Below are 93651 nucleotides of genomic sequence, written 5' to 3'. Positions count from 1 at the left end.
TGGCTGCTGCCGCGCCGCGGCCCGTCGTCCTCGTGCCGCTGCCCGAGCACGTCAAACTGCTTGGCCGCACGGTTCCAAACCCCAGCGCAGGTGCTAGCGGCGGCGCGGGTAGCGGTCACAGCGGCAGTGCCGGCAGTGCCAGCAACGGCGCGGGCGCGGGTGCGGGTGCGGGTGCGGAGGACGTGCTGCTCGGGCTCAGCGACGGCACCACCATCACCGGCGCCGAATACCTCGCGCTCCACCACGGCGCCGAGCTGGAAGTGGCGCTGTTTCACCCGGTGGAGGGCGCGGTGGATGTGTACAGGGGGCGCAGGTACGCAAATGCGAAACAACGACTCCTGGCCAAGCTGGTCTCCCCCACCTGCGCCTGGCCTGACTGCAAAACTGCCGCCGAGCACTGCGAAGCGCACCACGTCACGCCGTGGAAGCACGGCGGCAACACCAACATGGACAACCTGACCATGCTGTGCAGCTACCACAATCGCGTCAACGACGACGACCCCGGCGTTACAGGGGGCCTTGCTAAACGACGCCGCCGCGCCGGCCACATCACGCTCATCCGCGGCCGCCCCGCGTGGCAGCCCGAATGGGGCCCGCCTATCGAGAACACCGCCGGGCCTCCGGGCGCAATGCGCCTACTATTCGGCACCATCAAACGGTAAGCGCGGTGCGCGAAGGTGCGGTGCGCGGGGTTAGCGCGGGTGCGCGGGGTTAGCGCGGGTACGGGTACGCCGTGCGTGCTCGGGTGCGTGCGGGTGTGGGGTTCGCGCGGGTGCGGGTACACCGTGCGCGGGGGTAATGGGCGGGGTTAGGAGAGGCGGAGGTTGGTGATTGGGGCGTCGATAAACGACAGCGCCCAGGCGATGAAGCCGAGGTCCACGTCAAGCTGCCGGTTGGCGGGGTCAGCGGCGGAAGCACGGTCGGCGCCGGAAATGGCGGCGGGGGTATCAATCACGGTGAGTTCGATGTTTCCTTCGGGGGTGGACTCCGTGGTGCCGACGAGGCGGCCGTCCGCGTCCGTGATCTCGCGGCGCTTATGCAGCGGCGAGCTGCCGCGGCGGCGCACGGTGTAGGTGCGCCCGCCACAGTCAGCCACGTATTTGCTCACGGTGATGGAGCGTTTGCGGAGGGTGTACGGGTGGCCGTCGATAGTAGTGGCGCGCACGTGCGTGGCCTTGGTGGATTTGACCACCATGGACACGCCCGCAATCGTGATCGTGTGCGGCACGGTCACAGCACGTACACCAGCACCGCAACCACGGACAGCAGCACCAGCGTGGCAATCAGCGCGTTTGCGGAGACGTTCTGGCGCGACTCCATCACCTCGCGCGACAGCCACGCGAGCGCCACGACATCCGTGGCAGGCAGGTCGGTTTCGCCCTCGAACTCCAGGATCGCCTTGCGCACACCCGAGTTGGCGCGCGTGAACTGCGCGACTTTCTCGCCGGCGGCGTTGTCGATGATCCAGTTCGATGAGGTCTCGCTAACCAGCGTGTAGCCGCGCCCCTCAACCTCGGCGCGGATGGTTTCGCCGCGCTTCAGCGGGTCGGCGGCACGCACGATTTCCACACCGTCGCGCACCGCGCTGGCCCCGGCCTCAGGTGCAACGGTCAGCTCCCAGACTTCGCCGCCAACATCCGCGTGCGTACCACGAAACACGCCGAGTACCTCGGGTCCGTCCTCTACAAGCAGCTTCGGCGCGTCCCGGTCCGTACGATCCCAACTGACGTAATGCATTAGCAGCCGATCAGTCGCGCAGCCAGGTATGCCTCGAGCTCTGCCAGCGGCACGCGCTCCTGCTCCATGGTGTCGCGCTCGCGCACGGTCACCGCGTTGTCCTCCAACGACTCAAAGTCATAGGTCACGCAGAACGGCGTACCAATCTCGTCCTGGCGGCGGTAGCGGCGGCCGATCGCACCCGAGGTGTCGTACTCCACGTTCCAGAACTGACGCAGTTTGTCCGCCAGCTCGCCCGCCGGGTCGGCAAGCTCCGGCTTCTTCGACAGCGGCAGCACGGCCACCTTCACCGGCGCGAGGCGACGGTCAAGGCGCAGCACAACACGAGTGTCGGTGCCTCCCTTGGTGTTGGGGGCTTCTTCTTCATCGTAGGCGTCGATAAGAAAAGCCATCATGGCGCGACCCAAGCCTGCCGCCGGCTCGATGCAGTACGGGATCCAACGCTCGCCGGACTCCTGGTCGAAGTAGGACAGGTCCTCACCAGAGGCCTCGGAGTGGGTCTTCAGGTCATAATCCGTGCGGTTGGCAATGCCCTCCAGCTCGCCCCACTTGGAGCCCTGGAAACCGTACGCGTACTCGATGTCCACGGTGCGCTTGGAGTAGTGCGACAGCTTCTCCTGCGGGTGCTCGTACAGGCGCAGATTATCCGGGTTGATGCCCAGGTCGATGTACCACTGGTGGCGGTTGTCAATCCAGTACTGGTGCCACTGCTCGTCCTCACCCGGCTTGACAAAGAATTCCATCTCCATCTGCTCAAACTCGCGGGTTCGGAAGATGAAGTTGCCCGGGGTGATCTCGTTGCGGAAGGACTTACCAATGTTGGCGATGCCGAACGGGGGCTTCATGCGTGACGACGTCATCACGTTCTTAAAGTTCACAAAAATACCCTGAGCCGTCTCGGGGCGCATGTAGTGCAGCCCCTCTTCGTCGTCGACGGGGCCCAGGTACGTCTTCATCAGGCCGGAGAACTCGCGCGGCTCGGTCCAGTTGCCGGGCTGGCCGGTCTCCGGGTCATTGATGTCTGCCAGGCCGTTTGCTGGCGGGTGGCCGTGCTTCTCCTCGTAGGCCTCAATGAGGTGGTCGGCGCGGTAGCGCTTGTTGGTATAGAGCGACTCCACCAGCGGGTCCGTGAACACCTCAACGTGGCCGGATGCGACCCACACCTGGCGCGGCAGGATGATGGAGGTGTCAACGCCAACCGTGTCGCGGCGGGACTGCACCATGTGGCGCCACCACTGGCGCTTGATGTTTTCCTTCAGCTCAACGCCAAGCGGGCCGTAGTCCCAGGCAGAGCGGGTGCCGCCGTAGATTTCACCGGCCGGGTATACAAGGCCGCGGCGCTTGCACAGGTTAACTACGGTATCGATTGTATTGGCGGGCACTTGGTCCGAGCCTCCTCTTTGCGTCTGAACACTATCGGCATCAGTCTAGCGAAGCGACCAGCAAACTCTGCATGGTGTGGGGAAATGTGCAACATTTACTGGTCCATTTGCAGTAAAATATTCCGGCATGGAACTGACACCGCGGGAGCTTGAGCGCACTGTTGTACTGCTCAGCGCGCTTGATTCGCGGTTGCGGTTGCAGTTGGTGCTTTTGCTTGCCGACGGCGACCGCGCCGTCAACACCCTCGTCACCTCCTTGGGTAAATCGCAGCCTTTGATTTCGCAGCATTTGCGGATTTTGAGGGCGGCGGGGGTGGTGGCGTCGCGTCGTGAAGGGCGTGAGGTGGTCTATTCGTTGACGCATCCGGGGGTAGTTGACGCAATCCACTGGCTTGCGGGGCGGGGGCATTCGGGTGGGGTTGGCGTGGCGGCAATCGCGGCCCCGGGGCTCACCCCGTCAACCCCGAGGCCGCAAAAAGATTAGCGGTGGGCTAATAGTGGTAGGTATGGCCAAACAGCCCATTCCGAAGATCGGTCCCCGCTCGACGCGACAGCGCACCGCCATCGTGGAGATGCTGCGCGAGGTTGAACGCTTCTCCTCCGCCAGGACAATCCACGGGATGCTTGAAGAGCGCGGCGAACAAGTCGGCCTGACCACCGTGTATCGCACGCTGCAGTCGTTGGCGGAGATGGACATTGTGGACGTGTTGCAGACCCCCGAGGGCGAAACGCTGTACCGCCACTGCGTGAGTCCGCACCACCATCACCATCTCGTGTGCACCAAGTGCGGGCGCAGCGAGGAAGTTGAGGGCGGGCCGGTGGAGCGTTGGGCGGAGGCGGTTGCGTCGCGCTACGGCTACGAGCTCGTGGCGCACGACGCCGAGGTGTACGGCATCTGCCGCACCTGCCAAGCCGCGCGAGCCGAACAAGAAGCGCAAGCCGAACAAGAGGCACAGGCCGAGCCGGGGAGGCAGTAGCGGCGCCAAAACTGCTGGCCCGTAGCGGCGCCAAACCGCGCCCGGCGCGCTGGGGTTTCGCTAGGGTTTCGCGAACTTATCTACCGCGCCGCCGAAGCGGCGGTCGCGCTTGGCGTACTCCAGCACTGCGTCGTACATGTGCTGCGGCGTGAAGTCCGGAAACAGCGTGTCCTGGTAGACCATCTCCGCGTACGCCGACTGCCACAAAAGGAAGTTCGACGTGCGCTTCTCCCCGCTCGGGCGCAGAAACAGGTCCACGTCCGGCATGTCGGGGCGGTACAGGTATTGGGACAGCGTGTCCTCGTTGATGTCGCCGGGGCGGATGTTGCCGTCGTTGGCGGCTTGGATGAGGTTACGTGTGGCGTCGATAATCTCGGCCCTGCCGCCGTAATTAATACACATGGCGAGCGTGAGCCCGGTGTTGTCCTTCGTCAGCGCTTCGGCTTCCTCCAGCTCACGCAGCACCGAACGCCACAGCCGCGGACGGCGGCCCGCCCACACGATGCGCACGTTTTTCTCATGCAGCTCATCACGTTGGCGACGCAGCACGTCGCGCGAAAAACCCATCAGAAAACGCACTTCGGAGGCGGAGCGGCGCCAATTCTCCGTCGAAAAGGCATAGGCGGACAGCCAGTCGACGCCCATGGCGATGCAGGCATCCACACAGTCCATAAGCACCGCCTCCCCGCGCCTGTGTCCCTCCGTGCGCGGCAGGCCACGTTCTTGGGCCCAGCGGCCGTTGCCGTCCATGACCAGCGCAATGTGGCGTGGGATGAACTTTGGGTCAATCGCGGGAGGTTGCGGTGTCATGCGTTTGATTATGCCTGCTCCATCACGCGCAGTGACTTCAGCCCGGTTTCAAGGTGATAGTTCAGGTGCGCGGCAGTCAGGCGGTGCGCGGCGGCGGCGTGCTCGGGGCCGGCGGGGTGGTTGTGTTGCAGCAGCCACATGGTGTGGAGGACTTCCGGGTCCACGTCGGCGGATCCGGACGGGCGGCAGTTGGTGCACACGGCGCCGCCTACTGCGGGGTTGAACGCGCGGTGCGGGCCGGGCGCCTGGCAGTTGGCGCAGTTGAACAGGGTGACTCCCCAGCCGGCATGGTCTGTGGCTTGGAGGATGAAGGCATCTAACACCATTGTCGGAGCTTCGTTTGCTTGTAGACGCCCCAACGCAGCCCCCACCAACCCAAACAACCCCGGATCCGCCTCCTCATAAGCCAGCTTTTCTGCGGTTTCCATGATCGCGCAGGCGGCGGTGTAGCGGTCAAAGTTGTCGGTGATTTGGTGGCCGTAGTAGGTCACGGTGTCCGCGCCGGTGATGGTGGCAAGCGCATTGGTTTTGCGTCCGGGGTAGACCTGCACGTCTACCTCCACAAACGGCTGCAGGCGCGAGCCGAAGCGGGACTTGGACTTGCGCACCCCCTTGGCCACGCCGCGTACCAGGCCGTGGTGTTCGGTGAGCAAAACGATGACACGGTCCGCCTCGCCAAAGTCATAGGTGCGGATGATGTAGGCGCGGTCGCGCCAGGAGTTAAAGGCCACCTAAAAGCCCAGCCGTCCGAGGGCCTTCGGGTCCGACTGCCAGTTCTTCAGCACCTTCATGCGCAGGTCCAGGTAGACGTTGGTGCCGGTCAGGTCCATGATCTGGCGTCGCGCGCGGTGCGTAATACCGGACAGGCGGCGCCCGTCCGGGCCCTCCAGAATGCGCTTCTGGCCGGGGCGCTCTAGGTAGACCACGGCGTAGATCATGGTGCGCTCCGGGTTGTCCGGGTCCGGCACCATCTCATCTACTTGTACGGCAACGGAGTGCGGCAGTTCCTCGCGAAGACCCTTGAGCGCCTCTTCACGGATCAGCTCCGCGATGCGCGTTTCCATGTCCTCATCGGTCACGTGGTCCTGGGGGTAGAAGCGGGGGCCTTCGGGGAGCTGGGACACCAGGACGTTCAAAAGCACGTCCAGCTGCACCTGCTCGGTGGCGGACACCGGCACAACCTCCGAATCCGGCCCCAGCATCTCATGCAGCTCAATGAGGCGCTCGCCCACCGCGTCCTTGGACGTCTTGTCCAGCTTGGTCACAATGCCAACCACCGGCGCCTTCGGACTGATCTCACGGATCTGCTCATAAATGAAGCGGTCGCCGGGTCCGAGCTTCTCATCCGCCGGCACCGTAAAGCCGATCACGTCCACGTCCGCGTACGTGTCGCGCACCACGTCATTCAAACGCTCACCCAAAAGCGTGCGCGGGCGGTGAATACCCGGGGTGTCCACCACGATCACCTGGGCGTCATCGCGATTGACAATGCCGCGGATCGGGTGACGAGTTGTCTCCGGCTGATCCGCCATAATCGCAATCTTCTCCCCCACCAACGCATTGGTCAGCGTGGACTTACCCGTATTCGGACGGCCCACGAAAGCAACAAAACCAGAGCGGAAGCCCTCAGGTGCGGAAGTGAAATCATGCATAACGCCTAAGGGTACTCAACCTCCACCACTTCAAAGGAGGAGCGCGGCCGGACGAGCAGCTCCTGGCACTCAATCAGCGGCAGCTCCGGCAGATTGCGCGTGCGGACCTCGTTGACAAAATCAAACATCGTCGCCCCCAAATGACCCAGCCTGTCGCGGGCCGGCTCATCAAACATTGCCGCGTAGAGTGCGGTGGCGAGGTCTCCGGCGCCGACGACGTTGCCGCCTAAACGTGGCGTCGATAAGCAAAAAGTGCCCTCCGGCGACACATCGATCATGCGCAAAGGATCCGAGCCCACCGAGGTAATCAACGCGCGCGACGGCAGATCCACCCCGAGCAGGTTCAGCTCCCACTCATTCGGGGTAATCGCATCAGCCAGCGGAATCAGCACCTCACGAAACACATCCGGCATCTCCGGGCTGACAAAAGAACCAACCTCCTCATTACCAATCACCGGATCACAGATATAGCGCGCCTGCGGATTCGCCGCCTTGATACGCGTCACGGTCTCGCGCACCACCTCCGCAAGCTCCGGCGAACCCAGGTAGCCAGTGACCACCAGATCAACCTGGTCAAACGCAAAACTAAACCCGTCCAGCACATCTTTGACCTGAGCCGGGTCCATCACCGGCCCACCCCAATCGGGGTACTCCGTATGGTTGGAAAAATTCACCGTGTACACCGGCCAGACCTCATGACCTAAGCGCTGCATAGCAAAGGTAGCCGCCGAATTTCCCACATGCCCGTAGGCCACGTGAGACTGCAAGGAAACGATATTCACGGCGAAAATCCTAACAATCGCTAGAGTGGGGGTACTTCTGTGATTGCAACCACAAAATGCGAAGGGAGAGGCATTGCCCATCTACGAATTCAAATGCGGCGCTGGCCACATATCCGAGCAGCAGCTACCCATGTCCAGCGAGCAACGCACCCGCGAATGCCCCAACTGCGGCGACGTAGCCAACCGGATGATCAGCGCCGTTTCCGTACGACGTGTCGACGGAGCCAAAGCACGCGCCGTCGAAGCAACACAGAAGAGCGCATACGAGCCAGCCGTAGTCAACAGCCTGCCAAGCGCAGGCAACAAACGCGCAACGCCCGTCACGCGCAACCCTCAACACGCAAAACTACCCAAACCCTGAGGAGGATCACCCCATGCCAACCAACCTGTTTCCCCTCGACTCAACCAAGCCATTCACCGAGCAAGAAACACTCGGCCACAACCGCTGGCACCCAGACATCCCGCCGGCGGTCACGGTAAAGCCCGGCGACTCATTCCGCGTTGACTGCCGCGAATGGTTCGACGGCTTCATCAAAAACGACGACAGCGCCGACGATATTCGAGACGCCCCACTCAACACCGTCCACACCCTCTCCGGCCCATTCCGCATCGAAGGCGCCAAGCCCGGCGACCTGCTGGTGGTGGACATCCTGGATGTCGGCCCGATCCCGCAGGAGGAAGGCCCGCTGGCCGGCCAGGGCTGGGGCTACACCGGCATCTTTGCCAAGAAGAACGGCGGCAGCTTCCTCACCGACCAGTTCCCAGACGCCTACAAGGCCGTCTGGGACTTCAAGGGCCAGACCGCAACCTCGCGCCACATCCCGGGCGTGAGCTTCACCGGCATCATCCACCCGGGGCTGATGGGCACCGCGCCGTCGCACGAGCTTCTGGGCAAGTGGAACCAGCGCGAAGCCGCGCTCATTGCCACCGACCCGGAGCGCGTACCGCCACTGGCGCTGCCGCCGGAGCCGAACGGTGCCGTGCTGGGTTCGCTGGAAGGCGCTGAGTTCGACCGCGTCGCCGCCGAAGGCGCACGTACCGCTCCGCCGCGCGAAAACGGCGGCAACCAGGACATCAAGAACCTGTCCAAGGGCACCCGCGTGTTCTACCCCGTGTATGTGGACGGCGCGAACTTCTCCGTCGGCGACCTGCACTTCTCCCAGGGCGACGGCGAGATCACGTTCTGCGGCGGCATCGAGATGGGCGGCTTCATTGACCTGCACGTTGACATCATCAAAGACGGCATGGCCAAGTACAACGTCAGCGAGAACGCCATCTTCATGCCCGGCAACGTGGAGCCGCGCTACAGCCAGTGGCTGGCGTTCTCCGGCACGTCGGTGACGCTTGAGGGTGAGCAGCGCTACCTAGATTCGCAGCTTGCGTACCAGCGCGCCTGCCTGCACGCCATCGATTACCTGACCACGTTCGGCTGGTCGCCGGAGCAGGCCTACCTGCTGTTGGGCGCCGCGCCGATCGAAGGCCGTTTCTCCGGCGTGGTGGACATCCCGAACTCGTGCGCCACGGTCTACTTGCCTACGGAGATTTTCGACATCGACATCCGCCCCGGCGCCGGCGACCCACCGCGCATCGACCCGGGCATCGGCGCACCACGTTCGGCGTTCTAAGAGCTACAGCTTTTCGACGCCAAACTGCATCGCCGGATGCGCAAAAAACTCCTGCGACTCAACCAGTTTGAGCTCGCGGGAATCCGCCTCGAAGGTCAGACGCAACATGTCGTAGACCGACGAGGCGGTTTTTGCCAGCGCGTCCGCCGGATCAGCCGAGTTCAGCAGGTGGCCGGTAAACAGGGCGGCGGTGACGTCGCCGGAGCCGTTGCGTTTCATGGGCAGGCGCGGGGTCTGCACCATCCACGTGCCCTCGCTGTTAGCCACCAGCATCTCCATCACGTCCAGCTCGGCGGTCTCGGGGCGCTCCACCGACGTCACCACAACCGTCTCCGGGCCCATGTCGCGAGCCGCCTCCACAGCGGCAAGCGTGGAGTCCAGATCCGTCACGTCGCGCTCCGTGAGGTAGCCCAGCTCGAACTGGTTCGGGAAGATGATGTCCGCAACCGGCACCACCTTGGAACGCAGCATCGGCGGGATCTCATCCGCCACGTGGCAGCCGGACTTCGCGTTGCCCATGACCGGGTCGCACGCATAGATCGCCTTCGGATTAGCTTCCTTGACGCGGGCCACGGTATCGATGATCACGTCCGCGATGGTGGGGGCGCCTTGGTAGCCGGTCAGGATGGCGTCGACAAGCGGGAAAGCCCCACGCTCCTCAACACCCGCAATCACCGCTGCGACATCGTCCGCCGGCAACACCGGGCCCTTCCAGGCGCCGTAGCCGGTGTGGTTGGAGAAGTTGACCGTATGCACCGGCCACACCTCATGCCCGATGCGCTGCAGCGGGAACACCGCCGCCGAATTACCCACGTGCCCGTAGGCCACCGCCGACTGGATCGACAAAATATTCACTCGGAAAACTCCTCCCCCGCGCTCGCGGGAACACTAACTAAAACAGAACGGGTCTTGATGCGGCCTCGGCGGTCACGGCCGCCTTCGGCGGTGTACGTCAGGCCATCCATGCTTATCGACGACCCCGGCAACGGCACACGCCCCAACTCATACGACAACAACCCGGCAACGGTATCGACGGAATCGAGCACCTCGTCGTCGTACGTGAGCTCGTAGTCCAGGTGGTCGGCGAGGTGGTCGATGAGGTCATCCAGCGGCAGGCGGGCCTGGACGCGAAGCAGGCGGGTGTCCGAATCCATGTCGAGGTGCTCGATGGGGGCGGCCTCGTCTTCGTCGTACTCGTCGGTGATCTCGCCGACGATCTCCTCCAACAGGTCCTCCATGGTGAGCAGGCCGGCCACACCGCCGTACTCGTCCACAACAATCGCGATGTGCGTGTTTTGCTGCTGCATCTGCTTCAGCAACACGTCCAACGGCTTGGAGTCGGGGACGAACAGCGGCTCGCGCACCACGTTGGTGATTGCGGTTTCGCGGTCGATGGGGCGGCCGTCATCACCAAACATGTCCTTGAGGTAGGCAACGCCGACGATGTCGTCGACGTCCTCGCCGATCACGGGCACGCGCGAGTGGCCGGAACGCACCATCAGGCGCGTGGCCTGGGCTGCCGTCTTGTCCTCCTCGATCCAGATCATCTCCGGGCGCGGCACCATCACCTGGCGGGCGTGGGTGGAGGCGAGGTCAAAAATATTCTGAATCATGCGGCCCTCGGTGGTTTCCACCACGCCCTGCTCCTGGGCAATATCCACCATCTCGCGCAGCTCCACCTCGGTGGAGTACGGGCCGTCGCGGAAATCCTCACCCGGGTGGAACACGTTGCCCAGCTTGATCAGCAACCCCGACAGCGGGCCGAGGATGGTGTGGAACGCCACCAGCCACTGCGCGGCGCGCAAGCTGATGGAATACGGGTTGCGTTTGCCCGCCGTGCGCGCGAACACGCCGATGATGCCGAACTGCAGCAACGTCACAGCGGCCACCGCCGCGGTGATCGCCCACACGTCGGAAGCAATCAGGTCCATGGCAAGCATCGCGGCAAACACCGCCGCCACCACATCCAACACGGTGCGCAGCATCACCAGCGTATTAACGTGGCTTGCGCGGTTATCCACCACGCGCAGCAACGCGCCGGCGCCACGCACCTCGTCTTTGACCATGCCCTCAACGCGGGCGCGCGAAATCGGCGCCAGCGCCGACTCTACTGAACCAAGCAGGCCGGAGAGCAGCAGTGCGATCAGCGTCGTCACCGCATATGCAAGTGTGAGTGGCACTTAACGCTCCCCTGCCTGCTCGCCGGCGGCGCGCATGCGGCGATCCAGCTCCTCGCGGTCCGCCGCCGACGGAAACGCGTGCGGACCCGTCGGCTTGTCCTGGTAGGTCACGCCGCGCGAATGCAGCGAGTCGTACCAGTCCGACAGGATCTCGTTTTGCAGCGCGAACATCTCGTGCTCGTCGTCCGGGGCGACGTGATCGTATCCAAGCAGGTGCAGCACCCCGTGGACGGTGAGCAGCGCCAGCTCGTGCGCTAGGTCGTGGCCGGCCATGTCGGCTTGTTTGCGGTCGAAGGCGGGGCACAAGATGATGTCTCCAAGCATGGCCGCACCAAACGGAGATGCGTCTGGACGCCCACCGCCCGGCGTCAACTCATCCATGGGGAAACTCATCACGTCGGTGGGGCCTTCGAGGTCCATCCAGCGGACGTGGAGGTCGGCCATGGTCGCTTCGTCTACAAGCGTGATCGTCGCCTCGGTATCGGGGTGGACGTCCATCGCACGCAGCGCGAACGAGCAGACGTCCACCAACATTTCCTCGTTAACGTCGGCTTCACCCGACTCGTTTAGCACCTCAATACTCATTGGCCTGCCTCCAGCTCACGTTCGCGCTCAATTTCTCGCTGGCGCTTTTCGTAGCGCGCCGCGTTTTGCGCATCATGGCGGTCATAGGCCGCAACAATGCGCGAGATCAGGTGGTGGCGCACCACGTCTTCGGCGCGCAGTTCCATAAATGCGATGCCTTCAATGTCACCCAGGATGCGACGCGCCACGCGCAGGCCAGAGACGGTGCCGCGCGGCAGGTCCACCTGGGATACGTCGCCAGTAACCACCATTTTCGAGCCGAACCCAAGGCGCGTCAGGAACATTTTCATCTGCGCGCCGGTGGTGTTTTGGGCCTCATCCAGGATCACAAAGGCGTCTGAAAGCGTGCGGCCTCGCATGTAGGCAAGCGGGGCGACTTCGATGATGCCGGCCTCAATCAGCTTCGGAATCATCTCCGGGTCCAGCATGTCGCGCAGCGCGTCATACAAGGGCCGCAGGTACGGGTCGATCTTGTCGCTGAGCGTGCCGGGCAAAAAGCCCAGCTTCTCGCCCGCTTCCACGGCTGGGCGGGTCAGGATGATGCGTTTGACCTCTTTGTTCTGCAGCGCCTGCACGGCTTTCGCCACCGCCAGGTACGTCTTGCCGGAACCTGCCGGGCCGATGCCGAACGTGATCGTGTTCGCGTCAATCGCATCCACGTAACGACGCTGCCCCGCCGTCTTCGGACGAATCACCTTGCCCTTGCGCGCCACAATCTCCGCGCCCAAGATCTCGGCGACGGACTCCGGCGCCTCATTTTCCATGATCCGCACGGCGTGCACCACGGTATCGGCGGTCACGGGCACCCCGCGGCGCGCCATCGACTCCAGCTCGTCCAGCGCGCGCAGCGCATGGCCAACACGGTGGGCCTGGCCACGCAGCGTCACCGTCGTGCCCCGCGCGTGCACGTCCACGCCCAAATGTTGGCTGAGTACGCGGACGTTTTCATCGTTGACCCCAAGGACGGATTGCGCGTAGGCGGAATCCAGCTCGATTTTCCGGGTGAGCAGTTCTTCCATAATGCGCTTCAGACTACCAGCGCTTTGTCAAGGTTCCGATCGCACAGAGCCCCGCAAACGCCGCACTTGCCGTCCGAAGCACCTCGGGCCCAAGTTTCACGGGCGTGCCGCCGATCAGCTCCAGCTCATCTGCCCCGATGCCGCCCTCGGGCCCCACAACCAGGTAGATGTCATCGGCAAGCTCCACATCCCTGATTGACGTGGTCGCATCCTCATGCAGAATGAGCTTTTGCTTATCGACGCCACCCAGCCACCCCGACGACACCGGCGCAGCCACCTGCGGCACCCACGCCCGACGCGCCTGTTTGGCGCTGGCCAGGGCCTGGTTTTGCCACTTCTCCACCATCTTCGCCTGCTTGTTTTCCGGCCAGCGGGCGATTGTGCGGTGGCTGATCCACGGGATGATCGCATCCGCGCCCGCCTGCACAGCCAGGTCGACGGCCAGCTCGGAGCGCTCCGACTTCGGGATCGCCTGCACCACCGTCACCCGCGGCGACGGCGTTTCCACCACGTATTGGGCAACCACGTCGCCGCGGAGTTCATTCTTGGCGGTGTGGGTGACGGTGACGGTGGTGGTCAGGCCAAAGCCGTCGGTAAGCATGATCTGCTCCCCAACCGCAATGCGCTTCACGTGGGCATGCTGGGCCTCCGGGCCAACGAGCACGCCTGCGCGCGGGTCATCACAGACGAAAAATGGCAGCGACACTAGCGGCGGAACCTATCACGCATCCGGCCGAAGAACCCCTCATGGGCGGTGTCGGACTCGGTGTGGACTTCGGCACTGTCACTGCGAGCGTCCCGCAGCTTGGTCAACGCCTCACGCTCCGCGGACGACAAGTCCGTAGGCACGACGACCTGCACGTGCGCGACCAGGTCACCGAAGCGGTCGGTGCGAAGCAGCGGCATGCCCTCGCCATCCAGGCGCACCGTCTCACCCGGCTGCGTGCCCGCAGGCACCTCGATGACAGTCTGGCTGCCGGCCAGGTTGTCCACCGTGATCTCCGTGCCAAGCGCCGCATCCACCATGGGCACGTTGAGCTGCAGCAGCAGATCGTTGCCGTCGCGAACAAAGTACGGGTGCGGCTCCGTGTGCACCTCTACATACAGGTCACCCGCGGGGCCGCCGCCGTGACCGACCTCGCCCTGGCTTGCCATACGGATACGCATACCGTTTGCAATGCCCGCCGGGATGTTCACCGTCAGATCACGGGTTGCGCGCACGCGGCCATCGCCGGCGCACTGGCCACACGGGTCCTTGATAATCTCGCCGTAGCCGCGGCACTTCGGGCAATCACGCGTAGTCATCACATTGCCCAGGAAGGACTGCTGCATCTCTTGCACTGCGCCCATGCCATGGCAGTGATCACACATCACCGGCTTCGACTGGGATTCCGAGCCCGTACCGTGGCACTTCTCGCACACCACGGCTGTATCCACGCTGACCTCCTGCTTCACACCCGTGTAGGCCTCCTGCAAGGTGATGGAGGTCCGCAGCAACGCATCTGCGCCCGGCTGCACACGCGAACGCGGCTGGCGCGCCCCACCGGCGCCGCCGCCGAAAAACGCCTCAAAAATATCGCCCAAGCCACCACCGAAGCCGGCGCCGCCACCCATGCCGCCGCCTGCTTCCATCGGATCCCCGCCACGATCCACAATGGAGCGCTTCTGCGGATCCAGCAGCACCTCTTGCGCAAGCGAGATCTCTGCAAACTTCTCCTGCGCCTCATCCGAAGGATTCACATCCGGGTGGTACTTACGCGCAAGTTTGCGATACGCCTTTTTAATTTCCTGTTCGGTGGCTTCCCGGTCCACGCCGAGGATGCCGTAGTAATCCCGAGCCAAAACGTTCCTTTCTATTCGCCGCGCAGGATGCGGCTGATATAGCTGGCCACCGTTGCAACCTTCTGAATGGTACCGGGGTAGTCCATGTGCGTGGGACCGACAACCCCTAAACCACCAAGTGCCTCATGGCCAGCCCCATATGCAGTTGTAACAACACTGGCGCGGGATAATTCCACGTCCTCGTTCTCGCGTCCGATGCGCACAGACACGTGCTCCAGTTCCTGGGCGCTGGCCAACAGCTTCAGCACCACCACCTGCTCCTCCAAGGCGGCGATCACGCTGCGCAGATCCCCCGGCCCGTGCAGGGTGAGGTTGCCGGCGCCAGCGATCAGCAGGCGGTCCGGCGTGGTGTCTACCAGCGTGTCTATGAGCACCTCGGTAGCCCGGCGCGCCGCCGGCTGCAGGTGCATCGGCGCCGCGTTTGGCAGATCGGCGATGGCGTCGGCGGCCTCGCGCAGGGTTTTACCCACCAGCACGGTGTTGAGGTGTTCGCGCAGCAACCGCACCGCGTCATCATCAATCGGGTGTTCCAGCTCCACGTTGCGCTGGTCCACACGTCCCGTGTCCGTGATCAGCACAAGCAGAAGCCGCATCGGCGCAAGCGCTACCACCTCGCAGTGCTTCACGCGTGAGACCGTCAGCGTGGGCAGCTGCACCACGGCCGCCTGGTTGGTCAGTTGCGCAAGCAGCGTCACGGAGCGGCGCAGGACGTCTTCTAAATCCACACCGTCATCAAGAAACTGCATAATCGCGTGCCGCTCGGCGACGGACAGCGGCTTGACGTCGTGCAACGCGTCCACAAACGCCCGGTAGCCCGCCTCCGTGGGGATCCGCCCGGACGACGCGTGTGTTTGCTCAATGAAGCCCTGGGACTCCAGCACGCTCATGTCGTTGCGGATCGTCGCCGAGCTCACCCCCAGCCCGTGGCGCTCTACAAGCGCCTTCGACCCCACAGGTTCCTGGCTGGCGATGTAATCAGCGACGATTGCCCGCAGCACCGCCCGCCGTCTCACATCCGCCGCACTCATAGCCGTCGATGTTACTCGTGGGCGAGGAGGTCTGTCACGATGCCGTCCACAAGCAGCCTGCCCTTGTCCGTGACCGCAATGCGCTCGCCCACGGTGAGCAGCCCGAGCTTTTCATGCTTATCGACGCCCACGTCAACCAACCCAGCGTCAATCCCCTCCTTCAGGCGCAACCCCAACATGACGGCCTCAAAACGGCGGATCTCTTCGGTGAGCTGTTCTTCTTCAGCAATCGGCAGCTGGCCTGCGGCGAGGATGTCGGCGTAGCGCTCGGGCCGCTTCACGTTATAAAAGCGGCGCGGGTAGATCGTGGAATGCGCACCCGGACCCGCACCCCACCACGCACCGCCGCGCCAATAGAGCAGGTTGTGGCGGCACTGGCCGCCCGGCTTGGCCCAGTTGGAGACCTCGTACCAGTCAAACCCCTGGGCTTCGAGGGTCTCGGCGATCATCTCGTACCTGCGCGCGTAGACATCCTCCTGCGGTGCCGGCAACTCACCGCGGCGGACTTTGCGATGCATCGCCGTACCGTCCTCCACAATCAGGGAGTAGGCGCTGACGTGGTCCACCGGCGTTTCCAAAATGGCGTCGAGGGTTGCGCGCACATCATCGTCCGTCTCCGTCGGGGTGCCGTAGATCATGTCCAGGTTGATGTGCTGGAAGCCTGCGTTGTGGGCCTCTTTGGCAGCCGCGACCGCGCGCCCCGGCGTGTGACGACGATCCAGCACCTTCAGCACCGGCGTGGACGCCGACTGCATCCCCAACGACACGCGCGTAAAACCATGACCCAGCAGCCCCTCGAAATACTGCGGGCTCGTGGACTCTGGGTTGGACTCCGTGGTGATCTCCGCGCCTTCGCTAATGCCAAAGGTATTACGGACTGCATTGAGGATACGACCCAAGCCATCTGCGCCAAGGACACTCGGCGTGCCACCGCCAATAAACACCGTGTCCGCGGATCGCTGCACCTGCGCCGCCGCTAACTCCAGCTCACGCTCCAACGCATCCAAATACGTTGCGTGCGAAGTCTCCACCTCGCTCGGGGTATACGTATTGAAATCGCAATACCCGCAACGACTCTCACAAAACGGGACATGCACATACACGCCAAAAGCATCCATTCGAGACATTCTGCTACCTAACCCCGAAACACACACAAAACGCCCCGGCGGCGAAGCGCACGGATCCGCCAATCCATGCCTTCACGCGCCAGGGCATGAGGCGTAAGCGTACCTGAAGTACCCGATCAATCTTTAAGCGCCGCGGCGGCGGCGTTTGGCGGCGACGCGGGCCACGATGGCGTCGATACGCGCGCGCTCTTCCAAAAACTCCGGCGGATTCAGGCCCCGCATCGTGCGGGCAAACGCCGGGTGATCCTCAAACACGGTCTCAATCCAGCCGTCCACGGCTGCCTCCACCAGCGCACCAGCACGCGCGTACAGGTGCGGCAAGCTCACCGCACCCAACTCACGCGCCACCATGTCCGTCTGCTCAAGCACAAACGCCACAAGCTCTTCCAGGTGCTGCACCACCAAATCAGTGCGACCTGTCAAGGCGTCCTGCATCATCTGCACCGAATACGGCACTTCGAGTGGGAAGAGGTCGTCCAGCCCCGCAGCGTCGAGAAGCTCAGGCTCCGGGATCCGCTCCTCCGGCTCCGCACTGGCAGACAGGTGCCCGGCGCGCATCCCGGACGTCAGCGCCTGGCGCAGCCCGATCAGCTCGCCAACGATGCGGCGGGCATCCTGGCGGGCATCGTCCACAATCTCGCAGAACTCCGCCAGGCAGTCATCGGCCAGCTCACCGTCATAGTCCGCAATAGCCTCGGCGATGTGCTCAGCGTACTCAGCAACCTCATCGCCAATGTTGTAAATCTCCTGAGTCAACTCACGATGGCGCAGCACAGCGGCCGATTTGTGCATCGCAAGCCTCCCAGGAAACAACCAAGTGACAGTAACAGTCAGCGATGCTATTCCACTTCGCGCACCGCCGCGTTAAGGCGCGCCGCTAACGCTGATACAGCTTGTCAATATCCTCCTGGAAACGCTGGAACACCACGTTGCGCTTCACCTTCATCGTCGGCGTCATCTCATCGTTCTGCTCCGACAGGTCACGGTCCAGGATGCGGAACTTCTTCACCGCCTCAGCCCGCGACACCGTCGCATTGGCCATGTTGATCGCATCCTGCACCTCAGCGCGCAACGCCGGGTCCTGCGCCAAATCCGACAACTTCCGGTTCGCCGGAATGTTGCGGTTGGCCTTCCAGCGCTTCAGCTCTTCCTCATCCAGGGTGACAAGGACGCCGATGAACGGCTTGCCGTCGCCCACCAGCAGCGCATTGGAAATCAGCGGGTGCTGGCGGATGATCTCCTCCAGCGGCGCCGGCGACACATTCTTGCCGCCGGCGGTAACAATCAGGTCCTTTTTGCGGCCGGTGATGGAGACAAACCCGTCCTCATCAACCTCACCCAGATCCCCAGTGTTAAACCAGCCGTCCGTGATCGCCTCCGCCGTAGCCTCCGGGTTCTGCCAGTAGTAGGAGAACACGCCGGGGCCCTGGAACTCGATCTCACCGTCATCATTGATACGCACCGAATATCCATTGACCGGGCGGCCCACGGTGCCGATCTTGTTCGCGTCCGCGTTGTTCACGCAGCACGCCGCGCACGTCTCGGTCAGCCCGTAGCCCTCATAAATAGGCACGCCCATGCCGCGGAAGAAGTGCGACAGATCCGCGCTCATCGCCGAACCACCCGTAATGGCGTACCAGACCGAGCCGCCCATGGCTTCCTTGATCTTGCCGTACACCAGCTTCTCGTACACCTTGGCCTTGGCCTTTTGCATTCGCGACGGCCCCTCCGGCGTATCCAACGCCTTCGAGTACTCAATCGCCGCCTTCTCCGCCTCTAGGAAGATGCGCTTGCCCACCGCCGAACCATCGGCGGCCTTGTTGTAGGCGCCCTCGCGCACCTTCTCAAACACGCGCGGCACACCCACCACCAGGTTCGGGCGCACGCGCTGCAGCTCCACCGTCAACGTCGAGGTGTCAGACCAGTGCGTCTGCGTCGCCCCCGAAATCGTCCACGCAGTAGACACCGCACGCGCCAACACGTGCGCCAGCGGCAAAAACGTCACCATGCGCTGGCCCGGGTACGACACCTTGCCAATCTCATTTTCCAAAAGCGCCCAGCACTGGTGCGCCCAGTTGCCGTGCGTAATCGCCACACCTTTCGGGCGTCCCGTGGTGCCCGAGGTGTACACGATGGACGCCAGGTCGTCGTGGGTGAGGGCTTGCCAGCGCGCGTCTACAAGCGAGGTGTCCACCGTACGGCCCTCAAACTTGATGGTCTCCACACCTGCGGAGTTGAACTCATACAAACGCTCCAACTTGGAGTCCTTGTACACACCATCCGGCAAAAACGGGGTCATCAGCTCGGTGTGATCACGCGTCTCACAAAACGCGATCCGCGCCCCCGAATTCTCCAAAATCCACTGAATCTGCGGCGTGGAACTCGTCGGGTAAATCGGCACAGACGCCGCACCCGCCGCCCAAATCGCAAAATCCAACAGCGCCCACTCGTAGCGCGTCGACGACAAGATAGCCACACGATCCCCCGGCTCAATACCAGCCGCGATCAGGCCCTTCGCCACGTCATAGACCTCTTCCCAGAAGTCCGCGGCGGTTACCGACACCCACTCATAATTACGAGGACGGGAAAACAACACCAAATGCGGCTGCTCCGTGCACATCGTTGCCAGACGGCGGATGCACGTTTCCTTCTCGTCCAGGTGGAATCCAAGCTCTGTTGTGTACGTGTTCGACGGCATGGGGGCCACTTTAGCGTGTGCTGTGGCAGAATTACTGTTTGTGATGAACGGGGATTTGCTGCTCGAACTCGCCGCGGCCTACGGCTTCGGCACCACCTACCGCGACTCCAACGGGGAGGTGACCACACCCCCGAGGCAGTCTTTTATCAAGCTGTTGCGCGCTTTGGGGCTCCCGCTTGACGACGATCCGACGAACGAACAACTCCAACTCCACCTGGACGCACGCCACCTTGAGCTGGCGACACGCCCCCTGCCGCCAACCGTGGTGGCAACGCAAGGCGAGGAACGCCACTTCAACGTGCACGTGCACGACGGGCACCCGGCGCACTGCTGGATCCGGCTTGAAGACGGCACCTCGCGCGACGCCTACCAGGACGAAAACTGGTCTCAACCTGTCACCGGCGCCGACGGCATCGTGTGGGGCGAAGCCACCTTCCACATCCCCGGCGACCTGCCCGTGGGCTGGCACGAACTGCACCTGGAATCCGACAACTTCACCGACAGCTGCACGCTGATCATCACCCCACGCACGCTGTCCACCAACGAATCCTGCATCCAGGACCCCGTGTGGGGTGTCATGGCGCAGCTCTACTCCGTACGCTCCGAGCAGTCCTGGGGCGTGGGCGACTTCGAAGACCTCGCGCGCCTAGCTGAGGTCGTCGCCGCCGAAGGCGCAGACTACCTGCTGATCAACCCCGTCCACGCCGCACAACCCGTGCCGCCGGTGGAGGACTCGCCGTACCTGCCCACCTCGCGGCGCTTTGTTAACCCCATCTATATCTCCGTGGAGGCTGTGCCGGAGTATGGGCGGTTGGATGGGGAAACGTTGGCGTCGATAAGCAAAATGGCCCAACCGCTCAAAGCCATGAACCGCTCAGCCGAACCGCTGCAACGCAACGAGGTCTTCGGCACCAAACTGCAAGTGCTGCGCGAACTGTTCTACCTGGCTGAGCAGGACCCGGAACGCACCCACGATTTCGAACTGTTCATGCTTGATGAAGGCGAAGGGCTCGCCGAATTCGCCCACTGGTGCGCGCAACAGGCCGTCACCACCGCCAACGCACGCCACGACGGCGCGGAATACCTCGGCGAAACCACCCGCTTCTACATGTGGCTGCAGTTCATTGCGGATGAGCAACGACGCATCGCGCAAGAGCGCGCCATCGCCGCCGGCATGCGCCTTGGCATCATGACCGACCTGGCAGTGGGCATCCACCCCGACGGCGCCGACGCCCACACCCTTGCGGACGTGCTGGTTGCCGACGCCTCCGTCGGCGCCCCACCAGACCAGTACTCTCAACTCGGCCAAGACTGGTCCCAGCCGCCGTGGAACCCGCAGGCGCTCGCCGAAGCCGGCTACGCGCCATGGCGCGACCTGCTGCGCACCGTGCTGCGCCACTCCGGCGGCATCCGCGTCGACCACGTGCTTGGCCTATTCCGCCTGTTCTGGATCCCCCGCATGGACACCCCCGCCGACGGCGCCTACATGAACTACGACTACGAAGCCATGGTGGGCATCCTCGCGCTCGAAGCACAGCGCGCCGGCGCCGTTGTTGTGGGCGAAGACCTGGGCACCTTCGAACCGTGGGTCCAAGACGTGCTGCGTGACAAGGGCATCCTCGGCACCACCGTGTTGTGGTTCGAGTCCACCCCGTGGAACGGCGCGCCGCTGCCCTCGGATCAGTACCGCAACCTGTCGCTGACCGCAGTGGGCACGCACGACCTGCCGCCGACCGCCGGCTACATCCAGGGCGCACACAACGAGCTGCGCCACAAACTCGGCCTCGTGCACGAGACGTTGGAGGAGCTCAACGCCAACGATGCGGTGTGGATCTCCCAGGTCCTTGCCGCCGTGCAGGCCGAGGGCGCATTCGAGGGCACCCCGCTTGCCAAGGTCAACTTCCTAGACAAGGACTTGGGGCAGTACGGCGACGTCGACTCGCTACTGGTGGGGCTGACGCGGTTTGTCGCCTCCACCCCATCCGCCATGACCTGCACGAACCTGGTGGATATGGTTGGAGACGTCCGCATCCAAAACCAGCCCGGCACCAACCACAAGCAGTACTCCAACTGGTGCATCCCGCTTTGCGACGCCCAACGCAACCCCCTTACCATCGAAGACCTCCCCACCCTGGAGCTCTTCAAGCGCGTTGCCGAAGCCTCGCAGCGCGGGCGCTAAACGCCAGCGCTTGCAGCGCCCGCGGTGCGGGGGTGCTGGCATTGCCCCCCCGTGCCCCCTGTGTGCTTGCGGCGCTAGAGCGCGCTGATCGCGGCGGCGACAACGCACATCGCGATCAGAAACCACATCACCTGGGTGACGCGCGACTTGGGGAAGCGCCGCTTCGTGGTCCGCTTCTCCGTGCTTGCCGGAGTTTCAGCCGGGGTGTTGTGCGGGTGCTGTGTGTGCTGCGTGTGCTGTGTGTTCAAGGGGTCTGGCATGGCAGTTACGCTACTCCCCTTGGCCGTGGACGTCGGAACCCGCAAGCCCGCGGCGGGTCAGCAGGGGGCGGACGTCTTTGTCGCGGCCTCGGAAAGCACGGTATGCCTCCGTGTAGTCGCGGGCGGCACCGCGCGACAGGATGGTGTCGCGGAACGCCTGGCCGGTTTCGCGGTTGATGCCGCGCTCTTCAACCAGCTGGTAGCCATCAGCATCCAGCGCCTCAGCCCACAGGTAGGAGTAGTAGCCCGCCGAATACCCACCGGCGAAGACGTGGTTAAACCAAGTGGAGCGGTAGCGCGGTTCGAGACCTTCGATGTCCAGGCCGACCTGACGAAGCGCCTGGGCTTCGAACTCGGCGATGTCCACGTCGTCTGCCGGCGGGGTTTCCAGGGAGTGCCACGCCAAGTCAATGGCTGCGGCCGCCAAGTATTCGGCGGTGGCGAAGCCTTGGCCGAACTGTCGGGAAGCACGCACCGCTTCGAGCAGCTCGTCGGGGATGACCTCGCCAGTGTCTACGTGGCGTGCGTAGTTGCGCACGATCTCTGGGGCAAAGGCGTAGTTTTCGTTGATCTGGGAGGGGAACTCCACCCAGTCACGCGGCACATTCGTGCCGCTGAGCGTTGGGTAGCGCACGTTGGACAGCAGCCCGTGCAGCGCGTGGCCAAACTCGTGGAAGACGGTGGTGACCTCGTCCACGCTGAGCAGATTGTCGGTGATGCTCATGACGTTGACCACCACCGGATTCGTGTCCAGCAGCGTGGACTGTTCCACAAAGGAGCTCATCCAGGCGCCGCCGCGCTTGGTTTCGCGGGCGAAGTAGTCCGTCAACAGCAGGCCGATGCCGGTGCCGTCCGCGTCGGTGACTTCCCACACGTCCACGTCATCGCGGTAGCCGCGCAGGTCCTCGCGCTTGGTCACGGTGATGCCGTAGAGGAGGTTGGCGGCGTGAAACGCGCCGTCTACAAGAACCTGCTCCAGCGGGAAGTACTTGCGCAGCTCGGCGTCATCAACGTCAAGCTCCTCTTCCCTGCGGCGCGCCTGGTAGTACGGCCAATCCGCCCCGTCCACCTCAAAGCCGGCGAGCTCGGAGGCGAGTTTGCGCTCAGCTTCCGCATTCGCCGCAGCCGCCGGGGCCAGGTCCGCAACCAGCGCGCGGGCAGCCTGAGCGGTTTCGGCGGTTTCCTCCGCAATCACGTAATCAGCGTGGCTGGCAAAACCGAGCAGGTTCGCGCGCTCCAGGCGCAGCTGCACGGTCTCGGCGATGATCGCCGGGTTGGTTTCCGCGCCGCGTTGGCGAGAGGCGGTGAACAGATGGCGTCGAGAAGCAGGAAGCTCCAGGTCAGCCTGCAGGGACTGGGTGGTGGGCAGCTCGATGGGCACCACGTAACGGTCGCCGTCGCGGTAGGCCTCGCGCTGCGACTCGCTCAGGCCCGCCAGCTCCTCCGCGCTGAACTCCACGGCAAGGCGCTTCGTGTCAGCGAGCAGGTTGCGCCCGAAACGCTCCGACAACTCCGCCAGGCGCTGGTTGATCTCCTGCAGGCGGGTCTTGCCCTGCGCATCAAGCGTGGCACCGCGGCGCTGGAAGCGGCGCATCAACAGGTCATGCAGGCGCTGCGACTCCTCATCAGCCGGCACCTCAACGGCCTCCAGGCGGCGGTAAAGCTCCTCGTTTTGGTAGATGGAATCCAGGTGGGCGGACAGCTTCGGCACAATGTCGTCTGCAACCGCGTCGAATGCCTCATTGCCGTCGGTGCCTTGCAGGTTGAAGAACCAGGCGGTGACGCGCTCAAGTTCGCGGCCGGAACGCTCCAGCGCCTCGACGGTGTTTTCCCACGTCGGGGCGGCTTCGGTGGTGATGGCGGTGATCTCTTCAGCGTGGCGCCGTAACGCCTCAGCGAATGCGGGCTGCACGTCATCGAGCGTGATGGCGGCGAAGTCCGGCAGACCGTAGGGCAGATTCGATGGGGTAAGCAACGGATTTGTCATGCCCACACAATAGCTATGATGGCGCGGGTGAACACCACTGAAGTCACGTGTCCGGCTGGGACGGTCCTCGGCGTCATGGATGATGGCCTGCGCCGTTTCCATTCCATCCCGGTGGTGCAGGCTTCAGGATTGTTTGATAACCCCAGGCCAGCAGAGCTTGGTTTGCTTATCGACGCCACACGCCCCCGCCCCAACGCACCCCACCTCTCGATCACCGCCCCAGCGGCCACGGCGCACGAAGATCTGCCCGTCATGGTGTGGATTCACGGCGGCCGGTTTGAGGAAGGCGACCACACGGAGACGTTTTCCAACCCCGACGGGTTCGCGCGCGAAGGTGTGGTGCACGTGCGCGTGGGCTACCGGCTGAAGTTCCCGGGATTTGTGCAGTTTCCTGATGACACCGCCGCGCACTACCGCGCCGTCGCCGACGTCTCCACAGCCCTGACCTGGATTCAGCACAACATCGAAGCATTTGGGGGTGACCCGACAAACGTGACTGTCATGGGCCACTCCGCGGGTGCCGCGATCGCACTGTGGCTGTGCAGACGCGACCACTACAAAGGCGAATTCCGACGCGTGCTTGCCATGTCACCAGCGTTTCCCCGCCGCGGTTTCCCGCAACGCAAATGGGCCGCGCGTGGCGCTTTGGGCACGCCAATTGCACGCGTGGCGCTCAACTGTCTCTCCCCAACCAAACTCAACCACGCCTACCAGCGCTTCCGCCTGCACTTCCCAACGGACATGGCGCTTGGCCCCTACCCGCTGGAACCTCAAGAGATGGCGAATGTTCCCGTCGTGCTCACCTGCACGGACAAGGAATTCCACCACTCAGGCGCGAAGCTGGACCGCGTGCCTGCGCTGGGCCGTGTCTTTGTGCGTGTCGCCGGACGCACGATGGGCCTGCGCAAGCGTGCCAGCAAAGGCGCAGGTAAAGGCACGGTTACAGGCACGGGCAAGGGCTACACCGCGGGTCAGTTGCTCTCAGACTCCCTGGTGCGACGCCACGTAGACGCGGTCGCCGAGCACGCACCTGGCCCCGTATGGCTTGCGGAGCACGTAGGTTACGCCCACGCCGAAGACCTCAGCGGTATGTTCGCGCCGGACCCATGGTTGTTGACGTTCCTGCGCACCGGTGATGTTGGTTGGCCGGAGTATGGGGTGTCGGGGAGGGGTGCGGTGAGGCGTCGTGAAGCAGAAGCCCCAACCGTGGTACACGATCCCCTTGGCTACCTGCGCGACATATTCGAAGACCCAAACAGCAGCGACATCGCCGAATAAGGATGATGGCGGTTCTCCACCGGCACCCCACTCGGTGACACCCAACAGGTACGGCCGTTGATGCTCTCCGTACGGCCACGAATGGGCTGCGAAGGATCATCATCATTGACCTGGTTGTGATAGCGACACAGCACCGCCAAGTTATCCATGTTCGTCTCACCACCACGCGACCACGCGGTGATGTGGTGCAGCTGGCAGTTGTCCGAAACGTGACGGCAATCAGGCACCGTGCACACCGGGTTGGCCATGCGCGCCAAGTCGCGCTGCTTCGTGTTGGCGTAGCGCTTCGTGCGGTACAGGTTCACGGGCCCCTCCTGCGGGTGGAACGTTGCCACCTCAAGGACCTCGCCGTAGCCCTGCTTGAGCAGTTCGGCGCCGGTGATGGTGGTGCCGTCGGTGAGGCCGAAGGTGGTTTCGTCGGCGTCGCCTTTGAGCAGCTTCAGGTGCTCATCAACGGGGATCAGGACGATTGGCCGACGCACAGCCCGAGACACGCCTGAGGATTTGCCCCGCAAAATGGCCAGGAGTCGTTCCAACATCTGACCCATCGCAGGTTTTTCCAGGTCAAGGTCGTGGGTCAGGGCGTGTTCAACGTCTGCAATCAGCTCCTCATCGTGTGTGAGCGTCATGGTGCGCTTGCGGTCTTTGGATTTACTAAATCGAACGCCATCTTGGCGCGGCTTCTCTAGCTTCGGAATGCGCTGTTTCACCAACGCCATCACCGCCTTGTAGTGGCCGCGCAAGCCAAGCAGCACTAGGCGTAGTTTGTTGCGGGTGCGAAGGCTCTTGATGCGTCGCAGCTCACGCTCGATCATGCACAGTTGGTCTAAGGAAAGGCCCGAGCGGCGCGCCTTATCTAACGCTTGGCGCTGCTTGGCGGCGGAAGTGGCCGCACCGTAATAAACCTCGTGTGCTAATTGCCACTCGCGTACTTTATTGGGCGGAATGCCCGCATCTAATGCTTGTTGCTTATTGAAGTGTTCAAGGACGTCGATGTTTGCTGTTTGCAAAAATTGTTCAAATGGATTCATGCGCAAAACGCTAAGACAAAATCAAGCCTTTGCCAAGGGGTACACACAGCGCCTGTGGATAACTAAAACAGGTTATCCACAGGCTTCATTGATCCGTTTTCAATAAGCCCTATCTGCGCAGGTGGGCGCGTAGCGGCTCATGCGACGCTTCTTCAATAAGCCACGGCGAAAAAACGAACGGCGCAGCCTCAATCGCCGCAGACAACCCCCCGGGGGTAATCCAGGCGCTCTCACATACCTCGTCGGGGTTGGGTTGAATCTGCGCATCCGCGGTCAAGCGTGCCACGAACACGGGGCAGATTTCATTTTCTACCACGCCGGATGCATCCACGGCGCGGTACTGGAAGTTCGGCAGGACCAGCTCAAGCGACGCAAATGCCTCGCGCTGCAGCCCTAACTCAAAAGTGGCGCGGCGGTACACGGCCTCCTCCGGGGTCTCGCCAGGGGCGGGATGCCCGCAAAAGGAGTTCGTCCACACCCCAGGCCACGTCTTCTTGCCCAGCGCGCGCCGTGTGAGCAGCAACTGGCCGTCTTCGTTGAACAGCCAGCAGGAAAACGCCAGGTGTAGCGGGGTGTCCCCGGTGTGGATCACGGCTTTGTCCGCGGTCCCGATCGGGGATCCGTCGTTATTAAGCAGGATTACTTCTTCACGCATTAATTGTTCAGATTCCCCTGGAACGTGATGTTGCCGATGGTGAACTGCGCGTCCCACAGGTTGCCCGTGGACACGTTGAACGCGTACTTGGCGTTCACCGTCGCACCTGGACCAAGCGGCAGGTCAAGGCCAATAATGTCTACGCCAGCCGCATCCGCGGTCAGCGCTTCGGCGGTGCGCATCTCGCCGCCGCCGGCGTTGTACTTCAGTGTGGGCTTCAAGGCGTCCACAGGCAGCGGTGCATCCGACTCGTTGGTCACCGCAACCACAACCACGGTGCCGCCGCCCGGCGCGTAGCTGGACCCCTGCCACTTGTACGACAGGTCCATGGCGGGGTCCTTGACGCGCTCGCCGTTGATCTCCGTGCTTGGCGCGGGCTCAACCTCGGAGGTTGCGAAGGTCTCCGCAGGCCGGCCGATCGTACTGGTGGGGGTGACGGCCTCCGGGTCAATGTCGTTTTCTCCGGGCGCGGCGCAGGCGGTAACCGGCAGCAGCAGGCTTAAAACCGCAAGTTTCAGGCGGTGGGACATGTAGGCGACGCTCCAAAATCCATCGTTGTGAGTTTGCAGGCAATCCTACAGCCCGGGCTAGTGTGGACCATCATGCAGCCGATCATCCGCGTTCTGCGCAGCGCCTCAACTCTTTGGCCGTTCTATCTTGCGGTGGTGGTGGTTTCTTCCGCAGTCGCGGGGCTAAGTTTGCTCAGTCCGTTTTTGATCCGTGAGGCCACGGACACGATTGTGGACGGCGGCGCGATCCGCACCGTCGTATGGCTGGCGGTGGGGCTATTCGCGGCGGAGGCCGGCGCGACGCTGCTGCGCAACGTCTCCGGCTACATCGGGGATGTGATGGTGGCACGTATCCGCCAGGTGCTGTCCACGCGATATTTTGCAAAGCTGCTGGCGCTGCCGCAGTCCTATTTTGATGGCCAGGTGACGGGCACGATCATTGCTCGGCTGGATCGTTCGATTGCGAACGTCACGCAGTTCATCCAGTCCTTTACTAATAACTTCTTGCCAATGCTGATCCAGGTCGTGGCCATCTTGGGCATCACGGCGTACTACTACTGGCCGCTGACGGTGCTGCTGGCGTTGCTGTTTCCGTTGTATACGTGGCTGACAGCGCTCACGTCGAAACGCTGGCAAGTGTTTGAGCAGGAGAAGAACGCCAACATTGATGAGGGCAATGGCCGTTTCGCCGAGGTTGTGGGCCAGGTGAAGGTGACCAAGTCATACGGCACAGAGGTGCGTGAGCTGGAGAAATTCGGGCGTCACTACACCAATACGGTGGAGATTACGCGCCTGCAGTCGCGCTGGTGGCATTCGATGGACACCGCGCGCGGCGTTGCAATGAACCTGATTTTCCTGGGTATTTATCTGATTGTGTTCACGCGGACGCTGAACGGCTTTTTCACTATCGGTGAGATGGTGATGCTGATTCAGATGGTGACTATGGCGCGTCAGCCGGTGACCATGATGAGTTGGATTGTGGATTCGGCGCAGCGAGCGATTGCGGGTTCGCGCGATTACTTCAAGGTGATGGATGAGCCGTTGGAGCCGACCGCGAACCGCCAGCTGGTCGCCGCCACCGAGGCCTCCGACATGCCGGAGGTGACACTGACCCAGCAGACCCCACTGCCGGTGCGCGAACCGGTGGTTGCGTTCGATCAGGTCACTTTCGCTTACACGCCTGGGGAGCCGGTGCTTTACGACGTCACGTTTTCCGCCCGCAAAGGCGAAAAAATCGCCCTTGTTGGCGAATCTGGTGGGGGCAAGTCCACGATTGTGAACCTGCTTTTGGGCTTGTACCCGGTAACCCAGGGACGCCTTGAGGTGTGCGGCGAGGAGCTGGGCGAGTTGGACGTGGAGAAACTGCGCGCAACCACTGGTGTGGTGTTCCAGGAGGCGGCGCTGTTTTCGGGGTCCGTGTTTGAAAACATTGCCTACGGCAAGCCGGACGCCACGTTAGAAGAGGTGGTGGCGGTGGCGAAGCGCGCCAACGCGCATGACTTCATTATGAAGTTCACCGACGGCTACGACACGGTGATTGGTGAACGCGGATTGCGCCTTTCGGGTGGGCAGCGCCAGCGCGTGGCGGTGGCGCGCGCCATGTTGAAGGACGCGCCGATTCTGATTTTGGACGAGGCGACCTCCGCCCTAGACACCAAGGCAGAGCGCGCCGTGCAGGCCGGGTTGGACGAGCTGATGGAAGGCCGCACCACCATCATGATCGCGCACCGCCTGTCCACGATTGCGAGTGTGGACACAATCATCACGCTTCGTGATGGCCGCATCGACGAAATCGGCTCCCCCGCCGAGTTGGCGGTTTCCGGCGGTATTTATTCGGAGCTGTTGAAGCTGACTGCGTCCTCCTCTGCGGAGGATCGTAGGAGGTTGAGGGCGTTTGGGTTTGCGTCGGAAAGCATGAGCCCCGATGAGGATGAAGACGAGGAAGAGTGGGGCGCGCTAGCGTAGGGCGCATGCAGTTTCCGGACATCGATACTTTAAGGACCCGCGGCACACGCAAATGGACTGTCTACGGCGATGACGTGATCCCCATGTTCATCGCGGAAAGCGACTTCCCCACCGCACCTGCGGTCAAAGACGCGATTGTTCAAGCCTGTGAGCGCGAGATGTTTGGCTACACGCCTGCGCCGCACGCGCACCGTTTGGGTGAGGCGGTGTCGGATTTCTACGCCGCGCGCTACGGCTGGCGCCCGGAGCCTGCGCGCATCTTCCCGGTGGCGGACGTGGTGCGCGGCGTGCTGCTTGCTATCCAGCACTTCACGCAAGGGCCGGTGATTGTGCCGGTGCCGGCGTATTTCCCGTTTTTGAACATTGCGGATGCGGCTGGGCGCGAGCGTATCGACGTTGCGAGCACCCCTGGCCTGGACCTGGCAGAGATCGAGCAGGCGTTCAAGCAGGGCGCAGGCAGCATCATTGTGACCAACCCGTACAACCCGGGCGGCTGGGTGTTCAGCGAGGCTGAGCTGGATGCGGTGTGCGAGGTGGCACGCAAATACGGCGGGCGCGTGATTGTGGACGAGATCCACGCCCCACTGGTTTTCGACGGCCAACACGTCTGCGCGGCAGCAAACAACCCGGATGTATGTATTACGGTGACGGCAACCTCGAAGGCGTGGAACGTCGCGGGGCTCAAATGCGCGCAGATGATTTTCTCCAACGATGAGGACGTGGCCACCTGGGAGCGCATCAACCCGGTGGCGAAAGACGGCGTGGGCACGCTTGGCATTACTGCGGCGGAGGCCTGCTACGACCTTGGGCGCGAGTTCCTGGATGAGGAGGTTGCGCAGCTGAAGGCCAACCGCGATTGGCTTGTCACCCACCTGCCGGACGCCGTGCCGGGGATCAAGTTCGAGGTCCCGGCCGCGACATACTTGATGTTCCTGGATTTCAGCGACACCAAACTCGACGACCCGCGCCCAGCCGCCTGGCTGCTCAAGCACGCGAAGGTGGCCATGAATGAGGGCGCCCACTTCGGCCCTGGCGGTGAGCACAAGGCGCGGATGAACTTTGCTACCAGCCCAGAGATTTTGCAGCAGGCCGTCGAGCGCATCGCCCAGGCCGTACGGCTACGCTAACTGGCTATGGAGCAAACCCCACAGGCAACTGATTTTCTCACGCCCGCCCCTGCTGAGCAGCCGTGGCAGCGCCCGGATCCGGAGTGGTACAAGGATTCGGTGTTCTACGAGGTGCTGGTACGCGCCTTCTACGACCCGGATGGTACGGGGTCCGGCACGCTGAAGGGCCTGGAGGAGAAGCTGGATTACCTGCAGTGGCTGGGTGTGGATTGTCTGTGGATCCCGCCGTTTTATGATTCGCCTCTTCGAGACGGCGGCTATGACATCCGTGATTTCCGCAAGGTGCTGCCGGAGTTTGGCACGGTTGAGGACTTTGTTTCGCTTATCGACGCTGCACATAAACGCGGCATCCGCATCATCACGGACTTCCCCATCAACCACACCTCCGATTCGCACGCCTGGTTCCAGGCGTCGCGTCAAGACCCGGATGGGGAGTACGGCGATTACTACGTGTGGACGGATGACCCGGAGCAGTACGCGGGCACGCGCATCATCTTCATTGACACGGAGGAGTCCAACTGGACGTGGGACCCGGTGCGCAAGCAGTACTTCTGGCACCGTTTCTTCTCGCACCAGCCGGATCTGAACTACGACAATCCGCGTGTACAGGAGGAAATCCTGGACGTGATTCGGTTCTGGCTAGACCTAGGCATGGACGGTATCCGCTTGGATGCCATTCCGTACCTGTTTGAGCGCGAGGGCACCTCCAGCGAGAACCTGCCGGAGACCCACCAGTTCATCAAACGCGTACGCACCATGTTTGATGAGGAGTACCCGGGCCGCTTCCTGCTGGCGGAGGCGAATCAGCTGCCGCATGAGGTGGTGGAGTACTTCGGTGAGGGCACGGACGGCAAGGGTGATGAGTGCCAGATGGCGTTCCACTTCCCTGTCATGCCGCGCATTTTCATGGGCCTGCATATGGAAAGCGCGCAGCCGATCATTGACATTTTGCGCGAGACCCCGGCGATCCCGGAGTCTGCACAGTGGGGCATTTTCCTGCGCAACCACGATGAGCTCACGCTTGAGATGGTCACGGAGGAAGAGCGCGAGTACATGTACAAGCACTACGCGTTTGATCCGCGGATGCGCGCGAATGTGGGTATTCGTCGTCGCTTGGCGCCGCTTTTGGGTGGGCATCGTGATCGTTTGCAGTTAGCGCACGCGTTGCTGCTGTCGCTGCCGGGTTCGCCGTTTATGTACTACGGCGATGAGATTGGCATGGGCGACAACATCTGGCTCTATGACCGTGATGGTGTGCGTACCCCGATGCAGTGGTCGAATGACCGCAACGGTGGTTTTTCCTCCGCGGACCCGGAGCGTCTCTATCTTCCGCCGGTGCGCAATGACCAGTATGGATACCACATTGTGAACGTGGAGAGCCAGATGAATAAGGAGAATTCCCTGCTGCATTGGGTGCGCACGTTGGTGCATGTGCGCAAGCAGTACAAGGCGTTCGGCCGCGGCTCCTACATCGAAGTGGAGCACGGCAATGAGCAGGTGTTGGCGTTTATCCGTGAGTACACAGATGAGACGGGCCGCACGGAGCGCATCTTGTGCGTGCACAACATGTCTTCGCGCCCGGCGCCTGTGGAGATGGAGCTGGCGCAATACAACGGCATTGTGCCGCGTGAGCTCTCTGGCAGCGTGGAATTCCCGGCGATTGGTGAGCTGCCGTGGCTTGTCACACTCGCGCCGCACGGTTTCTTCTGGTTCGATATTTCAGCATGATCGATATCACCAAGGAGCGGTTTTTTGGGTCGAAGGCGGGGAGGGTGGTTGGCGAGGGCGTCGATAAGCAAAAAGCCCTCGGCCCCTATACCTGGGAGATTGTGACCCTGGATCTGGGCACGCACCGCGAGAGCTATCAGATTCTTCACGACGGCACACGTGACATCCTTGCCACCACCTCCGGCGCGCAGACGTATGTGGAGCATATGGCGCAGCTTGGGCAGGTGCACGGGCAGCTGCGCGGCGGCGAAGTGCGTCCGATGGGTGCGGAGCAGTCCAACACCAATCTGATTGTTGGCAACACGATTGTGAAGGTCTTTCGCAAGCTGGAAGACGGACTGAACCCGGACGTGGAGCTCTTAAGCCGCATTGAGAACAAGCACGTGGCGAAGGTGACGGGCTACGTCACGCTGGATGGCCGCACGCTTGCGATGCAGCAGGAGCTGGTTGGCGGCACCGACGGCTTTGTTCTGGCTACCGCAGGGGCACTGGGTGCGGCGGATGCGCGTGCGTTGGGTGAGGCGATTGGCAGTGTGCACGCGTCGTTAGCGTCGGAGTTTGGTGTGGAAAAGCGTGCCGGTTCGGCCATTCGCGCGCAGCTTGATGCCAACCTGGATGCGTATCTGGAGCGCGCGTCGGTGTTGCGTGAGTTCGAGCCGGGCCTGCGGGCGTTGTATGCCGCGCTAGACACCCAGGATGTGGACGTGCAGCGCGTGCATGGGGATCTGCATTTGGGCCAGACGCTTTACGACGCCCCGTTGTGGCACCTCATCGACTTCGAAGGGGAACCCGCGCGCCCGTTGGCGCAGCGTCGTAGGAAAGACGTGGCTTTGCGAGATGTCGCCGGCATGGTGCGCTCGTTTGGCTACGCGCGTGCCGTGGGTGAGCTTTCGAAATCGTGGGAATCTGAGATGCGTGATGCTTTGCTGGCCGGCTATGGGGAGTTAGACCAGGCGTTACTGGCGGCGTATGTTGCGGATAAAGCCGCCTACGAGGTGGTCTATGAGGCCAACAATCGCCCGGATTGGGTGGACATTCCGCTGACTGCAATCAAGCAATTGCTGTCCATCTAGTGGAATCCGTTTCCCAAATTGGACCTTGGAGTGTACTGTCAACTGCATCATATGCATCACAGCTAACTCCTAGGAGGCAATTATGGGCTCAACCGCAGTTACGCGGGGCGGGTCTGGAAAGACCATCGCGATCACCTCGCTCGCGCTCTTTTCCATGTTCTTTGGCGCGGGCAACCTGATCTTCCCGCCGATGCTTGCCGTTGAGGCAGGCGACAACTTCTGGCCCGCAATCCTGGGCTTCCTCGGCACCGGCGCCCTGCTTCCGGTGCTCGCTGTGATTGCCATTGCGCTCTCCGGCGCTTCCGTGCGCGACCTGTCCCAGCGCGCCGGCACCGTCTTCGGCGTGATGTTCCCCATCTTGGCCTACCTGTCCATCGGCGCGTTCTACGCGCTGCCGCGTACCGGCGCCGTGTCTATGGAAACCGCAATCACCCCCCTGTTTGGTGTTGAGGGCATTGGCGCTTCCGCAGTCTTCAACCTGTTGTTCTTCGGCGCCGCACTGGCACTGGCGTGGAACCCGTCGACCATCATGGACAAGCTGGGCAAGTTCCTGGTGCCCTCCCTGGTGATCCTGTTGATCGTGATGATCGTTGGATCCCTGTTCCGTTGGGACGCCCAGCCGCGCACCCCCGGCGAGCAGTACGCCGACGGCGCATTCACCGCTGGCCTGCTCGAGGGCTACCTCACCATGGACTCCATTGCCGCTTTGGCGTTTTCCATCGTGATCATCTCCACCCTGCGCATGAAGGGCTTCGCTGAGGGCAAGGAGATTGTCAACAGCACCATCATCGCCGGCCTTGGCGCTGGCCTCATGTTGGCGCTGGTCTACCTGGGCCTGGGCAGCATCGGCCGCGTTATCCCGTCCGGCGGCCAGTACGACAACGGCGCGGGCCTGTTGGCAGACGCCGCGAACCTGACCATGGGCACCGCCGGCCAGATCATCTTCTCCCTGGTCGTGCTCCTTGCCTGCCTGACCACTGCGGTTGGCCTGATCACCGCTACCGGTGAGTACTTCTCTGAGCAGTTCCCCGGCAGCTACAAGGCGTGGGCCATCTTCTTCACCATTTGGTCCATCGTGTTTGCCACCCAGGGCCTGAACTTCATCATGGGCGTTGCCGCCCCGGTGATTGGCTTCCTCTACCCGCCAGCAATCGCGCTGATCTTTGTCACCCTGATTGAGCCTGCATTCCGCAGCCGCACCCGGTTCACCTGGGCGATGTTCCTGCCGATCTGGGTTGCTGTGATCTGGTCCGCAATCGAGACGTTCATCGCACAGGACTGGGCCGTTGACGCCCTGACCCCGCTGGTGAACTGGGCGCCACTGGCTGCAGATGGCCTGGGCTGGGTACTTCCGGTTGTGGTGGCGTTTGTCATCGGCCTGATCATTGACTTTGCCAAGCCCAAGCCGCCGATGGTGGTTGGCACCAACGAGGCCGTCGACGGCGAGGTAGTTACGGCGTAGCCTCGGGGGCATGCATACGCCCCTTTCGTTGATTGATTTTTGTACCCGATACCCCGGCGAGTCCGTGGGCAAAGCGATAGAGCGATCTGTCACCTTCGCCCAAGAAGCGGAAGCGCTGGGGTTTTCGCGTATCTGGTACTCCGAGCACCACAACATGACGCGGATTATCTCCTCTGCTCCCGCCGTGTTGATCGCACACGTTGGGGCAAAGACAGAAAAGATTCGCCTCGGCGCAGGTGGGGTGATGCTGCCCAACCACGCGCCGTACGTGATTGCAGAGCAGTTCGGCATGCTGGCCGAGATGTATCCGGACCGTATTGATCTCGGCGTGGGCCGCGCGCCGGGCACGGACCAGCAGACGCTGGGACAGGCGTTACGACGCGACCCGCGCGCCGCCGAGAACTTCCCCCAAGATGTGCTTGAACTGCAGGCGTGGATGTCCAACCAGTCGCCGCTGCCCGGAGTTGTGGCTATGCCGGGCGCAAACACGAACGTGCCGGTCTACATCCTCGGCTCCTCTATGTTCGGCGCCTCGTTGGCAGCAAAGCTGGGCCTGCCGTATTCCTTTGCCTCCCACTTCGCGCCGCAGCACCTCGAGCAGGCAACCACCTACTACCGGGAAAACTACGAGCCTTCAGAGCGCTACCCGGAGCCCTACTGCATCGCGGCGGTCAACGTGATTGCCTCCGACAGTGTGGAGGATGCGGACAGGCAAGAGAAACTTGTTCATAAAGAACGGGTTCGCTCCTTTGTAAGTAGGCGCGGCACCCCCCTTTCGGATGATCAACTGGAACAAATTATTCATTCCTATCAAGGGCGCCAAATCATTGATATGTTGCGCTACACCGCAAAAGGTACAGGCACCGAAGTGCGGGAATACCTGCAATGGTTTAAGGACCACGCGAAGGCAGATGAGCTGATGATTTCTCCTCAGGCACCTACGTTTGAAGAAACTGTCCACACTATGGGCATTATTGCAAGATCAATGCAATAGTATTCTTCACACACCAAACGGTTTTTACTCGGAAAGAAGTAAGGCGTGACTGAATCCGTACCTAATACCCCCTTAAGGCGCCCTCAGCAGCACCAGGAGATTGCCGGTTACCTCCGCGACGAGATTTTCGCGGGCCGCATTCCGGTTGGTGAGTCGCTGCCGTCGGAGGCTGAGCTGTGCGCGCAGTTTGCTACGTCGCGTGGGCCTGTGCGTCAGGCGGTGGCCACATTGCGTAGTGAGGGTTTGATTTCCTCGGGCCGCGGACGCCGTTCAATTGTCTTATCTAACACGCGCACGGAATCCTTTGAGGAAGTGCTGTGTACCGCCAGCCGGGTGGCGCAGATGGGCAAGATCCCGGGCCAGATTCTGCAGGAGTTTGGCCTGCACCAGGCAAATGACCATATTGCAGAAGCGCTGTGGCTCAATGACACGAAGACGGTGGTAACGCTGCGTCGCGTACGCACCGCGAATGATGCACCGGTTGTGGTGGAGGAGATCTACTTCTCGCCGTCTATTTCCTCGACGGTGTTAGGCGTGGATCCGAATGCAGAGTCCTTCCACCGTGAGTTGATGCGCAATGGCGTGAACTACAACAACATTTCGCGCACGGCTCGTGTTGTTCTTGCCACCAAGGAGCAGGCTGAGGCACTGCAGCTGCCGGTCGGCGCGCCGTTGCTTGAGATTGAGTTGCGTGCGTTTACGCACACGGGTGCCCCAGTGGAGTACTCGGTGCAGCGCTACAGCACGGAGCAGTTGACCTTCGGGTTGAACATCGTGCGCGGTCATTCCTCGCCGTTGTGGATTGAGTTAGAGCCAGAGCAGATCGGCTAATGAGGCGCGCGCGGATTGCCGGCGCGTTGGCTGCGGTTGGGGTGTTGCTTGCTGGGTGTGGGGCTTCCACGCAGGTAAGCAACATGTTGACTGTGGCGGCTTCCGCCCCGCCGGCAAGTTTGGATTTCACTACCGTTGGCGGTGCTGCGGCTCCGCAGGCGTTGGTTGGCAATGTGTATGAAACGCTCGTGCGTATCGACGCTACGGGTACCCCCCAACCGAACCTAGCCACCTCCTGGGACGTGAGTGATGACGGCACGGTGTACACGTTCCATTTGAAAGAGGGCGTGACTTTTTCGGACGGTTCACCGTTTACGGCGCATGATGCGGTGTTTTCCATCAACTATGTGAAAAACGAGTGGACCAACGGACTGAAAGCCCAGATGGATCCCGTTGCCGAGGCGCTTGCTCTTGATAGCGCCACGTTGCAAGTCACCCTCTCCTCCCCCAGCGAACGCTGGCTGTGGTCCATGGCCACGCTGACTGGCGCGATGATGTGTGAGGCCTCGATCCCTCGCCTGGCCACCGATCCGTTGGGCACGGGCCCGTACACGGTGGCGCGCTTTGATGAGGGCACGGCGATTACGTTCAAGGCGCGTGATGAAGGGCGCAACGACGCGCAGATCCGCTACTTCGCGGACGCGGCGAGCGCCGTCAACGCGCTGCGCGCCGGTGATGTGGACGTGGTGTGGGCGATGCAGGCGCCGCAGCTTCTAGATGCGCTGCCGGATGAGATCGGCGTACAGGTAGGCACCACCAACGGTGAAGTGTTGCTGAGCATGAACAACAACGCTGCACCCTTTGATGACCCGGATGTGCGCCGCGCCGTGGCCTATGCCATTGACCGCGATGCGCTCAACCAGGTGGTGTACAACGGCATGGCCACCGACACGGGCGGCGCGCCGGTCCCGCCGACGGACCCGTGGTTTAGCAGCCACAACTACTACCCCTTCGACCCGGACCGCGCCCGCGAGTTGTTGGCTGGCCGCACACCGGAGATCACGATCACGGTGCCCTCGCTGCCCTATGCGCAGACAGCGGCGGAGCTGATTTTCTCGCAGCTGCGTGACGTCGGCTTTACCGTCCACCTTGAAACCGTCGAGTTCCCGGCGGTGTGGTTGACCAAGGTGTTGAAGGGGGCGGACTATCAGGCGTCTATTATCGCGCACGTTGAGCCGCGCGACATTCCCAACCTGTTTGGCAACCCGGACTACTACCTGGGCTACGACAACGCGCGCGTCCGCGAGCTCATCACCGCGGGTGATGTGGAAAGCATGCGCCTGGCCGTGGACCAGATCATGGACGACGCAGGAGCCCTGACCCTGGTCAACGCCCCCAACATTGTGCTCACCCGCCCCGGCATTAGCGGGGTGGATCCGAACGTGGTGACAGATTCCCTGCCCCTGGCAAACATCGAGGTAGCGGATTGAAAGACGGATTGAGAAACGGTTTTACACGAGGTTTTACACAAGGCATTGTCCGCTTCGCCGCACTGATGGTTGCGGCAAGCGTGATTATTTTCGTGCTGCTGCGTGCGGTGCCGGGCGACCCGGCGCGCATCGCGCTTGGCGTGACCGCCACCGAAGAAGCGGTCAAAGAGCTAGCCGCACGCCTAGGCACAGACCGCCCGCTGATTATCCAGTACTTCGACTGGGTCAAAAACATGCTCACCGGCAACTTCGGCATCTCCATGTCTTCAGGCCGCGAGATCACCGACACCATCTGGGAGCGCGCCGGGGTATCCCTGACGCTGACCATTCTTGCCATGCTGCTGGCGCTCATCACCGCCATACCGCTGGGTATCCACCTGGCGCGCAAACCAAACGCGGTGCTCTCTGGGCTGACGCAGGTGGGCATTGCGGTGCCCTCGTTCCTCGTGGGCATCCTGGCGGTCAGTGCGTTCTCCGTGCGTTTAGGCTGGCTGCCTGCCGGCGGCTGGGGCACGCCTGCGCATACCGTGCTTCCGGTGTTTTCGCTGGCCCTGGTCCAATCGGCGATTCTGACCCGCTACGTGCGCGCCGCCGTGGTTGAAGAGATGGGCAAGGATTATGTGCGTACGGGCAGGAGCCAGGGGGCGTCGATAAGCGAAGTGCTCTACCGCTCCGTGCTGCGCAACGCCGCACTGCCCGTGCTCACCGTGACGGGCCTGCAGCTATCCACCATGATCGTTGGCGCCGTGGTGGTGGAGCGTGTCTTTGCCGTGCCGGGTCTGGGCTCGCTGCTGTTGGATTCCGTGGGCAACCGCGACCTGACTACCGTGCAGACCGTGATGATGCTGCTGGTGGCGTTCACGCTGGTGGTCAACCTGATTGTTGACTTGCTGTATGCCGCCATTGACCCAAGGAGCCGTCGATGAAACGCACCGTAGGGTTTGTCATTGTCGGCCTGATGATCGTGCTCGGACTGTTGTCCTTGGTGTGGACGCCGTACGACCCGCTGCAGGCCAACCCGTCGGTACGCCTGCAAGGCTCGACCTTGCAGCACCTGATGGGCACCGACGAGCTAGGCCGCGACGTGCTATCCCGCGTGATGAGCGGGGCGCGCCTGACCATGGCCGTCGTGCTGGGCGCGGTGAGTATCTCCGCGCTCGTGGGCATCCCGCTGGGCATCTGGGCGGGCATACGTAGGCGCGCCGGGCGCGTGGTCATGGGCGCAAGCGATCTGCTGCTCGCCTTCCCCGCGCTGCTTCTGGCGATTGTGTTTACCGCCGTGTTCGGCGCGTCGATCTGGATTGTGGTGCTGGCCATCGGCATCGCGGGGATCCCTGGCTTTGTGCGCGTGGCGCGTGTGGGCACGCTGCAGGTGCTCAGCCAGGACTACATCCTGGCCGCCCGCATGGCGCGCGTGCCTGGGCCAGTGATTGCGTGGCGGCACGTTGTGCCAAACATCGCCCACCTGGTGATTACCCAGGCGACGGTGGCTGCGGCCCTTGCCATCCTGGCAGAGGCCGGCTTGTCCTTCCTGGGCCTGGGTGCACCTGCCCCGTACGCCTCGTGGGGTCGGATGCTGCAGGCCTCGCAGCCGTACCTTGCTACCGCGTGGCATTTGGCACTGTGGCCAGGGCTTGCGATTGTGCTGACGGTGTTGGCATTGAATGTGATTGGGGGTTCGCGTGATCGTCGTTAAGGATCTGCGCATTGCAGGCATCCTGCATGGAATTTCGTTTGAGCTGGCGCGCGGCGAGCGCCTCGGCATCATCGGGGAATCCGGCTCCGGTAAGTCACTGACTGCACTGGCCATCATGGGGCTTGTTGATCTGCCGGTTGAAGGCTCCATCACTATCGACGCCACGCAGATGGTGGGTACCCCCGACCGCGTGCGCCGGCGCGTTCGCGGTGCGACGGTGGGCATGGTCTTCCAGGAGCCGATGACCGCACTTGACCCGCTGACCAAAGTGGGCAAACTGGTGCCGCGCGAGCTGCTGGTGGACGTTGGCGTGGACCGCCCCGAGGCCTACCCGCACCAACTGTCCGGCGGGCAGCGCCAACGCGTGCTGATTGCGCTGGCGCTGAAGCAGAACCCGGACTTTTTGATTTGCGACGAGCCCACCACCGCCCTCGACGCCACCACCCAAGCCCAAATCCTGGACCTGATCGACCGGCTAGTACGCGAGCGCGACATGGGCCTGATCTTCATCTCCCACGACTTGGCGGTGGTGCGCCGGATGACCACGCGCCAGCTGGTGTTTCGTGGCGGCGAGATCGTCGCGGGTGACTCTGAGTATGCGCAGGCGCTGGCGGCTGCGGCGAAACCCGGCGCGCCCGCCTCACCCACTGTGCTGGGTGAGCCGGTGGTAAAGCTGCGTGACGTATCGCTGCGCCGCGGCAAGACGCAGGCGCTCGACGGGGTGACGCTGACGGTTCACAACGGCGAACGCCTTGGCATCGTCGGCGGCTCCGGCTCCGGCAAAACCACGCTGATCCACACGATTGCGGGGCTGTTGAAGCCCGATTCGGGGACCGTGACCACCAGCGGGCGGATGCAGATGGTGTTCCAGGACCCGTACGCCTCGCTGGATCCGCGCATGAAGGTGCGCGATTCCATCCGCGAGGCCGGCGTGGACCACGCGCGCGCCGAGGAGGTACTGGGCGCCGTTGACCTGGCCGGCACCGGCGATCGCCTGCCGCGCGAGTTCTCCGGCGGTCAGCGCCAGCGCATCTCCATTGCGCGAGCCGCCGCCCCGCACCCCGACGTGTTGCTTGCCGATGAGCCGGTTTCCGCGCTGGATGTGTCGCTGCGTGCGCAGGTGCTTTCGCTCATTAGCGACACCGTGAACACCAACACCCTCATTTTCATCACCCACGACCTTGCCGTGGTGCGTGAAATCTGCCCACGGCTTGCTGTGATGCAGGCGGGCAGGATTGTGGAGCACGGTAATACCGAGGAGATCTGGGCGAACCCGCAACACGAATACACGCGTGAGCTGATCCGTTCCGTTATCTCCGGGTAAAACGCGGGCAATCACGCGTATTCTCGGTGGCTATGAACCACCCGCAGATCACCGTTGTTGGCTCTATTAACGCGGACTTGACGGTTAACGTCGCGCGTCACCCGAACCCGGGCGAAACCTTGCTCGGCTCAGGCGGTGGTGTGACCGCCGGCGGCAAGGGCGCGAACCAGGCTGTGGCGGCGGCGCGCCTCGGTGCACGCGTGGCGCTCGTCGGCGCGGTTGGCGCGGACGCGAACGCCCATCCTGCGACCGCGCTGCTTCGCGAGGCCAACGTGGACCTCACCCACGTCGAAACCATCAGCACCGAGGTCACCGGCCTAGCCGTGATCACGGTGTCGGAAGACGGGGAGAACACGATCATCGTGGTGCCGGGGGCGAATGTGGGGGTGGATGCGCGGGGCGTCGAGAAGCATAAGGCCCCCGTGGAAGCTGCTGAGCTGGTGCTTCTGCAAGGCGAGATCCCTGCGGACGGGTTTGCGCGTGCCGTGGAGCTGGCGCGCGGGCGTGTGGCGGTGAACCTGGCGCCGGTGGTGGACGTGCCGCGCGAAGCCCTGCTTAAGGCGGACCCGCTGATGGCCAACGAACACGAAGCCGGTCTGATCCTGGAGCAACTGGGCTTGCGTGGTGAGGGCGAGCCTAAGGAGCTTGCGAAACGCCTGGTGGAGGCCGGTTTTGCCTCCGTAGTGCTGACGTTGGGTGCGCAAGGCGCGCTGGTTGCCGACGCCCAGGGCGTGCGCCCCGTACCCACCCCAACCGTCACAGCGGTAGACACCGTCGGCGCAGGTGACGCCTTCGCAGGCGCGCTGTGCTACCGGCTTGTCCAGGGCGACACGTTGGACGAGGCTGCCGCATTCGCCGCACGCGTCGGCGCCTTCGCTGTGACCAAACCCGGCGCGCAACCGTCCTACCCGACGCAGGCGGACGAGTTGCCTACCTGTTGACGTAGAGCATCAGCGACGCATCCAGCACGTGCTCTTCCACCCGCTCAAACTGGGCAGCAAGGGCGTCGAATTCCTGGCGCTCAATGGCGCTTAACCGCACTTGCTCGCGGGGAACCGGTGTCTGCATGCGCTCATTGTATCGCGATACCATTGCCGCATGGTTTTAGTGCGACACCTCCCCCACCCGACCGGTGACCTGCTGTTTTCCTCCCGCGTTGGTGCGGAGCACGGCGGGATGCCTGTGGTTGCGCCGTGGTTTGCCACCACGCTGGGCGAGCAGATGCATGGTTGGGCGGAATCGTTGCCGTGGGATGACGGGGTGTTGGTCCACGACGGGCTGCGGCTTGAGTTTTTTGCCTCGGTCTTGTCCTTCCGCCTGAGCTGCCGCAACGAGTCTGACACTGTGCGACGCGTGCAGCTTGCCTTGCACCCGTACTGGGCGGTGGACACGACAAGTGCCACGGTGCGCGGGGTGGACGGCGCGCAGTATTTCGACAAAACCGACGGCCAGCTGAAGCGTTTCTGCGGCGAGGTGCGTTTTGGCCAGGAAGTCGACTACGTTTTTGCCACCACCTCGGAGCTTTTGCTTATCGACGCCCACCGCACCCTCACCCTCACCCCCACCGGCACCGACCACGCCGTGGTGTGGAACCCCGGCCCGGTGGAATGCGCGCAAGCGCCAGGGCTTGGCGATGAGGAGTGGCGCGAGTTCGTCTGCGTCGAGCCCGCCTTGCTGGGGCCTGAGCGTGACGGCGTTGACCTGCAGCCTGGCCAGGAAGTGGAGATCGGCCTTAGGGTGCAGGTATGAGTTTTCACCTAATCGCCCGGCCGCGAAACGGTTGGCTGGCGCTGGCGGAGCTGGCGCTTTTAATCGCGTTGTTTGTGGGCGTGCAGTTTCTCATCGTGATCGCTGCGGGGCTGATCAACCCCGAGCTATTTATCGAGTTTGCTGATGCGGACGCCGCCGGGCCGAACGACGTATTTATCATCGCGCTTTCCATCATCGCGCCGTTCGTGGCGGCATGGATTGCGCAAAGAAACCCGGCCGGGCTGGTGTCGGTGGCCAACCGGGTGCGCTGGCGCTACGTGGGCGTTGCCGCGGCAGTAGCAGTGCCGGTATATGGGGTGCTGTTGGTGGTCGATGGCATAAGCGGCGGGTGGACCGTAACCACCTCCACGCTCGCGCTGGTTGTTGCGATGGTGCTGGTCGTGCCCGTCCAAGCGGCCACTGAGGAGTTTGTGTTTCGCGCCGCCATCCCCCAGATTGTGGGCAACTGGCTGCGCCCAGCGTGGGTTGCCTACGGCGCGGGCGTGCTGCCCTTTGTGTTTCTGCACCTCTACAACGTGATCGGACTTGTAGACATCTTCATTTTCGCGCTTTGCGCGGCGTACCTGACGTGGCGATCCAACGGCATCGAGCAAGCCGTGGTGCTGCACGCCGCGAGCAACACGTTCGTGTTCATCACCCAGGCGCTTCGCCCCGACCTTGTGGTGACCACCGATATCTCCTGGGGCGAGACCGCACTCAGCGCCGGGTTGACGGTGGGCGTTACCGCTGGCATCGCGTGGCTCACCCGCGCGAAGCTGCCCGGACCAAGCGAAAGCGCTACCCCGGCACCAGCGCTAGTCCAGCATGGTGAATAGGCCCTTGGCTACGTCGGCGCCGTGGGCCCAGATGCCGTCGTGAAGCCAGTCGTCATGAATCCACAGCTTCAGGTTGCCCACCTTCTCGGCTGATTTGATGGACAGCTCAAACGGCAAATACACGTCCTGGGGGTACAAGATCGCAGCCACCGGCACCGTGTTGTTTGCAACGTCCACGGACTGCGCGGCCAGGTCATCCATGCGGTGTACCTCATCCACAGCCTGGTAGAACGGGCGTAGCGCCGGGTCCTCCTTGAAGTGCGTGGTGAAGAACTGGTTGCCCAGAAACGTCAGGTCCGCAAACTCTTCGCGGTAGATGCGCTCACCAGACCAGTTGATCGCATGCCCCGGGCGCGCCATCACGCTTTCATGGATCACGGCCCACAGCGGCATCGTCTCCAGTGAGATGATGCTGCCAAGCTGCGCCAGGAAATCCCCACGCAGCCGCATCTGCCCCTTATAGCTGGTAAACGGGGACTCAAACAGGTTGGCAAGGGCGGCGAAATCACCTTCCTCACCAATCAGCACACCCGAGGTGCGCATGCGTATCGACGACAAGCGCTCCCCCGTCGGCATGAACTCCTCATGCGTGTCCACGTGCTTAGCTACTTCTTCGACGCGTTGCTGCATCCACGGCACAGCGTCGAAAAGCTTGAGCTGGCGCTCCCGCAACATCCGGAACTCCGCCCGGTGGAACGCGTCCACATCCATCTCCGGCTCCGGCACACAGCCTGCCAAATGGGCGCGACGCACCCCGTGCGGGTAGTACGCCAAATAGGCGCCCGCGCACGCCGCGCCGAAGGAATTGCCCAGCACATCCCACTGCTCAATACCAAGGTGGATGCGAAGCGCCTCCGCATCCGCCGCGACATCCGGCGGGCGAAGATGCGACAAGAAGTGCGCATTGATGCGCTCTGGCGTGGTTTTGTCGACTTTGGTGGATAGGCCGGTGCCGCGTTCGTCGATAAGCAAAATGCGATACCGCTTCAACGCCTCCGGGATCCAGCCCATCACCGTGCGCGGGCCGGGCTTGCCGGGGCCGCCTTGGAAGTAGATCAAGTACGGCAGCGACGCGTCCGTGAACAACTCACGCGCAAACACCGTGATCACGCCTGCGGCAGGGTTCGCACGGTCAATGGGGACGGTGATGGTGTGCTCACGCTGCTGTACGCCAGGAAAATAAACAGTTGAGCTCAAAGGTATCCTCCCAGGTATGCAACTGCACTCGTCGAACGGCATCGGGCACGACTTCTACGTGCCGGAAGACTTTAAGGCCCCGATCCTACCCGAGTGGCGCCTGGCGTTTTTCAGCATCATCATGCCCATCCCGCGCGCCGCCGGGCTGGCGAAATATGGCGAGCCGTTTGACTTCGCCACCGCCGAAGGCTGGCGCTACGGCCGTGACAAAGGCGTGCGCACCGTGGAGAACCCGCAGTGGGACCCGGCGCTGGGGGTGTTTCGCAAACCTGAGCCCCGCTACGGCTACTACGGCGACCCCATCATTGAAGGCGGACGTCCCTTCTACAACGACGCGCGCACGCGTTTTGTGGACCCGATGGACAAGGCCACCGGTGCGGCGTCGGTGGATGTGGACGTAGAGCTTGCGTCCAACTGGAGCCACTCAGAACGCAAGGAAGTGATGTGGCACGAAGACGCGATAAAACTCGCCGAACAGCGCGCCGAGCAGCGCATCACGCCTGAGAAGGTGCGCGAGGTGACGATTACTGATGCCGGGTGGGACCCCGCGATCAGCGCCCACCATTTCGTGTTTGAGCCGGTGCGCAACGAAACGTTCTATGAGCTGGTTAATTACGACGAGCAGCGGCCCTGGGAAGACCAAATCCGCGGCGAGCGAAACAGCCACGGCACCGCCACGCTGCGGCTGCTGTCCGCAGAGGTCATGCAGTTCCATGACCTGAACCTGACTGACGTTGCGCCTGATGAGCCGCAGCCAGCACACGTGGTCAGTGACTTTCTGATCCTGAACGTGGCCGCGGAGAACATCTCGAATGCAACGCTTGGGTTTTTATCGGCCACGCTGCACACCCCGCGCAACTCCTCGCAGTTCTACGAGCACGATGATTTCTACGAGGAAAGCCCGCCGCAGCTCTACGCGCTGACCAAGTTCACCAACCTGGCGGTGGCGCGTATTGATAAGGCGCTGGGCCGGGACCGTTCCATGCGCATCGGTTCTGACGGCAGCCTGGTGCCTACCACCGCCCCGCTGGGCTTGCGGGAGGAGACATTTACGCTGCCGGCGCCCCAACGCGTAGCGTTTGCCATCCCGAACCCGGCGCGCCCCAACTCGGTGAACAAGACACTGGGCGAAGGCAACAACGGCTCGGTCCCCGACGACATCGAAGCGCCCCTTGTGCTTCGCGACGACACCGAAAGCACCTGGGCCTGGCACGAACAATGGGCCTGGCAGATCCTCACCGGTGCGGACTCCTACCCCGAGTCCGTGCCCGCCCAAACGCCTGCTGCGTTACGACGCTTCCTGGCAGCCAAACTCTCCTCCTGGACCGTGTTCACCTCCGACAACGGGGTAGGCATGGTGCGCACCAAATCCGCCAGCCGCGAGGGAATGCGCTACTGGTCCATGGCGGGGTCACGCTTTGTGGATCTGGTGATGCTGCAGATGCGCGCCCAGGCGGGTGAGGCGCACCTGCGCAAGTCCTTGAAGGTTGTCGGCGAGAAGAGCGCAGCGAAAAGCGGCACCGCGGAAAAAGACATGCACCACCGCGAGCTGCGCGCGGACCTTGAGCGCCTGGAGAAGCTGCAGCTAGATCACATTGAGATCCGCGACAAGCTGTGGTTCCGCTCCGTACCTGGGCGCGACATTGACACCCGCGTGCTCAAAGGCCTGCAGGAGGCCACCAACTTTGACCAGCTGCGTGATGATTTTGACTCCAAGGTCAAGTCACGCCAAAACGTCATCCGCACCCAGTTCGAGCAGCTCTCGGGTGCGATTGCAGACGAAGAATCCAAGCGCGCCGAAGCCATGAACCTGGTGCTTGGCTTTGTCGCCGCGGCCATTGGTGCGCCGGACTGGGCGGACGCCGCCGGCTGGACTGGGCCGTGGGGCAACCTGGGCATGGCGGCGATCATCTTCGTGTTGATGTTCGCCGTGGTGTGGGTGGTGCAGCGCCTGTTCGCGTGGAAACGCGGCGGCAGCGCGCGGTAGGCGCAGGCGGCGCGCACTAGGCGCCCCGCCGGGGAGTAGGTGAGGCCTACTCCTCGTCCGTGGACAGCGCTGCCACGAATGCTTCCTGCGGCACGGTCACAGACCCGATGGACTTCATGCGCTTCTTACCGGCCTTCTGCTTCTCCAGCAGCTTGCGCTTACGGGAGATGTCGCCGCCGTAGCACTTCGACAGCACGTCTTTACGCAGGGCGCGGATGTTTTCACGCGCGATGATCTTGGAGCCAATCGCGGCCTGTACCGGTACCTCGAACTGCTGGCGTGGGATGAGCTCTTTGAGCTTCTTGGTCATCTTGTTGCCGTACCACTGGGCGGAGTCCTTGTGCACGATCGCGCTGAACGCGTCCACCGGCTCGCCCTGCAGCAGGATGTCCACCTTCACCAGGTCGCCGAGCTGCTCGCCGGCTTCCTCATAGTTCAGGGAGGCATACCCCTTGGTGCGGGACTTCAGCATGTCGAAGAAGTCAAAGATGATCTCACCCAGCGGCATGATGTAGCGCAGCTCCACGCGGTCCTCGGAGAGGTATTCCATGTTCTTCATCTGGCCGCGCTTGGACTGGCACAGTTCCATCGTGGTGCCCACAAATTCCTGGGGCACGATGATGGTCATGTTCACGATCGGCTCGTAGACCTCGTCGATCTTGCCGCCGGGCCAGTCGGAGGGGTTGTGCACGATTTGCTCAGTGCCGTCCTCACGGATCACGCGATACGTTACGGACGGTGCTGTGGAGATCAGGTCCAGGTCGAACTCGCGCTCCAGGCGGTCGCGGGTGATCTCCATGTGGAGCAGGCCCAAAAAGCCGCAGCGAAAACCAAAGCCGAGGGCGACGGAGGTTTCGGGTTCCCAGGTCAGCGAGGCGTCGTTAAGCTGGAGCTTCTCAAGGCTCTCGCGCAATGCCGGGAAGTCCTCCTGGCTAACCGGGAACAGGCCCGAGTAGACCATCGGCATGACTTCCTCGAAACCTTCGAGGGGCTTTTCGGCGCCTTTCGACGCCCAGGTGACCGTGTCACCCACACGCGTCTCACGCACATCCTTCACACCGGTGATGAGGTAGCCCACCTCGCCAGGGCCGAGACCCTTGGTTTTCTTCATGGTGGGCGAAACCACGCCGATCTCCAGAATTTCCAGCTTGGTGCCGGTGTTCATCATCTGCACCTGCTGGTTGGGCAGCAGTTTGCCGTCCATCATGCGCACGTAGGTGACTACGCCGCGGTAGGTGTCATAAACCGAGTCGAAGATCAGGGCGCGCGCCGGGGCGTCTGCACCAAGTTCTTCGCCGTCCTCGCCGCGTGAAGACGGCGGCGGGATCAACTCCACCACCTTATCCAGAAGCTCCGGCACGCCTTCGCCGGTCTTGCCGGAAACGCGCAGCACCTCTTCGGTTTCGCAGCCGATGATGTTGGCGATCTCAAGCGCGTACTTCTCCGGGTCCGCCGCCGGCAGGTCGATCTTGTTGAGCACCGGGATGATCTCAAGATCATTGTCCATAGCCATGTACAGGTTGGCTAGGGTTTGGGCTTCGATGCCTTGGGCTGCGTCCACAAGCAAGATAGCCCCCTCGCACGCATCGAGCGAGCGCGAAACCTCATAGGAGAAGTCCACGTGACCAGGGGTGTCAATCATCTGCAGCACGAACTCTTCACCATCGGCGGTGGTCCAAGGCAGACGGACGTTCTGCGCTTTGATGGTGATGCCGCGCTCACGCTCAATGTCCATGTTGTCCAGGTACTGGTCACGCATCTCGCGCGCATCCACCACGTTGGACAGTTGCAAAATGCGGTCCGCCAGCGTGGATTTACCGTGGTCAATGTGAGCAATGATGCAGAAGTTGCGGATTTTCGACGGGTCCGTAAACGTCTCTTCCGCATAATTCTTCTTCAAGGCAGCCATAACCCCAGGATTCTACCGGTGCACACGCAAATGAGAAACACCGGCAAAAAGTGCTTGTGCCAACCTGCCAAAGAACCTAGAGTTGCCTTCAAGAAAGGAGGCGGCCATGCGCAGGTTGTTGAAACGCAAACGCGCAGGGTCCCTTGACCGCGGCTTGGCGCTCCTCAACGAACGCTTGGCCAGCCCCGCCGTGCGCCGCGGCAAAGATCTGGCGGCGCGAGTGCAGGTGAAGGCCACCGCGAAAATCCCCCGCAACATCTACTACGCGCCTGATATGGACGGCAGCGCCGAACCGGGCGAGGTGGTGTGGGTAACCGTGCCGTCCCAGCCGCCGAGTGAGCGCTCCATGCTGGTTGTGGGCCGCGACCGCCATGACGTGCTGGGGCTGTTGATCTCGCCGGAGAAGGACCACGCGCAGGATTCGCGCTGGCTGGGCATCGGCTGTGGCAGCTGGGATAGTTCCGGCGAGCCGTGCTGGGTGCGCCTGGATAAGACGCTGTGTGTGCCGGAAAGTGACGTACATCGTCGGGGCGCCACCCTGCCGCCGCTGCGCTTTGAGCGGGTGGCGAACCGGCTGCGGGACCACTTTGACTGGAGCTAGCATTTGGTAACCGCCTGGGCGTACTGCTATTTTTGAGTGGTTGCCCAAAACAGGGCGAATGTGTGTAACGCGGGCAGGACCTTGGGTCCGCGTTTTCGACATCATCGATACCACTAGCAAGAGGTGCAAACATGGCTAACATCAAGCAGCAGCAGAAGCGCGTGCTGACCAACGAGAAGCGTCGCGTGCGCAACAAGTCCATCCGATCCGCCACCCGTACGGAGATCCGCAAGTTCCGCGAGGCCGTGGCCTCCGGCGACAAGGCTGCTGCTGAGGCACAGCTGCGCGTGGCTTCCCGCAAGCTGGACAAGGCTGTGACCAAGGGCGTGTTCCACCGCAACAGCGCTGCGAACAAGAAGTCCAACATGGCTCGCGCCTTCAACAAGATGGAAGGCTAAGCACTTCCGCTTGATTTACGCCCCCGTGGTCCTTGTGGCCGCAGGGGCGTTTTGCTTTGCGACGCTCCCCCGCGCCGCCAGCTCAGCTAAGCCAGCTCAGCGATGCGGCGTACGGCGTCTTCGACGGCGAACTCCGGGTCGCCGCCTTGGCCTTTGACGGTGGCGTCCAAGTCGGCCACGATGATTACCGCTTCGGAGATCGCGTCCCCGCTCCACTGCCGTGCGGTTTGCATGGTGCGTTTCACACCGTAGGGCGGCATGCCTAGTTGGCGTGCGAGTTGCTCGGGGTTGCCGCGCACGCCGTAGAGCTTGGCAACGTCGCCGACCTTGTAGGCCAGTGCTGCTGCGATGGCGACGGGGCTGGTGCCCAGTTGGAGAGCGCGCCTGGTGGAGGCCAGTGCGCGGTCGGCGCGGCCGGCAAGTGCTTGTTCGGCGATGTCGAAGCCGGCGACTTCCGCAACACCCGTGTAGTACTCGCGTACGGCGGCGACGGTGATTTCGCCCTCGGTATCGGCGATCAGTTGGCTCACAGCACTGGCAAGCTCGCGCAGGTCAGAGCCGACGGATTCCAGCAGCGCGGCCACGACGTCTGGGGTGGGGCGCACACCGTGGCGTTTGAATTCGTTGGTGAGCCAGCTTTGGCGGTCCCGGTCACGCAGCGGCGCCACGCTATGCACTTGCGCGATTTTGGCCAGTTTGGAGGCGTAGGCCTTCTGGCGTCCCCCACCGGTGTGCTGCACGATAATGGTCACCCCGGGCGCCACGTCCACGCAGGCGCGCAGGAGTGCTTCGACGGGTTCTTTGCCGGCGAGTTCGGTTTTCTCCACCACCAGCACGCGGTCCTCGGCAAACAGGGAGGGGCTTGTGGCCTGGGCGAGTTCGCTTGCGGTGACGTCGGATCCGCGCAGGGTGGTCACTTCGGCTTGGGGGCCTGCGTCCGCGATGATCTCCTTGGTGGCGCGTTGGGCGAGGAACTCGTCTTCGCCTAAAACCAGGTGCACGGGGTTTTGCATGCGCTCTATTCTAGGGGGCGTGGTTAGGGGGAGCGTGAGGCGTCGGTACGCAAGGTGACCGGGCCGTCGCGGTTGGGAAACACGACGGGGATGCCGCCGACAGTTTTGGTGCCGCGCGTGGTGGGTGGTCCGTCTTCCAACACCACAACCAGCTGTGTGCCGGGTGGGACGGGTTCCACATCGGCGCGCGTGTCCACTACGTGTGCGACAAGCTGGTGTTGGTCCACAACCGGTGCGCGCGGGGGTGCAAGGTTGCTTACACACAGCGTGACGACGGCCAACGCCACCGTCAGCCGCGGCCTCCCCGCTAAAAAGCCGTAGATGATCCAGCCGTAGCCCACGATCGCCGCCAAAGGGCCAATCGGCGCGGTGGCCAGGGGTAATGACGCCCCCACCACCGCCACCTTGTTCACCCACCAGGTAAATGGCTGCACAATCAGCAGCAGCGGCACCTCTAGCCCGCCGGGAAGCAACGCCAGCACGGCGGCGCACAGACCAAGGACGGTCACAGGTGCCGTGGCGGGAGCGACAAAGGTGTTGGCCACCGTGGACACCAGCGACACTTGGCCGGCCATAACAGAGACGATCGGCATGGTCACCACGTCTGCGGCGATGGCCACGGACAGCGCGCGCACCACAATGTCCGGCCAGCGGGTAAACGCAAGTGCTCGGTACAACAGGGGCGAGAGCGCCACGATGCCGGCGGTTGCCGCCACGGACAGGGCGAACCCGTAGTGCACCGCAAGATCCGTATCCACAAACACCAGGCCGATCACGGCAAGACAGAGCACGTGCATGGGTTCCGCGCGCGTGGAGGTCAGCACCGCGACCATGCCCACCAGCCCCGTCACTGACGCACGCAGCACGCTCGGCTCCGGGCCCACGAGTGCTGCAAACACCAACAGCGCGGCACCCGCGGCGACCAAACGCCAGTGCAACCCAAGTCCCAACAGCGTGGTCAGAACAATCGCCGCGGTAGTCACAATGGCCACGTTGCTGCCTGAGACCGCAGACAAATGCGACAGGCCGGTATCTATGTAGGCCTGTTGTTCGGTAGGCGTTTGCAAGGAGGTATCTCCAAGCACCATCCCCGGAATCAACCCCTGGGAACTCGGCCCCACCGTATGCACAACGGATGCAGCAAAGGTCTCGCGCACGTGCTGTGCAAACGCCGCGAACCCGCTGGGCGCTTGCACCACCTCAAGGGTGCCGTTGAACACGTACGGGTTGACCCCGACAAGCGTGCTCTCCCCCACCGTGCCGTGTGCGGCAACCACCGTCCCCGAAACCACGCCCTCGGACATCTCACGGCTAAACACAGCCAATGTCGAGGGATGCCCGGGCACCGCAACGCGCGTCAGCCAGGTGTCGCTTGCCAAAAGCCTGGGTTGCCCGGAGACGGTTGCCACCACTGTGTCACCGAACTGCCACGCCTGCGCGGCGCGGTGGCGCACCAACGCCACCACCAACGACGCCAACCCCAACGAACCAACCAGCACCGCCTGCCCAAACTCGCGCCACAAAAGGCACGCCACGACAAACGCAGCCACCACGCACGCGGCCCAAACCGGCCCCTGCCACAGGCACACCAGCGCCGCCAGCCACACCGCCCCCGCCGCGGGCACTAGCCGAAGCTCACTCACAACGTGATCTGCCCTTCCAGCGCCGCAAACTTCGCCGGCCCAATGCCTTTGACCTCCATCAACGCCTCCGGGGTGGCAAACGGCCCGTTGGCTTCCCGGTGCGCCACAATCGCATTGGCCGTTGCCTGCCCCACCCCGTCCAAGCTGGTCAGCTGCTCGGCCGTCGCCGTGTTAATAGAGATCAGGCCGCTCGCCTCCACCCCGACAACTTCAGGCGCTGCATCCGGGGTGGAGGGTTGGACGAGGATCTGTTGGGCGTCCACAAGCACCTGCGCCTGGTTGAGCACCAACAGGTCCGCACTCTCTTTGGGCACGGCAGCCGCCAGCGCATCGGCCACGCGCGCGCCGGGTGCGAGAGTGACCAGCCCGGGGTGTTCGACCTCCCCCACCACGGACACCACGATCTCGGCAGGCTCGGGCGGCTCCTCCCAGGTAGGTTGCGGCGCGGGCGGTCGGGTAAACGCCCAGGCACCGACGAGCCCCATGCTTATTAGCGCCACCGCCACCGCCTGCTTCCGCCCCACCGCAAACCTGGGCGCCGGGTACTCCACCGGCAGGGTATCTTCCTCACCGGTTGGGCGGGAAAGCTCCTTGATTCTGTCTTTGAGGTTCATGCCTGCAGACCGTAAACCGGCAGCGCAAGGCACGGAAGTGGTGCATCGGGCGACTGTGGATAACGCGCGAAGTTATCCACAGAAACGCGCTCTTAATGAAAAGAAGGCGCGAGTTATTGAAAATACGGGGCGGTTTTCAGTACGCACTTGGCGCGCGAGAGGGCACTCACGCGGGCTCGGCGAAGATCACCGACAGACCGATCGCACCCTTGCCGGTGTGGGTGGCAAGTACGTCCACCATCGGCTCTACAAGTACTTGCGAGTGCTGCGGCAGGACCTCTTCAAGCATGAGCGCGAACTGCTCAGCGGCGTCGGCGGCATCCGCGTGCTGGACAGCAGCGAAGACGGGTTCGCCGTCGGCACGCTCAAGCACCAGCTCTGCAAGCCTGGCGAATGCCTTGGTCTGCGTGCGGGTTTTCGCGGCGAGCTCAAACTTGCCGTCGTGCATACGCAGGATCGGTTTGGTGGCAAGCAGGGTTGCAGACAGCGCGGTACCGGTAGACAAACGCCCAGACTTGCGCAGGCCCTCCACCTGTTGCAGGTACAGCCAGGTCTCCGCGCGCTTCAGGGTGTTGACGGCCATCTCCTCGCACTGCTCAAGCGTGCCGCCCTCGCGGGCAACCGTGGCGGCCGCCATGGCGGCTGCGCCGATGGCCATGCCAGCGGTATCGGTATCCACCACGCGAACCGTGCCAGGAAACACGCCCGAGGCGGTCACCGCCGCCGACCAGGTCGAGGACATGGTCTTGGTCAGGTGCAGCGCCACCACGCCCTCATCACCGCCGCGCTCCAGTTGGCGGGCGTAACACGCAGCCAGCTCAAGCGCCGTCAACCCCGACGTAGAGCCTTCACCATCGGCGTCTTCCATCACGTGCATCGGCACAACCGTGATGTCGAGCTCCTCGGCGATCTCGGCGGGCAGGCCGGCGGCGGAATCGACAACTACACGCACCGTCATAACGCATCCGGCCCCTGGTTCCAGGCCTCCAGGTACCACTGCACCTCACCGGGGTCTTGCGCACCGTAGCGCGGCATGGCCACCAGCTGGGAGGTGTGCGTATTGCCCAGCCCCTTCAGCAAGGGGTACTGCTGCTCAGCAAACCCGAGCAGGCTAGACGTCAGCGCGGAAATCGTACCGCCGTGCGCCACCAGCAGCACCGCAGCATCGTTCCAGTCGGTGTAGGAATCCATCAGCTCATCCACCACCGGACGCGCACGCTTGGCCACATCCAAGCGGCTCTCGCCCTCCGGCGGCGCCCAGGCGGCGTTGTTGCGCCAGTGCGCGCGGATCGAGGCGTCCGCGCCGTCAACCTCTGCATGCGTCTTGCCCTGCCACTGGCCGAGGTGGGTTTCGCGCAAGCGCGCGTCCTCAGTAATAGAAAGCCCCAGCTCCCGCGCCACAATCTCCGCAGTCCGGCGGGCACGGATCAGATCCGAGCTGACAATCTTGCCAATGCCAAACTCGCGCAGACCCTTGGCAGCGCGACGCGCCTGTTCTTCACCCAACGCGGACAAGGTGGTATCCAGATGGCCCTGCATCCGCCGGGTGGCGTTGTAGTCTGTCTGCCCGTGGCGCAGCAGAATCAGTCGACGTTTCACGCTTAAAACTCGCGCCTAGTACTCGTCAGCGTCCGGGCCCTCGCCGGCCAGCGGCAGGTCCTCCAGGGTTTCTGCCTCGCGAACGCCAGCGTCGTCCGCAAACACGCCCGGGCGCTGGTACGGCTCAAGACCCTCAACGGCAATGACCGGGCAGTCCGAGTACAGACGATCCAGGCCGTAGAACTCACGCTCCGCCTCACGCTGCACGTGCACCACAAAGTTGCCGTAATCCAACAGCACCCAGCGGAATTCACGGTTTCCTTCACGACGCTTCGGCTCCAACCCAGCCGCCGTCAACTCGGTCTCCACTTCCTCCACAATCGACGCCACCTGGCGCTCCGTCTCAGCGGACACAACCACGAAAATATCCGTAATGGCCATGACGTTTGACACGTCAATCACGGCAATGTTGGCGCCCAGTTTCTCATCGGCGGCACGTGCCGCGATGGAGGCTTGTTCAATCGAAATTTGCGCTGCAGTCAAAAATACGTTCCTTCACGTTTGCTATGAGCCGGCGGTTAATAGCCCCTATTGTGCCACCTGCGGGCGATACAGCCCATGCTTCGCTATATATTGCACCACCCCGTCCGGGACGAGGTACCACACCGGGCGCCCTTGCGACGCACGCTCGCGGCAGTCCGTGGACGAGATCGCCATCGCCGGGATGTCGAGGAGATGCACTCGCTCCTGGATGTCTTGCGGCAGCATGTCCTCCGTCAGCTCATAGCCGGGACGCGTCACGCCAACAAACTCTGCCAGCTCAAACATTTTGTCCCAGTCATGCCACGACATGATTGAGCTCAGCGCATCCGCACCCGTGATGAAGAACAGTTCCGCATCCGGGTAGACCTCGCGCAGATCCCGCAGGGTGTCAATGGTATAGGTCGGGCCCTCACGGTCAATGTCCACGCGCGACACGGTGAAGCGTGGGTTGGAGGCGGTAGCAATCACCGTCATCAAATAGCGGTCCTCTGCTGGCGAAATCTGCCTGCCCGCCTTTTGCCACGGCTGTCCCGTAGGTACAAAAACCACCTCGTCCAGCGCGAAACGGTGTGCCGCTTCGCTTGCTGCGACGAGGTGGCCGTGGTGGATCGGGTCAAACGTCCCGCCCATCACCCCAATACGCATGTGTTTGGTACAGGGGTTAGACGAAGCGGATGTTGCTGCTCTCAACGAACAGGTTGAAGATGCCCGCGCCGACGGCACCCAGGACGCTCAGCACGATCAGGGCGATGCCCCAGCCCGGGATCTCGGTCTTGTTGCCCTCAGCGTCCTTGGAGGAGCCCTCGCCGGAGGACGCCTTCTGCGAAGAGGTCAGGCCAGCCCAGATGGTGTCGAACGCCTTCGCGGAGCCCTCAGGAAGATTCTCCTTCTTCGTCTTGCACTGGTCCTCGATGATCTCGCCCTTGTCATTGACCGGGCAATCCTTCTTTTCGAAGCCGATCTGATCAGACGGCCTGGTTTCAGCAACAGCGGTGCCAGCGCCAGCCGTGACAGCGACTGCGGTGGCCAGGGAAACAATCACACGTGCAGTTTTCATGGTTCAGAATTGTATACCATTCTCGCTGCGCAAACCATTAGAACCGCGTTTATGTCCGTATTTTATGGACGGGTTTGTCCCGTTCCCTCCAGAATCCACTTCGTGGTGGTCAGCTCCGGCAAGGCCATCGGTCCGCGCGCGTGCAGCTTCTGGGTAGAGATGCCAATCTCTGCACCCATGCCGTACTGCTCCCCATCCGTAAAGGCAGTCGAGGCGTTGAGGACGACGGCGGCGGAGTCGACGTGGTCCGCGAAGCGTCGTAAAGCAAAAGCCCCTTGGGACGCGATGGCATCCGTGTGCCCGCTGGACCATTTGGCAATGTGGGCAATCGCGCCGTCCACGCCGTCTACCTCGGCATACGCGATGTCCATGCTGAGGTACTCCTCGCCCCAATCCTCATCGGTGGCGGGCACGAAGCCCTTGGTGGCGTCGCCGTGGATGGTCACCCCGGCGTCCTGCAACGCGGTGATGATGCGCTGCTTCGCTTCCTCCGGCAACGCGGCATCCACCAGCACGGTCTCGGTGGCGTTGCACACGCTCACACGCCGGGTCTTGCCGTTGAGCAGCATGGCAATGGCGGAATCAAGCTCCGCGTCACGGTCGATGTAGAAGTGGCAATTGCCGGTACCGGTCTCAATGGTGGGAACGGTGGCGCCGGTGACCACAGCCTCAATCAGGCGCGCGCCGCCGCGGGGAATCACCACGTCAACCAACCCGCGGGCGGTAATCAGGTCCTGGACCGAATCGTGCGTCTCACACGGCAGAAGCTGCACGGCCTCGCGCGGCAGATCGTTGGCAGCCAGAGTGTCCTGGAGGATCTCCACCAGCATCGCGTTGGAGTGGCGCGCGGTCTTCGAACCGCGAAGCAGAGCCGCGTTGCCGGACTTCAGCGCAAGACCAAACGCGTCGACGGTGACGTTCGGACGCGCCTCATAGACCATGCCCATCACACCAAGCGGCACGCGGACCTGCTTCATCTGGATGCCGTTATCCATCACATGGCCGCGCAGCACCTCCCCCACCGGGTCCTTCAGACCCGCAACCTGGCGCAGCCCACCCGCAATGCCCTCAATGCGGCCCTGGTCCAGCGCGAGACGGTCCAGCAACGAGTCAGCCAAACCCTGGGCGCGGCCCTCATCCAGGTCGCGCTGGTTGGCCGCAATGATCTCGTCTGCACGCTTCAGCAGCGCATCGGCCGCGGCATGCAGAACCTGGTTCTTTGTCGGCTGCGGCAAGGTCGCAAGCGTAGGTGCTACATCTTTGGCCCGGCGCGCCTTGTCCAAAACCTCGGCGCGCTCGGCTTCGCGTGGGGTGTTGAGATCAGTCATGCGGCAAGCTTAGCCGAGGCCCGCTGCGCTTATCCGGAAGTTAGTAGCCGGCTAGTACCCGGCCTCAACATCAACCTCGGTGGACATTTTCTCGCCGGCTTCGAACAGGTCCCAGTTCTTCGCGGCAAGGGGGCCGATGCGGCCTGTCATGAAGCGGGGAATGTTCGCCGTATGCGGGGTGATCACGCAGTTGTCCAGGCTCCACAGCGGGTGGTCCGCCGGCAGCGGCTCGGGCTCGGTCACGTCCAGCCCGGCGCCGCGCAGGGTGCCGTTGGTCAGGGCTTCGGTCAGCGCTTCAGTATCAATCAGCGGGCCGCGGCCAACGTTGATCACCACGGCATTATCAGGCATCTTCGCAATGGTTTCGGCATTGACCATGTGGCGGGTGGCCTCCGTCAGCGGGGCGAGCATGACAAAGTAATCGTGGTTCGCCCACACCTCATCAGACAGCGTCACCGTCTGATCCGCACCTTCCACCTCACGGCCAGAACGGTTCACCGCAGTAATGCTCATCCCGAAAGGCTCTAGGAAACGGATCAAGGTCTTGCCAATGCCGCCGGCGCCGATGATGGCCAGCTTTCTGTCCTCAAACAGGTACTGCTTCTCCGCGAAGATCTGCGTGTTGTTCCACTCGTTGCTCACCGCCTTGATGCGGTGCTCCACCGCCAGGAGCAGCGCCAGCGTGGACTCTGCAACCGTGTCGTCATACAGACCACCCGCGTTGGCAAAACGCACACCGTTTGCGGCATGCTTGGCAAAAACGTCTTGCAGGTTTTCCACACCCGCATAAAGAATCTGCACCACCTTGACGCTTTCCGGCAGCTCATCTGGGAAATCATCCGGGCCACCGCCGAAGAGCACCATGTCCGGGTTGTCTTCGAGCGCTACATAAGTGTGGCCTGCGGCCTCCATGTCTGCAATCGGCTGTTCTTTCGGCTTAGGCACATACGTGAACTTCATGCCCGCCCACAGTAGCGGTTACAGACGCGAGGCGTAGTTACTCAAGTAATCCGCATGCACCACAGGCCGGCGCAAGTGCTCCGGCAGCTCATGCGTATGCTGCCCCAGCATGGTGGCAAGCTCGACCGCGTCATAGGCAACTTCGCCACGGCCAACCACGGCGGAATCCGGACCCAGGATCTCCACAATGTCGCCCGCGTGGAACTCACCCTCAATGCCGGTAATGCCCACAGCTAACAGGCTCGTTCCGCCGCTGGTGACGGCGCTGACCGCGCCGGCGTCCAAACGCAGCACGCCCTCCGCATCGGCGGCATACAACGCCCAGAACTTCCAGGCGGACAGCTTGCGGCCCGGGCGGGTATGGAACACGGTGCCCACCTCAGCAGACCCAAGCGCCTCGGTGATCTTCTCCGTTGCTGTCAACAGCACCGGCACACCACCACGCGCAGCCAGGCGCGCAGCCGAGACCTTCGCGGCCATGCCGCCGGTGCCAAACACGCCACCGTCGCCAGCCTTAACGGCCTCTAGGTCCTTGCCGCTTCGCACCTCATCCAAAAGACGCGCCCGCGGATCGGAAGGGTTCATGTCATAGAGCCCATCCACGTCAGACAACAACACCAGCGCATCCGCGCTGATCAGCGTTGCCACGATCGCCGAGAGCCTGTCATTGTCACCAAAGCGCATTTCAGAGGTAGCCACCGTGTCGTTCTCATTGACAATCGGCACCGCCCCCATCTGCCGCAGCCGGTCAATGGTGCGTTGCGCGTTACGGGCGCGCTCACGCGAGCCTGCATCCGACTGGGTCAGCAGCACCTGACCAATCGTGCGACCGTAGCGAGCAAACGACGCACCCCACACCTGCGCCAAGTGAATCTGGCCAACAGAGGCAGCCGCCTGCTTTGTCGCCAAATCCCTCGGGCGCACCTTCAACCCAAGCGGCGCCATACCAGCAGCGATAGCACCCGAAGACACCACAATCACATCAGTGCCGCGGGCGATGCGCTGCTCAATCGTATCCACAATCAGGTCGATTTTGCGTGCGTCGAGGTTTCCGTCAGCGTCGACAAGCGAAGAAGTGCCCAGCTTGACCACAATGCGCCGCGCGGACGCAATCTGCTCCCGAAGTTCTAACACCCCTACCCCTGCCAACGCTCGCGCTCAGCGGCCTCGCCAGCACCGTAATCAAACTCATCAATCAAGCCACGACGAGCCTGGGAGGCACGCTTACGCTCCGCAGCAGACGCACGATCCGTACCGCCCAGACGTGCGTCCTGGCCGCGGCCAGCAAGCGTCGGGTCACCACCACGCGAAGGCTCCCAGTCAAAGGAGACCTCACCAATCGTGACCACATCGCCCTCACGCGCACCGATCTTGCGCAGCGCGTCTTCCACACCCGCCTTCTCCAAACGGTCAGACAGGTAGCCCACGGCCTCATCGTTTTCAAAGTCCGTCTGGCGGATCCACCGCTCCGCCTTCTCACCGGTGACAATCCAGCCCTCCGGGTACAGCGGGTCGCGCTCCACCTTGATGCCGTTATCACGGGTGCTCTTCACCTCATTCGGGCGAATCACGATAGGCTCCGCAGGCTTTACCGCCTTCGGGCGAGCCTTGCGCGCCTTTTGCACAACCTCCCACATCGCCCACTTCAGCTCATCCAAGCCCTCGCGCGTGGCAGTGGAAATCAAAAATACCGGCCAGCCGAAACGCTGCTCAATATCCTCGCGCAAAAACTCCGCCAGCTCACGAGCCTCCGGCACGTCAATCTTGTTCAGCACCACAAGGCGGGGACGCTCACGCAAATCACCCAGGCCGGAATCCATGTCGAGTTCCTCGGCGTAGGCATCCAACTCCGCCTCAAGGGCCTCAATGTCAGAGAGGGGATCACGCCCCGGCTCCATCGTCGCGGTATCCACAATGTGCGCAAGCACCGCGGTGCGCTCAATGTGGCGCAAGAAATCCAAGCCCAGGCCCTTGCCTTCGCTCGCGCCCGGGATCAGCCCCGGCACATCCGCAATAGTAAAGGTGTCATGGCCAGCATTAACCACACCCAGGTTTGGAGCGAGCGTGGTAAACGGGTAATCCGCAATCTTCGGCTTGGCTGCAGACAGCACCGAAATCAGCGAGGACTTCCCCGCCGACGGGAAGCCAACCAGGCCCACATCGGCCATGGACTTCAGCTCTAAGATCAGGTCGTGCGCCTCACCCGGCTCGCCCTTGAGCGCAAATCCCGGCGCCTTACGCTTCGCCGTTGCCAGCGCGGCGTTGCCCAGGCCGCCGTAGCCGCCCTCAGCAGCCACAAAGCGGGTGCCCGGCACCGTCAGATCAGCCAGGATCTCACCGTCAGCGCTTCGCACCACCGTGCCAACCGGCACCTCAAGCACCAGGTCCTCACCACGCGCACCATTGCGGTGGTCCCCTTCGCCGTTGTTGCCGCGCTGCGCCTTCACGTGCGGGCGGAACTGGAAGTCCAAGAGCGTGTGTACCTGCGGCGACACCTCAAAAATGATGTCGCCGCCGTGGCCGCCATTGCCCCCATCGGGCCCACCCAGCGGCTTGAACTTTTCGCGGTGCACAGACACACACCCGTGCCCACCATCGCCAGCTTGCAGGTGCAGCACTGCCCTATCAACAAATTGCGCCATGGGCACAAGCCTACTTGTTTAAGGTTTTCAGGTCTTCGGCGGTAATTGTCATGCGCTCCTCTGCCGTCGCCTGCGACAGGTTGCCGCCGTGGGTGCGGAAAAGGCGCATCGCAATCGCGTCTACAAGCATCCGCTCAATCTTCGCCGCATCCGCAGCGCTTGCAGCCACCGCGGCACGCAGGGCCTCCTCATCAAAGAGGTAACCCCTTGCGGCCAGGCTCATCACCACCATGTCAGCCGATGGGGCTTCTTGCTTATCGACGCCCACCGTATCCCCCTCCCTCTTCATCCCCGGCAGTTCAGCGCCTGGGAAATGCACCGTGGCGTTACCCTTCGTTACCACGCGCACACGCTCCCCCTCACTTGTGCGCGATGTTTGTACGTTGAGCACCGAATCCTCAACAAAGCACTCCATAGCAGCGCCGTGTGTAACCAGCTCTGTCAGCTCGCACTTCGAGTTCTCGGCAACGATCGTGCGGAAATTCGCCGCGTTCTCAATCCCAACCAGGGTGCCGGAGGCGTTGGAGTTGTTCAACGCAAGGTAATAGACACGGTCCTGGTCGAACGTGGCCTCAGCATCGTCCATACGCACCCAGCCCAAGAAACTGTTCCGGGAGCGAAGCCGTGCACCACTTGACAGGCGCATATTCAACTCGGCGCGTGCAGGTGTTGCCTCCACCACGCAATGATCCAACTCAAGCGTTGCGCCAACAACCGCAATCGGTACGTACTCAGACAAACGATGCGCAGGCACGACCACCACATCCTGCAGACGCACCTCCGCCCCGCCGCCGATCCCAAGAAGCATCGCGTCATCATCCTGCAACAACGTCAGGTCACTGAACATGAGGCGCTGCCCGTTTTCCACCTTGACGCCGTGAAGCCACAGCAAGCACTCCCCTTTATCCTGGTCCGGTCCGGAGAAGGCCACGTTCGTTGCCAGAGGAGCATGCGACAGTGTGTAGCGTCCGGCTTCGAGACGGATCACAGCTCCGTCAAAGAGCCGGGGCGCAATCACTTCATCAAAGTTGTCACCGTCCTGAGCCCGCCACAGGATCTCGCCGCGTTCCCTGTCCTGGTCCAACTCAGTGAACACGCACACCGACCGGTCCGCGTCCACCTCAGACTGCGCATCAACCTCAAGGGTGATCTGCTCACCATTGACGGAATCAATGGTTGGCGCAAGGAGGGTACTTGCGGAAATCTTAAATGTCGGCGCTTGCGCATCCACCCGCAAGACAGGCGCGACCAAGGAACTGCCCGCCTGCAAATGCAGCGCCAGATCCTCCACAGGTGGCGCCAAAAGACTGCTCGCATCCAGACGCATGTGCGCGTTATCTGCAAGCTTCACCCCGCCAATGCGGGAGCCCGCAACAAGCACCTGGGCGCCCTCAAACCCACCTACATAGCCCACGCTGCAAGCAACAAGTTCAACCGTGCCCCGATCACAGACAACCGTCGCGGCACTGTCATTGTCCGCAATCGTGCACGACACCATCTGCAGCTTCGCATCCTCAACCGACACCGCCGCACGCTCATGCCCGTCAGGGAACTCAACCGCACAGTCCTGCATCACCGCCGTGCCCTCAAACACGCTAACCACGTAGGTGTCTTGTGGGCCGGCCAGGGTGACGTCTTTCAGCAACGCCCCATCCCGCAGGCTGATCGGCCCGTTAATACGTACCTTATCTGCGCCCGGGCCCTGCAAGTATTGCCCACTCAGCGTCAAGGGACGCCGCAGGAAGTAGTCCCCCGGGCTCAACCAAAGCCCCTGGCCCGGGCCAAGGGTGGCAAGCGCCATCTGCAGGTCAACGGACGGGTCTACAACGCGCGGTGAATTGTCGCTCATAAGTCTCACACAATAGGCCTGTTTCTACACTCCGTGTACAACACCCCGAGTACGCCACCAAAACCTGGTCTACTCGGGGTGTTGTACACGGGGTTTAGAGCGTTTAGGCGTTAGGCGGCAAACAAAAACTGCCCCAGTCCCTGCACGATGCGGGGATTGGGGCAGGAGAAAGCTTTGCTAGCTTAGGCGGTCTCTTCGACTACGCCTGCAGCCTCAGCAGCCTCGAGCACCTCAGCGGAGACACCCTGGCCGTCAGCCGGAACGATGTTCACAACACGACGACGCTTCTTAATGCCGAACTGCACCGAACCAGCGGCCAGTGCGAACAGCGTGTCATCGCCACCACGGCCAACGTTCTCACCCGGGTGGAACTTGGTGCCACGCTGGCGAACGAGGATCTCGCCGGCCTTGACCTGCTGGCCGCCGAAACGCTTCACACCGAGGCGCTTCGACTCAGAGTCACGGCCGTTCGAGGAGCTGGATGCACCCTTTTTGGTTGCCATTATTCAAATCTCCTTGACGTTGAAAAGTTTGCTTACTTAATGCCGGTGACCTTGACCACGGTCAAAGGCTGGCGGTGGCCCTGACGGACCTTGTAGCCGGTCTTGTTCTTGTACTTGAGGATGTCGACCTTCTTGCCCTTGGTCTGCTCCACAATTTCAGCCTCAACCTTGCTGGAAGCAAGCTTGTCGCCGGTGGTGACATCTGCGCCATTTACGAGAAGGATCGGGGTGAGTTCGACCTTGTCGCCTGCTTCACCCTCAAGCTTCTCGACCTTGACCAGGTCGCCCTCGGCAACCTTGTACTGCTTGCCGCCGGTCTTGACGATCGCGTACATAGAGGGTTACCCCTTCTCTCTTACTCGCCCGCCCCCGGCATGCCTCGGTGACGGAAATGGAACAACATTTAGCGTTTCGGGGCCCGCCTTCTTAGGTGGCAGTGGCCCGCCGTGCCCGCATGCTTGGGCAACGAGGTGCGAGCACCCCAAAACAGCGACTGTCAAAGACTACACCGGAAGGCCGCGATTTACCAAACCCCGGCCTTTCCTGCCGCTATCTGCGAGACGTACGGCGTGTCGCCCTACGACGACCACGGCGCTGCGAGACCTCAACATGCGCCGCCTCGCGCTTCGCTTGAGCAGCGCGCTTCTGCGAAGACTGGCCACCCTTGCTCTGGGCAGATCCTGCACCCGACTGCGAACGGGTCGCAGACGTTGAGGTGCGACGCGTTGCCCTACGACGCTCACGCGTACGCGGCTTCGCAGCAGACGAACGGCCAGCGCTGCGGCCGCTGCGACCAGCACGGCCAGCACGGTTGTCGCTGCGCCCGCCATCACGCGGCGCCGCCTCCGCCGGCGCCTCTGCTTCCACGTCCGCCTCTACTTCCGGGACGAAGTCCTCACGCTTCGGACGGTGATCCGAGCGCGAGTTCCCACGCGTGCGACGCTTGCGGCGCGGCGAGGCCTCAAACTCCTCAACCGCCTCCTCATACGTCTGCGTTGGGGCGTCTGTGTCCGTGGCGGTGCCAGTAGCGGTGTCCGTGGCGGAGTCGGTTGGGGTGTTCACGTTAGCGTCGTCAAGCTGAAGCTCCTTGCCCCGCCCACGGGAACCACCGCGACGACCGCGGCGGCGCGGACGCTTCTCCTGCGGCTGATCAGTGTCCGCAGTGTCCGTGTCCGCCCCGACGATGATCGAGCCTGCGATCTCATCCAACTCCGCCTCAACAGCCGGGTCGATTTCCTTCGACGCGGCTTCTTCACGCATCGCCTTCGCTACCGGGTGCTCACCCGTCGGACGGCGGCGGCTATCCCGGCGCTCCCGGCGATCCCTACGGTTGTCGCGATGGCCATGCTGCTCGTGATGCTCGTGGCCATCAACCGGATCATCGCCCACGACAATCCCGCGGCCGCCACACGCCTCACACGGCTGCGCGAACGTCTCCAGCAGACCAGTGCCCAAACGCTTACGCGTCATCTGCACCAGGCCTAGCGACGTCACCTCCGAAACCTGATGACGCGTCCGATCACGCCCCAGCGCCTCCTTCAAACGACGCAGCACCAAATCCTGGTTCTCCGGCAAGATCATGTCAATGAAGTCAATGATGATGATCCCGCCAATGTCACGCAGGCGAATCTGACGCACGATCTCCTCGGCGGCCTCAAGGTTATTCGAGGTCACCGTCTCCTCCAACGAACCGCCAGAGCCGGTGAACTTGCCCGTATTGACGTCAATGACCGTCATCGCCTCAGTGCGATCAATGATCAAGGAACCACCCGACGGCAGCCACACCGTGCGCGACAGTGCCTTCTCAATCTGTTCATCAACGCGGTAAACCTCGAACGCGTCCTGGCCGTCGTGCTTGTTGCGGTCAAACTTCACCAGACGGTCCAACAGATCCGGCGCCACCGACTCCACATACGCATGCACGGTGTTCCACGGCTTGCGGCCGTCTACAACCAGCTCGGTGAAGTCCTCATTGAACAGGTCACGAACAACCTTGACCAGCAGGTTCGGCTCTTCATACAACGTGACCGGGGTGGCGCCCTTGGAGTTCTTCTCCTTCTCCGCGCGGTTCTGGATGGCCTCCCACTGCGTGTGCAGACGGTTCACGTCCGCAGCAATGGCCTCCTCCGACACGTTCTCCGCAGCAGTACGGATGATCGCGCCGCCCTTGCCCGGGACCACGTTGTTCAAAATTTCTTTGAGACGCTTACGCTCCGGCGCCGGCAACTTCCTCGAAATACCCGCGCTGCGGCCACCCGGCACGTACACCAGGTAGCGGCCAGCCAGGGAAATCTGCGTAGTCAGCCGCGCGCCCTTGTGCCCGATCGGGTCCTTGGTCACCTGCACCAGCACCTGGTCACCGGACTTCAGGGCATGTTCTATACGACGCGAGCGTCCACCCAAGCCCGCCGCCTTCCAGTCCACCTCACCGGCGTAGAGCACACCGTTGCGACCCTGGCCGATATCAATGAACGCGGCCTCCATGCTGGGCAGCACGTTTTGCACACGGCCCAGGTAAATGTTGCCGATCATGGACGCCTGGGCGTCCGAGGTGACGAAGTGCTCGACCAACAGGCCGTCTTCAAGCACGCCGACCTGTGTGATCTTGCCCGCACCGTCATGACGCTCACGCTCACGCACCACCATCGTGCGCTTCACCGACTCACGACGCGCCAAGAACTCCGCCTGCGACACAATCTTGGAACGCTTGCGCCCCTCCTCGCGCTTCTCACTACGACGACGACGCTGCGCCTCCAAACGCGCCGAACCCTTAATCGCCTTCGGCTCCTCGATCACCTCGACGTCATCATCGTGGTTGTCGTGGGTGTTCTGCTGGCCCTGCTGGTTCTGTGCAGAGCTAGTCCTGCGCGAACGACGACGCCTCGGCTGCCCCTCCCGCTTGGATTCCTGCTTGGATTCCTGCTGGTTTTCAGCGGTGTCCTGAGTGCTTGCCTGATCCTGGTCTTGGCCCTGGTCCTGGTCTTGGTCCTGGTCCGGCTTCTGGCTCGGGCGGCTTGCGCGACGACGCGTCGATCGCGCCGGCGCCTTAAACACCGGCGCATACGCTACCGCTTCCTCTACTGGTGCCGGGGTGATCTCCGGCTCAACGTCCGTGAGCAGGTCTTCTGAGTCCTCAGCGTCTGCCGAGTCCTCAACGGTTTCAGCGTCATTGGCGTTTTCAGCTGGTTCGACGTTCTCAGCGCTCTCGGCGAGCTCAGCACTCTCAGCGAGCTCAGCCTCCACCTTGCGCTCAATTTGGTTGATCTCGTTGGCAACGTCCTTGCGCACACGCTGGCGGATCTTCTCATCCGCCTCCTCAGCGGCAGCGCTTTCTTCAGCGCCAGACTGCCCGGACTGCTCAACGTTGTTCGCCTTTGCAGACAACGCGGTCAGCAGCTGCTCTGCCTCCGCGCGCGTCAACGTGGACTGCGCAACCTTCACCAAACCCAGCTCAGAAAGCGCAACAACCAAGTCCTTTGACGGCTCATCCAGCGCCTTGGCCAGGTTGAACACACGCGTCTTCTCACCAAGCTGGGAACGATCAAACGCCTCAAACTTGTTCTGCGGTGCCGCCTTGACTTCCGGCTTTGTCGCACGCTTACGCGTGCTCTTCTTAGCAGTAGTTTTCTTTGCCGTGCGTTTAGCACTCTTCTTTGCAGTCTTCTTCGCTGCCTGCTTGGTTGCTGGGCGTTCGTTTTGCTCAGCGGATTCGTCGCTACGTGCCACGATAAGCTCCTCTTTTATTGTTGGCCCGTGAAGCGTTCAACACCGGGCGCTGGCGATGTTTCTCGCCGCCGCCGCACAGTGCTGCCACCAAACGGGAACCGTACGGTTGTAAAAAGTCTGGCCCCATTGTTGCACACCGCGGGCAATCCAGACGTTCCTCACGCTGCCCACGCTTGAAAGAGCTCGGCCGTTTTCAACAAATATGCAGGGGAAGAAGCGCACTTCCCTAAAGTATGTTTGACTGTATGGCACGAGTTTTGGGGCGTATTCGCCTATCAAGAATGACAGAGGAGTCCACCAGCGTGGGCCGCCAGCGCGAGTTGATCCAGTCCTGGGCAGACAACAACGGGCACGAGGTTGTGGCCTGGGCTGAGGACGTTGACGTTTCCGGCAGCGTCTCCCCGTTCGATGCCCCGGCCCTGGGCAAGTTCCTCACCGACGACGGCGCACGCGAGTGGGACATTCTGGTTGCGTGGAAGCTGGACCGGCTAGCCCGCAACGCGATCAACATGAACGCACTGTTCGGATGGATACAGGACAACGGCAAACAGCTGGTGTGCGTTTCCGACAATATCGATCTGTCAACGTGGACCGGCCGCCTGGTGGCCAACGTTATCGCTGGCGTGGCGGAGGGCGAGCTGGAGGCTATCACAGAGCGCGTCACGGCGGGCAAGAAGGCCCTTCGGGAGTCTGGCCGGTTCACCGGCGGGTTCGTTCCCTTCGGCTACAAGGTTGCCCCACGCCAGGACGGCGGCAAGGAGCTGGTGAAAGATCCAGAGACTCAGGAGATCCTCCAGTGGATCTTCCAGCAGGCGCTGTTAAACAGACCTCTTTCGTACATTGCTGCGGACCTCAACGAGGTTGGCGGCAAGTGGGCGCGGCGCAACCACGGGCCCCTAAAGAGCAAGGGCTGGAGCAGTACGACGATCAGGACGATTCTCAATAACAAGGCCTACCTCGGCTGGACGATGTACCAGGGCAAGCCGGTCCTGGACGATAACGGCGAGCCGGTTAAGCGGTGCGAGCCTTCGATCAGCATCGAGGACTACAACCGTATCCAAGAATTGTGGTCCAGCCGGAACACCAGGGTTCGCAAGCCGAAGGTTACTGCCCCGCTGAACGGCGTAATCGAGTGCTGGGAGTGTGGGCAGAACATGTCGCTGTTTCGCCACAAGCGCGAGACCGCCAGTGCCTACCGTTGCCTGAACCACAAGCCGATGATTCACCTGAACGCGGTGGTTGTGGAAGCTGATATCGAGGAGAAGTTCCGGGACTTTATCGCGGATCTGCCGATCCTGGAGAAGCGCGTGAGCGTGGTTCGCTCCTCGGCTAGCGAGCTGGAGCAGGCGCGTGCAACCTACAAGGACATTGCGAGCTATCTGCCTTCGGCACCGGACGAAGAGACGCGCAGGATGCTGTTCCAGCAGCTTGACGCTGTTTCCAACCGGATCAGGGACCTGGAGGCATCGATCACAACCGACGACGGCACCGAGTGGTTCAACACCGGCGTAACCTACGGCGAGCGGTGGGACCAGCTGGACACCGAAGGCAGGCGGTTGCTGCTGACTTCGGCAGGCATCCGCTACCGGGCTCGCACGATCGTGAAGGGCAACCGATGGGCATCCGCTGTGCTGGAGAGTGAGATTCTGCTGCCCGAGGAGCTGAGGATGATTCATTCCGCAATGCCGGTGGACGCTAACGCCGTCCTGGAGGATCAGCAGCGGGAGTTCATGGCCGGATTATCCGAGGAGCACCGCCAGCAGATCGAGGCGGCGCAGGCTAAACCCACCCAGGACGGTGAGCAGTGATCACCTGGCAGCGAGTCCAGGGCGAGGGCGGTGTCCTGGTTGTTCGAGACCGCAGCACCGGCAGGCCCGGAGAACTAGATCAGCTGATCCTTGCCGAAGGCTGGGGCCTTCGGGCGGGCTGGCAGTACGGGCGGCTCCTCCTGGAGGTGTGGGGCCCGGCGCAGCTGTTACCAGCGCCCGAGGCGGTGGACGATGGGTTCACCACGATCAGCGAGGCAGCAGCAGAGCTGGGAATACCGACCGGGGAGGTGATCCGCGCAATGGTGGATGACGGCCTCCTACTCAGCATCGACGGCGAGCTAATCGCCAGCCCCCACCCGGATATTCGGAACGCAACCAACAACTAGCACGAGAGAGAGACCATGACCACGGACAACAACCAGTACCAGCTAACCGCCGCTGAGGAGGCAGCCCTCGCTGCTCACCTCCTCGGCATTGACAGCCTCGGGACGATGAACGAGCGCGGACTGCCGAGCACCAAGGACTTCTGGCTTATCCCAGGCCTGGTTGCATCCACAAACACCTTCCTTTACGGGCAGTCAAAGGCGGGTAAGTCTTACCTGGTTGCGCAGATTGTTCGGGCGGTTGCCACCGGCGAGGACCTCCTCGGCAGGAGCCCGGTCCGCTCCGGGGTGAAAACACTCATAGTTACCACCGACGCGGGCAGCAGGATCGAGTACCAGGACCGGCTCAACAAGCTGGGGGTACCTGGAGACCGCGTGTTCATCCTGGAGGCCGGTGTAGGCCTCGGCCGCGAGGACTGGTTAGACCTTCGGACGTTCATCGAGGGTGCCGGTATCGGCCTTGCGGTGTTCGATCACGCCACCGACCTGGTGGAGGGCGAGATCAACCAGCGCGAGGGCTGGCGGGAGTTGTGGCACCGCATCGCTGGGGTGGGCGAAGGCGTGGCTCGCATCCTGGTCGGCCACGCCACCGACTCCAGGCACGAAGGCAAGCCGATCAAGCGCCCGATGGGCAACGCCGCGGCAACCCAGTACGCGCGCGCCAGGGTGAACCTGTTTGCACCGGGCGGCGTTGATAACCCGGTGCGCGAGCTGGAGGTTGTTTCCAACAACGCCGTGGCCGAGAAGCTGGTGTGCCGAACAAACAGCGAGGGGTTCCTTGTCCTGGACGCGCAAGCCACCGAGGAGCAGGCCGAGGCAGCACCGCGCAAGCGAGACGCTGCCAAGCTCAGGGTCGAGGAGCTTATCCGGCAGCTGGCAGCATCACCGAGCGCGCCGCGAGGCACCCAGGCCGAGGTGTGGGAGTGGATCGCAGAACAGCCTGGTGTGGTGAGCGTGGACGGCGGGAAGCTTACGCCGCGCACGATCAGGGCCAAGATCGGGAGATCCGGGCTGGCGTGGGACCGTGAAAACCGCAGATACTTTTGACACTCCGGCAAAATATCAGTGTCAAAACGGCTTGCGTTTCCGCAGGTCAGAGAGTTTTGACATTTGACAGTCACCCCCTTATGTATCCCCCTCCGGTGTCAATTGTCAAGGCACCGGGAGCCGAGACAATGGACAGCGGCATCCGGGGGATGCACTCAGCGCGCCTGGAGCGCGCGGAAGTTTAGCGAGGGGTGGGGATCTGGGAGATTCCCGCCGCGAGCTAGTCCCGCTGGTTCGGTGGTCAACCGTGATCACCGGATCAGCGCCTCCGCTCCTTCGGGCTGCGGCGAGCCACCGGAAGAAGAACCGGGGGCGAGGTTGGTGGTACCGGAGGCCGGGAGCCGACGGCGAAGGTTGCGCTGGCATGGTCGATCAGGCCAGGCCGAGCAAGTCAACCCGAAGCAAGCAGGCACCCCCGCAGGAGGGTGGCTGCGGTGGTGGTTGTGGTGTGCAGGCCCCGGAGACCTGCAACCTCCGAAGGGGGTGCCTACACCCCGGTGAGCGAGCCTGCAACTCGCACCCCCGGAATAGGGTAATTGGGATTTGTGACACCTATATACATTGCGGAGGATAATCTCCGGAGATTCCAATACCAGATTATGCACACAACATCAACCAATACCCCCGAAATGGGGGGTACCGACATTTGAACACCTATATACAATACGAGGGGTGAGCTGGGCAGATAGGCCCCGCTTGCACCAGCGCCACCGGGCCCACCGAGGCCCGCCGGTGGTGTGTGGCACCTATATACATTATGGAGGCCCCCGCGGGCATCCTTCTCCCGCCGGGACGTTCGTTTCCCCGGCGATGAACCCCAACCAGCAGCAGCCGCAACGGCGCTGAGGCGGGCGCACGCAACGTTGTGCAAGCAACTACCAAACTTCCTTGTCTGTGGTGCTGGCGTGCGTCCCCCTGAGCGTCGCTGGGCGCTCTGGCTCCTTCCGGTTTTTGCTTCGGCCGGAGGGGTGCTGGTTGTTGGTCTGCCCTTGGCCCGGCACGAACGCCGGGCCGGGGGCGCTCTTATTTTTATCGAAAACACTAACGCTAGGGGTACGACCATGCAACGACTACCTAACGGCTGCACACCGCAGCAGCAGCGCCAGTACAGCAAGCGCTACCGCCAGCGCCAGGCGGCGCAGCGCCGCTGGATTGACGGTGTAGCAGCAGAGGCGGGATTAACCCGCGAGCAACTTCTCACCAGCACCAACGCAAAGCTGGTGGCGGAGGCGCTCAACGCAAGCAAGCAAGCCCCGTAGAGGGGCCTAGAAGGCCCGCAGAGGGCCTAAAAACATTCTCCGGGGTAAACACCCCGGAGCGTAGAACGAACCGCTTAGACGGGCGCTGAGGCGCACGTTTTTGCGAGTAGAGAAGGGATAACACCATGACCGGCAACACCCGGCTGGAAGTAATGGGCAAGCGCTCAAGGGTAACCGTCCGCACCGACCCGGACCGCGTGGTTGTGCGCGGCCCCAACCGCGTGGACCTGTCACCGGATCAAGCGTTCGCCTTCGCGGACGCGATCGTTGACCACGCAGAGCGTATTACCCACTACCCGGAGGACGCGCCCGACGGCACGAACGGCGCTGTCCACTCCTACCCGACCAACCAGTAACCAACACCGGAAGGAAACAACTATGAACTTTTATTCTTCTCCAACCGACCGTATCAACACCGTCAACGCCTTCGGCCTGGAGCACCCCGCCGGAGTAGCCAAGCTCCTCGCTGTTGCCGAGGCTCTGGAGGAGTCTGTACAGCAGGCCCCGGGCTGGGAGGGTGTGCTTGATCCGAAGAAGGTTGCTCGCGTGGTGCGAGCGCAGGCCGAGCACTCAGCCACCGCTGGCGAGCCGATGCTACGCGCTGCCAACCAGGCCCGCGCCATGATCGCGGATGCGCTGCGCACCAGCGTGGCTGACAACCTGGAGGCGTACCTGGAGCAGATCGAGCCGGGGTTTACGGAGGCGGCGCGCCGCTACGCTGAGGCTGCCCCGCTGCTGCCTAGCGAGTTCACTGCCGAGGACGTGACCAGCTGGGGCCCTGAGACGTTCACCGCGTACACGGAGGCGAAGGCGGCTAACGCCGTGATCGAGCAGGCGCGCCAGTGGCTGCTGGACCTCGGCCGCGTTGTTCCTACTGAGGAATACCGCGTGAACAAGCTGTCAACCCAGCTGCTGGTGTTGCAGCCCGCCACCCTGGAGCAGTACGCGGCGATCCAGACCGCAGGTTCCGGCGCGGTGAACGCTGCCCTGGCAGCGGTGGACCCGGTTCGCCTGCGCGCCGTGCAGGACGGCGTGGCCCTGGCCCTGTCGCTGCCTTCGGAGGCAGCAGAGACTGCCGGGGTGTTTGAACAGCGCTACCAGGCGCTGGGTGAGGACGCGCAGCGCGAGCTGCGGAGGTGTGCAGGAGCGTACTAGCGGGCTTGCTGGAGGTGTGCGCTGCGCTGGGTTGCGCTTGCTCCTGGCAGGGCACCGGCAGCGCAGGCACCGGCCTGGAGGCCCTCCTCGCTGGCAGCAGGACACGACTGTTCCCGGCTTACTCACCGGCTGAGCGCGTGCAACCGCGCCGCCTGGCAAGGCTGTGAGCTGGCACAACACCCCAGGGGGTATGCCCCTACCCCGTACGCGAGACCGAGCGTGATAAAGGCAGCCTTCGGCTGTGCTGACTTTTCGCCCATTTTTTAACGACCAACACGAAAGAAGCTTTACACAATGACAGAAACAACGACTCCGGAGGTATCACCGGCGCAGCTTCGCAGGCTGCGCGAGGCAAGGGGGTACTACCTTGATGCTGTAACGTCCGAGGAGTACACCGCGCTTGCCAACCAGTGGCTGGAAACGAACGAACGGAACCGGCTGCCGCAGGAGCATCACGAGGTGCTGCGCGGCTACCGGCTTAAGCGGTGCAACCCGTGCAAGGCGGTGAAGGAGCTGAGCGAGTTCGGCCTTCGCAAGGGCAAGCCGCGCAGCGAGTGCAAGGTGTGCAAGAGAGCTCGCGACCTGGCGAGGCTTAACCAGGACCGGGACGCAGCTCGCGCTAAGTCTCGCTCCTCCAGCAGGCTGTACCGGCAGCGGCATCCGTGGAAGATTCGTCTAGATCGCGGACTAGCGCGAGCTATCAAGCTTGGGGCTCCGGCCGTGGTTGTGACGGAGGAGCAGCTGCTGGCGCACTGGGAGGCCTCGGGGATCGACCCGGCCCGCTCGCACTACTCTGGTACGCCGCTGACCAGCGAGAACATGAGTTTGGATCATTTCGATCCGCTGAACCGTCCGGGCACGATGGGGCACACCGTGCACAACCTGTTCCCGTGCACGATCGAGGAGAACACACACTACAAACGCGGGTTAAACCCGCTTGCAGGCCTTCGGGCCGTCAAGGAGGCGTGCGCATGACAGTGCTAGTACCAGAGAACCTGGGTCCGGCCGGGCTGCGGCTGTGGGACTCTATGGTTGGGGAATTTGATTTCCAAGGCGAGCCTGGGAAGGTGGCGATTCTGGAGCGCGCTTGCAGGGTCGCTGACCAGATCGAGAAGCTGGAGGAGGCCTCCGCTACCGCGCCACTGACCGCCAAAGGCAGTACCGGGCAGCTGATTATCCACCCCCTGATTCAGGAGATCAGGGCACAAACAACGACGCTCAACACGCTGATTAAGTCGCTGGGATTGCCTGATTCCGATGCGGAGGCGGTGGAGCGTGCGCAGCGCCGCGAGCGCCAGGCACGCCGGGCGGCTAACGCCCGCTGGAGCCGAGGGGGTGGCAAGTGACGGTGCGCAAGCGTGCTGGGTCTGGTACGGGCCCAGAGGCGGTGGCGGAGCTTATCGGTGAGACTGCCCGCAGGCTAATGCCAACGGACTGCACGGCCCTGGCGGACGGCACCGGCCTTGCTGTGCCTGGTGTATCGGAGCGCTACGCCCGCTATTTCGAGGAGTTGCACGCGCAGGTGCAGATCGAGGTTGCGCACGCAAGCCGGAGCTTCGCGCTGGAGGTTGCGGAGCTGGCTGAGGTCTCGCTGGCGGACTGGATCGAGCACTGCCTGCGCAGCAGCACCCCGGGATAATAGGTTCCTCAGTGCGTGGCCGGGAGTGTCTCCGGCGTACACCCTCCTGGAGCTCTTTAACTGGCTGGGCAGGGTGTTTGGTTGCCCGGTGATGGTTCAGCGCCCCAGAACGGATTCTGGGGGCTGTTGTGAGCGTTCGGGGCCGTGTGCTGCCCCACCTCAGGCGGCTACCACGCCCGCGCGGTGATGGGCGCGAGCTTCGCGCCGGTTGCCGTGGGCGGCGGGCCCCACCGGTTCGTACTCAAGGAGACAGACGGCAGTGTGTGTCCAGCCCTCGCGCTGCGGGCGGCTACCGGCCCACGCACGCCAACACCCGGTGATTAGCTGAGACCGAGGCCGGGAGAGTACGAGCGGAGCGGAAGCGTGCGCACGGCACCGCGTGGGCAGCTATCCTGTGCGAAACTGTTGTGCCCGCTAGGAGGTCCGTATGAAACGTTTCCAGGCCGCTGCCGTAGCAGCGTGCGCCGCTACTGCTGTTTTCGCTACCCCGGCGGAAGCAGCGTCCCTGAAGGTGGAGGGCAGCGTTTGCGCCCTGTATCTCGAAACAACCGAAGAGGAGTCCGTTGCTCGCTACTTCACTTCGCACTATCCCAAGTACCTCACCGACGGCAGCGAGCTTGCTGGGGTTTACCTCAGCGTTGCCGAGGCGAAGGACCGCTACCGGGAGATGGCGCAGCTGACGGACGCGGACTTCACGACCGGCGAGTTCGATAGGTTCAACACCCCCGAGGAGATCGCGGCGTTCCACAAGATTCGTGCGCTCACCAAGCAGTGCGTGGAGTCAACCCAGCACCAGGAGCAGAACGGCTCCAGCGCTACCGCTGCTATCGCGATCTCTGTCCTGGCACTGGTTGTCTCGCTGGCAGGTCTCGCTCTGCCGTTCGCGAAGGATTTTCTGCCCGCGTAACCCTGTTTCGGCTTCTCGGCTGGGCACCTCCGCTAGTGTTTGGGCATGGCTGTAAACCCGCTGAACACCAGGCCGGACCGCGATACCATGCTGCGCAGGCTGAGAGATTTTCAAGCCCACTGGCTGGGCGAGCTGGAAGAGTGGAAGTGCGAAGGCCTCAGCGGCGAGGAGCAGCAGAGCGCGCAGCGTTTCTGGATAGATCTGTTCCGCTGCTTCGGTATCCAGAGCGAGCGATTCAACCTGTTCGAGCGCAACGCTACGCGCGCCTCAACCGGGGGCCGTGGTCGGATCGATCTGTTTGTTCCCGGCGTGGTGATCGGCGAGGCCAAGCGCCCGGGCGTTGATCTGGGGGTCGCTTACCAGCAGGTGCTGGACTACCTCAACGGCGGGGACGTGGCGGACACAGAGTGGCCGCGCTACATTCTGCTGACCAACTTCGAGAGTTTCCGGCTGATCAGGCTGGGTGATCCGCAGCTGGCGTTCGATACCGAGTTCCCGCTGGCGGAGGTTGCTAGCCGCGTTGATCAGCTCAAGTTCCTTGCTGGTTACGAGACTGTTTCCAAGGCCGAGGAGGTGGAGGCCTCCATCCGGGCTTCTCGCTTAATGGCCGATCTGTTTACGGCGATGGTTGGCGAGGATGCCGACGAGGGTGTTGGCGCGGACGCGGCGCGCACGCCCGAGGAGGAGGACCTGGCGGTTCAAGAGACTTCGATGTACCTCACCAGGCTGCTGTTCCTACTGTTCGGTGATGATGCTGGGCTGTGGGAGGCTGACCTGTTTACCAGGTTCGTCGAGGAGGCGACCACGCCGGAGAACCTGGGGGCTCAGCTCAACGCGCTGTTCGACGTGCTCAACACCCCGGAGGAGCGCAGGCGAAGGGTGCCCGATTCGATGGCGCGGTTCCCGTACGTCAACGGCGCGATCTTCGCAGAGCCGATGGGGTTGCAGTACTTCGATGCTGGGATGCGCAGCGCACTGCTGCGCGCTTGCCGGTTCGACTGGAGTCATATTTCCCCGGCTATCTTCGGATCGCTGTTCCAGCTGGTGAAGAGCAAGGAGGCCCGCCGCGAGGCTGGCGAGCACTACACGAGCGAGAAGAGCATTCTCAAGACGCTGGGGCCCCTGTTCCTGGATGATCTCAGGGCGGAGGCGGACCGGCTGATCCGCAACAAGACAACCACGCAGAAGGATCTGGCGGCGTTTCGTGATTCGCTGGCGAACAACGTCTACTGCGATCCGGCGTGCGGCTCCGGCAACTTCCTTATCGTTGCGTACCGCGAGCTACGCGAGATCGAGACCGACGTGATCGTTGAACTGCGCGAGCGCCAGAAGAACGACCAGTTCGTTGTGGATGTCGCGTTCGAGCAGAAGCTGTCTATCGGACAGTTTCACGGGATAGAGCTGAACTGGTGGCCCGCCAGGATCGCTGAGACCGCGATGTTCCTGGTGGATCACCAGGCGAACAAGAAGCTCGCTGAGCGTGTGGGGCAAGCGCCTTCGCGTCTGCCTATCCAGATCAGCGCAAGGATTCACCACGCGAACGCGCTGGGGGTGGACTGGAGAGAGCTGCTGCCGGTTCCCAGGGGTAGAACCTTTGTGTTTGGTAACCCGCCGTTCATTGGGCAGTACACCAAAACCAAAGAGCAGACAGAGGACATGCGCCGTGTCTGGGGCAAGGATTACGACGGTTACCTTGATTACGTCACGGCCTGGCACGCGCAGGCGATGCGCCTGTTCGAGGACCGGCCGGGCGATTTCGCGTTCGTAACCACAAACTCGATTACCCAGGGCCAGCCGGTCCCGGCGCTGTTCGGGCCATTGTACCGCCAGGGCTGGCAGATCAAGTTCGCGCACCGGACCTTCGCCTGGGATTCGGAAGCGCCGGGCCAGGCGGCGGTGCACTGTGTGATTGTTGGATTCACCCGCGAGGCTGGGTTAATCCCGAGACTGTGGGATTACCCGCAAGTTAACGGCGAGCCGGTGCCCATGAAGGTTGACACCGGGATTAACGCCTACCTGATCGACGGGCCCCAGGTTCTGGTTGCCAAGCGCTCTAAACCCCTTGCGGATCTTCCAGCCGTTCGGTTCGGTTCCAAGCCGGTAGACGGCGGCAACCTGATTGTGGAAGTAGCGGATTACGAGGAGGTTGCGGCTGATCCGGTGGCGGCGAAGTACCTGCGCCCGTTCCGCATGGGGCGAGAGCTGGTGCGAGGCCTGGACCGCTGGTGTCTGTGGATGGCGGATGCAGATTTCGACCCGGCGGACCTGGAGCGTTCCCCGCTGCTTCGGGAGCGGGTAGAGACGGTACGCACCATGCGCCTCGCAAGCCGCAAGGCAGCAACCAGAGAGTCTGCGGCTACGCCGTACTTATTTCAGGAACTACACCAGCCAGCGGTGGATTACGTGGCGATCCCCCGCGTGGTCTCAGAGACGCGGCTCTACTACACCGCAGCGCACTATTCCGCTGACGTTATCGCCGGTGACAAGGTTTACACGGCTGAGGACCCGGAGGGGTTGCTGTTTGGGCTGATCTCCTCCTCTATGTTCATCACCTGGCAGCGGATGATCGGAGGCCGCCTCAAGTCGGATCTCAATTTTGCTAACACCCTCACTTGGAACACGTTCCCGGTGCCGGAGCTCACCGAGCAGCAGCGGCAGCGGATTATCAAGGCCGGGCAAGGCGTGCTCGCTGCGCGCAAGTTGCACCCGGAGCGTTCCCTGGCGGAGCACTATAACCCGCTGGCGATGGCACCGGAGCTGATCAAGGCGCACAACGCCCTGGACCGCGAGGTTGACACCGCCTTCGGCGCTCCGAAGCGCCTCCAGAACGAGAGGCAGCGCCAGGAGCTGCTGTTCACCAACTACGCACGCCTAACCGGCGGAGAGGAGTAGCAGAGCGGCCTAGCGGGAGCGTTCCTTGGGGGTGGGGCTCAACCGCTAGGCCTAACCGGAGCTGCGCCTCGGGGGGGGTGGGCGACCGCACCGGCTGGCTGAAACTCTAGCGGAAGATTAATAACCAGCGAAGAACCTGGTTAAAACACCAGGTAGTGGGCCAGTGCTTTAAAACATACTTAAGAGGTGTTTGACGATATGCAGGAGCAATGGTCAGAGCGTTTTTTCAATAAGAGGCCTGTTAATGAAAATCGTCCGTGACCTGCAGACCTGCATATCTTCCCCTGCATATTTGTTTCCCTAGAGGTAGTCGAAGAGGGCGATTGAGCCGGCGGCAGGAGCGGCGAATGAGGCTGGCGGCCGAGCAAAACCGCCCACAAACAACCCCCAGAAAAACAAAAAGCCCCGCACAAAGGCGGGGCGGAAAACAAGCGTTTACTTGTTCGGGAACCAGATGGCGATCTCGCGCTCAGCGGACTCCGGGGAGTCAGAGCCGTGCACCACGTTCTCACCAACGGTCAGTGCGAAGTCACCGCGGATGGTCCCCGGGGTGGCCTTCTCAACCGGGTGGGTACCGCCGGCCAGCTGGCGCCATGCTGCGATTGCAGACTCGCCCTCAACAATGCCGGCAACCAGCGGTGCGGAGGTGATGAAGTCAACCAGCTCGCCGAAGAACGGCTTGTCCTTGTGCTCGGCGTAGTGCTTCTCTGCGGTCTCGCGGTCTGCGGTGCGCAGATCCATCTCGACCAGCTTGAGGCCCTTGCGCTCGATGCGGGCAATGATTTCGCCGACGTGGCCGTTTGCCACGCCGTCCGGCTTGATCAGAATCAGAGTACGTTCAGTCATAACGCTAAATCCTACCTACACCTGGCTAACTATGCGCGCTGCCTCCTCGGGTGTGGTGTTGCGGAACCAGAGCTGCACCTGCGAGATGGCCATTGGCGTGTTGCCTTCGGCCTTCATGCGGGCGATGGTGGCGCGCTGTTCAGGGTCCAAAACTTTGGGTTTTGCCTGCATGTTGCGGGCTTTGTCCGCAAACCCCCACGCAAGGAGCACAAAGGCGACTCCCAAAGCGGCAAGTGCTGCCCATCGCGGCCAGCCGAGCGGCCCACTGAACACGGCAAGCAGGGCCAGGACGCCGGCGAGGATAAATGCAAGGTTGCGCATGAGCCCCGTTTATACCGCAGGTAGCCTGTGCGCATGCAGTACCGTAGCCCGCTGCCGGATATCACCTTGCCCAACACGGACGTGTTCACCTTCGTGCTGGGAGACCTCCGCAATGACGCGGACCTGCCCGCAATCACCGAGGTAGACACCGGCCGCACCGTTACTTACGGCGAGCTCGCCGCCCGCGTTGAGGCACTCGCCGCCACCATCGCGCCCGGGGAAGTCATCGCACTGCGCCAGCCGAACTCTATCGACTTCGCCGTCGGCCTGCTGGCCATCCTGCGCGCCGGCTCCACCGTCACGCTGATCGGGGCCTTATTGCTTGACGACGAAGCGTCAACCCTCAAACGCCTCTCCCACACCACCCGCGAACTCACACTGAATGAAATCCAACACGGGATCCAGTCACCCACCGCCGGCGAATACACCCCGCCGCTGATTGACCCGCAGTCCATTGCCGCCGTGCCGTTTTCCTCCGGTACTACGGGACTTCCCAAGGCGGTGGAGCTGACCCACGCCGCAATCACGGCGAACGCCGCGCAGTTCGGAACTGCCCTTCGCGCAAGCGGCATCGAAGCGCAGACGCGAACCTTTGCGCCGCTGCCGTTTACGCATATTTATGGGTTGAATACGTTGCTGTTGGCGTCGTTACGCGCAAGGCACCATATCCACACCACCAGGCGCTTCTCCTTCGAGGAGATGGTGAGCACCCACGCGAAACACGGCATTGAGCTGACGTTTATCGCGCCGCCGATCGCCCGCCTTCTGGCCAAGCAGGAATTCGACGCAGCCGCGTTTGCTGCCAGCCGCTTCATGGTGTGCGGTGCCGCCTCACTCGATGAGGAACTCGCCCGAAGCGTGGAGCGCAAACTGGACACCACGATCCTGCAGGGCTACGGCACCACGGAATCGGCACCGGTCACACACGTGGGCATCGCCGGGAAATCAACGCCTGGCTCCATCGGCTTTGCGGTACCCAACACACAGTTTCGGATCGTGGACCTAGACACTGGTGAAGACGCCAAAACCGGCGAACTCCTCATCCGCGGCCCGCAACTCATGCGCGGCTACCGCGACCAACCCCCACTTGGGCCGGGCGACTGGCTGCACACCGGTGACCTGGCGCGGCTGCGTGACAACGGCACCGTGGACATCATCGACCGCGTCAAAGACATCTTCAAATACCACGGCTACCAAATCTCCCCCGCTGAACTTGAAGCCGTCCTGCTCACCCACCCGCAGGTGGCGGACGCCGCGGTGGCAGGCAGGAAAACCGAAGACGGTGAGGAGGTGCCGTGGGGGTTTGTGGTGTGGCATGGGGCGTCGCAAAGCAAGGATGCCCTCATCGCCTGGATGGCCGAGCGCGTCGCACCATATAAAAAACTGCGCGGCATCACCGTGATCGATGAAATACCGCGCAACGCCGCAGGCAAAATCCTGCGACGCAACCTACCCCTCTGAGGCGCCCAAGTGCTGCGTGACCAGGTAGCCGCCACGCATGCGACGCTCCATCTCTGAGCGCAGCTTCACAATGTAAAACCACACGATGCCAAAGATGATGCCCACGGCCGTGACCGACCAGTGCACGAAGAAACCGAAGATCAGCGGGATCTGCAGCGCCAGGTTGATCCACAGGGCCCCCGGCGCGCGCTGCGCAAACGCCATGATCAGATGCGCGGCACCCAACACCGTGATGTAGACCCAGTTAAACGTGGTCCACAGCGCGCCGCCGTCCACTTTCAACACCACCAGCAGGATGAGAAAGACCGTGATGGCCTCCATGACTAGCGTGCCGGACATCACCGGGCGCAGGCCCGCCATCGGGTCTTTTACCGGCGCGTGGCCGGGGCCGAGGGGGCCGACGGGGATTTCGCGTGAATGCTTCGAGCTCACTTAGGGTCCTTTCCAAACAATGCGCGAGCCTCACCAGCGGTGACAACAGAGCCGGTGATGATCACACCGTTGCCCGCCTGCACGCCAGCTTCGTCGAGTTCTTCCTCCGCCAACTCCACGGCTAGGTCGTAGGCGCCGGCGAGGTTCGGCTCGACGTGGACGCGCTCATCGCCAAAGATTTCGCGGGCGGTTTCAGCCAGGTCGTAGGCGTCGGCCGCGCGTGGCGACGTATTCTGCGTCACCACCACCTCCGTCAACACCGGCTCAAGCGCCTCCATAATGCCGCGGGCATCCTTGTCACCCAAAATGCCCAGCACGCCGATCAGGCGGGTGAAGTTGAAGTCACGGCTCAGCGCTGCGGCTAGGGCGCGGGCGCCGTGCGGGTTATGCGTGGCGTCTACAAACGTGGTCGGAGCGGTGTGGACGCGCTCAAGGCGACCCGGCGACGCAGCGTTAGCAAAGCCGGTGCGCACCGTATCCGGGTTTAAAGGGCGCTCAGCCGAGGCACCGAAAAACGCCTCCACCGCGGCCAATGCTACGGCAGCGTTTTTCGCCTGGTGCTCACCAGCCAGCGGCACGAACACGTTGTCTATCTCGCCAGACAACCCGCGCAGCGTGAGCATCTGGCCGCCGAGCGCCACGTCTGCCGACACCACATCAAACTCACTACCCAAACGCGCAACCGTCGCGCCAACCTCCACGGAACGCTGCAGGATCACATTCATTGCATCCGGCTCCTGGTTGGCAATGATCGCCACTGCGTCCGCGGAGCGGATAATGCCGGCCTTCTCACCGGCGATCTCCGCGACCGTGTCCCCCAGATAATCCGTGTGGTCAAGGCCCACGGGCATGATCACGTCCACGTCGGCGTCGACGACATTGGTGGCGTCCCAACGCCCGCCCATGCCAACCTCCACCACGGCAACGTCCACCGGGGCATCGGCGAACGCGGCAAACGCAATGGCCACGGTGACCTCGAAGTAGCTCATCGGGATACCCGAGCGCTCATCCACCATCTGGATGTACGGCTCGATCTCGCGGTAAATCCGCACGAAATCGGCCGGGTGGATCGGCGCTCCATCAATACCTACGCGCTCCGTGATCAGCTGCAGATGCGGGCTGGTGGTGCGCCCAACGCGATTGCCAAACGCCGCTAGCAGCGACTCAATCATTCTGACTGTGGACGTCTTACCGTTCGTCCCCGCCACGTGAATGACCTTGCAGGACTTCTGCGGCTGGCCCAGCAGATCCATCAGCAGCTCAATGCGCTCCAGCGAAGGATCAATGTCCGTCTCCGGCCAGCGCGCGTTCAGCTCCTCTTCCACCTGCGCAAGCGCGGCGAGGTCCTCGTCCGTGACCGGGCGCTCGATGGGCGCGTCCTCGGCGGTCTCGGCGTCGGTGTCGTTCGCATCACCGCTACCAAGCGTGGCCCCAGCCCACTGGCCCAGGTCGATCGAGCGGCCGTGCTCGTCCTCCGACACCTCGAAGCTGCCGAACCCGTTAGGCGTCCCCTTAGCCATTGAGCCCCTCAAGACGAGCGCTCACGCGCGCGAACTCCTCCTGCGCCACACGCTGGCGCTGGCGGATCTTCTCCACCACCGGCTCCGGCGCGTTAGCCAAAAACTGCTCATTGCCCAGCTTCGCCGCCGTGGTGTCCAGCTCCTTCTGCGCCGCCGCAAGTTCCTTCTCCAGGCGCTTGCGCTCAGCGGCCACATCCACCGTGCCCGAGGTATCCAGGGCCACATCCAGGGTGGTCTGGCTCAGGCGCATTTCGATGCTTGCCGACGCCACGAAACCATCACCCGGCTCCTCCACCCTGGCAATCTGGCGCACCATGTCTTCCTGCGCCACCAAGTCAGCCGCGGCAAAGTCCAGCTTCGCCGGCACCTTCTGGCTGGGCTTGACCCCCTGATCGGCGCGGAAGCGGCGCAGCTCCGTGATCAGCTTGATGGAGTCTTCAATACGACGGCGCGCGTTGAGATCAGTCTCAGCGCCACCGTTGGTGTCCTGCGCGCTCGGCCACGGCGCAAGCGTGACCGTCTCGCCGCCGGTGAGTTCCTTCCACAGCACCTCAGTGATAAACGGCATGGTCGGGTGCAGCAGGCGCAGCACCACGTCCAGGACGCGACCGAGCACAACCTGGGTGTTTTCACCCTGGGCGGTCGTACCCTCCCGCGGAATCTGCGTCTTGGCAATCTCTAGGTACCAGTCACAGAGTTCATCCCACGCGAAGTGATAGAGCTCCTCATTGGCCTTAGCAAACTGGTAATCATCCAGGTAGGCGTCCACCTTGGCGCGGACCTCTTCGCAGCGGTCCAAGATCCAACGGTCAGCGTCCGTCAGCTCCTCACGCGCCGGCAGTTCATCCACCTGGGCGCCGTTCATCAGCGCGAACTTCGCGGCGTTGAACAGCTTGGTGGTGAAGTTGCGAGCAGAGGTGGCGTTGTCCTCACCAATCGGCAAATCCACACCCGGGTTCGCACCACGAGCCAGCGCGAAACGCAGCGCATCCGCACCGTATTGCTCCACCCAGTCCATCGGGTTGATGCCGTTGCCCAGAGACTTCGACATCTTGCGGCCCTTCTCATCGCGCACCAGACCATGCAGGTACAGGTGCTCGAACGGGATCTGCGGGCGGCCATCCTTGCCTTGGCCCAGCACATCCGGGGTTTGTGTTGCGGCAAAGGTGCCAAACATCATCATGCGCGCAACCCAGAAGAACAAAATGTCGTACGCCGTAACCAGCACGGTGGTTGGGTAGAACTTCTCCAACTCTGGGGTCTTATCCGGCCAACCCATCGTGGAAAACGGCCACAGTGCAGAAGAAAACCACGTGTCCAACACGTCCGGGTCCTGCTCGTAGCCTGCCGGCGGCTCCTCATCCGGGCCAACACACACCACGTCACGGTTGCCCTCAGCATCCTCCGGGCCGTACCAAATCGGGATGCGGTGGCCCCACCACAACTGGCGCGAAATGGTCCAGTCGTGCATGTTGTCCACCCAGTCGAAGTAACGCTTCTCCATCGACGTCGGGTGGATCTCAGTATCGCCCTCACGCACCGCCTCAGCAGACATGCGTGCCAGCTCAGACACCTTGACAAACCACTGCAAGCTCAGGCGCGGCTCAATCGGCTCACCGGAGCGCTCCGAGTGACCAACAGAGTGCACGTACGGGCGCACTTCCTTCACAATGCGCCCCTGCTCCGCCAACGCCTCACGCACAGCCACGCGGGCCTCTTCGCGGCTCATGCCATCAAACTTGGTGCCAGTGTTGGCAATGCGGCCCTTCTCATCCATGATGATCGGCATGTCCAGATCGTGGCGCAGACCCATCTCATAGTCATTCGGGTCATGCGCAGGCGTAATCTTCACCGCGCCGGTACCCAGCTCACGGTCCACGTAATCATCAGCGATCACCTTCAGCTTCAGGTCATCGCGGAACGGGTGGTCAAACTCCTGGCCAACCAGGTGCGCGTAGCGCTCATCCTCCGGGTGAACCGCAATAGCAACGTCACCCAGCATCGTCTCCACACGAGTGGTTGCAACCACCAGGTGCGGCTCATCATCATTGAGCGAGCCGTAGCGGATAGAGACAAACTCACCCTCAACGTCCTTGTACACCACCTCAATGTCAGACACCGCAGTCTCTAACACCGGGGACCAGTTCACCAGGCGATAATCCTGGTAAATCATGCCAGCGTCATACAGCTGCTTGAAGATGGTTTGGACGGCGCGCGACAATCCGCTATCAAGCGTGAAGCGCTCACGCGACCAATCAACCGAGTCGCCGATCGCCCGCATCTGCGTGGTAATCGTGCCGCCGAACTCGTGCTTCCACTCCCAAACACGGTCAACAAACTCGTCACGACCATAGTCGTAACGGTCCTTGCCCTCCTCAGCCTTCAGCTTCGCCTCAACCTTGGTCTGGGTGGCAATACCGGCGTGGTCCATGCCCGGCAACCACAACACCTCATAGCCCTGCATGCGCTTACGGCGCACCAGGGAATCCATCAAGGTGTGGTCAAGCGCATGCCCCATGTGCAGCTGACCAGTCACATTCGGCGGCGGCAGCACAATGGAATACGCCGGTTTCTCCGAAGCCGGGTCGGCGGTGAAATACCCCGCCTCAACCCAGCCTTCGTAGAGTCGCTCTTCTTGTTCCTTCGGGTCCCAAGACTTCGGAAGGTTCGTCGCAGGGAGGTTCGTCGCTTCAGTCACAACGAACCATCTTAGTCCCTTAGAAAAGCTGCGCCGCTACCTCCGCTTCAGAGCGCAGCGCCTCCACGTTCGCATCAATGCGCGGACGCTGGAAATCGTTGATCTCAAGGCCCTCAACTACCTGCCACTGGCCATTGACACCAACCACCGGGAAGCCGAAGACCAGGCCCTCATCCACGCCGTACTGGCCAGTGGACGGCAGCGCCACCGTGGTCCACCGACCATCCGTGCCCTGCACCCAGTCACGCATGTGATCCACAGCAGCAGACGCAGCCGACGCTGCCGAAGACTTACCGCGCACCTCAATGATCTCCGCGCCGCGCTTAGCCACACGCGGGATGAACTCATCGGTGTACCACGCCTGGTCAATCTTCGGCATCACGTCAGCGCCTTCAAGCTGCGCGTAGGTCAGGTCTGGGAACTGCGTATCAGCGTGGTTGCCCCACACCACAACGCGCTCAAACGCATCCGTTGGCGCTTCAAGCTTCTGGCCCAACACGGACAGCGCACGGTTGTGGTCCAGACGCATCAAAGCGTTGAAACGATCAGCCGGGACATCACCGGCAGCCTTCGCAGCAATGTACGCATTCGTGTTCGCCGGGTTGCCAACAACCAGCACACGGATGTCATCCGCCGCACCAGCGTTGATCGCCTTGCCCTGCTCGATGAAGATCTTGCCGTTGGCGGCCAACATGTCCGCGCGAGACTCGCCCTTGCCACGCGGCTTCGCGCCAACCAAGAAGGCGGCGTTCGCGCCCTCAAAACCTGCACGCTGATCCGTGGTCACCGTAATCCCACGCACCAGCGGCATCGCGGAGTCAGACAACTCCATCGCAGTGCCCTCAGCAGCCTTCGCCGCCGGCTCAATCTCCAGCAACGTCAGGTCCACCGGCTGATCCGGTCCGAACACGTCGCCCGAAGCCACGCGCCACAACAGGGAGTATGCGATGTTGCCCGCAGCGCCAGTGATAGTGACCTTTACCGGCTGTTTCGTCTGTGCCAAATCAGATGCCATTTCTCTCGAAGCCTTTCCATGCAGAAGCTGGTCAGATACACCCTCGAGTATAGGCGCGGCCGGCACAACACCCCGTTTGAGCGTTAGGCGCTTTGCTCCTCGTTCTCAGCCACGTAGCGCGGCTCTTCCTCACCGCGCACCACTGCACCGTTGATCACAACCTCTGCAATGTCCTCGCGGTCAGGCAGGTCATACATCACCGGCACCAGCAGCTCTTCCATAATCGCGCGCAGGCCACGGGCGCCTGTCTTGCGCTCGGCGGCCCTGTCGGCGATCTCGCCCAGCGCGTCCTCAGTAATGGTCAGCTCCGCGCCATCCATGGCAAACAGGCGCTGGTACTGCTTCACCAGGGAGTTCTTCGGCTCCGTGAGCACGCGAACCATGGACTCGCGGTCCAGGTCCTCCACGTGCGCCAGGATCGGCAGACGGCCAATGAACTCCGGGATCAGACCGAACTTCACCAGGTCCCCCGGCTGCACCTTGGACATCAGGTCCGACTCATCGCGCTGCGCCTTGGAATCAATCTCCGCACCGAAGCCGATGCCCTTCTTCCCCACACGCTCCGCAATCACCTTATCCAGGCCCGCAAACGCACCGGCCACAATGAACAGGATGTTGGTGGTGTCCAGCTGAATGAACTCCTGGTTCGGGTGCTTGCGCCCGCCCTGCGGCGGCACAGAGGCCACGGTGCCCTCCAGGATCTTCAGCAGCGCCTGCTGCACGCCTTCGCCGGAGACATCACGGGTGATGGAGGGGTTTTCGCTCTTGCGCGAAATCTTGTCCACCTCATCAACGTAAATGATGCCGGTCTGCGCACGGTTGACATCAAAATCCGCCGCCTGCAGCAGCTTAAGCAGGATGTTCTCCACGTCCTCGCCCACGTAGCCGGCTTCGGTCAGACTCGTCGCGTCCGCAATAGCAAACGGCACATTCAGCATGCGGGCCAGCGTCTGCGCAAGGTAGGTCTTGCCGGAGCCCGTCGGTCCAAGCAGCAGGATGTTGGATTTCGCAATCTCCACTTCCTCATCACGACGGCGCGCGCCAAGCACTTTCTGCTCCGCCTTAATGCGCTTGTAGTGGTTGTACACCGCAACCGCCAGCGTGCGCTTTGCCACATCCTGGCCAATCACATACTGGTCAAGGAATGCGGTGATCTCCGAGGGACGAGGGAGCTTCTCTTCGCTTGCCGACGCCTGCGTGCCCGCCCCCGACAGCTCCTCCTCAATAATCTCGTTACATAGCTCAATGCACTCGTCACAAATGTAAACGCCGCCCCCGGCGATCAACTTGCGAACCTGCTTCTGCGTCTTCCCGCAGAACGAGCATTTCAGCAGGTCTGAGCTGTCGTGCGTTACTGCCATGTACTTTCAAAAACTCCCGCGTGGTGTGTGAGCGTGGTGTATGAGTCCGTCTCGGACAGGTGATCTCTTGATCATACTTGCTCAGTCAAACTCCGACGATTCTAACGCGGGAGGCCCTCACGGCCCGACTCCCTGGGAAAGCTAGAGGGAATCCCCTAGTAGAGTCCACGCCACAACTCTAATTAACTGTGTGAAACCTCACACGCAAAGGAGTTGAAATGCCAGCAACACCAAAAATCCAGCGCGAAGGCTGGGCATCGGCCAAGCATCGCGCGTCCGTCTATCTCATCCTCGCCGTTGTCGGAATTGCCATTCTTTTCGACGGCTACGACCTCGTCATCTACGGCGCCGTACTCTCTAACCTCCTGGAAGACCCCACCCAAATCGGCGCGTTGAGCCCACAGGTTGCCGGCACCCTTGGCTCCTGGGCCATGGTGGGCGTTATGGTCGGCGCGCTTGCCGCCGGCGCAGTTGGCGACAGGCTTGGGCGCCGCAACGTGTTCCTCGTCGCCATCGTCTGGTTCTCCATCGGCATGGCGGTGACCTCGATGGCGCAGTCCATCGTCATATTCGGCCTCCTGCGTTTCCTGACCGGGCTTGGCATCGGCGTGATCGTTGCCACCGGCGGCGCCATCATCGCAGAGTTCGCCCCGGCAAACCGCAAAAACCTCTTCAACGCGATTGTGTACTCGGGCGTGCCGGCGGGTGGCGTCATGGCGTCGTTAATGGCCCTGTGGTTCCAAGATGCCTGGGGATGGCGCGGGCTGTTCCTGTTCGGCGCTTCCCCACTGCTGTTCCTGCTGCCGCTTGCGTACGTGGCGCTTCCTGAGTCGCCGCGTTGGCTGATCACCCGCGGCCGCCACGCCCAGGCCAACGCGGTGTGCGAGAAGTACGGGCTTCCGAAGGACAGCTTCCTTTTTGACCCAGCGGCTTCCTCCACCACCACAGCAACCGCCACTCAGGCGAAGTCCGACATTGAGAAAACCGGCTTTGCGGGTATCTTCTCCCGCTCCTACCTGATTGGCACACTGCTGATCGGCGCGATGAGCTTCATCGGCCTGCTTTCCACCTACGGACTCAACACCTGGCTGCCGAAGATCATGCAGGCAAACGGCGCATCCCCGCACGATTCGCTGTACTCCCTGCTCGCACTGAACGGCGGCGCTGTCATTGGCGGCCTCTTCGCCGCCTGGGTGGCCGACAAGATCGGCGCCAAGATCGTCATCACCTGCACCTTCCTGCTAGCAGCAGTCATGCTTGCGATCCTGCCGCAGTTCAACACTGTCGCCCCTATGTACCTGCCAATCGCACTTGCCGGCATCGGCGTGCTGGGCACCCAGGTGCTGGTCTATGGCCTTACCTCCAACTACTTCGGCACCGCCCAGCGTGCCGCCGGCGTGGCATGGACCGCGGGCTTCGGCCGACTCGGCGGCATCTTCGGCCCGGCGATCGGCGGGCTGATCATCGGCTCCGGCGCAACCCCGAGCACCGCCTTCTACCAATTCGCCGCAGTCGCCGCAGTTGGCGCCCTGTGCACCGCGCTGATTCCGCGTTCCCCAGTTGATCGCGTGCTTGATCAAGGCCCTGTGCCCGCCGCTGCACCCGAAAAGGAACCTGTGCCGGTTGCCCGCTAGATCAGCCTTCATCACAATGGGGCCATGACTCACCTACACGTCACCGAACACGGCCCCACAGAAGGCACTCCTAATGAGACAGTGGTGCTGCTCAGCTCCATTGCCACCACGCACGAAACCTGGAACGCGCTCATCCCAGAGCTTGCGAAGCGCTTCCGGGTGGTGACCGTGGACCACCGCGGCCACGGCCAGTCCGAGACCGCACCAGTAGCCCCCGGTTCCACCACCGTGGAGGATCTCTGCCAGGACATCACGCAGGCACTTGACTCCGTGGGCGTCAACCGCTTCCACATCGTCGGACTATCTTTGGGCGGCGCGCTGGCGCAGTGGCTGGCTGCCTACTCCGGCCGCGTGGAAAAGGCAGTGTTCTGCGCAACCGCAACCTTCCTCGGCGGCGAAGAGCGCTGGACCGAGCGCACCACCATCGCCCGCGAACAAGGCATGGGCGCTCTCGCCGACGCATTTATTAAGGCCTGGTTCACCGAAGGCTTCCGCGCCAGCCATCCAGAAAAGGTCAACGAGGTGCGCGAGATGATCTTGCGTATCGACGCCGAAGGCTACGCCCAAAACGGCGACGCCCTCGCCGGCTGGGACTTCGCCGACCAACTTGGCAAAATCACGTGCCCGGTGCTCACCGTTGCTGGTAAGGACGACGCCGGGACCGGTCCCGAGCAGCTCGCCGAGATCGCCGCCGGGGTCTCTGGCCCTGTGCAATCTGCAGTTATCGACGGCTCCCATCAAGTAGCCGTTGAGAACCCAGAAGCATTCAATCGGGTGGTGAAGGGATTTTTGGAGGCGTGATGGGTTAAATTGGTACGTCGATAAGCAAAAAGCTCCGAAAGGAAAAACTCGCGTGAACCGTGTCAAGACCGCTGCCGCAATCGTCGCCACTTCAGCGATGCTGCTGGCCGGTTGCGGCAGCGAGGGTGACGAGGCGCGCCTGGCCGAGCCAGCGTTGGACTTCCCCTACACCAGCACCTCGCAACTGCCGGAGCCAGAAGAAACAACCGAGGAAGAAGAGCCGGAGGAGACCACCACGAGCTCCACCACCACTTCTTCCAGCAAGTCTTCGGCCACAACGACGTCCACGCGCAGCTCCACCTCCAGCTCAACGCGCCAAGCCGAGCCGGAGCCGGAGCGCGAACCAGAACCCGAACCACTGCCGGGCGCGGAGTGCGCATGGCCAAGCCAAAACGAGGCCAACGGCCGCGAGTTCTCCACCTTCTGTGACCGCGAATGGGCCCGCACGATGCTCGACGGCCAGCAGTACTTCTGGAAGGCACGCGGCAACGGCTGGGCCAGCGTCGACCCAGACGGCATGGTTGGTGAGGACGTCTGCTGGGCCCGCGATGACTTCGCCGGCGCGCCAGAAGCCATCCGCAACGCCGCAGTGTACTGCACCCCGGCGGAGTAGCGCGAAAGAACGCGAAAGCCGCCCTCTCCCCTTCCGATTCGGTTTCGGGGGTGCGGGCGGCTTTTGTTGTTGCTAGCTACGCGTTCAGCTTGCGGTAATCAAAGACCTGGTCGATGATCCCGTATTCCTTCGCCTCAGCGGCGGTGAGGATCTTGTCGCGGTCCGTGTCAATGCGAACCTGCTCCGGGGTACGGCCCGAGTGGTGCGCCAGCGTCTCCTCCATCAAGCGACGCATACGCTCAATCTCGTTTGCCTGGATCTCAAGGTCCGACACCTGGCCACGAGTACCTTCAGTTGCCGGCTGGTGGATCAGCACACGCGAGTTCGGCAGAGCCGCACGCTTACCCGGAGCACCTGCAGCCAAGATCACAGCCGCAGCGGAAGCGGCCTGACCCAGGCACACGGTCTGGACGTCCGGGCGAACGTACTGCATCGTGTCGTAGATAGCCATCAGCGCGGTGAACGAGCCGCCCGGGGAGTTGATGTACATCGTGATGTCACGGTCCGGGTCCTGGGACTCCAGCACCAGAAGCTGCGCCATGATGTCGTTTGCGGACGTATCATCCACCTGCGTACCCAGGAAGACAATGCGCTCTTCAAACAGCTTGCCGTACGGGTCAATCTGCTTCGTGCCAAAGCTGGTTTCCTCAAGGAACTGCGGCAGCACGTAACGCGAGGTGGGCATCTGGAAAGTCATGAAAAGTTCTCCTCTGTGATTTTGCTTGCGTTGTCGCTTGCCGGGTAGTTACTCGCCGATGGAGTGCACACCAGCCTGCGCGGCGTGCTCAATAACGTGGTCCACAATGCCGTACTCCTTGGCTTCCTGCGCGGTAAACCAACGGTCACGATCAGAATCCTTCGTGATCTGCTCGAAAGTCTGGCCCGTGTGCTCCGCAATCAACTTCGCCATCTCACGCTTGGTCTGCGCGAACTGCTCAGCCTGGATCGCAATATCTGCCGCGGTACCGCCAACGCCTGCGGATGGCTGGTGCATCATGATGCGCGCGTGCGGCAGCGCGTAGCGCTTCCCCTTCGTACCGCCGGAGAGCAGGAACTGGCCCATCGAAGCAGCCAAGCCCATGCCGTAGGTGGCGATGTCACACGGGGAGTACTTCATCGTGTCATAAATCGCCATACCCGCGGTCACAGAGCCGCCCGGGGAGTTGATGTAGAGGTTGATGTCACGGGTCGGGTCCTCAGCGGACAGAAGGAGAATCTGTGCGCACAGCTTGTTCGCAATCTCATCATCCACCTCCTGGCCCAGGAAAATAATGCGCTCACGGAGCAGGCGCTCATAGACCGAGTCACCCAGGTTCATGCCAGTCGGCTGCGTCATTGTTGCCGCGTCCTTTCTAGAATCTTTCGCTGCTTTCACTAGTTATTAACGCCACTACCTTACTCGGGCATTTCACTATCGACGCCCACGTTCGCTACCGGCGTACGCCCCCTTCCCACCCCTTTGGCACCTTTGCCCACTTGTGCCCTCTTTTGTCCCGCTCGACACACTAGCCCCATTGCAAACATTTCGATTTGTTACGGATGTGACTGCAAAACCCCAGGGCCCTGAAAGATTTCGCATTTGTTTTCAGCCCGGCGGGTGCAGCTAGAGCCCCAACCGCCCTCTAGGCGCGAGTTTTTGTAAGCGAGGCCGCCTTGTTACGGATGTGACAAACCCGACCTGGTATTTTGTAAATGACCCCGGGGTCGTTTACAAACTGCGCCACGCTCAACACCGGCGGACCGCCACCACCCCACCACAGACAACAAAAAACGCCCCGCACCACCCTCACCGGGTGCACGGGGCGTTTACGCTACAAAGCTTTACTCGTCGTCGGAAGCCTCGTCAGCCTCGTCCTCGATCTCGCCGAAGTACTCGTTCGGGTCGATGGAGTTGCCGTCCTCATCCTTCACAGACGTACGCGAGATGGCAGCTGCCAGAGCCTTGCCACGGCGAACGTCAGCAAACAGGTTGCCGATCTGGTTGTTCTGCTGCAGGGTGGCAATGAACTGGTTCGGATCCATGCCGTAAGACTGTGCGGTGAACAGGATGTGATCGGTGATCTCTTCCTGGGTAACCTCCGGGGCCTCAGCCTCTGCGACAGCGTCGAGGAACAGCTGGGTGCGCACGGACTCTTCAGCCTGCTTGCGGGTGTCCTTGTCAAACTCCTCGCGGGTGGTGCCCTGTGCCTCAAGCAGCTGAGCGAGAGCATTCTCGTCGTGTGCCAGCTGACCCAGGAGCTGGTGAAGCTGGTTGTGCACCTGCTCATCAACCACGGACTCCGGCAGCGGGAACTCAACCTGCTCCAGCGCGGCCTTGAGCACCTCGTCGCGGATGTCGGCAGCCTGCTGGGCCTTCAGGCCCTCCTCAAGCTGGGACTTGGTGGATTCGCGCAGCTCTTCAACGGTGTCGAACTCGGAAGCAAGCTGTGCAAACTCGTCATCCAGGTCCGGCAGCTTACGCTCCTTGGTCTGCTGCACGGTCACCTTCACAGTGGCCTCTTCGCCCTTGTGCTCGCCGTACTCGATCTTGGTGGTGAACTCGTTGTCCTCACCGGTCTTCATTCCGCGCAGTGCGGTGTCAAGACCCTTGATCAGGTCATCGGAGCCAACCTGGTAGGTCAGGCCCTCGGCGGAAGCCTCGTCCAGCTTCTCGCCGTCAACGCTTGCCTCAACGTCGATCACAGCGAAGTCATCGGTCTTCAGCTTGCGCTTGGTGTCCTTCAGCTCACCGAAGCGGCCACGCAGCTCGTCGAGCTCCTTGTCCACAGCTTCGTCATCAACCTTGCGGGTCGGGACAGTCACGTCCATCTTGGAGAAGTCCGGAACCTCGA

General features: G+C 62.6%; 90 protein-coding genes (1 of these 90 only partly in view). 40 read left to right on the top strand and 50 right to left on the bottom strand.

Features of this window, described 5'->3' with window-relative positions:
• Nucleotides 1-32: 32 nt before the first annotated feature.
• Nucleotides 33-662 (top strand): HNH endonuclease signature motif containing protein, encoded by a 630-nt coding sequence (locus tag HMPREF3104_RS03930; protein ID WP_070494447.1) that lies wholly within the window; start codon nucleotides 33-35, stop codon nucleotides 660-662.
• 146 nt (nucleotides 663-808) lie between these two features.
• On the opposite strand, the gene HMPREF3104_RS03925 is transcribed toward HMPREF3104_RS03930, so the two are convergent.
• On the bottom strand, nucleotides 809-1228 hold the full coding sequence (locus HMPREF3104_RS03925; protein WP_141738113.1) for a hypothetical protein: 420 nt from the start codon (nucleotides 1226-1228) through the stop codon (nucleotides 809-811).
• 77 nt (nucleotides 1229-1305) lie between these two features.
• Here HMPREF3104_RS03925 and HMPREF3104_RS12935 point away from each other — a divergent pair, with 77 nt between their 5' ends.
• Nucleotides 1306-1476 (top strand): DUF4226 domain-containing protein, encoded by a 171-nt coding sequence (locus HMPREF3104_RS12935; RefSeq protein ID WP_371441037.1) that lies wholly within the window; start codon nucleotides 1306-1308, stop codon nucleotides 1474-1476.
• A 260-nt stretch (nucleotides 1477-1736) separates the two neighbouring features.
• Here HMPREF3104_RS12935 and HMPREF3104_RS03915 read toward each other — a convergent pair whose 3' ends face one another.
• A complete protein-coding gene (locus HMPREF3104_RS03915; protein ID WP_070494444.1) occupies nucleotides 1737-3119 on the bottom strand; it encodes a glycine--tRNA ligase in 1383 nt (460 codons plus the stop codon).
• 127 nt (nucleotides 3120-3246) lie between these two features.
• Between HMPREF3104_RS03915 and HMPREF3104_RS03910 the strand changes: the two genes are divergently transcribed.
• Both HMPREF3104_RS03910 and HMPREF3104_RS03905 read left to right on the top strand, forming a co-directional pair.
• The gene (locus tag HMPREF3104_RS03910; RefSeq protein WP_070494442.1) at nucleotides 3247-3603 is read left to right on the top strand and encodes an ArsR/SmtB family transcription factor; all 357 of its coding nucleotides are present in this window, start codon (nucleotides 3247-3249) and stop codon (nucleotides 3601-3603) included.
• A gap of 22 nt (nucleotides 3604-3625) precedes the next feature.
• Complete coding sequence (locus tag HMPREF3104_RS03905; RefSeq protein WP_070494440.1) at nucleotides 3626-4096, top strand: Fur family transcriptional regulator; 471 nt, start codon at nucleotides 3626-3628, stop codon at nucleotides 4094-4096.
• Nucleotides 4097-4156: 60 nt separating this feature from the next.
• On the opposite strand, the gene HMPREF3104_RS03900 is transcribed toward HMPREF3104_RS03905, so the two are convergent.
• From HMPREF3104_RS03900 to pdxY (HMPREF3104_RS03885), 4 genes are read right to left on the bottom strand one after another with little or no spacing between them, the layout of a single operon-like run.
• Nucleotides 4157-4906 (bottom strand): isoprenyl transferase, encoded by a 750-nt coding sequence (locus HMPREF3104_RS03900; RefSeq protein WP_070494438.1) that lies wholly within the window; start codon nucleotides 4904-4906, stop codon nucleotides 4157-4159.
• A gap of 8 nt (nucleotides 4907-4914) precedes the next feature.
• On the bottom strand, nucleotides 4915-5637 hold the full coding sequence (gene recO, locus HMPREF3104_RS03895; RefSeq protein ID WP_052203388.1) for a DNA repair protein RecO: 723 nt from the start codon (nucleotides 5635-5637) through the stop codon (nucleotides 4915-4917).
• A complete protein-coding gene (gene era, locus HMPREF3104_RS03890; protein ID WP_052203387.1) occupies nucleotides 5638-6558 on the bottom strand; it encodes a GTPase Era in 921 nt (306 codons plus the stop codon).
• A 5-nt stretch (nucleotides 6559-6563) separates the two neighbouring features.
• Complete coding sequence (pdxY, locus tag HMPREF3104_RS03885) at nucleotides 6564-7340, bottom strand: pyridoxal kinase (RefSeq protein ID WP_070494436.1); 777 nt, start codon at nucleotides 7338-7340, stop codon at nucleotides 6564-6566.
• 130 nt (nucleotides 7341-7470) lie between these two features.
• On the opposite strand from pdxY (HMPREF3104_RS03885), the gene HMPREF3104_RS12930 reads away from it, so the two are divergent.
• Together HMPREF3104_RS12930 and fmdA are read left to right on the top strand one after the other, a co-directional pair.
• Nucleotides 7471-7701: a zinc ribbon domain-containing protein gene (locus HMPREF3104_RS12930; protein ID WP_371441036.1), complete on the top strand. Its 231-nt coding sequence runs from the start codon at nucleotides 7471-7473 to the stop codon at nucleotides 7699-7701.
• Between the two features lie 13 nt (nucleotides 7702-7714).
• On the top strand, nucleotides 7715-8965 hold the full coding sequence (fmdA, locus tag HMPREF3104_RS03880) for a formamidase (RefSeq protein WP_052203382.1): 1251 nt from the start codon (nucleotides 7715-7717) through the stop codon (nucleotides 8963-8965).
• Nucleotides 8966-8968: 3 nt separating this feature from the next.
• Here fmdA and pdxY (HMPREF3104_RS03875) read toward each other — a convergent pair whose 3' ends face one another.
• From pdxY (HMPREF3104_RS03875) to HMPREF3104_RS03830, 10 genes are all read right to left on the bottom strand, one after another.
• Nucleotides 8969-9820, bottom strand: coding sequence for a pyridoxal kinase PdxY (pdxY, locus tag HMPREF3104_RS03875; protein ID WP_052203380.1), 852 nt, complete (start codon nucleotides 9818-9820; stop codon nucleotides 8969-8971).
• Nucleotides 9817-11145 carry a hemolysin family protein gene (locus HMPREF3104_RS03870; RefSeq protein WP_070494434.1) on the bottom strand — a complete coding sequence of 443 codons (1329 nt, stop codon included), beginning with the start codon at nucleotides 11143-11145 and terminating at the stop codon, nucleotides 9817-9819. Before HMPREF3104_RS03870 ends, pdxY (HMPREF3104_RS03875) begins: the two co-directional genes overlap by 4 nt.
• Complete coding sequence (gene ybeY, locus HMPREF3104_RS03865) at nucleotides 11146-11730, bottom strand: rRNA maturation RNase YbeY (protein WP_070494432.1); 585 nt, start codon at nucleotides 11728-11730, stop codon at nucleotides 11146-11148.
• The gene (locus HMPREF3104_RS03860) at nucleotides 11727-12749 is read right to left on the bottom strand and encodes a PhoH family protein (protein WP_070494430.1); all 1023 of its coding nucleotides are present in this window, start codon (nucleotides 12747-12749) and stop codon (nucleotides 11727-11729) included. The genes ybeY and HMPREF3104_RS03860 overlap by 4 nt, the downstream gene beginning before the upstream one ends.
• Nucleotides 12750-12762: 13 nt before the next feature.
• The gene (locus HMPREF3104_RS03855; protein ID WP_070494428.1) at nucleotides 12763-13455 is read right to left on the bottom strand and encodes a 16S rRNA (uracil(1498)-N(3))-methyltransferase; all 693 of its coding nucleotides are present in this window, start codon (nucleotides 13453-13455) and stop codon (nucleotides 12763-12765) included.
• Complete coding sequence (dnaJ, locus tag HMPREF3104_RS03850) at nucleotides 13455-14591, bottom strand: molecular chaperone DnaJ (RefSeq protein ID WP_070494426.1); 1137 nt, start codon at nucleotides 14589-14591, stop codon at nucleotides 13455-13457. The genes HMPREF3104_RS03855 and dnaJ overlap by 1 nt, the downstream gene beginning before the upstream one ends.
• Nucleotides 14592-14602: 11 nt before the next feature.
• A complete protein-coding gene (gene hrcA / locus HMPREF3104_RS03845) occupies nucleotides 14603-15619 on the bottom strand; it encodes a heat-inducible transcriptional repressor HrcA (RefSeq protein ID WP_070494424.1) in 1017 nt (338 codons plus the stop codon).
• An 11-nt stretch (nucleotides 15620-15630) separates the two neighbouring features.
• Complete coding sequence (gene hemW / locus HMPREF3104_RS03840) at nucleotides 15631-16737, bottom strand: radical SAM family heme chaperone HemW (protein ID WP_070494422.1); 1107 nt, start codon at nucleotides 16735-16737, stop codon at nucleotides 15631-15633.
• A gap of 132 nt (nucleotides 16738-16869) precedes the next feature.
• Complete coding sequence (locus HMPREF3104_RS03835; protein WP_070494420.1) at nucleotides 16870-17538, bottom strand: hypothetical protein; 669 nt, start codon at nucleotides 17536-17538, stop codon at nucleotides 16870-16872.
• 85 nt (nucleotides 17539-17623) lie between these two features.
• Nucleotides 17624-19444, bottom strand: coding sequence for an AMP-dependent synthetase/ligase (locus HMPREF3104_RS03830; protein WP_070494418.1), 1821 nt, complete (start codon nucleotides 19442-19444; stop codon nucleotides 17624-17626).
• 43 nt (nucleotides 19445-19487) lie between these two features.
• On the opposite strand from HMPREF3104_RS03830, the gene malQ reads away from it, so the two are divergent.
• Nucleotides 19488-21623, top strand: a complete 2136-nt coding sequence (gene malQ, locus HMPREF3104_RS03825) for a 4-alpha-glucanotransferase (protein ID WP_070494473.1) — start codon at nucleotides 19488-19490, stop codon at nucleotides 21621-21623.
• 74 nt (nucleotides 21624-21697) lie between these two features.
• Here malQ and HMPREF3104_RS03820 read toward each other — a convergent pair whose 3' ends face one another.
• Complete coding sequence (locus HMPREF3104_RS03820; RefSeq protein ID WP_052203358.1) at nucleotides 21698-21883, bottom strand: hypothetical protein; 186 nt, start codon at nucleotides 21881-21883, stop codon at nucleotides 21698-21700.
• A 10-nt stretch (nucleotides 21884-21893) separates the two neighbouring features.
• Entirely contained in the window at nucleotides 21894-23870 is a 1977-nt protein-coding gene (locus tag HMPREF3104_RS03815; protein WP_070494416.1) for a M3 family metallopeptidase, read from the bottom strand.
• 27 nt (nucleotides 23871-23897) lie between these two features.
• On the opposite strand from HMPREF3104_RS03815, the gene HMPREF3104_RS03810 reads away from it, so the two are divergent.
• Nucleotides 23898-25148: a carboxylesterase family protein gene (locus tag HMPREF3104_RS03810; protein ID WP_246816345.1), complete on the top strand. Its 1251-nt coding sequence runs from the start codon at nucleotides 23898-23900 to the stop codon at nucleotides 25146-25148.
• Here the strand turns inward: HMPREF3104_RS03810 and HMPREF3104_RS03805 are convergent.
• The 3 genes from HMPREF3104_RS03805 to HMPREF3104_RS03795 form a co-directional block, all read right to left on the bottom strand.
• Nucleotides 25097-26179: an HNH endonuclease signature motif containing protein gene (locus HMPREF3104_RS03805; RefSeq protein WP_070494414.1), complete on the bottom strand. Its 1083-nt coding sequence runs from the start codon at nucleotides 26177-26179 to the stop codon at nucleotides 25097-25099. The two genes, HMPREF3104_RS03810 and HMPREF3104_RS03805, sit on opposite strands and share 52 nt — an antisense overlap.
• A gap of 109 nt (nucleotides 26180-26288) precedes the next feature.
• A complete protein-coding gene (idi, locus tag HMPREF3104_RS03800) occupies nucleotides 26289-26834 on the bottom strand; it encodes an isopentenyl-diphosphate Delta-isomerase (RefSeq protein WP_070494412.1) in 546 nt (181 codons plus the stop codon).
• The gene (locus HMPREF3104_RS03795) at nucleotides 26834-27364 is read right to left on the bottom strand and encodes a hypothetical protein (protein ID WP_070494411.1); all 531 of its coding nucleotides are present in this window, start codon (nucleotides 27362-27364) and stop codon (nucleotides 26834-26836) included. Before HMPREF3104_RS03795 ends, idi begins: the two co-directional genes overlap by 1 nt.
• Before the next feature lie 72 nt (nucleotides 27365-27436).
• Here HMPREF3104_RS03795 and HMPREF3104_RS03790 point away from each other — a divergent pair, with 72 nt between their 5' ends.
• The 12 genes from HMPREF3104_RS03790 (at nucleotide 27437) to HMPREF3104_RS03735 (ending at nucleotide 41914) form a co-directional block, all read left to right on the top strand.
• Entirely contained in the window at nucleotides 27437-29308 is a 1872-nt protein-coding gene (locus HMPREF3104_RS03790) for an ABC transporter ATP-binding protein (protein ID WP_070494469.1), read from the top strand.
• A 5-nt stretch (nucleotides 29309-29313) separates the two neighbouring features.
• A complete protein-coding gene (locus HMPREF3104_RS03785) occupies nucleotides 29314-30435 on the top strand; it encodes a MalY/PatB family protein (RefSeq protein ID WP_070494409.1) in 1122 nt (373 codons plus the stop codon).
• A gap of 6 nt (nucleotides 30436-30441) precedes the next feature.
• A complete protein-coding gene (gene treS / locus HMPREF3104_RS03780; protein ID WP_052203343.1) occupies nucleotides 30442-32163 on the top strand; it encodes a maltose alpha-D-glucosyltransferase in 1722 nt (573 codons plus the stop codon).
• Nucleotides 32160-33236, top strand: a complete 1077-nt coding sequence (locus HMPREF3104_RS03775; RefSeq protein ID WP_070494407.1) for a phosphotransferase — start codon at nucleotides 32160-32162, stop codon at nucleotides 33234-33236. Before treS ends, HMPREF3104_RS03775 begins: the two co-directional genes overlap by 4 nt.
• An 82-nt stretch (nucleotides 33237-33318) precedes the next feature.
• Nucleotides 33319-34698, top strand: coding sequence for a branched-chain amino acid transport system II carrier protein (gene brnQ, locus HMPREF3104_RS03770; protein WP_070494405.1), 1380 nt, complete (start codon nucleotides 33319-33321; stop codon nucleotides 34696-34698).
• A 10-nt stretch (nucleotides 34699-34708) separates the two neighbouring features.
• Nucleotides 34709-35692 (top strand): LLM class flavin-dependent oxidoreductase, encoded by a 984-nt coding sequence (locus HMPREF3104_RS03765; protein WP_052203339.1) that lies wholly within the window; start codon nucleotides 34709-34711, stop codon nucleotides 35690-35692.
• A gap of 45 nt (nucleotides 35693-35737) precedes the next feature.
• On the top strand, nucleotides 35738-36523 hold the full coding sequence (locus tag HMPREF3104_RS03760; protein ID WP_070494403.1) for a GntR family transcriptional regulator: 786 nt from the start codon (nucleotides 35738-35740) through the stop codon (nucleotides 36521-36523).
• Entirely contained in the window at nucleotides 36523-37953 is a 1431-nt protein-coding gene (locus HMPREF3104_RS03755) for an ABC transporter substrate-binding protein (RefSeq protein WP_070494401.1), read from the top strand. The genes HMPREF3104_RS03760 and HMPREF3104_RS03755 overlap by 1 nt, the downstream gene beginning before the upstream one ends.
• Nucleotides 37954-38018: 65 nt before the next feature.
• A complete protein-coding gene (locus tag HMPREF3104_RS03750; RefSeq protein ID WP_070494399.1) occupies nucleotides 38019-38879 on the top strand; it encodes an ABC transporter permease in 861 nt (286 codons plus the stop codon).
• Nucleotides 38876-39649, top strand: a complete 774-nt coding sequence (locus tag HMPREF3104_RS03745; RefSeq protein WP_070494397.1) for an ABC transporter permease — start codon at nucleotides 38876-38878, stop codon at nucleotides 39647-39649. Before HMPREF3104_RS03750 ends, HMPREF3104_RS03745 begins: the two co-directional genes overlap by 4 nt.
• Nucleotides 39636-40973 carry an ATP-binding cassette domain-containing protein gene (locus tag HMPREF3104_RS03740; protein WP_070494395.1) on the top strand — a complete coding sequence of 446 codons (1338 nt, stop codon included), beginning with the start codon at nucleotides 39636-39638 and terminating at the stop codon, nucleotides 40971-40973. The genes HMPREF3104_RS03745 and HMPREF3104_RS03740 overlap by 14 nt, the downstream gene beginning before the upstream one ends.
• A 32-nt stretch (nucleotides 40974-41005) precedes the next feature.
• On the top strand, nucleotides 41006-41914 hold the full coding sequence (locus HMPREF3104_RS03735) for a ribokinase (protein ID WP_070494392.1): 909 nt from the start codon (nucleotides 41006-41008) through the stop codon (nucleotides 41912-41914).
• Here HMPREF3104_RS03735 and HMPREF3104_RS12430 read toward each other — a convergent pair.
• Nucleotides 41904-42041, bottom strand: a complete 138-nt coding sequence (locus HMPREF3104_RS12430; protein WP_168156353.1) for a hypothetical protein — start codon at nucleotides 42039-42041, stop codon at nucleotides 41904-41906. The two genes, HMPREF3104_RS03735 and HMPREF3104_RS12430, sit on opposite strands and share 11 nt — an antisense overlap.
• A gap of 30 nt (nucleotides 42042-42071) precedes the next feature.
• Between HMPREF3104_RS12430 and HMPREF3104_RS03730 the strand changes: the two genes are divergently transcribed.
• Together HMPREF3104_RS03730 and HMPREF3104_RS03725 are read left to right on the top strand one after the other, a co-directional pair.
• On the top strand, nucleotides 42072-42722 hold the full coding sequence (locus HMPREF3104_RS03730; protein ID WP_070494390.1) for an aldose epimerase family protein: 651 nt from the start codon (nucleotides 42072-42074) through the stop codon (nucleotides 42720-42722).
• The gene (locus HMPREF3104_RS03725; protein WP_070494389.1) at nucleotides 42719-43558 is read left to right on the top strand and encodes a CPBP family intramembrane glutamic endopeptidase; all 840 of its coding nucleotides are present in this window, start codon (nucleotides 42719-42721) and stop codon (nucleotides 43556-43558) included. The genes HMPREF3104_RS03730 and HMPREF3104_RS03725 overlap by 4 nt, the downstream gene beginning before the upstream one ends.
• Here the strand turns inward: HMPREF3104_RS03725 and HMPREF3104_RS03720 are convergent.
• Entirely contained in the window at nucleotides 43538-44755 is a 1218-nt protein-coding gene (locus tag HMPREF3104_RS03720) for an alpha/beta fold hydrolase (protein WP_070494386.1), read from the bottom strand. The genes HMPREF3104_RS03725 and HMPREF3104_RS03720 overlap by 21 nt on opposite strands.
• Nucleotides 44756-44771: 16 nt before the next feature.
• On the opposite strand from HMPREF3104_RS03720, the gene HMPREF3104_RS03715 reads away from it, so the two are divergent.
• Entirely contained in the window at nucleotides 44772-46742 is a 1971-nt protein-coding gene (locus tag HMPREF3104_RS03715; RefSeq protein ID WP_070494384.1) for a hypothetical protein, read from the top strand.
• Nucleotides 46743-46788: 46 nt separating this feature from the next.
• Here the strand turns inward: HMPREF3104_RS03715 and lepA are convergent, their stop codons facing one another.
• Complete coding sequence (gene lepA, locus HMPREF3104_RS03710; RefSeq protein WP_052203325.1) at nucleotides 46789-48651, bottom strand: translation elongation factor 4; 1863 nt, start codon at nucleotides 48649-48651, stop codon at nucleotides 46789-46791.
• Nucleotides 48652-48757: 106 nt separating this feature from the next.
• Here lepA and HMPREF3104_RS03705 point away from each other — a divergent pair, with 106 nt between their 5' ends.
• Nucleotides 48758-49252, top strand: coding sequence for a type II toxin-antitoxin system PemK/MazF family toxin (locus tag HMPREF3104_RS03705; RefSeq protein WP_070494382.1), 495 nt, complete (start codon nucleotides 48758-48760; stop codon nucleotides 49250-49252).
• 131 nt (nucleotides 49253-49383) lie between these two features.
• A complete protein-coding gene (rpsT, locus tag HMPREF3104_RS03700; protein WP_052203319.1) occupies nucleotides 49384-49650 on the top strand; it encodes a 30S ribosomal protein S20 in 267 nt (88 codons plus the stop codon).
• 86 nt (nucleotides 49651-49736) lie between these two features.
• Here the strand turns inward: rpsT and holA are convergent, their stop codons facing one another.
• The 16 genes from holA to HMPREF3104_RS03620 form a co-directional block, all read right to left on the bottom strand.
• Entirely contained in the window at nucleotides 49737-50663 is a 927-nt protein-coding gene (gene holA, locus HMPREF3104_RS03695) for a DNA polymerase III subunit delta (RefSeq protein ID WP_052203318.1), read from the bottom strand.
• A 23-nt stretch (nucleotides 50664-50686) separates the two neighbouring features.
• On the bottom strand, nucleotides 50687-52306 hold the full coding sequence (locus HMPREF3104_RS03690; protein WP_070494380.1) for a ComEC/Rec2 family competence protein: 1620 nt from the start codon (nucleotides 52304-52306) through the stop codon (nucleotides 50687-50689).
• Nucleotides 52303-52920, bottom strand: a complete 618-nt coding sequence (locus tag HMPREF3104_RS03685) for a ComEA family DNA-binding protein (RefSeq protein ID WP_070494378.1) — start codon at nucleotides 52918-52920, stop codon at nucleotides 52303-52305. Before HMPREF3104_RS03685 ends, HMPREF3104_RS03690 begins: the two co-directional genes overlap by 4 nt.
• A 166-nt stretch (nucleotides 52921-53086) precedes the next feature.
• Complete coding sequence (locus HMPREF3104_RS03680) at nucleotides 53087-53878, bottom strand: DegV family protein (RefSeq protein WP_070494377.1); 792 nt, start codon at nucleotides 53876-53878, stop codon at nucleotides 53087-53089.
• Complete coding sequence (locus HMPREF3104_RS03675) at nucleotides 53875-54519, bottom strand: histidine phosphatase family protein (RefSeq protein ID WP_083278910.1); 645 nt, start codon at nucleotides 54517-54519, stop codon at nucleotides 53875-53877. Before HMPREF3104_RS03675 ends, HMPREF3104_RS03680 begins: the two co-directional genes overlap by 4 nt.
• 15 nt (nucleotides 54520-54534) lie before the next feature.
• Nucleotides 54535-55002, bottom strand: coding sequence for a ribosome silencing factor (gene rsfS, locus HMPREF3104_RS03670; RefSeq protein WP_070494373.1), 468 nt, complete (start codon nucleotides 55000-55002; stop codon nucleotides 54535-54537).
• 45 nt (nucleotides 55003-55047) lie between these two features.
• Nucleotides 55048-55632 (bottom strand): nicotinate-nucleotide adenylyltransferase, encoded by a 585-nt coding sequence (gene nadD, locus HMPREF3104_RS03665; RefSeq protein ID WP_052206280.1) that lies wholly within the window; start codon nucleotides 55630-55632, stop codon nucleotides 55048-55050.
• A gap of 31 nt (nucleotides 55633-55663) precedes the next feature.
• Nucleotides 55664-56059 carry a hypothetical protein gene (locus HMPREF3104_RS03660; protein ID WP_070494371.1) on the bottom strand — a complete coding sequence of 132 codons (396 nt, stop codon included), beginning with the start codon at nucleotides 56057-56059 and terminating at the stop codon, nucleotides 55664-55666.
• Between the two features lie 62 nt (nucleotides 56060-56121).
• Nucleotides 56122-57387: a glutamate-5-semialdehyde dehydrogenase gene (locus HMPREF3104_RS03655; protein ID WP_070494369.1), complete on the bottom strand. Its 1266-nt coding sequence runs from the start codon at nucleotides 57385-57387 to the stop codon at nucleotides 56122-56124.
• Between the two features lie 51 nt (nucleotides 57388-57438).
• On the bottom strand, nucleotides 57439-58347 hold the full coding sequence (locus HMPREF3104_RS03650; protein WP_070494367.1) for a D-isomer specific 2-hydroxyacid dehydrogenase family protein: 909 nt from the start codon (nucleotides 58345-58347) through the stop codon (nucleotides 57439-57441).
• Nucleotides 58348-58365: 18 nt separating this feature from the next.
• A complete protein-coding gene (proB, locus tag HMPREF3104_RS03645) occupies nucleotides 58366-59481 on the bottom strand; it encodes a glutamate 5-kinase (RefSeq protein ID WP_246816343.1) in 1116 nt (371 codons plus the stop codon).
• A 2-nt stretch (nucleotides 59482-59483) separates the two neighbouring features.
• Nucleotides 59484-60989, bottom strand: a complete 1506-nt coding sequence (obgE, locus tag HMPREF3104_RS03640; RefSeq protein ID WP_052203298.1) for a GTPase ObgE — start codon at nucleotides 60987-60989, stop codon at nucleotides 59484-59486.
• Nucleotides 60990-60999: 10 nt separating this feature from the next.
• Nucleotides 61000-62838, bottom strand: coding sequence for a hypothetical protein (locus HMPREF3104_RS03635; protein ID WP_070494363.1), 1839 nt, complete (start codon nucleotides 62836-62838; stop codon nucleotides 61000-61002).
• Between the two features lie 182 nt (nucleotides 62839-63020).
• Nucleotides 63021-63341 carry a 50S ribosomal protein L27 gene (gene rpmA, locus HMPREF3104_RS03630; RefSeq protein WP_070494361.1) on the bottom strand — a complete coding sequence of 107 codons (321 nt, stop codon included), beginning with the start codon at nucleotides 63339-63341 and terminating at the stop codon, nucleotides 63021-63023.
• 32 nt (nucleotides 63342-63373) lie between these two features.
• Entirely contained in the window at nucleotides 63374-63676 is a 303-nt protein-coding gene (gene rplU, locus HMPREF3104_RS03625) for a 50S ribosomal protein L21 (RefSeq protein WP_052203292.1), read from the bottom strand.
• A gap of 214 nt (nucleotides 63677-63890) precedes the next feature.
• The gene (locus tag HMPREF3104_RS03620; RefSeq protein WP_070494360.1) at nucleotides 63891-67067 is read right to left on the bottom strand and encodes a translation initiation factor IF-2 N-terminal domain-containing protein; all 3177 of its coding nucleotides are present in this window, start codon (nucleotides 67065-67067) and stop codon (nucleotides 63891-63893) included.
• Between the two features lie 233 nt (nucleotides 67068-67300).
• Here HMPREF3104_RS03620 and HMPREF3104_RS03615 point away from each other — a divergent pair, with 233 nt between their 5' ends.
• From HMPREF3104_RS03615 to HMPREF3104_RS03565, 11 genes are all read left to right on the top strand, one after another.
• Nucleotides 67301-68875, top strand: coding sequence for a recombinase family protein (locus HMPREF3104_RS03615; protein WP_083278908.1), 1575 nt, complete (start codon nucleotides 67301-67303; stop codon nucleotides 68873-68875).
• A complete protein-coding gene (locus HMPREF3104_RS03610; protein WP_070494355.1) occupies nucleotides 68872-69222 on the top strand; it encodes a hypothetical protein in 351 nt (116 codons plus the stop codon). Before HMPREF3104_RS03615 ends, HMPREF3104_RS03610 begins: the two co-directional genes overlap by 4 nt.
• 15 nt (nucleotides 69223-69237) lie before the next feature.
• Nucleotides 69238-70266 carry an AAA family ATPase gene (locus HMPREF3104_RS03605; RefSeq protein ID WP_070494353.1) on the top strand — a complete coding sequence of 343 codons (1029 nt, stop codon included), beginning with the start codon at nucleotides 69238-69240 and terminating at the stop codon, nucleotides 70264-70266.
• A 1061-nt stretch (nucleotides 70267-71327) separates the two neighbouring features.
• Nucleotides 71328-71525, top strand: coding sequence for a hypothetical protein (locus HMPREF3104_RS03600; protein WP_070494351.1), 198 nt, complete (start codon nucleotides 71328-71330; stop codon nucleotides 71523-71525).
• 125 nt (nucleotides 71526-71650) lie between these two features.
• Nucleotides 71651-71881, top strand: coding sequence for a hypothetical protein (locus tag HMPREF3104_RS03595; protein WP_070494349.1), 231 nt, complete (start codon nucleotides 71651-71653; stop codon nucleotides 71879-71881).
• A 22-nt stretch (nucleotides 71882-71903) separates the two neighbouring features.
• The gene (locus tag HMPREF3104_RS03590; protein ID WP_070494346.1) at nucleotides 71904-72680 is read left to right on the top strand and encodes a hypothetical protein; all 777 of its coding nucleotides are present in this window, start codon (nucleotides 71904-71906) and stop codon (nucleotides 72678-72680) included.
• 294 nt (nucleotides 72681-72974) lie between these two features.
• Nucleotides 72975-73655 (top strand): hypothetical protein, encoded by a 681-nt coding sequence (locus HMPREF3104_RS03585; RefSeq protein WP_070494345.1) that lies wholly within the window; start codon nucleotides 72975-72977, stop codon nucleotides 73653-73655.
• Nucleotides 73652-74026, top strand: coding sequence for a P27 family phage terminase small subunit (locus tag HMPREF3104_RS03580; protein ID WP_070494343.1), 375 nt, complete (start codon nucleotides 73652-73654; stop codon nucleotides 74024-74026). The genes HMPREF3104_RS03585 and HMPREF3104_RS03580 overlap by 4 nt, the downstream gene beginning before the upstream one ends.
• Nucleotides 74023-74319 (top strand): hypothetical protein, encoded by a 297-nt coding sequence (locus tag HMPREF3104_RS03575; RefSeq protein WP_070494341.1) that lies wholly within the window; start codon nucleotides 74023-74025, stop codon nucleotides 74317-74319. Before HMPREF3104_RS03580 ends, HMPREF3104_RS03575 begins: the two co-directional genes overlap by 4 nt.
• 427 nt (nucleotides 74320-74746) lie before the next feature.
• A complete protein-coding gene (locus HMPREF3104_RS03570) occupies nucleotides 74747-75226 on the top strand; it encodes a hypothetical protein (RefSeq protein WP_070494339.1) in 480 nt (159 codons plus the stop codon).
• A 45-nt stretch (nucleotides 75227-75271) separates the two neighbouring features.
• Nucleotides 75272-78118, top strand: coding sequence for a DNA methyltransferase (locus tag HMPREF3104_RS03565; RefSeq protein ID WP_070494337.1), 2847 nt, complete (start codon nucleotides 75272-75274; stop codon nucleotides 78116-78118).
• A gap of 435 nt (nucleotides 78119-78553) precedes the next feature.
• Here the strand turns inward: HMPREF3104_RS03565 and ndk are convergent, their stop codons facing one another.
• Together ndk and HMPREF3104_RS03555 are read right to left on the bottom strand one after the other, a co-directional pair.
• Nucleotides 78554-78964 carry a nucleoside-diphosphate kinase gene (gene ndk, locus HMPREF3104_RS03560; protein ID WP_052203289.1) on the bottom strand — a complete coding sequence of 137 codons (411 nt, stop codon included), beginning with the start codon at nucleotides 78962-78964 and terminating at the stop codon, nucleotides 78554-78556.
• A 15-nt stretch (nucleotides 78965-78979) separates the two neighbouring features.
• Nucleotides 78980-79285, bottom strand: a complete 306-nt coding sequence (locus tag HMPREF3104_RS03555; RefSeq protein WP_070494335.1) for a hypothetical protein — start codon at nucleotides 79283-79285, stop codon at nucleotides 78980-78982.
• Between the two features lie 33 nt (nucleotides 79286-79318).
• On the opposite strand from HMPREF3104_RS03555, the gene HMPREF3104_RS03550 reads away from it, so the two are divergent.
• Nucleotides 79319-80746: an AMP-binding protein gene (locus tag HMPREF3104_RS03550; RefSeq protein WP_070494333.1), complete on the top strand. Its 1428-nt coding sequence runs from the start codon at nucleotides 79319-79321 to the stop codon at nucleotides 80744-80746.
• Here HMPREF3104_RS03550 and HMPREF3104_RS03545 read toward each other — a convergent pair.
• The 5 genes from HMPREF3104_RS03545 to clpX all read right to left on the bottom strand — a co-directional run bounded on the left by HMPREF3104_RS03545 (nucleotide 80735) and on the right by clpX (nucleotide 87772).
• A complete protein-coding gene (locus HMPREF3104_RS03545; RefSeq protein WP_070494331.1) occupies nucleotides 80735-81178 on the bottom strand; it encodes a DUF4233 domain-containing protein in 444 nt (147 codons plus the stop codon). The two genes, HMPREF3104_RS03550 and HMPREF3104_RS03545, sit on opposite strands and share 12 nt — an antisense overlap.
• A complete protein-coding gene (locus HMPREF3104_RS03540; protein ID WP_070494329.1) occupies nucleotides 81175-82698 on the bottom strand; it encodes a bifunctional tetrahydrofolate synthase/dihydrofolate synthase in 1524 nt (507 codons plus the stop codon). Before HMPREF3104_RS03540 ends, HMPREF3104_RS03545 begins: the two co-directional genes overlap by 4 nt.
• Nucleotides 82691-85396 (bottom strand): valine--tRNA ligase, encoded by a 2706-nt coding sequence (locus HMPREF3104_RS03535; RefSeq protein WP_070494327.1) that lies wholly within the window; start codon nucleotides 85394-85396, stop codon nucleotides 82691-82693. The genes HMPREF3104_RS03540 and HMPREF3104_RS03535 overlap by 8 nt, the downstream gene beginning before the upstream one ends.
• Before the next feature lie 19 nt (nucleotides 85397-85415).
• Nucleotides 85416-86411, bottom strand: coding sequence for a malate dehydrogenase (locus tag HMPREF3104_RS03530; protein ID WP_070494326.1), 996 nt, complete (start codon nucleotides 86409-86411; stop codon nucleotides 85416-85418).
• An 83-nt stretch (nucleotides 86412-86494) separates the two neighbouring features.
• On the bottom strand, nucleotides 86495-87772 hold the full coding sequence (clpX, locus tag HMPREF3104_RS03525; RefSeq protein WP_052203278.1) for an ATP-dependent Clp protease ATP-binding subunit ClpX: 1278 nt from the start codon (nucleotides 87770-87772) through the stop codon (nucleotides 86495-86497).
• 218 nt (nucleotides 87773-87990) lie between these two features.
• On the opposite strand from clpX, the gene HMPREF3104_RS03520 reads away from it, so the two are divergent.
• From HMPREF3104_RS03520 to HMPREF3104_RS03510, 3 genes are read left to right on the top strand one after another with little or no spacing between them, the layout of a single operon-like run.
• Entirely contained in the window at nucleotides 87991-89406 is a 1416-nt protein-coding gene (locus HMPREF3104_RS03520; RefSeq protein ID WP_070494324.1) for an MFS transporter, read from the top strand.
• 24 nt (nucleotides 89407-89430) lie between these two features.
• Nucleotides 89431-90207 (top strand): alpha/beta fold hydrolase, encoded by a 777-nt coding sequence (locus HMPREF3104_RS03515; protein WP_070494322.1) that lies wholly within the window; start codon nucleotides 89431-89433, stop codon nucleotides 90205-90207.
• A 52-nt stretch (nucleotides 90208-90259) separates the two neighbouring features.
• Nucleotides 90260-90820, top strand: coding sequence for a hypothetical protein (locus tag HMPREF3104_RS03510; RefSeq protein WP_070494320.1), 561 nt, complete (start codon nucleotides 90260-90262; stop codon nucleotides 90818-90820).
• A 76-nt stretch (nucleotides 90821-90896) separates the two neighbouring features.
• Here the strand turns inward: HMPREF3104_RS03510 and HMPREF3104_RS03505 are convergent, their stop codons facing one another.
• The 3 genes from HMPREF3104_RS03505 to tig all read right to left on the bottom strand — a co-directional run.
• Nucleotides 90897-91517, bottom strand: a complete 621-nt coding sequence (locus HMPREF3104_RS03505) for an ATP-dependent Clp protease proteolytic subunit (RefSeq protein ID WP_052203270.1) — start codon at nucleotides 91515-91517, stop codon at nucleotides 90897-90899.
• Between the two features lie 48 nt (nucleotides 91518-91565).
• Entirely contained in the window at nucleotides 91566-92156 is a 591-nt protein-coding gene (locus HMPREF3104_RS03500; RefSeq protein ID WP_052203269.1) for an ATP-dependent Clp protease proteolytic subunit, read from the bottom strand.
• A 485-nt stretch (nucleotides 92157-92641) separates the two neighbouring features.
• Nucleotides 92642-93651: the 3' portion of a trigger factor gene (tig, locus tag HMPREF3104_RS03495; RefSeq protein WP_070494318.1), read on the bottom strand. 346 nt of this gene lie beyond the right edge of the window; only the last 1010 of its 1356 coding nucleotides appear in the window; its start codon lies beyond the right edge, outside the window — the gene reads right to left on this strand; its stop codon occupies nucleotides 92642-92644.

The organism is Corynebacterium sp. HMSC30G07 (assembly GCF_001806945.1).
Classification (GTDB): domain Bacteria; phylum Actinomycetota; class Actinomycetes; order Mycobacteriales; family Mycobacteriaceae; genus Corynebacterium; species Corynebacterium riegelii.
The sequence above is the reverse complement of the archived record's forward strand: the minus strand, read 5'-3'. Positions and strand labels throughout refer to the sequence as shown.

Coding starts and splice junctions, on each gene's coding strand:
- HMPREF3104_RS03795 (WP_070494411.1), bottom strand. CDS start 27,364: ATGTCCCACCGCCTGAAACTTGCGGTTTTAAGCCTGCTGCTGCCGGTT.
- HMPREF3104_RS12430 (WP_168156353.1), bottom strand. CDS start 42,041: ATGCAGACACCGGTTCCCCGCGAGCAAGTGCGGTTAAGCGCCATTGAG.
- HMPREF3104_RS03805 (WP_070494414.1), bottom strand. CDS start 26,179: ATGAATCCATTTGAACAATTTTTGCAAACAGCAAACATCGACGTCCTT.
- nadD (WP_052206280.1), bottom strand. CDS start 55,632: ATGGGCGGGACGTTTGACCCGATCCACCACGGCCACCTCGTCGCAGCA.
- HMPREF3104_RS03520 (WP_070494324.1), top strand. CDS start 87,991: ATGCCAGCAACACCAAAAATCCAGCGCGAAGGCTGGGCATCGGCCAAG.
- HMPREF3104_RS03835 (WP_070494420.1), bottom strand. CDS start 17,538: ATGCACAAATCGGCCGCTGTGCTGCGCCATCGTGAGTTGACTCAGGAG.
- HMPREF3104_RS03530 (WP_070494326.1), bottom strand. CDS start 86,411: ATGGCATCTGATTTGGCACAGACGAAACAGCCGGTAAAGGTCACTATC.
- rpsT (WP_052203319.1), top strand. CDS start 49,384: ATGGCTAACATCAAGCAGCAGCAGAAGCGCGTGCTGACCAACGAGAAG.
- hemW (WP_070494422.1), bottom strand. CDS start 16,737: ATGGATGCTTTTGGCGTGTATGTGCATGTCCCGTTTTGTGAGAGTCGT.
- HMPREF3104_RS03775 (WP_070494407.1), top strand. CDS start 32,160: ATGATCGATATCACCAAGGAGCGGTTTTTTGGGTCGAAGGCGGGGAGG.
- HMPREF3104_RS03655 (WP_070494369.1), bottom strand. CDS start 57,387: ATGACTGATCTCAACACCCCACGCGAAGCCGAGCGCGCCGAGGTTTTG.
- era (WP_052203387.1), bottom strand. CDS start 6,558: ATGCATGATTTCACTTCCGCACCTGAGGGCTTCCGCTCTGGTTTTGTT.
- ndk (WP_052203289.1), bottom strand. CDS start 78,964: ATGACTGAACGTACTCTGATTCTGATCAAGCCGGACGGCGTGGCAAAC.
- HMPREF3104_RS03790 (WP_070494469.1), top strand. CDS start 27,437: ATGCAGCCGATCATCCGCGTTCTGCGCAGCGCCTCAACTCTTTGGCCG.
- HMPREF3104_RS03635 (WP_070494363.1), bottom strand. CDS start 62,838: ATGAGCGACAATTCACCGCGCGTTGTAGACCCGTCCGTTGACCTGCAG.
- fmdA (WP_052203382.1), top strand. CDS start 7,715: ATGCCAACCAACCTGTTTCCCCTCGACTCAACCAAGCCATTCACCGAG.
- hrcA (WP_070494424.1), bottom strand. CDS start 15,619: ATGAGTGCGGCGGATGTGAGACGGCGGGCGGTGCTGCGGGCAATCGTC.
- HMPREF3104_RS03540 (WP_070494329.1), bottom strand. CDS start 82,698: ATGGCTAAGGGGACGCCTAACGGGTTCGGCAGCTTCGAGGTGTCGGAG.
- HMPREF3104_RS03590 (WP_070494346.1), top strand. CDS start 71,904: ATGAACTTTTATTCTTCTCCAACCGACCGTATCAACACCGTCAACGCC.
- HMPREF3104_RS03515 (WP_070494322.1), top strand. CDS start 89,431: ATGACTCACCTACACGTCACCGAACACGGCCCCACAGAAGGCACTCCT.
- HMPREF3104_RS03550 (WP_070494333.1), top strand. CDS start 79,319: ATGCAGTACCGTAGCCCGCTGCCGGATATCACCTTGCCCAACACGGAC.
- HMPREF3104_RS03750 (WP_070494399.1), top strand. CDS start 38,019: ATGGTTGCGGCAAGCGTGATTATTTTCGTGCTGCTGCGTGCGGTGCCG.
- ybeY (WP_070494432.1), bottom strand. CDS start 11,730: ATGAGTATTGAGGTGCTAAACGAGTCGGGTGAAGCCGACGTTAACGAG.
- HMPREF3104_RS03860 (WP_070494430.1), bottom strand. CDS start 12,749: ATGGAAGAACTGCTCACCCGGAAAATCGAGCTGGATTCCGCCTACGCG.
- HMPREF3104_RS03765 (WP_052203339.1), top strand. CDS start 34,709: ATGCATACGCCCCTTTCGTTGATTGATTTTTGTACCCGATACCCCGGC.
- idi (WP_070494412.1), bottom strand. CDS start 26,834: ATGCGTGAAGAAGTAATCCTGCTTAATAACGACGGATCCCCGATCGGG.
- rplU (WP_052203292.1), bottom strand. CDS start 63,676: ATGTACGCGATCGTCAAGACCGGCGGCAAGCAGTACAAGGTTGCCGAG.
- HMPREF3104_RS03505 (WP_052203270.1), bottom strand. CDS start 91,517: ATGACTTTCCAGATGCCCACCTCGCGTTACGTGCTGCCGCAGTTCCTT.
- HMPREF3104_RS03500 (WP_052203269.1), bottom strand. CDS start 92,156: ATGACGCAGCCGACTGGCATGAACCTGGGTGACTCGGTCTATGAGCGC.
- clpX (WP_052203278.1), bottom strand. CDS start 87,772: ATGGCAGTAACGCACGACAGCTCAGACCTGCTGAAATGCTCGTTCTGC.
- HMPREF3104_RS03705 (WP_070494382.1), top strand. CDS start 48,758: ATGCGCAGGTTGTTGAAACGCAAACGCGCAGGGTCCCTTGACCGCGGC.
- HMPREF3104_RS03725 (WP_070494389.1), top strand. CDS start 42,719: ATGAGTTTTCACCTAATCGCCCGGCCGCGAAACGGTTGGCTGGCGCTG.
- obgE (WP_052203298.1), bottom strand. CDS start 60,989: ATGGCGCAATTTGTTGATAGGGCAGTGCTGCACCTGCAAGCTGGCGAT.
- holA (WP_052203318.1), bottom strand. CDS start 50,663: ATGCAAAACCCCGTGCACCTGGTTTTAGGCGAAGACGAGTTCCTCGCC.
- HMPREF3104_RS03580 (WP_070494343.1), top strand. CDS start 73,652: ATGACAGTGCTAGTACCAGAGAACCTGGGTCCGGCCGGGCTGCGGCTG.
- HMPREF3104_RS03680 (WP_070494377.1), bottom strand. CDS start 53,878: ATGACGGTGCGTGTAGTTGTCGATTCCGCCGCCGGCCTGCCCGCCGAG.
- HMPREF3104_RS03600 (WP_070494351.1), top strand. CDS start 71,328: ATGCAACGACTACCTAACGGCTGCACACCGCAGCAGCAGCGCCAGTAC.
- HMPREF3104_RS03685 (WP_070494378.1), bottom strand. CDS start 52,920: ATGAACCTCAAAGACAGAATCAAGGAGCTTTCCCGCCCAACCGGTGAG.
- HMPREF3104_RS03830 (WP_070494418.1), bottom strand. CDS start 19,444: ATGCCGTCGAACACGTACACAACAGAGCTTGGATTCCACCTGGACGAG.
- HMPREF3104_RS03735 (WP_070494392.1), top strand. CDS start 41,006: ATGAACCACCCGCAGATCACCGTTGTTGGCTCTATTAACGCGGACTTG.
- HMPREF3104_RS03615 (WP_083278908.1), top strand. CDS start 67,301: ATGTTTGACTGTATGGCACGAGTTTTGGGGCGTATTCGCCTATCAAGA.
- HMPREF3104_RS12930 (WP_371441036.1), top strand. CDS start 7,471: ATGTCCAGCGAGCAACGCACCCGCGAATGCCCCAACTGCGGCGACGTA.
- HMPREF3104_RS03570 (WP_070494339.1), top strand. CDS start 74,747: ATGAAACGTTTCCAGGCCGCTGCCGTAGCAGCGTGCGCCGCTACTGCT.
- rpmA (WP_070494361.1), bottom strand. CDS start 63,341: ATGGCAACCAAAAAGGGTGCATCCAGCTCCTCGAACGGCCGTGACTCT.
- lepA (WP_052203325.1), bottom strand. CDS start 48,651: ATGGCTGCCTTGAAGAAGAATTATGCGGAAGAGACGTTTACGGACCCG.
- HMPREF3104_RS03910 (WP_070494442.1), top strand. CDS start 3,247: ATGGAACTGACACCGCGGGAGCTTGAGCGCACTGTTGTACTGCTCAGC.
- HMPREF3104_RS03595 (WP_070494349.1), top strand. CDS start 71,651: ATGACCGGCAACACCCGGCTGGAAGTAATGGGCAAGCGCTCAAGGGTA.
- HMPREF3104_RS03650 (WP_070494367.1), bottom strand. CDS start 58,347: ATGAAGTTCACGTATGTGCCTAAGCCGAAAGAACAGCCGATTGCAGAC.
- HMPREF3104_RS03785 (WP_070494409.1), top strand. CDS start 29,314: ATGCAGTTTCCGGACATCGATACTTTAAGGACCCGCGGCACACGCAAA.
- HMPREF3104_RS03905 (WP_070494440.1), top strand. CDS start 3,626: ATGGCCAAACAGCCCATTCCGAAGATCGGTCCCCGCTCGACGCGACAG.
- HMPREF3104_RS03555 (WP_070494335.1), bottom strand. CDS start 79,285: ATGCGCAACCTTGCATTTATCCTCGCCGGCGTCCTGGCCCTGCTTGCC.
- HMPREF3104_RS03745 (WP_070494397.1), top strand. CDS start 38,876: ATGAAACGCACCGTAGGGTTTGTCATTGTCGGCCTGATGATCGTGCTC.
- HMPREF3104_RS03755 (WP_070494401.1), top strand. CDS start 36,523: ATGAGGCGCGCGCGGATTGCCGGCGCGTTGGCTGCGGTTGGGGTGTTG.
- HMPREF3104_RS03565 (WP_070494337.1), top strand. CDS start 75,272: ATGGCTGTAAACCCGCTGAACACCAGGCCGGACCGCGATACCATGCTG.
- HMPREF3104_RS03605 (WP_070494353.1), top strand. CDS start 69,238: ATGACCACGGACAACAACCAGTACCAGCTAACCGCCGCTGAGGAGGCA.
- HMPREF3104_RS03715 (WP_070494384.1), top strand. CDS start 44,772: ATGCAACTGCACTCGTCGAACGGCATCGGGCACGACTTCTACGTGCCG.
- HMPREF3104_RS03820 (WP_052203358.1), bottom strand. CDS start 21,883: ATGCCAGACCCCTTGAACACACAGCACACGCAGCACACACAGCACCCG.
- malQ (WP_070494473.1), top strand. CDS start 19,488: ATGAACGGGGATTTGCTGCTCGAACTCGCCGCGGCCTACGGCTTCGGC.
- HMPREF3104_RS03660 (WP_070494371.1), bottom strand. CDS start 56,059: ATGAAAACTGCACGTGTGATTGTTTCCCTGGCCACCGCAGTCGCTGTC.
- HMPREF3104_RS03585 (WP_070494345.1), top strand. CDS start 72,975: ATGACAGAAACAACGACTCCGGAGGTATCACCGGCGCAGCTTCGCAGG.
- HMPREF3104_RS03730 (WP_070494390.1), top strand. CDS start 42,072: ATGGTTTTAGTGCGACACCTCCCCCACCCGACCGGTGACCTGCTGTTT.
- HMPREF3104_RS03900 (WP_070494438.1), bottom strand. CDS start 4,906: ATGACACCGCAACCTCCCGCGATTGACCCAAAGTTCATCCCACGCCAC.
- brnQ (WP_070494405.1), top strand. CDS start 33,319: ATGGGCTCAACCGCAGTTACGCGGGGCGGGTCTGGAAAGACCATCGCG.
- HMPREF3104_RS03815 (WP_070494416.1), bottom strand. CDS start 23,870: ATGACAAATCCGTTGCTTACCCCATCGAATCTGCCCTACGGTCTGCCG.
- treS (WP_052203343.1), top strand. CDS start 30,442: ATGGAGCAAACCCCACAGGCAACTGATTTTCTCACGCCCGCCCCTGCT.